General features: G+C 74.5%; 104 protein-coding genes, 2 pseudogenes and 3 riboswitches. Of the genes and pseudogenes, 40 read left to right on the top strand and 66 right to left on the bottom strand.

The genetic code is table 11. From position 1 onward, the window contains the following. The first annotated feature begins 52 nt into the window (after positions 1–52). The 3 genes from FMM08_RS17550 to FMM08_RS17540 all read left to right on the top strand — a co-directional run bounded on the left by FMM08_RS17550 (position 53) and on the right by FMM08_RS17540 (position 5,506). The gene (locus FMM08_RS17550; protein WP_147927671.1) at positions 53–2,131 is read left to right on the top strand and encodes an aldo/keto reductase; all 2,079 of its coding nucleotides are present in this window, start codon (positions 53–55) and stop codon (positions 2,129–2,131) included. 91 nt (positions 2,132–2,222) lie between these two features. Further along, the gene (pta, locus tag FMM08_RS17545; protein ID WP_222710893.1) at positions 2,223–4,373 is read left to right on the top strand and encodes a phosphate acetyltransferase; all 2,151 of its coding nucleotides are present in this window, start codon (positions 2,223–2,225) and stop codon (positions 4,371–4,373) included. Next, on the top strand, positions 4,370–5,506 hold the full coding sequence (locus tag FMM08_RS17540) for an acetate kinase (RefSeq protein ID WP_147927670.1): 1,137 nt from the start codon (positions 4,370–4,372) through the stop codon (positions 5,504–5,506). The genes pta and FMM08_RS17540 overlap by 4 nt, the downstream gene beginning before the upstream one ends. A gap of 64 nt (positions 5,507–5,570) precedes the next feature. Here the strand turns inward: FMM08_RS17540 and FMM08_RS17535 are convergent, their stop codons facing one another. Further along, a complete protein-coding gene (locus FMM08_RS17535; RefSeq protein ID WP_147927669.1) occupies positions 5,571–6,287 on the bottom strand; it encodes a phosphocholine cytidylyltransferase family protein in 717 nt (238 codons plus the stop codon). Continuing rightward, entirely contained in the window at positions 6,284–7,495 is a 1,212-nt protein-coding gene (locus tag FMM08_RS17530) for a CDP-glycerol glycerophosphotransferase family protein (protein ID WP_147927668.1), read from the bottom strand. The genes FMM08_RS17535 and FMM08_RS17530 overlap by 4 nt, the downstream gene beginning before the upstream one ends. A gap of 183 nt (positions 7,496–7,678) precedes the next feature. On the opposite strand from FMM08_RS17530, the gene FMM08_RS17525 reads away from it, so the two are divergent. Continuing rightward, positions 7,679–8,473, top strand: coding sequence for a sugar phosphate isomerase/epimerase family protein (locus FMM08_RS17525; protein ID WP_147927667.1), 795 nt, complete (start codon positions 7,679–7,681; stop codon positions 8,471–8,473). Further along, positions 8,470–9,609 (top strand): Gfo/Idh/MocA family protein, encoded by a 1,140-nt coding sequence (locus FMM08_RS17520; RefSeq protein ID WP_147927666.1) that lies wholly within the window; start codon positions 8,470–8,472, stop codon positions 9,607–9,609. The genes FMM08_RS17525 and FMM08_RS17520 overlap by 4 nt, the downstream gene beginning before the upstream one ends. Positions 9,610–9,694: 85 nt before the next feature. Here FMM08_RS17520 and FMM08_RS23150 read toward each other — a convergent pair whose 3' ends face one another. The 6 genes from FMM08_RS23150 to FMM08_RS17495 form a co-directional block, all read right to left on the bottom strand. Continuing rightward, positions 9,695–9,838, bottom strand: coding sequence for a hypothetical protein (locus FMM08_RS23150; protein ID WP_186718479.1), 144 nt, complete (start codon positions 9,836–9,838; stop codon positions 9,695–9,697). 101 nt (positions 9,839–9,939) lie between these two features. Beyond that, positions 9,940–11,148, bottom strand: a complete 1,209-nt coding sequence (locus FMM08_RS17515) for a VWA domain-containing protein (protein ID WP_147927665.1) — start codon at positions 11,146–11,148, stop codon at positions 9,940–9,942. Next, positions 11,145–13,469 carry a DUF5682 family protein gene (locus FMM08_RS17510; RefSeq protein ID WP_255472533.1) on the bottom strand — a complete coding sequence of 775 codons (2,325 nt, stop codon included), beginning with the start codon at positions 13,467–13,469 and terminating at the stop codon, positions 11,145–11,147. The genes FMM08_RS17515 and FMM08_RS17510 overlap by 4 nt, the downstream gene beginning before the upstream one ends. Next, on the bottom strand, positions 13,466–14,596 hold the full coding sequence (locus tag FMM08_RS17505) for an ATP-binding protein (RefSeq protein ID WP_147927664.1): 1,131 nt from the start codon (positions 14,594–14,596) through the stop codon (positions 13,466–13,468). The genes FMM08_RS17510 and FMM08_RS17505 overlap by 4 nt, the downstream gene beginning before the upstream one ends. Continuing rightward, positions 14,593–16,185 carry a DUF5691 domain-containing protein gene (locus FMM08_RS17500; RefSeq protein WP_147927663.1) on the bottom strand — a complete coding sequence of 531 codons (1,593 nt, stop codon included), beginning with the start codon at positions 16,183–16,185 and terminating at the stop codon, positions 14,593–14,595. The genes FMM08_RS17505 and FMM08_RS17500 overlap by 4 nt, the downstream gene beginning before the upstream one ends. Then, positions 16,182–17,561 carry an SWIM zinc finger family protein gene (locus FMM08_RS17495; protein ID WP_147927662.1) on the bottom strand — a complete coding sequence of 460 codons (1,380 nt, stop codon included), beginning with the start codon at positions 17,559–17,561 and terminating at the stop codon, positions 16,182–16,184. Before FMM08_RS17495 ends, FMM08_RS17500 begins: the two co-directional genes overlap by 4 nt. A 210-nt stretch (positions 17,562–17,771) precedes the next feature. On the opposite strand from FMM08_RS17495, the gene FMM08_RS17490 reads away from it, so the two are divergent. Both FMM08_RS17490 and FMM08_RS17485 read left to right on the top strand, forming a co-directional pair. Next, positions 17,772–18,290, top strand: coding sequence for a DUF805 domain-containing protein (locus FMM08_RS17490; RefSeq protein WP_147927661.1), 519 nt, complete (start codon positions 17,772–17,774; stop codon positions 18,288–18,290). Positions 18,291–18,335: 45 nt separating this feature from the next. Next, positions 18,336–19,262 (top strand): aldo/keto reductase, encoded by a 927-nt coding sequence (locus tag FMM08_RS17485; protein WP_222710892.1) that lies wholly within the window; start codon positions 18,336–18,338, stop codon positions 19,260–19,262. A 97-nt stretch (positions 19,263–19,359) separates the two neighbouring features. Here the strand turns inward: FMM08_RS17485 and FMM08_RS24165 are convergent. After that, positions 19,360–19,859 (bottom strand): annotated as a pseudogene (locus FMM08_RS24165) (tRNA-specific adenosine deaminase); the annotation flags it as partial. A 72-nt stretch (positions 19,860–19,931) separates the two neighbouring features. Between FMM08_RS24165 and FMM08_RS17475 the strand changes: the two are divergent. Next, positions 19,932–20,894, top strand: coding sequence for a sugar phosphate isomerase/epimerase family protein (locus FMM08_RS17475; RefSeq protein ID WP_147927660.1), 963 nt, complete (start codon positions 19,932–19,934; stop codon positions 20,892–20,894). A gap of 21 nt (positions 20,895–20,915) precedes the next feature. Here the strand turns inward: FMM08_RS17475 and FMM08_RS17470 are convergent, their stop codons facing one another. Further along, positions 20,916–22,295 (bottom strand): peptide MFS transporter, encoded by a 1,380-nt coding sequence (locus tag FMM08_RS17470; protein ID WP_439653571.1) that lies wholly within the window; start codon positions 22,293–22,295, stop codon positions 20,916–20,918. 249 nt (positions 22,296–22,544) lie between these two features. Beyond that, positions 22,545–24,659: an MMPL family transporter gene (locus FMM08_RS17465; protein ID WP_255472531.1), complete on the bottom strand. Its 2,115-nt coding sequence runs from the start codon at positions 24,657–24,659 to the stop codon at positions 22,545–22,547. A 98-nt stretch (positions 24,660–24,757) separates the two neighbouring features. On the opposite strand from FMM08_RS17465, the gene FMM08_RS17460 reads away from it, so the two are divergent. After that, complete coding sequence (locus FMM08_RS17460) at positions 24,758–25,282, top strand: MarR family winged helix-turn-helix transcriptional regulator (protein WP_222710890.1); 525 nt, start codon at positions 24,758–24,760, stop codon at positions 25,280–25,282. On the opposite strand, the gene FMM08_RS17455 is transcribed toward FMM08_RS17460, so the two are convergent. Together FMM08_RS17455 and FMM08_RS17450 are read right to left on the bottom strand one after the other, a co-directional pair. Then, entirely contained in the window at positions 25,238–26,458 is a 1,221-nt protein-coding gene (locus tag FMM08_RS17455) for an aminotransferase-like domain-containing protein (RefSeq protein WP_222710889.1), read from the bottom strand. The two genes, FMM08_RS17460 and FMM08_RS17455, sit on opposite strands and share 45 nt — an antisense overlap. Positions 26,459–26,584: 126 nt before the next feature. Continuing rightward, a complete protein-coding gene (locus FMM08_RS17450) occupies positions 26,585–27,622 on the bottom strand; it encodes an AAA family ATPase (RefSeq protein ID WP_147927656.1) in 1,038 nt (345 codons plus the stop codon). Between the two features lie 129 nt (positions 27,623–27,751). On the opposite strand from FMM08_RS17450, the gene FMM08_RS17445 reads away from it, so the two are divergent. Continuing rightward, a complete protein-coding gene (locus FMM08_RS17445) occupies positions 27,752–28,672 on the top strand; it encodes an alpha/beta hydrolase fold domain-containing protein (protein ID WP_255472530.1) in 921 nt (306 codons plus the stop codon). Positions 28,673–28,681: 9 nt separating this feature from the next. Here FMM08_RS17445 and FMM08_RS17440 read toward each other — a convergent pair whose 3' ends face one another. Further along, positions 28,682–29,095, bottom strand: a complete 414-nt coding sequence (locus tag FMM08_RS17440; protein WP_147927655.1) for an ester cyclase — start codon at positions 29,093–29,095, stop codon at positions 28,682–28,684. 68 nt (positions 29,096–29,163) lie between these two features. On the opposite strand from FMM08_RS17440, the gene FMM08_RS17435 reads away from it, so the two are divergent. After that, positions 29,164–29,703 (top strand): P-loop nucleotide/nucleoside kinase family protein, encoded by a 540-nt coding sequence (locus FMM08_RS17435; protein WP_147927654.1) that lies wholly within the window; start codon positions 29,164–29,166, stop codon positions 29,701–29,703. Here FMM08_RS17435 and FMM08_RS17430 read toward each other — a convergent pair. After that, on the bottom strand, positions 29,655–30,257 hold the full coding sequence (locus FMM08_RS17430; protein ID WP_147927653.1) for a hypothetical protein: 603 nt from the start codon (positions 30,255–30,257) through the stop codon (positions 29,655–29,657). The two genes, FMM08_RS17435 and FMM08_RS17430, sit on opposite strands and share 49 nt — an antisense overlap. 179 nt (positions 30,258–30,436) lie before the next feature. Between FMM08_RS17430 and FMM08_RS17425 the strand changes: the two genes are divergently transcribed. Beyond that, positions 30,437–30,940: a DUF1360 domain-containing protein gene (locus FMM08_RS17425; protein ID WP_439653570.1), complete on the top strand. Its 504-nt coding sequence runs from the start codon at positions 30,437–30,439 to the stop codon at positions 30,938–30,940. 19 nt (positions 30,941–30,959) lie between these two features. On the opposite strand, the gene FMM08_RS17420 is transcribed toward FMM08_RS17425, so the two are convergent. From FMM08_RS17420 to FMM08_RS17405, 4 genes are all read right to left on the bottom strand, one after another. After that, positions 30,960–31,409 carry a hypothetical protein gene (locus tag FMM08_RS17420; RefSeq protein ID WP_147927652.1) on the bottom strand — a complete coding sequence of 150 codons (450 nt, stop codon included), beginning with the start codon at positions 31,407–31,409 and terminating at the stop codon, positions 30,960–30,962. After that, positions 31,406–32,485 carry an SDR family oxidoreductase gene (locus FMM08_RS17415; protein WP_222710911.1) on the bottom strand — a complete coding sequence of 360 codons (1,080 nt, stop codon included), beginning with the start codon at positions 32,483–32,485 and terminating at the stop codon, positions 31,406–31,408. Before FMM08_RS17415 ends, FMM08_RS17420 begins: the two co-directional genes overlap by 4 nt. A gap of 111 nt (positions 32,486–32,596) precedes the next feature. Then, on the bottom strand, positions 32,597–34,774 hold the full coding sequence (locus FMM08_RS17410; RefSeq protein WP_147927651.1) for a glutamine synthetase III family protein: 2,178 nt from the start codon (positions 34,772–34,774) through the stop codon (positions 32,597–32,599). Positions 34,775–34,917: 143 nt separating this feature from the next. Beyond that, entirely contained in the window at positions 34,918–35,454 is a 537-nt protein-coding gene (locus FMM08_RS17405) for a dihydrofolate reductase family protein (protein ID WP_147927650.1), read from the bottom strand. A 46-nt stretch (positions 35,455–35,500) separates the two neighbouring features. Between FMM08_RS17405 and FMM08_RS17400 the strand changes: the two genes are divergently transcribed. Beyond that, positions 35,501–35,677: a DUF2200 family protein gene (locus FMM08_RS17400; RefSeq protein ID WP_147927649.1), complete on the top strand. Its 177-nt coding sequence runs from the start codon at positions 35,501–35,503 to the stop codon at positions 35,675–35,677. Here the strand turns inward: FMM08_RS17400 and FMM08_RS23145 are convergent. From FMM08_RS23145 to FMM08_RS17380, 4 genes are all read right to left on the bottom strand, one after another. Further along, positions 35,647–36,216 (bottom strand): O-methyltransferase, encoded by a 570-nt coding sequence (locus FMM08_RS23145; RefSeq protein ID WP_187279825.1) that lies wholly within the window; start codon positions 36,214–36,216, stop codon positions 35,647–35,649. The genes FMM08_RS17400 and FMM08_RS23145 overlap by 31 nt on opposite strands. Before the next feature lie 53 nt (positions 36,217–36,269). Next, the gene (locus FMM08_RS17390) at positions 36,270–36,959 is read right to left on the bottom strand and encodes an MgtC/SapB family protein (RefSeq protein WP_147927741.1); all 690 of its coding nucleotides are present in this window, start codon (positions 36,957–36,959) and stop codon (positions 36,270–36,272) included. 102 nt (positions 36,960–37,061) lie between these two features. Continuing rightward, positions 37,062–37,538, bottom strand: a complete 477-nt coding sequence (locus FMM08_RS17385; protein WP_147927647.1) for a heme-degrading domain-containing protein — start codon at positions 37,536–37,538, stop codon at positions 37,062–37,064. Next, on the bottom strand, positions 37,535–37,942 hold the full coding sequence (locus FMM08_RS17380) for a DUF4406 domain-containing protein (protein ID WP_147927646.1): 408 nt from the start codon (positions 37,940–37,942) through the stop codon (positions 37,535–37,537). The genes FMM08_RS17385 and FMM08_RS17380 overlap by 4 nt, the downstream gene beginning before the upstream one ends. A 53-nt stretch (positions 37,943–37,995) precedes the next feature. Here FMM08_RS17380 and FMM08_RS17375 point away from each other — a divergent pair, with 53 nt between their 5' ends. Next, positions 37,996–38,751: a DeoR/GlpR family DNA-binding transcription regulator gene (locus tag FMM08_RS17375; protein WP_147927645.1), complete on the top strand. Its 756-nt coding sequence runs from the start codon at positions 37,996–37,998 to the stop codon at positions 38,749–38,751. 21 nt (positions 38,752–38,772) lie between these two features. Here FMM08_RS17375 and FMM08_RS17370 read toward each other — a convergent pair whose 3' ends face one another. Continuing rightward, complete coding sequence (locus FMM08_RS17370; protein WP_187279824.1) at positions 38,773–39,612, bottom strand: alpha/beta fold hydrolase; 840 nt, start codon at positions 39,610–39,612, stop codon at positions 38,773–38,775. 76 nt (positions 39,613–39,688) lie between these two features. Here FMM08_RS17370 and yidD point away from each other — a divergent pair, with 76 nt between their 5' ends. Further along, on the top strand, positions 39,689–39,988 hold the full coding sequence (gene yidD, locus FMM08_RS17365; protein ID WP_147927643.1) for a membrane protein insertion efficiency factor YidD: 300 nt from the start codon (positions 39,689–39,691) through the stop codon (positions 39,986–39,988). Here yidD and FMM08_RS17360 read toward each other — a convergent pair. From FMM08_RS17360 to FMM08_RS17345, 4 genes are all read right to left on the bottom strand, one after another. Next, entirely contained in the window at positions 39,985–40,740 is a 756-nt protein-coding gene (locus tag FMM08_RS17360) for a substrate-binding domain-containing protein (protein ID WP_147927740.1), read from the bottom strand. The two genes, yidD and FMM08_RS17360, sit on opposite strands and share 4 nt — an antisense overlap. Positions 40,741–40,952: 212 nt before the next feature. Beyond that, positions 40,953–42,209: an iron uptake transporter deferrochelatase/peroxidase subunit gene (efeB, locus tag FMM08_RS17355; RefSeq protein ID WP_147927642.1), complete on the bottom strand. Its 1,257-nt coding sequence runs from the start codon at positions 42,207–42,209 to the stop codon at positions 40,953–40,955. 61 nt (positions 42,210–42,270) lie between these two features. Further along, positions 42,271–44,376, bottom strand: coding sequence for an FTR1 family protein (locus FMM08_RS17350; RefSeq protein ID WP_147927641.1), 2,106 nt, complete (start codon positions 44,374–44,376; stop codon positions 42,271–42,273). Between the two features lie 141 nt (positions 44,377–44,517). Next, positions 44,518–45,276, bottom strand: a complete 759-nt coding sequence (locus tag FMM08_RS17345) for a helix-turn-helix domain-containing protein (RefSeq protein WP_147927640.1) — start codon at positions 45,274–45,276, stop codon at positions 44,518–44,520. Positions 45,277–45,392: 116 nt separating this feature from the next. Between FMM08_RS17345 and FMM08_RS17340 the strand changes: the two genes are divergently transcribed. The 3 genes from FMM08_RS17340 to FMM08_RS17330 are packed head-to-tail and all read left to right on the top strand — an operon-like array spanning position 45,393 to position 48,534. Beyond that, positions 45,393–46,454, top strand: a complete 1,062-nt coding sequence (locus FMM08_RS17340; protein ID WP_147927639.1) for an ABC transporter substrate-binding protein — start codon at positions 45,393–45,395, stop codon at positions 46,452–46,454. Further along, complete coding sequence (locus FMM08_RS17335) at positions 46,403–47,443, top strand: FecCD family ABC transporter permease (RefSeq protein ID WP_147927638.1); 1,041 nt, start codon at positions 46,403–46,405, stop codon at positions 47,441–47,443. Before FMM08_RS17340 ends, FMM08_RS17335 begins: the two co-directional genes overlap by 52 nt. After that, positions 47,440–48,534 (top strand): FecCD family ABC transporter permease, encoded by a 1,095-nt coding sequence (locus FMM08_RS17330; RefSeq protein ID WP_255472528.1) that lies wholly within the window; start codon positions 47,440–47,442, stop codon positions 48,532–48,534. Before FMM08_RS17335 ends, FMM08_RS17330 begins: the two co-directional genes overlap by 4 nt. Before the next feature lie 74 nt (positions 48,535–48,608). Here the strand turns inward: FMM08_RS17330 and FMM08_RS17325 are convergent, their stop codons facing one another. Genes FMM08_RS17325 through FMM08_RS24005 form a run of 3 tightly spaced genes read right to left on the bottom strand, consistent with a single transcriptional unit; the run spans position 48,609 to position 51,948 of the window. Continuing rightward, positions 48,609–49,607 carry an electron transfer flavoprotein subunit alpha/FixB family protein gene (locus FMM08_RS17325; protein ID WP_255472527.1) on the bottom strand — a complete coding sequence of 333 codons (999 nt, stop codon included), beginning with the start codon at positions 49,605–49,607 and terminating at the stop codon, positions 48,609–48,611. Positions 49,608–49,609: 2 nt separating this feature from the next. After that, positions 49,610–50,476 carry an electron transfer flavoprotein subunit beta/FixA family protein gene (locus FMM08_RS17320; protein WP_255472526.1) on the bottom strand — a complete coding sequence of 289 codons (867 nt, stop codon included), beginning with the start codon at positions 50,474–50,476 and terminating at the stop codon, positions 49,610–49,612. A 20-nt stretch (positions 50,477–50,496) separates the two neighbouring features. After that, positions 50,497–51,948 (bottom strand): FAD-dependent oxidoreductase, encoded by a 1,452-nt coding sequence (locus FMM08_RS24005; protein WP_147927635.1) that lies wholly within the window; start codon positions 51,946–51,948, stop codon positions 50,497–50,499. A 299-nt stretch (positions 51,949–52,247) separates the two neighbouring features. Between FMM08_RS24005 and FMM08_RS17310 the strand changes: the two genes are divergently transcribed. Then, a complete protein-coding gene (locus tag FMM08_RS17310; RefSeq protein ID WP_147927634.1) occupies positions 52,248–53,222 on the top strand; it encodes an epimerase in 975 nt (324 codons plus the stop codon). On the opposite strand, the gene FMM08_RS17305 is transcribed toward FMM08_RS17310, so the two are convergent. From FMM08_RS17305 to FMM08_RS17270, 8 genes are all read right to left on the bottom strand, one after another. Then, the gene (locus FMM08_RS17305; protein ID WP_147927633.1) at positions 53,208–53,762 is read right to left on the bottom strand and encodes a GNAT family N-acetyltransferase; all 555 of its coding nucleotides are present in this window, start codon (positions 53,760–53,762) and stop codon (positions 53,208–53,210) included. The genes FMM08_RS17310 and FMM08_RS17305 overlap by 15 nt on opposite strands. A gap of 439 nt (positions 53,763–54,201) precedes the next feature. Continuing rightward, positions 54,202–55,641 (bottom strand): serine hydrolase domain-containing protein, encoded by a 1,440-nt coding sequence (locus FMM08_RS17300; RefSeq protein ID WP_187279823.1) that lies wholly within the window; start codon positions 55,639–55,641, stop codon positions 54,202–54,204. Positions 55,642–55,880: 239 nt separating this feature from the next. Next, on the bottom strand, positions 55,881–57,059 hold the full coding sequence (locus tag FMM08_RS17295) for an acyl-CoA dehydrogenase family protein (RefSeq protein WP_187279822.1): 1,179 nt from the start codon (positions 57,057–57,059) through the stop codon (positions 55,881–55,883). Beyond that, the gene (locus FMM08_RS17290; RefSeq protein WP_147927631.1) at positions 57,056–58,504 is read right to left on the bottom strand and encodes an LLM class flavin-dependent oxidoreductase; all 1,449 of its coding nucleotides are present in this window, start codon (positions 58,502–58,504) and stop codon (positions 57,056–57,058) included. The genes FMM08_RS17295 and FMM08_RS17290 overlap by 4 nt, the downstream gene beginning before the upstream one ends. Next, entirely contained in the window at positions 58,501–60,222 is a 1,722-nt protein-coding gene (locus FMM08_RS17285) for an ATP-binding cassette domain-containing protein (protein WP_147927630.1), read from the bottom strand. The genes FMM08_RS17290 and FMM08_RS17285 overlap by 4 nt, the downstream gene beginning before the upstream one ends. After that, positions 60,215–61,006: an ABC transporter permease gene (locus tag FMM08_RS17280; protein ID WP_222710885.1), complete on the bottom strand. Its 792-nt coding sequence runs from the start codon at positions 61,004–61,006 to the stop codon at positions 60,215–60,217. Before FMM08_RS17280 ends, FMM08_RS17285 begins: the two co-directional genes overlap by 8 nt. A 76-nt stretch (positions 61,007–61,082) precedes the next feature. After that, positions 61,083–62,051 (bottom strand): ABC transporter permease, encoded by a 969-nt coding sequence (locus FMM08_RS17275; RefSeq protein WP_147927629.1) that lies wholly within the window; start codon positions 62,049–62,051, stop codon positions 61,083–61,085. Beyond that, positions 62,048–63,700 carry an ABC transporter substrate-binding protein gene (locus FMM08_RS17270; protein ID WP_147927628.1) on the bottom strand — a complete coding sequence of 551 codons (1,653 nt, stop codon included), beginning with the start codon at positions 63,698–63,700 and terminating at the stop codon, positions 62,048–62,050. The genes FMM08_RS17275 and FMM08_RS17270 overlap by 4 nt, the downstream gene beginning before the upstream one ends. A gap of 136 nt (positions 63,701–63,836) precedes the next feature. Continuing rightward, a riboswitch (SAM riboswitch) is annotated at positions 63,837–63,946 on the bottom strand. Between the two features lie 97 nt (positions 63,947–64,043). Next, a riboswitch (SAM riboswitch) is annotated at positions 64,044–64,152 on the top strand. Between the two features lie 14 nt (positions 64,153–64,166). On the opposite strand from FMM08_RS17270, the gene FMM08_RS17265 reads away from it, so the two are divergent. From FMM08_RS17265 to FMM08_RS17255, 3 genes are all read left to right on the top strand, one after another. Continuing rightward, complete coding sequence (locus FMM08_RS17265) at positions 64,167–65,600, top strand: amino acid permease (RefSeq protein ID WP_222710884.1); 1,434 nt, start codon at positions 64,167–64,169, stop codon at positions 65,598–65,600. Further along, positions 65,597–66,964, top strand: a complete 1,368-nt coding sequence (locus FMM08_RS17260; protein WP_147927627.1) for an NtaA/DmoA family FMN-dependent monooxygenase — start codon at positions 65,597–65,599, stop codon at positions 66,962–66,964. Before FMM08_RS17265 ends, FMM08_RS17260 begins: the two co-directional genes overlap by 4 nt. A 97-nt stretch (positions 66,965–67,061) precedes the next feature. Further along, positions 67,062–67,385 (top strand): hypothetical protein, encoded by a 324-nt coding sequence (locus tag FMM08_RS17255; RefSeq protein WP_147927626.1) that lies wholly within the window; start codon positions 67,062–67,064, stop codon positions 67,383–67,385. A gap of 40 nt (positions 67,386–67,425) precedes the next feature. Here the strand turns inward: FMM08_RS17255 and FMM08_RS17250 are convergent, their stop codons facing one another. The 6 genes from FMM08_RS17250 to FMM08_RS17225 form a co-directional block, all read right to left on the bottom strand. Continuing rightward, positions 67,426–68,313 carry a PHP domain-containing protein gene (locus FMM08_RS17250; RefSeq protein WP_187279821.1) on the bottom strand — a complete coding sequence of 296 codons (888 nt, stop codon included), beginning with the start codon at positions 68,311–68,313 and terminating at the stop codon, positions 67,426–67,428. A 33-nt stretch (positions 68,314–68,346) separates the two neighbouring features. After that, the gene (locus FMM08_RS17245; RefSeq protein ID WP_147927624.1) at positions 68,347–68,886 is read right to left on the bottom strand and encodes a P-loop nucleotide/nucleoside kinase family protein; all 540 of its coding nucleotides are present in this window, start codon (positions 68,884–68,886) and stop codon (positions 68,347–68,349) included. Positions 68,887–68,903: 17 nt separating this feature from the next. Further along, positions 68,904–70,487 (bottom strand): methyl-accepting chemotaxis protein, encoded by a 1,584-nt coding sequence (locus FMM08_RS17240; protein ID WP_147927735.1) that lies wholly within the window; start codon positions 70,485–70,487, stop codon positions 68,904–68,906. 64 nt (positions 70,488–70,551) lie between these two features. Then, positions 70,552–71,382: an ABC-2 family transporter protein gene (locus FMM08_RS17235; RefSeq protein ID WP_222710883.1), complete on the bottom strand. Its 831-nt coding sequence runs from the start codon at positions 71,380–71,382 to the stop codon at positions 70,552–70,554. Positions 71,383–71,398: 16 nt separating this feature from the next. After that, positions 71,399–72,259, bottom strand: a complete 861-nt coding sequence (locus FMM08_RS17230; RefSeq protein ID WP_147927623.1) for an ABC transporter permease — start codon at positions 72,257–72,259, stop codon at positions 71,399–71,401. Next, positions 72,256–73,236: an ABC transporter ATP-binding protein gene (locus FMM08_RS17225; protein ID WP_147927622.1), complete on the bottom strand. Its 981-nt coding sequence runs from the start codon at positions 73,234–73,236 to the stop codon at positions 72,256–72,258. Before FMM08_RS17225 ends, FMM08_RS17230 begins: the two co-directional genes overlap by 4 nt. Before the next feature lie 84 nt (positions 73,237–73,320). Between FMM08_RS17225 and FMM08_RS17220 the strand changes: the two genes are divergently transcribed. The 6 genes from FMM08_RS17220 to FMM08_RS17195 all read left to right on the top strand — a co-directional run bounded on the left by FMM08_RS17220 (position 73,321) and on the right by FMM08_RS17195 (position 80,289). Further along, entirely contained in the window at positions 73,321–74,112 is a 792-nt protein-coding gene (locus tag FMM08_RS17220) for a glycerophosphodiester phosphodiesterase (protein WP_187279820.1), read from the top strand. A gap of 348 nt (positions 74,113–74,460) precedes the next feature. Continuing rightward, on the top strand, positions 74,461–75,879 hold the full coding sequence (locus FMM08_RS17215; protein WP_147927620.1) for an ABC transporter substrate-binding protein: 1,419 nt from the start codon (positions 74,461–74,463) through the stop codon (positions 75,877–75,879). Beyond that, positions 75,879–76,829 carry a carbohydrate ABC transporter permease gene (locus FMM08_RS17210; protein ID WP_222710881.1) on the top strand — a complete coding sequence of 317 codons (951 nt, stop codon included), beginning with the start codon at positions 75,879–75,881 and terminating at the stop codon, positions 76,827–76,829. Before FMM08_RS17215 ends, FMM08_RS17210 begins: the two co-directional genes overlap by 1 nt. A gap of 47 nt (positions 76,830–76,876) precedes the next feature. Then, positions 76,877–77,728, top strand: coding sequence for a carbohydrate ABC transporter permease (locus FMM08_RS17205; protein ID WP_147927732.1), 852 nt, complete (start codon positions 76,877–76,879; stop codon positions 77,726–77,728). Beyond that, the gene (locus tag FMM08_RS17200) at positions 77,725–79,050 is read left to right on the top strand and encodes a glycoside hydrolase family 32 protein (RefSeq protein WP_147927619.1); all 1,326 of its coding nucleotides are present in this window, start codon (positions 77,725–77,727) and stop codon (positions 79,048–79,050) included. Before FMM08_RS17205 ends, FMM08_RS17200 begins: the two co-directional genes overlap by 4 nt. A gap of 201 nt (positions 79,051–79,251) precedes the next feature. Continuing rightward, positions 79,252–80,289: a LacI family DNA-binding transcriptional regulator gene (locus FMM08_RS17195; RefSeq protein WP_147927618.1), complete on the top strand. Its 1,038-nt coding sequence runs from the start codon at positions 79,252–79,254 to the stop codon at positions 80,287–80,289. A gap of 5 nt (positions 80,290–80,294) precedes the next feature. Here the strand turns inward: FMM08_RS17195 and FMM08_RS17190 are convergent, their stop codons facing one another. Next, positions 80,295–80,954 carry a CG0192-related protein gene (locus tag FMM08_RS17190; protein WP_147927617.1) on the bottom strand — a complete coding sequence of 220 codons (660 nt, stop codon included), beginning with the start codon at positions 80,952–80,954 and terminating at the stop codon, positions 80,295–80,297. Positions 80,955–80,993: 39 nt separating this feature from the next. Between FMM08_RS17190 and FMM08_RS17185 the strand changes: the two genes are divergently transcribed. The 3 genes from FMM08_RS17185 (at position 80,994) to FMM08_RS17175 (ending at position 84,326) form a co-directional block, all read left to right on the top strand. Beyond that, positions 80,994–81,764: a DUF4184 family protein gene (locus tag FMM08_RS17185; protein ID WP_147927616.1), complete on the top strand. Its 771-nt coding sequence runs from the start codon at positions 80,994–80,996 to the stop codon at positions 81,762–81,764. Then, a complete protein-coding gene (locus tag FMM08_RS17180) occupies positions 81,754–82,626 on the top strand; it encodes an endo alpha-1,4 polygalactosaminidase (protein WP_147927615.1) in 873 nt (290 codons plus the stop codon). Before FMM08_RS17185 ends, FMM08_RS17180 begins: the two co-directional genes overlap by 11 nt. A 626-nt stretch (positions 82,627–83,252) precedes the next feature. Next, complete coding sequence (locus FMM08_RS17175; protein ID WP_187279819.1) at positions 83,253–84,326, top strand: CdaR family protein; 1,074 nt, start codon at positions 83,253–83,255, stop codon at positions 84,324–84,326. Between the two features lie 235 nt (positions 84,327–84,561). Here the strand turns inward: FMM08_RS17175 and FMM08_RS17170 are convergent, their stop codons facing one another. Together FMM08_RS17170 and FMM08_RS17165 are read right to left on the bottom strand one after the other, a co-directional pair. After that, positions 84,562–85,194 carry a TetR/AcrR family transcriptional regulator gene (locus tag FMM08_RS17170; RefSeq protein ID WP_147927614.1) on the bottom strand — a complete coding sequence of 211 codons (633 nt, stop codon included), beginning with the start codon at positions 85,192–85,194 and terminating at the stop codon, positions 84,562–84,564. 22 nt (positions 85,195–85,216) lie between these two features. Then, the gene (locus FMM08_RS17165; RefSeq protein WP_187279833.1) at positions 85,217–86,221 is read right to left on the bottom strand and encodes an agmatine deiminase family protein; all 1,005 of its coding nucleotides are present in this window, start codon (positions 86,219–86,221) and stop codon (positions 85,217–85,219) included. Between the two features lie 135 nt (positions 86,222–86,356). On the opposite strand from FMM08_RS17165, the gene FMM08_RS17160 reads away from it, so the two are divergent. Further along, positions 86,357–88,084, top strand: a complete 1,728-nt coding sequence (locus tag FMM08_RS17160) for an amidase (RefSeq protein WP_147927612.1) — start codon at positions 86,357–86,359, stop codon at positions 88,082–88,084. A 14-nt stretch (positions 88,085–88,098) separates the two neighbouring features. Next, positions 88,099–88,626 carry a mismatch-specific DNA-glycosylase gene (locus FMM08_RS17155; protein ID WP_187279818.1) on the top strand — a complete coding sequence of 176 codons (528 nt, stop codon included), beginning with the start codon at positions 88,099–88,101 and terminating at the stop codon, positions 88,624–88,626. A gap of 32 nt (positions 88,627–88,658) precedes the next feature. Here the strand turns inward: FMM08_RS17155 and FMM08_RS17150 are convergent, their stop codons facing one another. The 4 genes from FMM08_RS17150 to FMM08_RS17135 form a co-directional block, all read right to left on the bottom strand. Continuing rightward, positions 88,659–89,864, bottom strand: coding sequence for an MFS transporter (locus FMM08_RS17150; RefSeq protein WP_222710879.1), 1,206 nt, complete (start codon positions 89,862–89,864; stop codon positions 88,659–88,661). A 252-nt stretch (positions 89,865–90,116) separates the two neighbouring features. Beyond that, the gene (locus FMM08_RS17145; protein ID WP_147927609.1) at positions 90,117–90,863 is read right to left on the bottom strand and encodes a GNAT family N-acetyltransferase; all 747 of its coding nucleotides are present in this window, start codon (positions 90,861–90,863) and stop codon (positions 90,117–90,119) included. Positions 90,864–91,082: 219 nt separating this feature from the next. Next, entirely contained in the window at positions 91,083–91,550 is a 468-nt protein-coding gene (locus FMM08_RS17140) for a DUF4395 domain-containing protein (RefSeq protein WP_147927608.1), read from the bottom strand. Beyond that, on the bottom strand, positions 91,543–91,971 hold the full coding sequence (locus tag FMM08_RS17135) for a TlpA family protein disulfide reductase (protein ID WP_147927607.1): 429 nt from the start codon (positions 91,969–91,971) through the stop codon (positions 91,543–91,545). The genes FMM08_RS17140 and FMM08_RS17135 overlap by 8 nt, the downstream gene beginning before the upstream one ends. A gap of 130 nt (positions 91,972–92,101) precedes the next feature. Here FMM08_RS17135 and FMM08_RS17130 point away from each other — a divergent pair, with 130 nt between their 5' ends. Then, positions 92,102–93,778 (top strand): FAD-binding dehydrogenase, encoded by a 1,677-nt coding sequence (locus FMM08_RS17130; protein ID WP_147927606.1) that lies wholly within the window; start codon positions 92,102–92,104, stop codon positions 93,776–93,778. Positions 93,779–93,847: 69 nt separating this feature from the next. Here the strand turns inward: FMM08_RS17130 and FMM08_RS17125 are convergent, their stop codons facing one another. Genes FMM08_RS17125 through FMM08_RS17110 form a run of 4 tightly spaced genes read right to left on the bottom strand, consistent with a single transcriptional unit; the run spans position 93,848 to position 97,948 of the window. After that, entirely contained in the window at positions 93,848–95,017 is a 1,170-nt protein-coding gene (locus FMM08_RS17125) for a Gfo/Idh/MocA family protein (protein WP_147927605.1), read from the bottom strand. After that, the gene (locus FMM08_RS17120; protein ID WP_147927604.1) at positions 95,014–95,838 is read right to left on the bottom strand and encodes a sugar phosphate isomerase/epimerase family protein; all 825 of its coding nucleotides are present in this window, start codon (positions 95,836–95,838) and stop codon (positions 95,014–95,016) included. Before FMM08_RS17120 ends, FMM08_RS17125 begins: the two co-directional genes overlap by 4 nt. A 31-nt stretch (positions 95,839–95,869) precedes the next feature. After that, a complete protein-coding gene (locus FMM08_RS17115) occupies positions 95,870–96,628 on the bottom strand; it encodes a sugar phosphate isomerase/epimerase family protein (protein ID WP_147927603.1) in 759 nt (252 codons plus the stop codon). An 18-nt stretch (positions 96,629–96,646) separates the two neighbouring features. Then, complete coding sequence (locus FMM08_RS17110; RefSeq protein WP_147927602.1) at positions 96,647–97,948, bottom strand: MFS transporter; 1,302 nt, start codon at positions 97,946–97,948, stop codon at positions 96,647–96,649. 157 nt (positions 97,949–98,105) lie between these two features. Here FMM08_RS17110 and FMM08_RS17105 point away from each other — a divergent pair, with 157 nt between their 5' ends. Next, positions 98,106–99,116 carry a LacI family DNA-binding transcriptional regulator gene (locus FMM08_RS17105; protein WP_147927601.1) on the top strand — a complete coding sequence of 337 codons (1,011 nt, stop codon included), beginning with the start codon at positions 98,106–98,108 and terminating at the stop codon, positions 99,114–99,116. Positions 99,117–99,148: 32 nt separating this feature from the next. On the opposite strand, the gene FMM08_RS17100 is transcribed toward FMM08_RS17105, so the two are convergent. After that, entirely contained in the window at positions 99,149–100,513 is a 1,365-nt protein-coding gene (locus tag FMM08_RS17100) for an MFS transporter (protein WP_147927600.1), read from the bottom strand. Positions 100,514–100,570: 57 nt separating this feature from the next. Next, a riboswitch (SAM riboswitch) is annotated at positions 100,571–100,680 on the bottom strand. Between the two features lie 33 nt (positions 100,681–100,713). After that, positions 100,714–101,502, bottom strand: coding sequence for a CPBP family intramembrane glutamic endopeptidase (locus FMM08_RS17095; RefSeq protein WP_147927599.1), 789 nt, complete (start codon positions 101,500–101,502; stop codon positions 100,714–100,716). A 183-nt stretch (positions 101,503–101,685) separates the two neighbouring features. Here FMM08_RS17095 and FMM08_RS17090 point away from each other — a divergent pair, with 183 nt between their 5' ends. Beyond that, positions 101,686–102,471 (top strand): hypothetical protein, encoded by a 786-nt coding sequence (locus FMM08_RS17090; RefSeq protein ID WP_147927598.1) that lies wholly within the window; start codon positions 101,686–101,688, stop codon positions 102,469–102,471. A 99-nt stretch (positions 102,472–102,570) separates the two neighbouring features. Here FMM08_RS17090 and glnA read toward each other — a convergent pair whose 3' ends face one another. The 4 genes from glnA to FMM08_RS17070 all read right to left on the bottom strand — a co-directional run bounded on the left by glnA (position 102,571) and on the right by FMM08_RS17070 (position 107,288). Further along, positions 102,571–103,995, bottom strand: a complete 1,425-nt coding sequence (gene glnA / locus FMM08_RS17085; RefSeq protein ID WP_147927597.1) for a type I glutamate--ammonia ligase — start codon at positions 103,993–103,995, stop codon at positions 102,571–102,573. Positions 103,996–104,170: 175 nt separating this feature from the next. After that, a complete protein-coding gene (locus tag FMM08_RS17080) occupies positions 104,171–104,995 on the bottom strand; it encodes a carbohydrate ABC transporter permease (RefSeq protein WP_147927596.1) in 825 nt (274 codons plus the stop codon). Next, the gene (locus FMM08_RS17075; protein ID WP_222710878.1) at positions 104,992–105,900 is read right to left on the bottom strand and encodes a carbohydrate ABC transporter permease; all 909 of its coding nucleotides are present in this window, start codon (positions 105,898–105,900) and stop codon (positions 104,992–104,994) included. Before FMM08_RS17075 ends, FMM08_RS17080 begins: the two co-directional genes overlap by 4 nt. Positions 105,901–105,902: 2 nt before the next feature. Next, on the bottom strand, positions 105,903–107,288 hold the full coding sequence (locus FMM08_RS17070; protein WP_147927595.1) for an ABC transporter substrate-binding protein: 1,386 nt from the start codon (positions 107,286–107,288) through the stop codon (positions 105,903–105,905). 214 nt (positions 107,289–107,502) lie between these two features. Here FMM08_RS17070 and FMM08_RS17065 point away from each other — a divergent pair, with 214 nt between their 5' ends. Genes FMM08_RS17065 through FMM08_RS17050 form a run of 4 tightly spaced genes read left to right on the top strand, consistent with a single transcriptional unit; the run spans position 107,503 to position 110,518 of the window. Continuing rightward, positions 107,503–108,489, top strand: a complete 987-nt coding sequence (locus FMM08_RS17065) for an alpha/beta hydrolase (RefSeq protein WP_147927594.1) — start codon at positions 107,503–107,505, stop codon at positions 108,487–108,489. 26 nt (positions 108,490–108,515) lie between these two features. Beyond that, positions 108,516–109,532: a helix-turn-helix domain-containing protein gene (locus FMM08_RS17060; RefSeq protein ID WP_147927593.1), complete on the top strand. Its 1,017-nt coding sequence runs from the start codon at positions 108,516–108,518 to the stop codon at positions 109,530–109,532. A gap of 22 nt (positions 109,533–109,554) precedes the next feature. Beyond that, positions 109,555–109,959: a hypothetical protein gene (locus FMM08_RS17055; protein WP_222710877.1), complete on the top strand. Its 405-nt coding sequence runs from the start codon at positions 109,555–109,557 to the stop codon at positions 109,957–109,959. A 10-nt stretch (positions 109,960–109,969) separates the two neighbouring features. Beyond that, positions 109,970–110,518: an NUDIX domain-containing protein gene (locus tag FMM08_RS17050; protein WP_147927592.1), complete on the top strand. Its 549-nt coding sequence runs from the start codon at positions 109,970–109,972 to the stop codon at positions 110,516–110,518. Positions 110,519–110,545: 27 nt separating this feature from the next. On the opposite strand, the gene FMM08_RS17045 is transcribed toward FMM08_RS17050, so the two are convergent. The 4 genes and pseudogenes from FMM08_RS17045 to FMM08_RS24160 all read right to left on the bottom strand — a co-directional run. Further along, positions 110,546–111,910 carry an APC family permease gene (locus FMM08_RS17045; RefSeq protein WP_187279816.1) on the bottom strand — a complete coding sequence of 455 codons (1,365 nt, stop codon included), beginning with the start codon at positions 111,908–111,910 and terminating at the stop codon, positions 110,546–110,548. Between the two features lie 141 nt (positions 111,911–112,051). Beyond that, a complete protein-coding gene (locus tag FMM08_RS17040; protein WP_369431752.1) occupies positions 112,052–112,657 on the bottom strand; it encodes an HAD-IA family hydrolase in 606 nt (201 codons plus the stop codon). A gap of 26 nt (positions 112,658–112,683) precedes the next feature. Next, a complete protein-coding gene (locus tag FMM08_RS17035; protein WP_147927590.1) occupies positions 112,684–113,436 on the bottom strand; it encodes a DUF4191 domain-containing protein in 753 nt (250 codons plus the stop codon). Positions 113,437–113,530: 94 nt separating this feature from the next. Next, positions 113,531–113,675, bottom strand: a pseudogene (locus FMM08_RS24160) (lipoyl synthase); the annotation flags it as partial.

Here is a 113,675-nt window from a genome sequence, read left to right as displayed (position 1 = left end):
GCTGCAGGACCGCCGGGAGGGGGCGTCGGAGCCCTCGCCTAGCCTGCTGGGCGTGCCAGACGACGACGCCGTCTTCCGCTGGGCCGTGCTCGGCCCCGGGTCCATCGCCCGCCGCTTCACCCGGGAGCTGCCGGCCAGCCGCACGGGGGTCCTCGTGGCCGTCGGCAGCTCGGACGCCGCGCGCGCCCGGGCCCTGGCCGACGAGGTCGAGGCCGCCGGCCCCGGCGGTGCCGCGCGGGGCGGACGGGTGGCCTCGGGCACCTACGAGGAGGTCCTGGCCGACCCCGGCGTCGACGGCGTCTACATCGCCGTCGTCCACCCGCGCCACGCCGAGCTCGCCGTCGCCGCGGCCCGCGCCGGCAAGCACCTGCTGGTGGAGAAGCCCCTCACCCCGAGCCGCGGCTCGGCGATGGGCGTGGTCGACGCGGCCCGCGAGGCCGGAGTGGCCCTGCTGGAGGCCTTCGCCTACCGCTTCCACCCCGCCACGCGCCGCCTGCTCGAGCTGGTCCGCGAGGGGGCCGTCGGGGAGGTCCTCCACGTCGACTCGAGCTTCTCGTTCGCCTCCGAACCCGGTCCGGCAGCATCACCCGGACGGCTCCACGACCCGGCCACCGCAGGCGGCGGGATCCTCGACGTCGGCTGCTACCCGGTGTCCTTCGCCCGCGCCGTCGCGGGCGCGGCCACCGGCCGCCCGTGGGCGGACCCGCTGCCCGGCCCCGGGGGAGTCCGCGCCACCGGGCACCTGGGCGCCACGGGCGTGGACGAGTGGGCGCTGGCCCACCTCGACTTCGGCGGGCTGCTCGCCACCGTCCGCTGCGGCACCCGCCTGGAGGAGCCCCAGGTCGCCGTGGTCCGCGGGAGCCTCGGCACCCTGGAGCTGCACGACCCCTGGACCGTGCAGGCGGCCCCGCGCCTGGTGCTGCGCCGGGTCGGCGAGGAGCCCGTGGAGGAGACCTGGGACGGCGCCGCACCGGCGCAGCAGGCCTTCGCGCTGGAGGCCGAGGCCCTCGCCGACGCCGCCCGCGCCCTCGCCGCCCCCGGGGCCACGGGCGAGGCGCCCGAGCAGACCCACGAGGACTCCCTGGGCACCCTGGCCGTGCTGGACAGGTGGCGCGCCGGCCTCGGCCTGCGCTACCCGTTCGAGGCGGAGGACGCGCGCATCCCCACCCTCTCGCTCCAGCCGCTGCGCGTCCCGGCCCCCGGTGCCGCCCGCATCCCCGTCGGCACCGTCCCCGGGCTCGCCAGCCCCGTCTCTCGCCTCGTCATGGGCTGCGACAACCAGCCCGACCTCTCCCACGCCAGCGCCCTGTTCGACGCCTTCGTGGAGGCTGGCGGCACCACCTTCGACACCGCCTGGATCTACGGGCGCGACGGCGAGTACGAGCGCCGCTTCGGGCGCTGGCTCGCCAACCGCGGCATCCGGGACCAGGTGACCGTCATCGTCAAGGGCGCCCACACGCCCCACTGCGACCCGGAGTCGCTCTCCCGCCAGCTGCTGGAGTCCTTCGAGCGGCAGGGCCTGGAGCGCGCGGACCTCTACCTCATGCACCGCGACGACCCGTCCGTGCCGGTCGGGGAGTTCGTCGACGTCCTCGACGAGCACGCCCGGGCCGGTCGCATCGGCGTCTACGGCGGCTCCAACTGGACCCCGGAGCGATTCGACGAGGCCAACGCCTACGCGAGCACCCACGGCCGCGCCGGGTTCGGGGTGCTGTCCAACCACTTCGGCCTGGCCCGCGCCCTCGACGTGCCGTGGGCGGGGTGCGTGCACGCCACCGACCCGGCGTCGCGCTCCTGGCTGGAGGAGCGCCGCGTGCCGCTGCTGCCGTGGAGCTCCCAGGCCCGGGGGTTCTTCGCCCGCGACGACGCCGAGATGCGCGGCGACGCCGAGCTGGTCCGCTGCTACCTGTCCGACGACAACCTCGAGCGCAAGCGCCGGGCGCGGCAGCTCGGGGAGCAGCTGGGCGTCCCCACGACGGCCGTGGCCCTGGCCTACGTGCTGGCCCAGCGCTTCCCGACCTTCGCGCTCATCGGCCCCCGCACCCTCGCCGAGCTGCGCTCGTCGATGGCGGGCCTGGCCGTCGAGCTGACGGACGAGCAGGTCGCCTGGCTGGACCTGCGCAGCGCCTGAGGGCCCCGCTCCCGCAGCGGTGCTGGGCAGTGACCGGCGCCACGCCGCCCCAGCGTGGCGCCGGCCAGCGCGGCCCGACAGGGTGGTCCCCGTGTCGTCAGCCAACCAGCGCCTGTACGTGACAGCCGACCGCGCGGGGGCAGGGAAGACCGTCGTCGCACTCGGCCTGCTCGACCTCCTCGCCAGCTCCGTGCGCCGCCCGGTGGTCTTCCGGCCCGTGGTGTCCAGCCGTGACGAGCCCGACCCGCTCGTGGAGCTGCTGCGCCACCGCTACGACCTCGACATCGACGACGACGACGCCGTCGGCCTCACGTGGAGCGAGGCCGCGGCCCTGGTGGACACCACCGACGCCGGACCCGACCCCCGCCGGCTCGTCGCCACGATCGTCGAGCGGGTGGAGCGCCTGGCCGAGCGCTCCGACTTCGTGCTCGTGGTGGGCACCGACTTCACCGGTCCCTCGCCCGCCACCGAGCTGGACCTCAACGCGCTGCTCGCGGTGAACCTCGGCGCACCCGTCGTCGTCGTGGTCTCCGGGGCGGGAGCGGGGACCGAGGACACGGCGGCGCTGTCGGACCGGGTGGCCGCCGCCGCCCGCGAGGCCGGCTCGGCGCTCGCGGCGCGCGGCTGCACCAAGCTGGCCACGGTGGTCAACCGCGTCGACCCCGCCCACCGCGAGGAGGTGCTGGAGGCGGTCCGCCGCGACGGCGGGCACACCGGCGGTGCCACCCGGCACCCCGTGTACGCCGTCGACGACGTCCCGCTGCTGAGCGCCCTCACCGTGGGCGAGGTGGCGTCCGTGCTGGGCGGTGCGGTGCTCACCGGCTCGGACTCAGCGCTGGAGCGGGAGGTCGGCGGGTACCTGGCCGGTTCGGCCCACGCCGACGTCGTCCTGAGGCTGCTGCGGGAGGGCACGCTCCTGGTGACCTCCGGAGACCGGCTCGACCTCATGCTCGTCTCGGCGGGCGCGGCCATCCACCGGGAGCTGCCCACCCCCGGCGGCCTCGTGCTCACCAACGGCACCCGCCCCGACGACCTCCAGCTGACGCTCCTGCGGCCCAGCGGCCTGCCGATGATCAGCGTGCCCACCGACACGTACACGACCATCCACCGCCTCGAGGGCGCCACCGGCGCGATCCGCCCGACGAGCCAGCGCAAGGTCACCGCGGCCCTGGGCGCCTTCAGCGCCGGGGTGGACGCCGAGGAGCTCGCCGAGCAGATCCGGCTGGTCCGCACCGAGGCGGTCACCCCGGCGATGTTCAACGCCCGCCTCCTGGCCGCGGCGCGCGCCGACCGCCGCACCATCGTGCTGCCGGAGAGCGAGGACAGCCGCGTGCTGCGCGCCGCGGAGGAGCTCGGGCACCTCGACGTCGCTGACCTCGTGCTGCTGGGTCGCGAGGACGAGGTCCGGGCCCGCGCCGACCGGCTCGGGGTGGACCTGGGCTCGGCCCGCATCGTCGACCCGGCCACCTCGCCCCTGCGCGAGGAGATGGCGCCCGTGTACGCCGAGCGCCGCAAGCACAAGGGGGTGACGCTGGAGGCGGCCGCCGAGCAGCTGCTCGACCCGACGTACTTCGGCACGCTCATGGTGGAGACCGGCCACGCCGACGGCATGGTCTCCGGCGCCACCCACACCACCGCGGCCACCATCCGGCCGGCGCTGGAGGTCATCAAGACGACGCCCGGCGCCTCACGCGTCTCCGGAGCCTTCCTCATGTGCCTGCCCGACCGGGTGCTCGTCTTCGCCGACTGCGCCGTCAACCTCGACCCCACCGCCGAGGAGCTGGCCGGCATCGCCCTGAGCAGCGCCGAGACGGCGCGGGCGTTCGGGGTGGAGCCGCGGGTGGCGATGGTCAGCTACTCCACCGGCACCTCCGGCGCCGGGGTCGACGTCGACAAGGTCCGCGAGGCCACCCGCCTGGTCGCCGAGCGGGCACCGGACCTGCCGCTGGCCGGTCCGATCCAGTACGACGCCGCCGTCGACCCCGCCACGGGCGCCGCCAAGATGCCCGGCAACCCCGTCGCCGGCCGCGCGACGGTGCTGGTCTTCCCCGACCTCAACACCGGCAACACCACGTACAAGGCGGTGCAGCGCACCGGGGACGCCGTGGCCGTCGGCCCGGTCCTCCAGGGCCTGCGCCGCCCCGTCAACGACCTGTCCCGCGGGTGCACCGTGGCCGACGTCGTCTCGACCGTGGCGATCACCGCCGTCCAGTCCCAGTCCAAGGAGCAGACGCCCGCATGAGCAGGGTCCTCGTCGTCAACGCCGGCTCCTCGAGCCTGAAGTACCAGCTGCGGGAGCACGGCCCCGGACGCGCGGAGGTGCTGGCCAAGGGCCTGGTCGAGCGCATCGGCTCCGACGACGTCCCCGACCACGCCGCGGCGCTCTCGCAGGTCATGGACGCGCTCGCCGCCGAGCGCGGCGGCCCGGGGCTGGACGGCCTGGCGGGGGTGGGCCACCGCGTGGTGCAGGGCGGCACGCGGTACACCGACCCCACCGTCGTCGACGACGACGTCGAGCGCGGCATCGACGAGCTCTCCGCCCTCGCGCCGCTGCACAACCCTCCGCAGCTGGCGGCCATCTCGGCCCTGAGGCGGGCGCTGCCCGACGTGCCGCAGGTGGCGGTGTTCGACACCGCCTTCCACGCCACCATCCCGGCGCGCGCCGCCACGTACGCGGTGGACGCGGAGGTGGCCCGGCGGTACGGCCTGCGCAAGTACGGCTTCCACGGCACGAGCGTGCAGGTGGTCACCAAGCGGGCCGCGGCGTTCCTGGGCGTGCCGGTCGAGGGTGCCGACCTCGTGGTCGCCCACGTCGGCAACGGCGTCTCGGTGACCGCGGTGCGGGGCGGTCGCAGCGTCGACACGACCATGGGCCTGACGCCCCTGGCCGGTGCGGCGATGGGCACCCGCAGCGGCGACGTCGACCCCGCCATCGTCATGACGCTGGTGCGCGAGGCCGGCATGAGCGCCTCCGAGGTCGACGACCTGCTGAACAAGCGCAGCGGCCTCAAGGGCCTGACGGGCGAGTCGGACGTGCGCGCGGTGCAGGCCCGCGCCGACGCCGGCGACGAGGCCGCCCGCGCGGCTCTGGAGGTGTACTGCTACCGGCTGAGCGCCGCCGTCGGGTCGTTCCTGGCGCTGGTGCCCCGCGTGCGGGCCGTGGTCTTCACGGCCGGGGTGGGCGAGAACTCCGCCGCGGTCAGGGCGGGGGTGTGCGCGCCGCTGGGGCACCTGGGGTTCGGCGTGGACCCCGCGCTCAACGAGGCCGCGCGCGGTCCCGCGGAGCCGGTGCGGATCGGCGAGAAGGTCGTCGTCGTCCCCACCGACGAGGAGGCGGAGATCGCCGACCAGGTGCTCGCCGTCGTCACCCGCTGACCACCGTGATCATGGGCGATCGGCCGCCCGGAGGTGGCCGATCGCCCGTGATCGCGGACGGGTGTCAGCGGTCCTGCGACTGCCGGTGCTCGGCGACGAGGCGCTCGGCGCGGGCGAGGTCCTCCTCGAAGTCGACCTCGACCGCCACGTGGGCGGAGATGTCGACGGGGATCACCCTCATGCCCTGGGCGATCGAGAGCTCGATGCCCCGCTCGAAGTAGTCCTGGTCGCCGCAGGCGCGCAGGTTCTCGACGAGCAGCGCCTTGTCGGCGGCGCCGACGAGGTTGATGCCCACGGCCTCGCCGAGGCCGCCGACCACGGTCTTGGACAGCTCCTTGACGTACCCCTCGTCGTCGACCGTGTACTTGACCTCCTCCTCCGCGACCGAAGCGGTGTTCACGCACACCGCGCTCTCGCCGCGGGCGAGGGGCCCGAGCAGCAGCTCCAGCAGAGCGGGCTCGAAGACGACGTCGCCGTTGAGCCACACCACCGGGCCGTCGGCCGAGAGCTCCAGGGCGCGCAGCAGCGACTTGGAGGTGTTGGTGTCCTCGTAGTCCTCGTTGTAGGCGAAGAGCAGCGTGGGCAGCGCCTCCATGATCAGCGGCGCCTTGTAGCCGACCACGGCGGTGATGGACAGCTGCTCCCCCAGGACCTGGCGCAGGTTGTCGACCTGCTGCGCCAGGATGCTGCGCCCGTCGGCCAGCTGCGTCAGCGGCTTGGGCAGCGGCCTGCCCAGCCGGGTGCCCTTGCCCGCGGCCAGCACGACCGCCTGCAGCGTCACCGGGTCACCGCCTGGGCCTGGACCTGGACCTGGGTGCTCGACGGCGCTGACGCGTCGTCACCGCCGCGCGGCTCCGGTAGCGCCGCAGCCGTCCCCGTGCCAGGTCGCCCGCCGGACCCGCACCCGGGGAGCACGAGGTCGAGCACGCGCTGGGAGGCGCCGCCGTCGTCGAGGGGGCAGTGCTCGGCGCGGAACGCGTCCGCCGCCTCCGCCCAGTCCGCCGTGGCGGCCACCGGGTCGGCGAGGGCGTCGAGCAGCTCGTCGGACGTGCGCAGCACCGGCCCGGGAGGGGCGCCGAACAGGTCGAAGTAGAAGCCGCGCAGGTCGTCGCGGTAGTGCTCCAGGTCGTAGGCGAACAGGAGCAGCGGCTTGCGGGTGGCGGCGAAGTCGAACAGCGTCGAGGAGTAGTCGGTGACCATGGCGTCCGCGGCCAGGTACAGCTCGGCGATGTCGGGGTGGCCGGAGACGTCGAGCACTCCGGGCGGCAGCGGTGCGCCGCCGAGGGCGTCGGCCAGCCGGTCGGACAGCATGTAGTGCAGCCGCAGCAGCAGCACGTGCGTCTCGCCGAAGCGGCGGCTGAACTCGGCGAGGTCGAGGCGCAGGTCCACGTCGCGGCGGCCGTCGGCGTCCACCACGTCGTCGCGCCAGGTGGGCGCGTAGAGCACGGCGGTCCTGCCGTCGGAGACGCCCAGCTGCGCGCGCACCGCCGTGCGCAGCTCGTCGCGCTGGGGGGACAGCAGGACGTCGTTGCGCGGCCAGCCGGTCTCCGCGATCGGGGCGGTCCAGCGGAAGGCGCTGGTCAGCGCCGCCGTGGTCACCGGCCCGGAGGACAGCAGCAGGTCCCAGCGGTCGACGTCGCGCCAGCCCGGCACGGGGTCGGCGGGGCCGACGTGCGGCTCGTCCGCGGCGATCCGCTTCAGCGGCGTGCCGTGCCAGGTCTGCAGGTACAGGCAGCCGGGGGACTTCTCCCACTCCGGCCCCAGGTGGAAGTTGGAGATGACCACGTCGGCAGCTTCCAGGGCCGCGACGGCCTCGGGGCCCTCGGGCTCCACGAGCGCGGTGCCGTCGGGGAAGCCCGCGCGGTGCGCCGGCGCCGCGAGCCACGTGTGCTCGAGCGGGACGCCGGGGGTGCTGCGGGTGAGGGCCTCGTACAGCGCCCTCGGGCTGTCGGAGAACCTGCCGTCGAAGCTGTTGTAGACGATCTTCACGCGACCACTCCCTCCTGGCGCCTGGCCCCAGGGGCAGGCGCGGTCCGACCGCCCATGATGGCGTCCCGCGACCCGTGATCGCGCCAGGAGCGACTCCGACCGGCTGGTCGGGAAGTTCCCCCGGGTGGTTGAGTAGGCGCCACGCCTCACGGCCGCGACGCCGCCACGACGACGAGGAGCAGCGTGTCCCACACCCCTGACGCCCGAGCCAGCAGCCGAGCCAGCAGCCAGGTCTCCGTCCAGCTCTACACGGTGAGGGAGGCCCTCGCCGACGACGTCGCGGGCACGGTCTCCCGCCTCGCCGAGCTGGGGTTCTCCGCGGTGGAGCCCTTCGGGCCGCTGGCGCTGTCGGACGAGCTGGCCGCCGCCCTCGCCGAGCACGACATCGCCGCGCCGACCATGCACCAGGGCTTCCTCGGCAGCGACGACGACGCGCTCGACGCGCTGTTCTCCGCGGCCGCGGCCCGCGGCACCCGCACGGTCATCGACCCCTTCACCCCGCCGGACCGCTGGGGCACCCGGGGGGACGTCGAGGCCGTGGCCGCCGAGCTGGCTGCTGCCGCCGCCGTCGCCGCCCGCCACGGCGTGCGCGTCGGCTACCACAACCACGCCCACGAGCTGCAGAGCGACATCGACGGCACCTCGGCGTTCGAGGTGCTCGCGCAGCGCCTGGCCGACGTGGCCCCCGAGGTGGTCCTCGAGGTCGACACCTACTGGGTGGCGGTCGGTGGACACGACCCCGTGGAGCTCCTGCGGCGCCTGGGCGACCAGGTGGTGGCGCTGCACCTCAAGGACGGGCCCGCCACGGCGGACGTGCTCGACCAGGTGGCCCTCGGGCAGGGCTCGATCCCGGTGGCCGACGTGGTGGCCGCGGCCCCGTCCGCGCTGCGCGTCATCGAGCTCGACGACTCCCGCGGCGACCGGTTCACCGCCGTGGCCGACGGCCTGGCGTTCCTGCGCGAGAAGGGACTGGCATGACCAGCACGACGACGACGGGCGCGGCGAGGGGTGGTCCCCGCGGCAGCGGCCGGGTGGGCGTGGGCGTCATCGGCGCCGGCACCATCAGCACGCAGTACCTGACCAACCTCACCTCCTTCCCCGACCTGGACGTGCGGGTGGTCGCCGACCTCGCCGTCGACCGCGCCCAGGCGCAGGCCGAGGCGTTCGGCGTGCCCCGCTGGGGCGCCGTGGAGGACGTCCTCGCCGACCCCGAGGTGGAGGTGGTGGTCAACCTGACCATCCCCGCCGCCCACGTGGAGGTGGCCACCGCCGCCGTGACCGCCGGCAAGGACGTGTGGACGGAGAAGCCCTTCGCCCTCGACCGGGCCAGCGGCACCTCGCTGCTGGAGGCGGCCGCGAAGGCCGACCGGCGCGTGGCCACCGCTCCCGACACCTTCCTCGGCGCGGGCCTGCAGAGCGCCCGCCGCCTCCTGGAGTCCGGTGCCGTGGGAGACCCGCTGACCGCGCTGGTGCTGCTGCAGAGCGCGGGTCCGGAGAGCTGGCACCCGGACCCGGCGTTCCTGTTCGCCGAGGGCGCGGGCCCCCTGTTCGACCTGGGGCCGTACTACATCACCGCGCTCGTGCAGCTGCTCGGCCCGGTGGGACGGGTCTCGGCGACGGCGTCGAAGGCGCGCCCGCAGCGCACCATCGGCTCCGGGCCGAAGGCCGGCCAGGTGTTCGACGTGGAGGTCCCCACGCACGTCTCGGCGCTGTTCGAGTTCGAGGGCGGCGCGTCGGCCACGGCCGTCTTCAGCTTCGACTCCGCCGTGAACCGCACCCAGCTGGAGGTGGCGGGCTCCGGGGGCACGCTGGAGCTGCCCGACCCGAACATGTTCGACGGCGACACCGTGGTCCACGCCCTCGGCGAGGAGCCGCGCAGCGAGGCGGCCGTCGGGTCGACCGCGAGCCGCGGCGCCGGTGTGCTGGAGCTCGCCCGGGCCATCCGCGCCGGCCGTCCGGAGCGCGCCAGCGGCGAGCAGGCCTTCCACGTGCTCGACGTCATGGTCTCCACCATCGAGGCGGCGCAGCGGCGCAGCCCCGTGGAGGTGGAGAGCACCACGGCGGTGGCGCCGGCCCTGCCGGCCGACTGGGACCCGACGGCTCGCACGCTCTGACGGAGCTGTCCGCACGACGACGGCGACCGCGCAGCCCTGGTGGGGTGCGCGGTCGCTGTCGTCGCAGGGGTCGAGGACCCCGGCGCTAGAACACTCGTCGGCGGGAGCCGCCGATCGGCACGAAGTTCAGGACGATGCCGACGATGAGCAGGATGATCCCCAGGATCCAGAGGATCTGGATGTTGAGGAAGAAGCCCAGCAGCAGCAGGACCAGCCCCAGGACGATCACGATGACCTCCTCAGTTGAACAACCTCTGGATCACTCCAGCTGAGGAGGACTGTCCTCGCCCTGTGTGATCTGGGCCACTCGATCTTCACCCGTCCGCGGGGTCACCTCCCGGTGCCGAGGGTCCGCTCCGCCCAGGCCGCCACATCGGCCTTGGCCAGGGCCACCGCCAGCAGGTCGGGGAAGGCGTCGGGGGTGCAGGCGAACGCCGGGACGCCCAGCTCGGCCAGCGCGGCGGCGTTCTCGTGGTCGTACGCGGGGGCGCCCTCGTCGGACAGCGCCAGCAGCACCACCACCTGCACGCCCGCGGCCGTCATCGCCGCCACGCGGGCGAGCATCTCGTCGCGCACGCCGCCCTCGTAGAGGTCGCTGATGAGCACGAGCAGCGTGTCGGCGGGCCTCGTGACCAGGGATGCGCAGTGGGCCAGCGCCCCGTTGATGTCCGTGCCACCGCCCAGCTGGGTGCTGAAGAGCACGTCGACGGGGTCGTCCAGCTGGTCGGTGAGGTCCACCACGGCGGTGTCGAACACCACCAGCGACGTCCTCAAGGACCGCATCGTGGCGAGGACCGCGGCGAAGACGCTCGCGTAGACCACCGAGGCCGCCATCGACCCGGACTGGTCGACGGCGACGACGACGTCGCGCGCGGCCGTGGTGCGCCGCCGCCCCCGGCCCACGAGCCGCTCGGGTACGACCGTCCGGTGCTCGGGCAGGTAGTGCGCGAGGTTGGCGGCGATCGTCCGGTCCCAGTCGACGTCGCGCAGCTGCGGCCGGCGCGTGCGCGTGGAGCGGTCCAGAGCACCGGTGACCGCCTGGGTGGTCCGGTCTGCCAGGCGCCGCTCGACCTCGGCCACCACCTTCGCGACCACCGCCCGCGCCGTCGAGCGGGTGCGCTCGGGGATCGCGCGGCTCAGCATCAGCAGCGTTCCCACCAGGTGCACGTCGGGCTCGACCGCCTCCAGCAGCTCCGGCTCGAGGAGCAGCTGGCGCAGGCCGAGCCTGTCGACGGCGTCCCGCTGGACCACCTGCACGACGGTGGAGGGGAAGTAGGTGCGCAGGTCGCCCAGCCACCGGACGACGTGCGGCGCAGAGGACCCGAGACCCCCGCGAGCGCTGCGCCCGCCGCCCTGGGTCCGCTCGCTGTCGTAGACCTCCGCCAGCGCCGCGTCGACCGCGGCGTCCTCGGCTGACAGCCGCGCCCCCAGCGGCTCGGCCGCCGGCTCGCCGAGCAGCAGGCGCCAACGGCGCGCCCGCTCCTGCGGGTCGCCACCGGTCCCGTCGTCGGTCGGGCCGTCCACCAGGGCGTCGGTCATCGGGTGGCTCCCAGCAGCAGCAGCACGGTGTCGAGGACGGGATCGGCCAGGGCGGTGTCCACCGGCTCCTCAGCGCCCGCCGCCTCCGCGTGCGGCCCGCGGCGCACCCGGCGGCCCACGTCGCGCCGCTCGGTGGGGGAGAAGGACCCGAAGGTGCGCCTCAGCAGCGGGAGGACGTCGAGGAACGCGGAGGTGTCGAGCCGGGAGAGCCAGCTGTCGACGAGGGCGAGCAGCGCCTCGTCGTGGGCCAGCACCGCACCTCCGCCGGACAGGAAGCCCTCCACCCACCGGGCGCCCTCGCCCGGTGGTGTGCCCGGCGTCAGCGCCAGCGACAGGCGGGCGCCGACCTGGTCCGCGTCGAGGTCTCCGGCATCGAGCAGCAGCCGTGCCAGGCGTCCGGTGAGCAGGCCGTGGACGTCGGTGCGCGCGGCCAGCGACCGTGCGGTGGCCGTCCAGCGGCGCACCCCGTCGGCTCCACCGCCGTCTCCACCTCCGGAGCCGCCGCCACTGCTGCCGGCCCGCAGCCGCAGCGCGGCGTCGAAGCCGTCGAGCAGGTCGCGCAGGGCGCCGGCGGCGTCGTCGTCCACCCCGCGGACGGCGGCGGCCAGGCCCGCGCACGCGCGGACGGTGAGGGCGTCGGCCACGGCGCCCAGCTGAGGAGCCGCCGTGCCGCGCACGTCGCCGTACCGCAGCGCACGCACCAGGGGCGGCAGCGCGGCCAGCAGGTGGGCGACGTCCCCGTCGGCCGCGGCTCGCGCGTCGAGCGCGGCCAGCACGCGGGGGAGGGCGCCGCTCAGGTCGGCCAGGAGGCACGTCTCGACCAGCGACGTCAGCACCGGCAGCGTCGCCGAGGGCTCACCGGCCAGCTCCTCGGCGCGCCCGACCGCCGCCGGCTCCACGGCGGTGCCCCACACCGACGCCTCGACCAGCTCCACGGCCAGCTCGGGGCGCCAGGCCAGCGACCACGCCTCCTTGAACGTGCCCAGCGACCTGCCCTCCCCGCGCGCCGGCCGCCCCCAGGGCGCGCCCAGCAGCTGCAGCCGGTGCAGGAGGCGGGAGCGAGCGAGGTCGTTCGGGGTGCGCAGGTCCAGCACGAGCACCTTCTCCGCGGCGTCGGGCTTGAGCCGCAGCGACCTCGCGGTGCGCCGCAGGTCCGCCTCCAGGGGGGTGGTGGGGGCGTCCGGAGGGGCGACCCCCAGCGCCTCGCCCACCACGAGGCGGCGGACGACCAGGTCGAGCAGGTGGTCCTGCCCGTCCACGAGCGCCGCTCGGGTGGCCTCGGTCACCTCCTCCAGCCCGGCGAGGGGACGGCCGCGCAGCACCGCCAGCGACTCCGCCAGCCGCACCGCCTCGATGACCGAGGCCGAGGAGACCGGCAGGTCCTCCTCGCGCAGCACCCCCGCCACGGCGGCCAGCCACCGGGTCACCGGTCGGTCCGGCGCGGTGAAGAGGTGGTGGTACCAGCCGGGGCTGACCACCCCGGCGCCGTACCCGGACGACGCGGCGAGGCGGCCGTGCGTCCACGGCACCCACGTCAGGGCCACCCTCGCCTTCGGCATCCCGCGGAGCAGCTCCGCGTCAGCGCTGGCTGGGCCCAGCCTCGCCCCACCGGCGCCCAGGGCCGGCGCGTGCCACGCGCCGCACACCACCGCCACCCGCTGGTGGCCCTCCTTGAGCGCGCGGCGCAGCACCGTGCGCATGTGCGCCTCGCGCCGGCGCTCGTGGAGCGCCTCGGCGACGGACGCGGCGGGAGGGGCCTCCTCGCGCAGCGCCGCCATGGCCTCCGCGACGGCCGGGAACGGGCTGCCCTCGGTGCGGGACTCCACCACGTCGTCCCACCAGCGCTCGGGGTCGTCGTAGCCGGCCGCCCGCGCCAGCACCGCCAGCGGGTCGGTGCGCACGGGCGGCACCTCCTCCTCCGCGGCGCTGTCGTCCTGCTCCTCCGGGCCGGCCTCCTCCGCGGCCTCCCCAGCAGGAGGGGCGAGCAGGAGCGCGGCGGGCAGGTCGCAGAACCTCACCGGCACCCCGGCCGAGGTGGCCCAGTCCAGCGCCTGCCACTCCGGGCTGAACACGGCGAACGGCCAGAACACCGACCGGCGCGGCTCGTCCACCACGTGCGCCATCAGCGCGAGGGGCGGCTGCGTGCCCTCGCCGGTGATGAGCGGCACCAGGGGGTCTGCGTCGGCGGGGCCCTCCACGAGGACGACGTCGGGGCAGAACGCCTCCAGCTCGGCTCGCACCGACCGCGCCGACCCCGGTCCGTGGTGGCGCACCCCCAGCACGCGCACGTCCGGACCCGTCGCGGAGGAGGGACTGGTCACCCGCTGACCTCGCGGCAGGCGCGGTAGAAGTCGCCCCAGCCGTCGCGCTCGCGGGCCACCACCTCCAGGTACTCCGTCCACGCGACGCGGTCGGTGACCGGGTCGCGCACCACCGCGCCGACGATGCCGGCGGCGACGTCGCCCGCGCGCAGCACGCCGTCGCCGAAGTGCGCCGCCAGGGCCAGCCCCGCGGTGACCACGCTGATGGCCTCCGCCGTCGACAGGGTGCCCGAGGGGCTCTTCAGCGAGGTGCGGCCGTCGGAGGTGGCGCCCGCGCGCAGCTCGCGGAAGACCGTGACCACCCGCCGGATCTCCTCGGCCGCCGCCGGCAGCTCCGGAAGGGCGAGGGCCCGGCCCATCGACTCCACGCGGCGGCTGACGATGTCCACCTCGTCCTCGAAGGACGCCGGCAGCGGCAGAACCACCGTGTTGAAGCGGCGCCGCAGCGCGCTGGAGAGCTCGTTGACGCCGCGGTCGCGGTCGTTGGCGGTGGCGATGACGTTGAACCCCTGCACCGCCTGCACCTCCGTGCCCAGCTCGGGCACGGGCAGCACCTTCTCGGACAGCACGGTGATGAGGGCGTCCTGCACGTCGCTGGGGATGCGGGTGAGCTCCTCCACGCGGGCCAGCCGGCCCTCGCGCATGGCCGTCATCACCGGTGAGGGCACCAGCGCAGCCGGGCTCGGTCCCTCGGCGAGCAGCCGGGCGTAGTTCCAGCCGTAGCGGACGGCCTCCTCGGCGGTGCCCGCTGTGCCCTGCACGAGCAGCGTCGAGCTGCCGGAGACCGCAGCGGCGAGGTGCTCGGAGACCCACGTCTTGGCGGTGCCGGGCACGCCGAGCAGCAGCAGCGCGCGGTCGGTGGCGAGGGTGGCCACCGCCACCTCCACGAGGCGGCGCGGACCCACGTACTTGGGCGTGATGACGTGTCCGCCCGGGAGGGTGCCGCCGAGCAGGTAGGTCGCCACCGCCCACGGCGACAGCGCCCACCGGGGCGGCCTCGGCCTGTCGTCCGCGGCGGCGAGCGCCGCCAGCTCCGCGGCGAAGGCCTGCTCGGCGTGGGGCCGCAGCAGCTGCTCGGCCGTGCCGGGTGCAGGAGACGTGGGGGAGTCGGGGGTCTGAGCGGTCACCGGAGCTCCTCGAGCATCGCGTGGCGGAAGGACAGCACCCGGAGCAGGTGCCCGGGGGGAGAGGTCGGGTCGGGGTCGCCGAGGCGGCGCGCTGCAGCCGCACCTGCGCCGGCGGCCAGGCGCAGGGCCGCCGTGGCCGCCAGCGAGCGGTCCGCCCACGCCGCCCCCTCCACGGGGCGTGCGAGCCGGTCGAGGACGGCGTCGAGCAGCACGGCGGGCCAGGGGGTGGGCACGGCGTCGAGCACCAGCTGCACCGTCGAGGACGTCCTCGCGCTGCCGCGCAGCAGCCTCGCCGCGACGGCGCCCGCCTCGTCCGGGGGCAGCAGGGCCACGAGGCGCGCCACCTGCTGCGGGGGAGTGCGCGCGACGACCCCTGACGACTCACCGGAGCCCAGCAGCGCCCGCGCCCACTCGGCGTCCCCCTGCCGCGAGGCGGCGGTGACCCAGCCGCGGTGCAGGGGATCGCGCCAGTCGTCGTCGACGGGAGCGGAGACCAGCTGCTCCGGCGAGCGACCGGAGGCGGACGTCCAGGTGTCCAGCGGCGCCGCAGCGACCACCTGCTCGAGCGCCCACGCCCGCTCACCGGTGCCCTGGGGGCGCCGCTGCCCTCCCAGCCCTCCCAGCCCTCCCAGCTCGCGCAGCTCGTCCGCGGTCAGCGGCTCCGGGGGGACGACGACGATCCGCCAGCGCAGCAGGTGCCGCTCCGCCCGCACCGCGGCCCGCGCGCGGGCGGTCCACCGCTCCCGCAGGGCGGTGCCCGGGATGTGCAGGAGGAGCCGGGACGCCTGGGTGCGCACCGCCTCGCGCCGGTCGCGCAGGGCCTGCTCGAGCAGCGCCTCGTCCCAGGGGCCGGCGCCGTCGGCGAGCAGCGGCAGCAGGGCCTCGCGGTCCGCGCCGGACTCCTTCGCCCAGGTGCCCGCCAGCAGGGCGGTCCCCGCGGCCGGGTCGACGGCTCGGAGCGCGGCCAGCAGAAGGCGCCGCTCTGCCGCGGAGCCCGTGCCCCACGTGCGGGCAGCCGCTTCCGGCGAGGTGTCGGTCGGGCCGCCCGGTGCCTGTGCGTGGCGCCCGGCGACGCGCTGCCAGTCGGGTCGCAGCGCCGCGAGCCACCTGCCCCGCGCGCCCAGCGCCGGTGCGAGGGACGCGGCCAGGGCGGTGTCGCGCGCGGCGTCGGTCAGCAGGCGCGGGAGGTGCTCGGCGGGGAGCCGGCGTCCGTGCTGGGCCGCTGCCTCCAGCCACTCCCGCAGCAGCGCCGTGACCTCGTCGTTCCGCGGTGAGGCCAGCAGCAGCTCGAGCCGGGCGACCGCCGCCGGCGCCAGCGCGGATCCCTCGTCCGGACCCGTGGGCGTCGGCGCGGGCTGCTGGTCGTCCGGTGCGTCCGCCAGGGCCGGGGCCCGACCGGCGCGGCGCCAGGGCGCCAGCACGGCGGCGGCGTCCAGCAGCGCCCGCGCCGGGTCCTGCGCGGCGAGCGCAGCCAGGTGCTCCGCCGCGGGCGCCAGCGGCCCGGGCGCGGTGAGGAGCGACGGAGGCAGCGCGGCCCGGCGGCGGGTGCCGAGCAGTGCGCTCGCCGCGGCGTCGTCCCAGGCGCTCACGCCGCCACCAGCCGCTGCCCGTCGCGGACGGCGAGGAGCCGGACACCGCTGGCCTCCACCTCCACCGCCACCGCGGCGGGTCGCCCACCGGTCACCGCCAGGGCGCGCCACGGGGCGTCGTCGTCGCTGTGGACGAGCCGCGCCCGGCGCCCGGAGGCGTCCTGCAGGGCCCAGGCGCCGTCCGTGCCAGGCGGCACCAGTTGCACCGGTGACAGCAGCGCCGGCCACGAGGTGGTCCACGGGTCGGCGGCGACCGCGGCCGCGAAGGCGGCCGACGCCGCGGCGAGGTTCCCCTCGGGCCAGTCGGGCAGCGGACCCGGAGCACCGGTGCGCTCGCCCACCAGCACTCGCAGCGGCGCTGCCCCGGGGTGGTGGTGCACCACGGCCTCCACCGCGGTGCCGGGCACCAGCGAGACGTCGAGCGCACCGCCCCGCGGGGCGAAGGACAGGACCACCGCGGGGCGCTGCGCGCGGGTTCCCCACAGCCAGACCCGGCGGGTGGTCAGGGAGCCCTCCTCGGCGTCGCGCAGGGCGAGGACCTGCCACAGGTCCGCGGTGCCGGGACTCGCGAGCACGTCGTCGCTGCTGACCGGCTGGCCCAGCTCGCGCTGGACGCTGGCCCGCAGGGGACCGGGCAGGTCGTCGAGGCGGCCGTGCGCCGAGGTCACCAGTCGCAGCGCCGCGAGCTCCTCCAGCAGCCGGCCAGGCCAGCCCTCGCCCGAGGCGACCACGCCCGGCAGACGGCGCAGGCGGGTCGCCAGCCCGGGGGCCTGCGCGTCGACCATGCGCGCGGCCACGGCCTCGAACGGGGCGTAGCCGGCGGCGTCCAGCCCGGCCAGGCCCGCTCGGACCTGGTCGGCCAGCCACTCGTCCAGCTCGGCGACCCCGGCGGCCACCTTGTGCTGGCGGGCGGCCGAGGCGGAGCCGCGCCTGGCGGCCGCGCGTCCGTCGTCGTCCTGGGCGACGGAGGAGGGTGGTGCCGCGGCGGTGGCGGCCGACGCCTTCGTCGCGGACCTCTCGGCCTTCTCGGCCCGGCCGGTGAGCCAGGTGGCGGCCCAGTCCGGCGCCTCACCCGCCTGCACGGAGCCTGATGACCACAGCAGGAGCAGCCCGAGGGCGTGCTTGCACGGGAACTTGCGCGAGGGGCAGGAGCAGCGGAAGGCGGGACCGTCGACGCCGGAGAGGTCGACCACGGTCTGGTACGGGGTCTTGCCGCTGCCCTGGCACAGCCCCCACAGGGCCGCCCCGTGCGGCTGGCCGGCCCTGTGGCCGGTCTGCGTCCAGGCCCGCGGGGAGGCCTGCTTGCGGCCCGCGGCAGCGCTGCTGGGGTCCGGGGCCAGGGCGAGCACCTGCTCGACGCTCCAGGTCTGGGGCACGCGCCGCAGAGTAGGGCCGCCCTCCGACAGCGCCGCGAGGTCACCGCTGCGGCGAGCGGTCGGACGGGTGGCGAGCGGCCGGACGGGTGCTGACCCCGCACGGCGGTCGATGCCGTCACCACCGATCAGCGGCGTGGTGCTGGTCGGCCGCAGCCGGGGGGCGCCATGCTGCAGGGGCAGGCAAGTGACCACCCCCAGCAGAGGAGCCCCGTGAGCCCTCGCGACGCCGTCGCCAGCGCCTTCCGCCAGTACGCCACCTTCCGGGGCCGCGCCCGCCGTTCGGAGTTCTGGTGGTTCGTGCTGTTCACCGTGGTCGTCGGCATCGTCACCTCGACGCTCGACACGGCCCTGTTCGGCACCCGCTCCGACGACACCGGGCCCCTCAACGCGATCGCGAGCCTGGCGCTCCTCGTGCCCACCCTCGCCCTCGGCTGGCGGCGCATGCACGACACGGACCGGCACGGCGCCAAGTACCTCATCGGGCTCATCCCGGTGGTGGGCTGGATCCTCGTCATCGTCTGGGCGTGCCAGGACGGACAGCCGGGCCCCAACCGCTTCGGGCCCTCGCCCAAGGGCGGCCAGTGGACCCCTCCCGGGTACGGGCAGAAGGGCTACGAGCAGCCGGCGTACGGGCAGAGCTACCCGCCGGCTCCGCCGCAGCAGGGGTACGGGCAGAGCTACCCGCCGGCTCCGCTGCAGCAGCCGGGGCAGGGCGGCACCCCGGCCTGACGGTCCCCGGTGGCCGGTGCGCGCGCGGGCGACAGGATGGGTCCGGTGAAGACCCAGCAGCTCGGCCGCACCGGCCTCGAGGTCAGCAGCATCGTGCTCGGCCTCATGCGCATCGACTCCCTCGACGATGCGGCCATCGACGCCCTCGTGCGCACCGCCCTCGACGAGGGCGTCACCGTGCTCGACCACGCCGACGTCTACGGCGGCGACCACCTCTGCGAGCGCCGCTTCGCCGAGGCGGTGAAGCTCACGCCCTCCGAGCGCGAGCGCGTGCTCATCCAGTCCAAGTGCGGCATCCGCGACGGCTTCTTCGACTTCTCCACCGAGCACATCGTCAGCTCGGTGGACGCCTCGCTCAGGGCCCTGCAGACCGACCACCTCGACCTGTTGCTGCTGCACCGCCCCGACGCCCTCGTGGAGCCCGAGGAGGTGGCTGCCGCCTTCGACCAGCTCGAGGCCGCGGGCAAGGTCCGCCGCTTCGGGGTGTCCAACCACACGCCCTACCAGCAGGAGCTGCTCAAGACCGCCGTGCGCCAGCCGCTGGAGGTCAACCAGGTGCAGCTGAGCATCACCCACTCCTCACTCATCTCCACCGGCGTGGCCTCGAACATGGAGGGCCTGGAGCAGTCGGTGCACCGCGACGGCGGGATGCTCGAGCACGCCCGGATCCACGGCACGACGCTGCAGGCGTGGTCGCCGTTCCAGGGCGGCTTCTTCACGGGCGTCTTCCTGGGTGACCGCGAGAAGTACGCCGACCTCAACGACGTCCTGGACGAGCTGGCCGACGCCCACGGCGTCACCCCAACGGGCATCGCCACGGCCTGGATCACCCGGCACCCGGCCGACATCCAGGTGGTGCTGGGCACCACCAAGCCGGAGCGCGTGCGCGAGGCGGTGGCCGGCTCTGACGTCCGCCTGAGCCGCCAGGAGTGGTACCGCCTGTTCACCGCCGCGGGGTCGCTCGTCCCCTGACCGTCCCCGTCCGTGGTCGTGGACGCTGCTCCGGGTCCTGGAACCGGGCCGGGACCGGAGATCAGGACGACGACGGGGCCGACGGCCGGCGGGTGTTCTAGACCAGCGCCCGCCCGCCGTCGGCCTCCGCGCGGTACTCGCGGTAGACGGCCAGCGCCTCCTCGCGCAGCACGTCCGTCACCACGGTGACGCCCCGGGCCTCGAACTGCTCCGCCCAGTCGGCGCCGAGCGGCCCCTCGTCGAAGCCGGTGATCTCCTCCAGCTCCGGCCCCCGACCGGCCCCCGACCGGCCACCACGAGGCGCCGCACGCCCGACCACATCGCGGCTCCGCAGCACTGGACGCACGGCCGCCAGCTGACGACGAGCTCGTGCTCGGGCTGTCCGGGGCCGCCGAGGTCCCACGTGCCGGTGGCCGTCTGCGCCAGCCCCAGCACCACCACCTCGGCGTGCCCGGAGGAGATGCCCGTACCGAGCACCACGTCCACACCGGCGCTCACCACCTCGCCCGTGTCGCTGCGGACGACGAGCGCGGCGAACGGCCCGCCGCCGCCCTGGCGGTGGTTGCGCGAGGCGAGCCGGTGGACCACGGCCATCCGGCGGCACCCTGGCGCGGTCCGGTGCGGCGCGGGGCTTCCCACCACCGAGCCGCGCGGGAGAGGCTGGTGGGCGTGCCCCGTCTGACCCGCGACCGCGTCGCCCTCAACGCCATCCAGTGGATCAACGTCAAGGCCGACCCCTCCGACCCGGACAGCCCCGACCTGTGGCGCTACGCCGACCCCGACTTCCGGGCCGACTATCCCGGCGTCCTCGCCGAGATCAGGGACGCCGGGTTCGGGGCGGTGATGATGGAGGTGCTGGCCACCCAGACCCTGCAGGACTACGCGCTGATGGTCCGCGAGTCCGGGCTGGCGCTGGCTCCGGGATATGCGCAGATCGGCATCCCGTCCGACCACGACGTGCGCCTGGCTCCCGGCTCGGCAGAACGGGTCCACTGGTTCGACGGTGTGCGTCGCCGCGCGGAGGAGTCGGCGTACTTCGGGCTGGAGAGCGTCTTCATCGCGCCGGAGGTGGCGTGGGGGCCGAAGCACCCGCGCACCGAGGTGGGTGCGGCCACGGGTCTGGACTTCGACCAGGCCCGGCTGGACGAGGTCATCGACGTCCTCGGGCAGGCCTGTGAGGTGCTCGTGGCCGAAGGGGTGCGGCCGGGGCTGCACAACCACGTGGGCACCTGGGTGGAGACCGAGGACGAGATCGAGCAGGTGCTCGCCGCGATCCCCGCGGACCTGCTGGGGGCGTCCTTCGACGTGGGGCACCTGGAGTGGGCGGGGATCGACGCCGCGGCGATGCTGCGCCGGCACGCCGACCGCCTGCTCGACCTGCACCTCAAGGACCTCGACCTGGGGGTGGCCGCGGCCAGCCGCGCCACGCCCACCCCGTACCGGAAGGCCGCCGACAGCGGCATCTTCCTCGAGCCGGGACTCGGGCAGATCGACCTCGACGCTGTGCTGGCAGCGCTGCCGGGGGATTTCGGCGGCTGGGTGGTCATCGAGGTCGACAAGGCGTCCATGGCTCCGGACGCCTCGGCCCGGGTCAGCTGGGAGTGGGTCGACCGCTCGATCCCCGCTGCCTGACCCGGCGGGGAGCGGAGCCGGTCAGCCGACGCCGCTCATGAGCCGGTGGATCGGCCCGGCCACCAGCGCCAGGGCTACGGCGAGCGCGATCGCCACGAGGCCCAGCACGCTGAAGTACCCGGCCTGCCCCTCGGGGGTCCAGTTCCCCGCGAACACGCCGGCCAGCGCCGACCCGAGCGCGGTGGACAGGAACCACAGCGCCACCATCTGGGTGGGGAACGCCTTCGGCGCGAGCTTGGTGGACAGCGACAGCCCGACCGGCGAGAGCAGCAGCTCCGCCACGGTGAACGCCAGCAGCACCCCGACCAGCCCGAGCAGCGGCGCGCTGTGCGGCGCTGGGTCGGACATCGGCAGGAACAGCAGGAACGCCACGCCCATGACGCCCACGCCCGCGGCGAACTTCACCGGCGCGGACGGCTGGCGCGAGCCGAGCCGCGTCCACAGGGCGGCGAAGACGCCCGACAGCACGATGATGAAGACCGGGTTGATCGACTGCACCCAGGAGGCCGGCACGGTCCAGCCGAACAGCGACCGGTCGAGCTGGGAGTCGGCGAACAGCGCGACCACCGTCGACTGCTGCTGGTAGAGCGACCAGAACGCCACCGAGGCGATGAACATCGGGATGAAGGCGAGCACCCGGCGCCGTTCCACGGCGTCGATGCGGGAGCTGCGGAGCAGGAACGCGAAGTACGCCACCGACGCGACGGCGCAGGTCCCGGCGACGATGGTGGCGAGCCCGGCCAGCGGCAGCAGGCCGAGGAGGCCCGCCACCGCGATGACGACGACGACGGCGACCGCGACCAGCGCCCACCGCAGCCGCTGCGCGGCGGGGAGCGGGTCCGGCACGCGGGAGGCCTCCCCGCCGCGCAGGCCCCGCCGGCCGACGGCGTACTGCGTGAGTCCGAGCGCCATGCCGATGGCCGCCAGCCCGAACCCGACGTGGAACCCGACCTCGCTCTGCGCGAGGCCGGTCAGCAGCGGGCCGATGAGAGCGCCGACGTTGATGCCCAGGTAGAACAGCGAGAACCCGGCGTCACGGCGGGTGTCGCCCTCGGCGTAGAGGGTGCCGACCAGCGCCGTCGCCGTCGCCTTGACCCCGCCGCTGCCGAGCGCCACGAGCACCAGGCCGACGCCCACGCCGGCCAGGCCGGGCAGCACCGCGAGGGCGATGTGCCCGGCCATGACCACGCTCGCGCTCCAGAAGAGCACGCGCTCGCGCCCGGCCAGCCGGTCGGAGACCCAGCCGCCGACGATGGTCGAGAGGTACACCAGGCCGCCGTAGGCGCCGACGATGCTCGTGGCGGTCGCCTGGGGGATGCCGAGGCCGCCGTCGGCGACGGAGTAGTAGAGGTAGTAGGCGAGGATCGCCTGCATCCCGTAGAAGCTGAACCGCTCCCACATCTCCACGCCGAACAGGTGGGCCAGCGCCCGCGGCTGGCCCAGGAACCCGCGGTCCGCGGCTGCGGCGGCCTCGTCCTTCACGCTCACGGGGTTCTAGGTTGCCACCGGCACCTGGTCCTGGCCACCCGACCGTGATCATGGGACCTGCCGGCACCACTTGCCGTGATCATGGACGTTGCCGACGACGGGTCGGTGGTGGAGTCCATGATCACGGCTGTCGGTGTTGGTGACTCCCATGATCACGAGGGGTCAGCGGGGGGCCAGCTCCCGCTGGGCGGAGGTGTGCGCCGCGCCGCGGTGGCGGCCGGAGCGGGACAGCGCCCCCGGCCACCAGGCGCGCCGGTCCAGCAGCGTGAAGAGCGCCGGCACCAGCAGCGTCCGCACGAGGAGAGTGTCCAGCAGCACGCCCAGGCCCACGATGATCCCCAGCTCCGTCAGCGTGATGAGCGGCAGCACGCCCAGCACGGTGAAGACCGCCGCCAGGAGCACGCCGGCGCTGGTGATGACGGCCCCGGTCACCGAGACGCCCACGACCACGGCCTCCCGGGTGCCGCGGGCCGGCACCTCCTCGCGCACGCGCGTGACGAGGAAGATGTTGTAGTCCACCCCGAGGGCGACGAGGAACAGGAACGCCAGCAGCGGCACACCCGTGTCCAGCCCGGGGTAGCCGAGCACCGACGTCGCCAGCCAGTTCCCGGCGCCGAGCGCGGCGAAGAAGCTCGCCACCACGGTGGCCACCAGCACCAGCGGCCCGACGACGGCCCGCAGCAGCACCACGAGCACGGCGAGGACCACCAGCAGCACCAGCGGGGCCACCACGCGCAGGTCGCGCTCGGTGGCGGTCTTGACGTCGAGGTCGCTCGCGGTGCTGCCGCCCACCAGCGCCCCGCCCGGCACGTCGCTGACGGCGGAGCGCAGCCGCTCCACGGTGGCGATGGCCGCAGGGCTGCCCGGGTCGCCGTCGAGCACGGCGGTGACCTCGGTGATACCGGTGCCCCCGCCGGTGCCTGCGGCCTGTCGCCCGGCGCTCGCCGACGCCACGCCCTCGCTGGCCGAGGCCGCATCCACCACGCCCTGGACGACCGCCGGGTCCGTGCTGCGCACGATGACCCGCGCCGGGTCGGCGGCGCCCGCCGGGAACCCCTTCGCCAGCGTCTCCAGCCCGTCCACCGACTCCGCCTGCACCCGGAACTGCTCGGTCTGGCTGAGCCCGAGCCGCGCCCCCGAGAGCCCCGCGGCCATCACCGCGAGGACGGCGACGGCGACCGCCACCACGCGCCACGGCCTCTTCACCACGGCCCGCCCCACGCGCGACCACGGCCCGCTCAGCGAGGTCTCCGCGGAGCCGACCTTCGGCACGAACGGCCAGAACACCCCGCGCCCGCACAGCACCAGGGCCGACGGCAGCACGAACAGCGCGAACAGGGCCGCCACCGCGATGCCCAGCGCGCCGAACTGCCCGACGCTGCGGTTGGAGCCCAGCACTGCGAACGACAGCGCCAGCAGCGACAGCACCACCGTGCCAGCGCTCGCGGCGATGGCGGGGGCGGCGCCGCGCCAGGCCCGGGTCATGGCGAGGCGTCGGTCTGGCTCGCGCCGCAGCTCCTCGCGGTAGCGGGCGATGAGGAGCAGGGCGTAGTTGGTGCCGGCGCCGAAGACCAGGACGTCGGCGATGCCGCCGGTGGACGGGTCGAGCACCAGGCCGAACGTGCGCGAGACCACCGCGAACAGCGCCGTCGCCGCAGCGGCCGAGGCGCCGACCACGGCCAGCGGCACGAGCCAGAGCACCGGGCTGCGGTACGTGACGAGCAGCAGCGCGGCCACCACGAGCACCGTGGTGAGCAGCAGCGTGAAGTTCGCGCCGTCGAACGAGGCGGCGATGTCGGTGGTGAACGCCGCGCCGCCGGTGACCTCGGCGGTGAGCCCGTCTGGCAGTTCGGCGGTGGCCGAGCGCACCTCGGCGCGGATGTCCTTCACGGTGTCCGCCAGCGCCTCGGTGCCGCCGGCGGTGCTCAGGGGCACGGCGACGAGCGCCGTCGTCCCGTCCTGCGAGACCACGGGTGGCGCCACCCGGCCGCCCTCGGCGACCTGGGCCAGCTGCCCGGAGAGCTGCTGCAGCGCCGCGGTGTCGCCAGCCTGCAGACCGCCGTCGCGGCGGACGACGACGAGCGCTGACGTCGCGTCAGCGCCCGGCAGCTGCTTCGCCAGCTCGGCCACCTGGACCGAGTCCGCGCTGGACGGCAGGCCGGCGCTGACGCCGTTCCCGCGGTCGGGGGAGGGGGCGAACGCCAGCAGCCCGACCACCACCAGCAGGCCCAGCACCACCGACGCCCAGGCGCTGCGCCGTCCGACGGGTGCTTGCAAGACGCTTCTCATCAAAACCTCTCGATGGTCGAACTATTCGATGAGTGAGATGATGGGGTCCTGCGGTGGCGGACGCAAGGCGAGGGAGGATGGTCGGCGTGGCGGGGCACCAGGACGACGATGCGCGCCTCCGGCTGCAGCGCGCCCTCGTCGACGACGTCCGCACGCTCACCTACCGGACGCAGCACCTCGCTCACGCCTTCGCCGAGCAGCAGACGATGCATCCGACCGACCTCGAGGCGATGGTCCACGTCATGCAGGCCGAGACCGACGGCGACCCGCTGACCGCCGGTCGCCTCGCCGAGGCGCTGAACCTCAGCTCGGCCGCCACCACCAGCGTCGTCGACAGGTTGGAGCGGGCCGGTCACGTGCAGCGCGAGCGCGCCGAGACCGACCGGCGCCGCGTGCACCTGCGCATCACGCCGGCGGCGATGGGCGTGGCCGGGGCGTTCTTCGGTCCGCTCGGCCGGCGCACGGACGCGGTGATGGCCCAGTTCAGCGAGGCCGAGCTGTCAGCGGTGCACCGCTTCCTCACGGGCTTCAGCCGGGCGATGGAGGACGCCGAGCGCGAGCACCGCTCAGGAGCCGCCGAACACCTGACCCAGGGCGCTCCCCAGGCGTGACAGGCCCTCGCGGGTGCGCTCGGGGGAGTGGGTGGTGAAGGACAGCCGCAGCGTCGAGCGGTCGGGCGCTCCGGCGTAGAACGGCGCCCCGGGCACGAAGGCGACGTCGTGCTCCAGCGCCGCGGGCAGCAGGGCCGCGGTGTCGACGCCCCCGGGCAGGCGCGCCCACACGAACATGCCGCCGTCCGGGTCGGTCCACGTCGACCCCGGCGGCAGCACCGACGGCAGCGACTCCAGCGCGGCGTCCCGGCGGGCGCCGTACGCGGCGCGCAACCCGGCGACGTGCGCGTCGAGGTCGGTGGCGGTCAGGTACGCAGCTGCCGCGGCCTGGTCGACCGTGGAGGTGTGCAGGTCAGCGGCCTGTTTGGCCACCGCCAGCCTCGCCCGCAGCTCCCTCGGGGCGCGCAGCCACCCGAGCCGCAGGCCGGGGGCGAACACCTTGGACAGGCTGCCCAGGTAGACCGCCCGGCCCTCCAGCGCCGGCTGGGAGGCCAGCGGCGCGAGCGCCTCACCGCGGTAGCGGAGCTCGCCGTACGGGTCGTCCTCGACCACCCAGGTCGGCCGGTCGGCCAGCAGCGCGGCCACCTCGGCCCGCCGGGAGGCGCTCAGCGTGCGCCCGGTCGGGTTGGCGAACGTCGGGACCAGGTACACCAGCGCGGGGGAGTGCTCCTCCAGCACCCGCTCCAGCGAGGCGGGCACCACGCCGTCGTCGTCGCTGGCCACGGGAACCACGCGGGCCCCGGCCAGTGCGAAGCCCTGCAGGGCGGCCAGGTACGTGGGCTCCTCGACCGCGACGACGGCGCCCGGGTCCAGCAGCGCGGTGCTCAGCAGGGCCAGCGCCTGCTGCGAGCCGGTGGTGATCAGCACGTCGTCCGCCGTCGTCGCGAGGCCACGTCCGCTCGTGCGGGCCGCGAGGAGGGCGCGCAGCTCGGCGCTCCCCTCGGTGGGGGCGTACTGCAGCGCGGTGCGCGCTCCCGGGCCGGACAGCACGGCGTCGAAGGCGGCGCGCACGCCGTCGACGTCGAGCAGCTCCGGGGCCGGCAGGCCGCCCGCGAAGGAGATGACCTCCGGCTGGGAAACCAGGGCGAGCAGGTCCCTCACGGGCGAGCTGGCCACGCCGCGCAGGCGCTGCGCCAGGGGGAGGGCGGGGGCGGCGAGGGGCCGGGTGCTGGTCACGACGGGAGCTCCACGAGTCAGGGGGACCGGCGCCCGTCAGCCCGCGGGGGTGGTCAGCGGGGCAGCGCCACGAGGAGTCCTGGTCGAGGACGGCTCCAGCGTACCGACCGCGGCTGGGGCGAGCGGTCAGCCGAGCCAGCGGCGGCGGCGCGGCGCCTCCGCGGAGGTCGCCGGGTCCTGTCCCAGGGCCTGCGCGGCCTCGGTGACGTCCTGGGCCCACAGCGCCATGACCTCGTCGCGCTCGAGCACCTCGACGTCGTCCTTCGCCGACCGCGTCAGCCGCAGGGCCTGGCGGTTGAGCGACTGCTCGAACAGCGTCCGCACGAACCGCGCGTTGCCGGAGTCCTCCCCGGAGCGCAGGCCGGAGAGCACCTGTCGCAGCGCCTCGGAGGCGCCCGGCGCCATCGCGTACTCGTGCTCGGCCACCACGAGGGAGAAGATCTGCTCCAGCTCGTCCACGGAGTAGTCGGGGAAGGTGATCTCCCGCGCGAAGCGCGAGCGCAGCCCCGGGTTGGAGCGCAGGAACGCCTCCATGAGCCGCGGGTAGCCGGCCACGACCACCACGAGGCGGTGGCGGTGGTCCTCCATGCGCTTGAGCAGCACCTCGATGGCCTCGGGGCCGAAGTCGAGGCGGCCTTCGCCCTCGGGCGCCAGCGAGTACGCCTCGTCGATGAACAGCACGCCGTCGAGCGCGGACCGGATGACCCGGTCGGTCTTGATCGCCGTGGCCCCGACGTACTGGCCCACCAGCCCGGCGCGGTCGACCTCCACGAGGTGGCCCTTGGCCAGCAGTCCCACCGCGCGGTACATCTCGGCGAGCAGCCGCGCCACGGTGGTCTTGCCGGTGCCGGGGTTGCCGAGGAAGACGAGGTGCTGGGAGGTCGCCACCTCGGGCAGCCCGTGCTCCTTGCGGCGGGCCTGCACCTGGAGGAAGGCGAGCAGCGCCCGGACCTGCTCCTTGACGTCCTCCAGGCCGACGAGCGCGTCGAGGTCGGCCAGCACCAGCGCGAGCGGTCGCGCCGGCGGCGTGGGCCCCCCGAAGAGCACACCGACCCGCTCCTCCACCCCGCGCAGGCCCGGGCCGGGCAGGCGGTCTCCGAGCTTCTCCCCGAGCTGTCCAGCCTTCTCGCGCAGGCCGTCGAGGGGGTTGCGGGGCGGGGCCATGCTTCGAGCGTAAGGCGGCGATCAGCGCCCCCGCCCGCTCGAGCACGGCCGGAGAGCGTTCCAGGAGTCCACGATCGCAGGAGGAGGCGGGGAAGGCGTCCCGCCCGGGTCGCCCCTACCGTGGGGCAGGTGCCGCTGCCCGACGCTGCCAGCCAGATGGTCCCGCCGCTCATGCGCCTGCTGCACTTCAACCGGACGTTCGTCACCGAGCAGGGTGCGCACGACCGCATCCGCGAGGCGACCCTGCGCCCGGCCGCCTATGGGCTCCCGCGCAGCCTGCGCCGGGACGTGCGCGTCGACGTCGTCCACGACCGCGGCTGGCCCGTCTACACGCTGACCCCCACCGCCGGCCCCGACGGCTTCGACCGGCTCGCGGGCGGGGTCGTCTACGCCCACGGCGGCGGATGGGTCAACGAGATCGTCCGGCAGCAGTGGCACCTGGCGGCCACCGTCGCGGCGGAGGCGGGCGTGGTGGTGACCGTGCCGATCTACCCGTTGATCCCGCACGGAACGGCCGGACCCACTCGCGACCGCGTGGTCGAGCTGGTCCGGGCCAGCACCGAGGAGCACGGCCCCACGGGCGTCATGGGCGACTCGGCGGGAGGGCAGATCGTGCTGTCCGCCGCGCTCGCGCTGCGCGACGAGGGCCTCCGGCTGCCCCTCACCCTCCTGGTCTCCCCGGCGCTCGACCTCACCTGGAGCAACCCGCGCATCCCCGTGGTCCAGCCCACCGACCCGTGGCTGGCCACGCCAGGGGGCCGGGTCCTCGCCGAGGCCTGGCGCGGTGACCTGCCGCTCACCGATCCTGCTGTCAGCCCCCTCTTCGGAGACCTCACCGGCCTGGGGCCGCTGACGGTGTTCACCGGTACCCGTGACGTGCTCAACCCCGACGCGCACCTGCTGGTCGAGAAGGCCCGCGCCGCCGGTGTGGAGGCGGAGCTGCACGAGGCCCCCGGCCAGCTGCACGTCTACCCGATGCTCCCCACGGCGACGGGTCGCGCCGCCGCCCGGGTGCTGGTGGGGCGGGTGGCCCGCGCTCTGCGCCCCTGAGCCGGCCCCTCAGCCGGGCTGGACCTGGCGGCGCACGGCGTCGACGTCGACCACTGACTCGACGGTCCTGATGCGGCCGTCGGCCAGCCGGTAGAAGGCGTGCTCGGCGAAGGCGACGCGCCGGCCGCCGGTGTCGACCCCGCGGAAGGGGCGCGCGGGCGTGCAGTCGAACCACAGCCGCGCCGCGAGGTGGTCGCCGCTGACGACCAGCGCCTGAACGTCGTAGCGCAGGTCAGGGATGACCGCGACGTCCTCGCGCAGCAGGTCGGCGAACTGCCCACGGGTCATCCGCCGGCCGTCGTGGGTGACATCGTCGTGGACGACGGCGCCCAGCTCCTCCCAGCGCCTGGCGTTGAGGGTCGCGACGTAGCGCCGGTAGACGGCCTCTGCGCCCGTGTCCGTCGGGGTCGTCGCAGCAGCCATGCGGGGAGCCTCGCACCGCCGGCGGGAACTCGCTGGACCGGAGCGCACCCCGTCCTCACGATGGCGGCATGACGACGACGAGCACCGCCGCGCTCGTCCTGCTGTGCGGCTGCTCGTCCTCCGGCAAGAGCACGGCCGCCGCTGTGCTCCGCGACGGCCTGGGCGCCGAGGTGGTCTCCCTGGACGCCATCAACGCCGAGCGCGGGCTCGACGGCGGTCGGGGCATCGCGGTGCGGGAGTGGGTGCGCACCAACGACGAGGCGCGGACCCGCGCGGCTGCGCTGCTCCGCGGCGGACGGGTCGTCGTCGTGGACGACACCGCCTCCCTGCGCTTCCTGCGCGACGCGTGGCGGGAGGTCGCCGCGCGGGCCGGCGCGCGCTTCGTGCTGGTGCACCTGGACGTGCCGCACGCCGTGCTGCGGGCACGGGTGGCGGCGAACAGGGCCAGCGGACGGCGCAGCGACGTGACCGACGCCGTGCTCGAGGAGCACCTGGCCAGCTTCGAGCCGCCTGCCCCGGAGGAGGCGGCGCTCGTCGCCCTCCCCGACGACGACGGTGGTCAGCTCCTCGCGCGGGTCCGCAGCGCGGTCGCCATCCGCGTGAAGTAGACGCCGTACGCCCCCGTGGTGAGGGCCGCTCCGCAGGCGACCACGCCCCAGACGAGGTCGCGGCTCGCGCTGGTGAGCAGCAGCACCAGGAGGCCGGCCAGCCCGACCGCGCTCAGCGCCGTGGCGAGCCAGGTGTCGATGCGCCGCCGGAAGATCCGCGCCATCGGGTAGAAGTGCACGCCCACGACGAGCGCGATCGCCGGGAGCACGAGGTCCGGGCGTCCGATGCCACCGAGCACGTTGGCCGCCACGACGATCAGCACCGCCTCGGCGGTGAAGACCCACCCGAAGGCCATCCCGGCGCGCTTCTGCCAGCGCTGCTCCTCGGGCGTCGTCGCGGTGCTCGCCCGCCCGCGCGTCCGTGCCAGCCTCACCGCGGTGACGACGAACCACGTGCTCGCCAGCACGCCCACCGCCGTGATGGCGGTGCCGAGCGCACCCGGCCAGGTGCCGAGGGTGTTGGCGCTCCACGCGGTGGTGAAGACGGCCATCAGCACGAGGCCGACGACGACGCCGTCCAGCAGGCCGCGGGGGACGGAGGATTCCTCAGGCACCCGTCGACGCTAGCGGTGGACGCTGCGGTCGGGGAGCCCACTCGGTTCCGCCGTGCGCGATCGTCTGGTGCGCGACGGGGTAGGGGAACGGGGTGGAGCACCAGGACGACGTCGACGGCCGCCTCGCGCAGGCCGCCCACCGCCACAGCGGACCCCTGGCCGGCGCGGCCCGCTGGTGGTTGCGCACGCGTCGCGAGTACGAGGAGCTGGGCACGGACCCCGAGCGGCGCGACGAGCGCCCGCTGACCGGGTACGCGCTGCTCATGGGCGGCTACGTGATCAGCACGGTCACCGCGGCCACCCTGGTGGCGCGCCGCCGTGGCGACGCGGCACTGCCGACACCCGCAGACCTGGCGCTGCTGTCGGTGGCGGTCTTCCGGACCACCCGCACCCTCGCCAAGGACGCCGTCCTCTCACCTCTGCGCGCGCCGTTCACGGTCTTCTCCGGACCCGCCGGCCCGGGCGAAGTGCTGGAGCAGCCGCGACCGGGGGCGGTGAGGCACGCCGTCGGCGAACTCATCACCTGCCCGTTCTGCCTGGGCCAGTGGGTCGCGACGGCTTCGCTGGTCTCGTTCGCGGCGGCGCCGCGGGCCACGCGGTGGGTCGCCACCGGCATGACGGTGGTGGCTGCGGCCGACGCCCTCCAGTACGCCTACGCCGCGCTGGAGGAGACGGAGGGCTGAGGTTCCGCCCGGGGCACCTTCAGAGCGGAGGTGCTCCGGGCAGCAGCGGGTGGACCGCTCGTGCCAGGCGCTCGCGACGAGAGGCGGCCCGCCCCTCCTGCAGCGGCACGCGCCGGGCGGCGCGGGCCGAGGCCGTTCCCCAGGACAGGGCGATGACGGCGTCGAGGAGCGCGAGGCGCGCCCGGGGTCTGTCGCCAGCCGCGAGCGCCAGGGCGGTGAGCGCGTGGACGACGTCGACCCAGGCGCCGTCGGCCAGCGTCGCGCGGCTCGGAGTCCGCCCCGAGAAGCCGGCCTGGAGGAGGTGTCGGGCACCGAGGACGCGCACGACCGTGCGGGAGCGGGGGTCGGGGTCGTGCTCGCCGACCAGGCGCAGCACCGGGCCGGGCGCCACCAGCAGCAGCGTGCCCCAGGTGGCCCGCGCCCCCTGCAGCACCTCGCCCGCGGGTCGCGGCCGTCGCTGCTCGCTCATCGGCCCAGCCACCGCCGCGCCCGTGCAGAAGGCGCTGCACGACGTCGCTGGACCGCCCTCGCCGTCGTCGTCACCGCGGTGAGCGCTCCGGCCACCGCCCCGAGGGTGAGCGCCGCGGTGCCCGCGGCGTCGACGGCGTGGCGGCGCTGCTGCAGCCACACCTGCGGGCTCCAGCTCCACGACTGGTCGTCGAACTCGCCGCGCGCCCCGGCGTCCCCGGGGACCGGCGCGTCGAGGTAGTCGCCGCGCATGGTCGAGCGGGGCTGGTCCGTGAGCTGGCCGTCCACTCCGGTGCGGGCCAGGTACCGGTCGACGAACCAGGGGGCGGCCCAGCTGCCGAGGATCGTGTACACGGTCGACTCGCCCACCCACGTCCGCCGTCGGGGGTGGTCGACGACCTCGGCAACCACCTTCGCGCACGCCTCCGGCTGGTAGATCGGGGCGACCGGCTGGGGGTGGTTCGGCATCGTGGTGCGCACCCAGCCGAACTGCGTGGTGTTCATGCCGGGCATGTGGACCATCGAGACCTGGACGCGGCTGCCCTCGTGGCGCAGCTCGGTGATGACCGACTCGGTGAAGCCGACCACGGCGTGCTTCGCTCCGCAGTACGCGGCCTGCAGGGGGATGCCGCGGAACGCGAGCGCCGAGCCGATCTGGACGACGTGGCCGCGGTCGCGGGGGCGCATGCGGTCCAGCGCCGCGCGCGTCCCGTGCACCTGGCCGAAGTAGGTGACGGCGGTGGCGCGCTCGAAGTCGTCGGGGTCGGTGTCCGAGAACGGGGAGAAGACGCTGGCCATGGCGTTGTTGACCCACACCTCGACCGGGCCGAGCTCGGCCTCCACGCGGGTGGCGGCCGCCTCGACCTGCTCGCGGTGCGCGACGTCGCAGACCACGCCGATGCCGCGGCGCCCCGCGGCGGCCACGTCGGCGACCGTCGCGGCCAGCCCGTCACGCCCCCGGGCGAGCACCGCCACGTCCCAGCCGCGGGCGGCCAGCTCGCGCACCACGGCCCGGCCGATGCCCGCCGAGCCGCCGGTCACCACCGCCACGCCCCGCGGTGATCGGGGAGCGGACAGGTCGGATGCGGCGGTCTCGGCGAGCTCGACGGGGACTGCGCCGGGGGCGGGGGTGTGGGTGCTCACACCCGCCAGCCTGCGGGTGCGAGCGCACGAGCGCCCGTCAGAGGATCAGAGGATGAAGAGCATCTCCTGGTAGGTCGGCAGCGGCCACAGGTCGTCGGCCACCACGGTCTCCAGCTCGTCGGCGGCCGCGCGGACCGCCGCCATCGCCGGGAGCAGCACGTCACGGGCGTGCAGCGCGTGCCCGGCGGAGCCGCCGTCCGGGTGCTCGGCCACGGCCGAGCGCAGGGCGGCGACGGAGGTGCGCAGCGCCGCCAGCGGCGTGGAGACCGCCTCGAGCAGGGAGGTGTCGGCCTCCACCCCGGCGGCCTTGAGCGCGGCGACGTTCTGGGCCAGCTCGGTCTGGTAGCGCAGAGCGGCGGGCAGGATCATCGTCGCGCCGATCTCCAGGGAGAGCTTGGCCTCCACGCCCACCGACAGCGCGTACTGCTCCAGGGCCACCTCGAAGCGGCTGTGCGACTCCTGCTCGGAGAGGACCCCGTACTTCGAGAACAGCGCCAGCGACTCCGGGGTGATGAGCTCCGGCAGCGCGTCCAGCGTGGTCTTGAGGTTCTTCAGACCGCGGGCGGCGGCCTCGACCTGCCACTCCTCGGAGTAGCCGTCGCCGTTGAAGATGACCGCGCCGTGGTCGGAGACGATCTGCTCGAGCACCTTCTGGACGGCGTGGTTGAACTCCTCGCCGGCGGCCAGCTTGGTCTCCAGCTCGGTGGCCACGTGGTCGAGGGACTCGGCGACGATCGTGTTGATGGTGATCATCGGCGGGGCGATCGACTGCAGCGAGCCCGGCGCGCGGAACTCGAAGCGGTTGCCGGTGAAGGCGAACGGGCTGGTGCGGTTGCGGTCGCCCGGGTCGGTGGGGAGCACCGGGAGGGTGTCGACGCCGATGGTCAGCGTGCCCTTCTCCTTGGACGACGTCGCGCCTCCCTTGGCCACCTGGTCGAACACGTCGGCCAGCTGGTCGCCCAGGAAGATCGAGATGATGGCCGGCGGGGCCTCGTTGGCGCCCAGGCGGTGGTCGTTGGTGGAGGAGGCCACCGACGCGCGCAGCAGGCCGCCGTGCAGGTGCACCGCGCGGATGACGGCGGCGCAGAACACGAGGAACTGGGCGTTGTCGTGCGGGGTGTCACCCGGCAGCAGGAGGTTGCCGACGTTCCCGCCGCCGAAGCTGAAGTTCACGTGCTTGCCCGAGCCGTTGACGCCGGCGAAGGGCTTCTCGTGGAAGAGCACCTCCATGCCGTGGCGCTGGGCCACCTTGCGCATGGTGACCATGAGCAGCTGCTGGTGGTCGGCGGCGAGGTTGGCCTGCTCGAACATCGGGGCGATCTCGAACTGGCCCGGGGCGACCTCGTTGTGGCGGGTCTTGGCGGGCACGCCCAGCTTGAACAGCTCGCGCTCGGCGTCGAGCATGAACGCCAGCACGCGGTCGGGGATGGACCCGAAGTAGTGGTCGTCGAACTCCTGGCCCTTGGGCGGCTTGGCGCCGAACAGGGTGCGACCGCAGTTCAGCAGGTCGGGGCGCGACAGCGAGAAGCTGCGGTCGATGAGGAAGTACTCCTGCTCGGGACCGGCGAAGCTCACGACGTTGCCGGGCTCGATGTGGCCGAACAGCGCCAGCACGCGCTTGGCCTGGTCGGCCATGGCCTTCTGCGAGCGCAGGAGGGGGGCCTTGAGGTCGAGGGCCTCGCCGGTGAAGGAGACGAAGACCGTCGGGATGCAGAGGGTGTTGCCGTTGGCGTTCTCGAGGATGTACGCGGGGCTCGTGACGTCCCAGGCGGTGTACCCGCGGGCCTCGTACGTGGACCGCAGGCCGCCGTTGGGGAAGCTCGACGCGTCGGGCTCGCCCTGGACCAGCGTCTTGCCGGCGAACTCCGCGATGGAGGAGCCCTCGCCGTCCGGCTCCAGGAAGCTGTCGTGCTTCTCGGCCGACCGGTTGGTCAGCGGGTAGAAGACGTGGGCGTAGTGCGTGGCGCCCCGGTCCATCGCCCAGTCCTTCATGGCGGACGCGACGGCGTCGGCGACGCTCGGGTCCAGCGGTGCGCCTCCCTCGATGGTCGCCATCACCGAGCGGAACACGGCCTTGGGCAGACGGGCCTGCATGACGTCGCGGGAGAAGACGTTCTGCCCGAAGATCTCACCGGGCGCCTCGTGCGCGGCGAACGACGGCGCCGGCGGCACGTAGGACTTGACGGCGTTGATGGCGTCCAGGCGGGCGGCGCTGCCGCTCATGCGTTCTCCTCAAGGTGGTCGCGGCCCCGCTGGTCGTGGCCGCTGTCAAGCGCGCCCAGACCGTAGGTGCCTCGCATCTCGGGAGTGTTTCGTGCGCGTTCCAGCCCTGGGTCGCTCCGGTGACCCCCGCGCGTCGCGGTCGCTCAGGCGGGGGAGGTGCGGTAGTCGAGGACGAGGCACCCCGTGGGGGAGGCCTCGCTGCGCAGCAGCTCCAGCCGGACGCCGGTGAGGCCGTCCAGCAGCCTCCCGCCGCTGCCCGCGATCGCCGGTGCCACCACGAGGCGCAGGACGTCGACGACGCCGGCCGCGAGCAGCGCCCGGGCGAGCGTGGTGCTCGCGTGGACCCCGACGTCCCCGCCGTCGGCCTCCTTCAGCGTCCGCACGAAGGCCACCGGGTCGCCCTCGACGGCGGTGGCGCCCGTCCACGCCGGCTCCAGCGGTGAGGAGGTGACCACGTGCTTGGTGACGCCGTTGATGAAGGTCGCGAAGGGCTCCACGTCGCTCGTGGGCCAGTACGGCGCCCACTCGTCGTAGGAGCGGCGCCCGAGCAGCACGACGTCCTGGGTGGAGATGACGTCGGCGAGGTTCGCGTCGAGAACGTCGTCCCACGCGAAGAAGCGGTCCGGCGACTCCGCGACGCCGTCGAGCGACAGCAGCTGGTACACGACGACCCTGCGCACGGCCTCGCCCCTCCCGCAGCCGGCCCCGCCGCTCTGGCCTCGACGGGTGCCCGGTCACCGCATCTTCGCCACAGCGCTCGCCGACGTCCACCCCCTCTGCGTGGCGAGGGCCGAGCGCAAGGGCCGCACGCGCGCCGAGGTCGACGATGCCGTCCGCTGGCTCACCGGTACGACGACGGCCTCGGGTGGGCGTCAGGCGGGGCGACGGGTGCTGAGGATGTGACCGGTGCCGTCGGCCAGCTCGGCGCTGACGAGCTGCGGGTGTCTCAGCAGGGTCTCGCGCACGCGGGTGACCGCCGCGCGGTCCTCGGGGGAGTGGTAGCGGCCCAGGTCCATGTCATCCACCACGAGCACCCCGCCTGGTGCGACCGCGGCGATCGTCAGGTCCAGCCCCGTCCACTTGCCGCCGAGCGCGTCGGCGAAGACGAGGTCGAAGGTGCCCAGCCCCGGCAGCAGGGCGACGGCGTCTCTGGTGAGCACCGTGACCGGCAGGTCGGTGCCGCGCACCAGGTCCGCCAGGTCCTCGTCCAGCTCGATGGTGACCACCTCGACGTCGTCGCGGCCCACCAGGCCCGAGGCGATCCACGCCGTGCCCACCCCCACCCCGGTGCCCAGTTCGAGCACCCGCCCGCCGGGCCTCACAGCCGCGGCGAGCACTGCGAGCAGGGGGCCGGTGGGCGCGCAGCACGAGTGGGCGAAGGAGCGCTCGACGGCACGGCGCTCGGCGGCGAGGACGACGTCGGGGACACCTGGCGCGCTCACCGGCCGACCGTAGCCATCCGTGATCACGCCCGCCAGCCCTCTCGTGACCGCCGTCAGCCCGCGTCGCCGTCCACCGGCTCCCCGGCGGAGCCCTCCTGCCAGGCCACCGAGCGCACCCCCTGCTCCAGGGAGAGGCGCTCCACCAGCTGGTTGAGCTGGTGGGTCTCCGAGCCGTCCACGAGCAGCTCGAGCGTCAGCGTGGTGGAGGCGTCGTCGTCGCTGGCGGTGCTCGTCAGACCCCGCAGCCGCGCGTCGCCGCCGCTGAGCGCCTGCAGCACCTGCGCCCGCAGGTGCCCCTCGTGCTTGCGGCGCACCACGAGCTCCAGCCGGTAGGCGCGCTGCTCGTCCCCGCCGCTGGTGGGGGCCCTGTCCACCAGGCGACCCAGCGGGCGCAGCAGCAGGTGCACGCCGATGACCACCGCTGTCACGGCCAGCGCCGCGGCGGCGTGCCCCGCTGCCGCCAGGCAGCCGACGGCCGCCGAGCACCACAGGGTGGCTGCGGTGTTGAGGCCTTGGACGGACGAGCCCTGGCGCAGGATCACGCCACCGCCGAGGAAGCCCACGCCCGAGACGACGTACGCCGCGATCTGCAGCGGATCCCCGGTCTGGCCGGCCAGCTGCCCGAGGAGCACGAACGCGCACGCGCCCGTCGCCACCAGGGCGTTGGTCCGCAGCCCCGCGGTGCGGGAGCGCCACTGCCGTTCCAGGCCGATGAGGACGCCGCACCCGACGGCGAGCAGCATCCGCAGGGCGAAGGCGAGGTCGCTGAGGGGCCCGGCGGCCGACGCGTGCACGAGCCTGGATCGTGGAGCGGACTCCTGGGGGCGACCGGAGAGATCGCTGGGTCAGCCCTGGTGGCGGGCGAGGAAGCGCCGGACCGCCTCCGACGACACCGCGTGGTCCACCACGTCGGGCTCGCCCGAGGTGGTCAGCGTGCCGACCACCTGGCCCGCCACGCGCAGTGGCACCGAGCCGCCGTGCGCCTTCAGCTGGTCGTGGTCGACGTCGTCGCGCTGGTCGAACGGGGTGCCCGCCTCCTCGTGGCGCCGCCGCACCAGCAGGGACGGCTCCCCGAACCGGTGCACCACGCGCGACTTGCCCGCCAGCCAGTGCTCGTTGCCGGAGTCGGTGGTGCCCGTCTTGGCCAGGAAGACCGTCTGTCCGTGCAGCTCCACGCGGACGGCGAGGTTGGCCCCGCGCTCGCGGACCACCTCCAGCGCCAGCACGCCCAGGTCAACGGCGTCGTCCTGGGAGAAGGAGTCCAGGTCCAGCGCCGGCTGCGCGGCGACATCGGCTGCGGAGAAGACGGGGAGGTCGCTCATGGGGCCATGGTGGACCCGCTCACCGGCAGCTCGTCGACGTGGTGGTGCACCGGCAGTCCGCGCTCGCGGGCGATGGCGACGTCCTGGTCGGCGCCCCTCGAGGCGCCGGGGAGGCGCAGCACGGCGTCGCAGTGCTGCAGCAGGCGCTGCGCCGTCGGGTAGAGGACCTGCTCGGCGAGGGGGTCGAAGACCGTGGCGCCGGCGGAGCGCAGCACGGGCAGCGCCACCCACTCCCCGATCACCGGCACGTGCCCTGCGGCGAACACGGGCCAGGCGGCCTCCTCGAGGCGTTCGAGGTTGGCGGCCATGAGGGCGGGGTCGTCTCCGGTGCCAGACCGGTACGGACCGGCGATGAGCACCATCAGCGGCCGGGAGGGTGCGGGGGACGTGGGATCGTTCGACATGGAAGTACCGTACACAAACGTGCAACAACGTGAAGGAACTTCAGGGAGTGCGCATGCTCGCCGCTGAACGACGCGACCTCCTGCTGGCGCGCCTGGCCGCCGACGGCAAGGTCGTGGCCAAGGACGTCGCCGCAGAGCTGGGCCTGTCCGAGGACAGCGTCCGGCGCGACCTGCGCGAGCTCGCCGCGGCCGGGCTGTGCCAGCGCGTCTACGGCGGCGCGCTGCCCGTCTCCCCGGCCCTCGCCGACTACGCGACCCGCACGAGCGTGTCCGTGGACAGCAAGCAGCGGGTGGCGGCGCGGGCGGTCGAGCTCGTCGCTCCCGGCAGCACCGTCATCCTCGACGGCGGGACGACCGCGCTGGCGCTCGCACGGGCCCTGCCGCCGGGGCTGGCCTGCACCGTGGTCACCCACAGCCCCACCGTGGCCGCGGCGCTGGTCGAACACCCCACCGCCGAGGTGTTCGTGCTCGGCGGGCGACTCTTCAAGCACTCCGCCGTGGCCTGCGGGGCCGCCGCGGTGGAGGCCGCCCGTGCCATCTCCGCCGACCTGTTCTTCCTCGGGGTCACCGGCGTGCACCCCGTCGAGGGCCTCACCACCGGCGACGCCGAGGAGGCGGCCATGAAGCGGGCGCTCGCCGACCGCGCCGCCGACACCTTCGTCCTGGCCAGCGTGGAGAAGGTGGGAGCGGTCTCGCCGTTCCAGGTGCTGCCGCTGGAGCGGGTGGCCGGCGTCATCACCGACGCGCCGACCGGTGACGCGCTCGAGGCGCTGGCCGACCGGGGTGTCAGCGTCATCAGCGCGGGCTGACCCGCTCGTCGGTCCGCCCGCTCAGCCTGCGTCCGCCACCTCGGTCGCGACGTGGGCCAGGACAGCGTCCACCACCGCACCGGGCTCCTGCTCCGGCACCCAGTGGCCGGTGTCCAGCGTGCGCCGCCCGTAGGGGCCCCCCACGTGGCCGGCGGTGCCGAGCACGGTGGCCGGTGCGTAGAACGGGTCGCGCCACCCGTGCAGGTAGGTGACGGGGACGACGACCCGGCCGACCGACCGCCCGCCCAGCGGCAGCGCCCGGTACCAGCCGATCGCCGCCGACAGCCGGCCGGGCTCGGCAGCGCGCTCGGCGTACCGCCGCGCGAGGTGCTCGGGCAGCTCCGACCTCACGAGCAGCCGCTCCAGTACCCCACGGCGCAGCAGCACCAGCTCTGGGAGCACCGGCAGCTGGAAGGCGGCCACGTACCAGGAGCGCAGGCCCTGCGACGACGTCCTCACCGCCGCCCCCATGGCGGCGGGGTGCGCCTGGGACAGCGCCGTCAGGGACGCCACCCGCTCCGGGTGCCAGGCGGCCAGCGCCCAGGCGACGACCCCGCCCCAGTCGTGGCCGACCACGTGGGCGCGATGCACGCCCGCGGCGTCGAGCAGGGCGACGGCGTCGGCGACCAGCTCCGGCAGCGCGTAGGCGCGCCGTCCCCGGGGGCGCGCACCGGGGGAGTACCCGCGCTGGTCCGGCGCGAGCACCCGCACGCCGCGCCCGGCGAGGCGGTGGGCCACGTCGTCGAAGGCGGACCGGTCCTGCGGGAAGCCGTGCAGGCAGAGCGCTGCCGGGGCGCCGGGCAGGTCGGGGCCGACGTCGGTGACGTCGAAGTGCAGACCCGACCGCTCGTACGCCTCCACGCCTGCAGGCTCGCACGCCCTGCGCGGGCCGCAAGGTCGACGTGTGGAGCGCCCGGCGCTGGAGCAGCATCGGTGGATGAGCGACCCCACTCCCGCCGCGCGACTCGTCGACCGGGCCATCGCCTGGTACCAGGTGCGGCTCTCGCCGCGGAAGGGGTACTCGTGCGCGCACCGCGTCGCCCACGGCGGCGACTCCTGCTCCGGGGCGGTGCGGCGCTGCGTGGCCGAGCGGGGCGTGTCCCGCTCGGCGCTGCCCGCCGCGCTGCGCCTGCTGGCGTGCTACCGGGCGGTGGCCCTGCTCAGTCCGCAGCAGCGCGTGCAGGGCGTGTGCTGCTGCGGCCCCATCCCCATCCCGTTCGGCTTCGGTCGGCGCTAGGCCGTGCTGCGCTGCAGCACCGTCGGCGCGCGGACCGCGAACGGTCCCTCGTGCAAGACCCCCTCGAGCACGGCGAGCGCGTGCTCGTCGTCGAAGGCGCAGACGGCGCTGACCCCGGGGTGCGCGGCGAGCGCCCCGACCGCGGCCGTGGCGCTGGACGTGTCGAGCCGGCAGGTGACCACCGCGGGTGCCGGAGCGCCGGCGGCCGCACAGGCGCGCCGGACGGCGGCCAGGCGGCGGTCGGAGCAGGCTGCGAGGTGGGTCTCGGCGGGGGCCGCGTAGGCCAGGGACGTGTGGCCGCGCTCGAGCAGGTGCCGGGCCTGGGCGGTGCCGATGGCCTCGTCGAAGGCGGACACGTCGAAGCTCACCGCCGGGACGCCGGCGAGCCGGACCTCCTCCAGGTCTGCCGCAGGGACCTCCAGGCCGATGACGGCGGCGGGGCACACCTCCCGCCACGCCCGGTGGAACGGGCGGTCGAGAGTGGTGCGCCGGACCACCAGGTGCAGGTCCGCCAGCGAGAGCAGGTCGGTGACCTCGGCGACCACCCGCAGGGTCAGGGCGCTCAGGGGTGCTGTTCCCGGCACGGCGAGGACCACCAGGTCGCTGGTGCCGGCGCGCAGCAGGCGGGCGGTGCGGTGGGGGGCGTAGCCCAGCTCCGCGGCCGCCGACCTCACGCGGTCGGCGGTGGCCGGGCTGATGCCCCGCGCCTCCGTCCTGCCGTCGAGCACGAAGCTCACCGTGGTCCGGGACATCCCTGCACGGCGCTCTCGGCTGGGCGGGTCGCTCGCGGACGCCAGCGCGCTGCGGACTGAAAGGACCCGTCACTCGTCCACCGCGAGGTGCGTTGACATCCTCGAGTGTCGCTCTTAACGTTAAACTAACACGTGTCAGTAGCGCGTGTTGCCCCCAGCGGCGGCGTCGCGGAGTCCCCCAGCCTGCGACGCCGCCGCCCTGCATCCGCCGCTCAGCTGAGCAGCGCCGAGGCGTAGTGGTCGCTGGCGTCCCGCACCCCCGGCAGGGTGAGGAAGTACCCGCCGCCGAACGGCTGCACGTAGTCGACCAGCGGCTCGTCGACCAGTCGCAGCTGCACCGTCTCGAACTGCCGCACGACGTCCTGCTGGTAGCACGTGAAGACGTGCCCGACGTCCAGGTTCCCGTTGGTGTCGAGCCCCCGGTCGTAGTTGTAGGAGCGCCGCAGCAGCCGCTGGTTCGCCGTGTCGGGCGTGCGCGGGTTGGCCAGGCGGATGTGCGCGTCGAGCGGGATGACGTCGCCCTCGGGGTCCTTGGCGTAGTCGGGAGTGTCGAACTCCGCCGAACCGTCGAGGGGAGCACCGCTGTCGCGACGGCGCCCGAACATCGTCTGCTGCTCCTCGAGGGAGACGCGGTCCCAGAACTCCGTGAGCATGCGGATCAGCCGTACCACCTGGTAGCTGCCGCCCTGGGTCCACGCCGGCTCGGACGGGTCGTCGATCCAGATGAGGCTCGCTGCCTCCGAGCCCGTGGGGTTGGCGGTGCCGTCCTTGAACCCCAGCAGGTTGCGGCTGGTGCCGCTGGGACGCGGCGGGGAGTCGAACCCGTCCATCCGCCAGCGCGGCTGCAGGCCGCCGCGGGTGTGCTTGGTGATGTCGCGCAGCGCGTGGTGGACGGTGTCGGGGTGGTGGGCGCAGAGCTGCAGCACCACGTCGCCCCCGGTCCAGGCGTCCTCCAGCGCATCGTTCTTGAAGACGCGCATCGGGGTGAGCTTCGCTGGTTTCAGCGGGGCCAGGCCGTACCGGTCGTCGAAGAGGCTGGCGCCCACGGAGACGGTGACGGTCAGGCCGTCGGCGGGGATGGCGGGGCCGAGGACGTCGCTGTCGGCGGGCGGCTGCCCGACGCCGAGGTCGGGCGCCGGTCCGCCGGCGGTCAGCGCGCGGGCCCGGTCGGTCAGCGTCTGGAAGACGGCTCGCAGGTCCTCGCGACTGGTCGCAGTCGCGTCCAGCGCCACGAACGCCGCCGTCCGCTGCTTCTGGCTGGGACCCGGCGTGAGCACGCCCGCCTGGTGCGTCCCGTGGAAGGGGTAGGTGGCGGGTCCGGCTGTCCCACCGCCGGACCCGCCGGAGCCGTTCCCCGCGGCCGCCGCGGCGTCGGCGCGGGCGCCGCCCACGGCCAGCGCGGCGGCCAGGGCCGTGCCGGCGCCTCCGGCCAGGCCGCCTCGCAGGAAGCTGCGGCGGTTCACGTCCATGTCGGTGGGGTCCTCTCGGGCTGCAGGTCGGGTCAGGTCGAGTGCGGGGACGGGGTGGGGCTCACGAGCCCGGTGGGACTTCCAGCAGGTCCGGGACGCTGGAGAGGGTCTCCAGCACGGCCCCGAGCGAGGCGCGCACGGCCTGCTGCTGCGCCCACGGCACGTCGGCGGGCGCCGTCCACGTGCCGTCGCCGGCGCGCGTGGCGGCCAGCGCGCTGTCGAGCTGGTCCAGCTGCGTCTGCGCGGTGGTGACGAGGTGGGGCCGGCGGGCGTCGAGGAGGGGGGCGAGGTCTGAGAGCACGGTCCGCGTCACGTCGACGTCCGCGGCCGTCATGGCGTACTGGGCACCACCGCCCTCGTCGTCGAGGCCCGTGAGGTGGTCGCGGAGGGCGTCCTCGAGGTTCTCGTGGGCGCGGACCGGCAGCTGGGTCGGGTCCCCGGCGAGGTCGTCGTCGCCGAGGTGCCTCTGCACCGCCGCGACGTCCTCGGCCAGCTGGTCGGCCACGGGCGCCAGCTGCGCGGCGCTCTGGCCGTGGAAGAGGCCGTGCTCCAAGCGGTGCAGCCCCGTGAAGCCGGGGTCGTCCACGCCCCGGGGCAGTCCGTCGGGCAGGCCGTCGACGGCGGTGCCGAGGTCACCGAAGCTGTCGTACGACGCGCCGACCCTCTCCCACGTCAGCTGGGCGGGCAGCCAGTCGCGCCGCGCGGCGACGAGGTCACCGCGGCGCAGGTCGACCTGCAGCGTCGCGACCTGCGCCGCGAGCTGCGAGAGCTGACCGGAGGCGTAGGTCTGGTACGCGTCGTCCGGCCCTTCCAGGTCGTGCACGGAGATCGGCCTCACTGCCAGGGCCGCCGTCGCGGTGGCGCCGCCCGTGCTGCCGGTCACCTGCACGGGGGCCGAGCTCATGGGGTCGCCGCCGGCGGGCAGGCACTCCACCGTGTACGTGCCGTCGCCCAGCGTCGCCGACATCGGTGCCGTGGTGCCGGGGGCCAGGGTCTCGATCTCCGCGACGATGCCGCCGCTGGCGTCGTCGAGGTCGACCTCCACGATCTTGGAGGAGCTGTTGGTCACCTGGAAGACCTGCGTCCCGGCGCTCGGGGCGCTCAGGTCCTGCGCGCACCGCGTGTCCGTGACCTCGAGGGTCGAAGCCGCGGCACTGCTGCGGGGGAGCAGCTGCACCAGCGCCACCGCCGCCAGGGCGGGGACGAGGACGACGACGCCCGCCGTGCGCCACGGCCGCGAGGCCAGCCGGGCGGTCAGCGCGTCCCCGCGTCGTCGTCCTTCCCCGCCATGAGTCGCCACGGGCTCGACCGTCGGCGCTGCCGGCTCCGGGGGCTGCGGTGCAGGAGTGCGGCCCGCCACCGCCAGCGCGCGCAGCGCCAGCACGAGGTACACCGCCCAGGCGGTGACCTGCAGCACCGTCATCCGAGGGGACAGGTCCGTGAGCCCCGAGACCAGGCCCACCCACCAGGCGCTGGCGTCGACGCGGCTCGTGAGGTCGAACGCGACCCAGGCGTGCCCGGGGACCCAGCCGGCGTCCTGCAGGTCGCCCAGGCCGTAGGCGAGCACGCCCGCGGCGATCACCACGAGCAGCACCGCGGTGCGGGTGAGGAAGGCGCCGACGTTCCAGCGGATCGCCCGCCGGAAGAGCAGCGTGCACAGCGCCACCGCGCCGAGGAGGCCGACCGCGGCGCCCACCAGCGGACCCGTGCTCGACCCCGAGGCGCGGGCCGCGGTCCACAGGAACAGCGCCGTCTCCAGGCCCTCGCGGCCCACCGCCAGGAACGCCGCTGCGGCGAGGGCCGCCGGTCCGGCGAGCGAGGCCGCCGCCACCTTGCCGCGCAGCTCGCCCGCCAGCGACGCGGACGCACGCCGCATCCAGACCACCATCGCCGTGATCAGCCCGACGGCGAGCACGCTGAGCAGACCGCCGAGGGCCTCCTGGCCATTGCTGGACAGCACCGAGTCTGACACCGTCAGGACGGCGGCGAAGGCCCCCGCGCACGTGACTGCGGCCAGAGCGCCCAGCCACACGGGAGCCGTGGGTCGGCGAGTGCCGTCGGGCGCCGACCTCCTGGCCGCCGCCAGGAGGATGGTGACGACGAGGCCCGCCTCGAGGCCTTCTCGGAGACCGATGACGAGGTTGGGGACCGCTGTCGACCACTGCACGGTCGTCGATCATCGTTAGGACAGCCTTGCCCAACAAGTAGTTGGCTCCTGACAACTACCTGGGAAGGTCGTCGGCGGAGCGTCGCCACCGGGTGCCCGCAGCAGTGTCGTGCTGGACCTCCCGCATCCCTGGTGCGGTGCTCAGCTGGCGGGGACCGGCCGGGGCAGCGCGGAGCCGGGGCGGGTGGCGCTGGTGGCGTACTGGCTCGGGGTCATGCCGAAGCGGTCCTTGAACACGCGCCGGAAGGCGCTGCCGCTCGTGTAGCCGACGCGCTGCGCGACCGCCTCCGGGGCGGTGCGGGCGCGCAGCAGGCGGGCTGCGGTCTCCATCCGGATGCGGATCCGCCACTCGCGCAGCGTCATGCCGGTCTCGGTGAGGAACGACCGCTCGACCGTCCGCGCGGACGCGTGCGCGGAGCGCGCGAGCTCTTCCACGCCGCGCTCGTCCCCCGGGTTGAAGCGCAGCGCCTCGGCCACGGCGCGCGCAGGTCCCGACACGGGCACCGGCAGGGAGGTGGGGGCGGAGGGTCCCTCCTCCAGCAGCGCCAGCACCTGCCGGGCGAGGTCGGCCCGGGGCCTGATGATGCTGTAGCTGGACTGGACGAAGGCCAGCAGGAGCGTGCTGAGGTCGTCGTCGACGGCCACGGTGGTGGGGCGCGCCAAGGTGGTGGCCGTGCTGGCGGCGGGGAAGAAGGTCGGCAGCACCACGGCGCCGTCGTGCGTGGTGAAGGAGTGGTGCACCCCGGACGGCACCCACAGGGCCCAGCCGTGCCGGAGCTCCTGGGGGGACCCGTCGACGACGACGTCGGACGTGCCGCGCACCTGCCACAGGAGCACGTGCTCGTGCTCCTCGCAGAGGTCGCGCAGGTCCACCGGTGGGACGTGGACGCGGGGGGACACGGGTGTCTGCTCCTCGGTCTGACGGCATGGCGCGGGGCGCCGGGGACGGCGCGAACTGCGCGGACCCTGTCGGGAACTGCACGCTAGCGCAGGTGAGGCTTCCCTAACCTGTCGGTATGATCTTCCGATGGTCGCGCCGTCCTGCGGTCGCGCTCACCGCCCTGCCCGTCGTCCTGCTCGCCCTGGTGGGCTGCGCCAGCAGCGAGGCCGCCCCGTCCACCGGTGGCGGTGCGAGCTCCTCCACCAGCGCGGCGGGCGGCGGGCTGCTGCCGGCCGCCGAGGGCGCCACCCAGTACCCGCTGGTGCTCGACACCTGGGCCGGGCAGACGGAGCTGACCGAGCGCCCCGAACGCGTGGCGGTCATCGGCTTCTCGCCCAACCTCGACGCGCTGCAGGCCCTCGGCGCCACCCCGGTCTACACGATGGGGGAGGAGACCGACTGGCCCTGGCGGGACCAGGGGTGGCTCGCGAGCATCGAGACCGTCGACACCGCCACCCGTGAGGACCCGATCAGCTTCGAGGCGATCGCCGCCTCCGACCCCGACCTCATCGTCGCGGTGAACTACGTGGCCGACGAGGCGGACTTCGCGCGCCTGGCCTCCATCGCCCCGGTGCTGGAGAACGCCGAGCAGGTCAGGGGGGACCAGATCTCCTGGCAGCAGACCCAGCGGATGGTCGGCGAGGCGCTCGACCTGTCCGCTGCCTCCGAGCAGGTGATCTCCGACGCCGAGGCCGCGGTCGCGCGCACCGCGGCCGAGCACCCCGAGCTGGCCGGGAAGACCCTCACCGCCGCCACCGACTACTCCGACACCGGCATCGCCTACTACACCGTCGCCGGAGGCACCGCCGAGCGCGTGGTGACCCAGCTCGGCTTCGCGCCCAACCCCCGCGCGCAGGCGTTCGTGGACGAGCCGTCGGTCTCCGACGAGCGCCTGGGCGAGCTCGACGCCGACGTGCTGGTGGTCTTCTACCTCGACGACGCGGTGCGCCGGGCCCGTGAGGCGACGCCGCTGTTCCAGGCCGTGCCCGCGGTGGCGGACGGCCGCTACGTCTCCATCGCCACCGGCGAGCCGGGCAGCGAGCTCACCTGGGTGATGCGACGCGGGGCGAGCGCGCTGAGCCTGCCGTGGGCGGTGGACGTGCTCGCCGACCGCGCGAGCGAGGTGGTCACGTCCTGAGGCGCCGCCGCGCCGGCGTCGCGGTCGCGCTCGCGGCGCTCGCCCTCGCCGTCCTCCTCAGCCTCGCGGTCGGCGCCAACCCGCTGCCGCTGGGGCGCGTGTGGGAGGTGCTGACCCACCCCGACGGCTCCGAGGCGTCGGCGGTGGTCTGGACCGAGCGCTGGCCGCGCACCCTGGTGGGTGTCGCGGCCGGCGCCGCGTTCGGCGTGGCCGGCGCCCTGGTGCAGGCGCTCACCCGCAACCCGCTGGCCGACCCGGGGATCCTCGGCGTCAACGCCGGCGCGGGGCTGGCGGTCACGGTGGGCGTCGCGCTGCTCGGCTCGGCCACCACCGGGCAGTACGTCTGGTTCGCCTTCGCCGGCGCGGCCGCTGCCACCGTGCTCGTGCACCTCGTCGGCGCCGGCGGCCGGGCCGCCGCCTCGCCGGTGACGCTGGTCCTCGCCGGGGTGGCGCTGGGAGCCGTGCTGGGCGGCGTCGCGACGTTCCTCACGCTCATCGACCCCGAGGTCTTCCGCGCCGTGCGCAGCTGGGGACTCGGTTCGGTGGCACGCACCGGCGTGACCGACCTCGTCGCCGTCGCGCCGTTCCTGCTGGCGGGGCTGCTCGTGGCGCTCGCGCTCACGGGCTCGCTGAACGCCCTGGCGCTCGGCGAGGAGAGCGCCACCTCCCTGGGGGCCCGCGTGGGCCTCACCCGGGTGCTGGTCGTTGTGGCGGTGACGCTGCTCGCCGGAGGCGGGACCGCTCTGACGGGCGGCCTGTCGTTCGTGGGGCTGATGGTCCCGCACGTCGTGCGCTGGTCCACCGGGCCCGACCAGCGCTGGGTGGTCGCCGGGTCGGCGCTGGCCGCGCCGGTGCTCGTGCTGCTCGCCGACGTGCTCGGCCGCGTGGTGGCCCGCCCCGGCGAGGTGCAGGTGGGCGTGCTCACCGCCGTCGTCGGCGCCCCGGTGCTCATCGCGCTCGCCCGGCGCAGGACGGCGAGCGCGCTGTGAGCCTGCGCCACCGCGGTCATCGAGCCGCGGGCGCCAGCGGCGGCCGCGCCAGCGTCGTCGTGCGCACCCGCTGGGCCTCCGGCCGCATCGACGTGCGCCTGGGGGCGGTGTCCGGGGCGCTGGGCGTGCTCGCCGTCGTCGTCGCCGTCCTGGCGCTCGGCGTGGGGGACTACCCGCTCGCCCCGGCCCGCGTGCTGGGCGCGCTGGCCGGGAGCGGCACCGGCTTCGAGCGGACCGTCGTGGTGGAGTGGCGACTGCCGGTGGCGCTGGCCGCCGTCGCCTTCGGCGCGCTGCTCGGCCTGGGCGGCGCCGTCTTCCAGTCGCTGACGCGCAACCCGCTCGGCTCGCCCGACGTCATCGGCTTCGACGCCGGCGCGTACACCGCCGTCGTCGTCACCGTGCTCGTGGTGGGCTCCACCGGCTACTGGGCCACGGCCGCCGCAGCGCTCGCCGGAGGACTGGCGACGGCGGGGGTGGTCTACCTCCTCGCCCACCGCGGCGGCCTCGCCGGGTTCCGCCTCGTGGTGGTGGGCATCGGCGTCTCGGCCGTGCTCGGCTCGGTCAACGGCTACCTCGTCACCCGCGCCGACGTCGAGGACGCCCTGACCGTCGGCTTCTGGGGCGCCGGCTCGCTGTCGCGCCTCACCTGGGCGTCCGTGCTGCCGGCGCTGGCGCTCGCGGCCTGCGTGGCGCTGGCCTGCGCAGCGCTGGTCCCGGCGATGCGGCGCCTGGAGCTGGGCGACGACGTGGCCGTGGCGCTCGGCACGCGCGTCGGACGGGCCCGGCTCGGCCTGCTCGTGGTGGGGGTCGCCTCCACGGCGCTGGTCACCGCCGCCGCCGGGCCGATCGGCTTCGTCGCACTGGCCGCACCGCAGGTGGCTCGCCGCCTCACCCGCTCGCCGGGCGTGAGCCCCCTGTCCGCCGCGGCCACCGGTGCCGCGCTGCTGTCCTGCGCGCACCTGGCCTCGCTGGGGACCGCCCAGGTCTTCCGCCCGGTGCCGGTGGGTCTCATCACCGTCTGCCTGGGGGGCACCTACATGATCGCGCTGCTGGTGCGCGAGACCCACCGCCGCGGCGGTGCGCTGTGGTGACCACCTCGCCGTCCCTGGACCCCGCGCCCTCACGCTCGGCTCCGGCGCACCCGGCCACCGGCACCCCCGTGCGTCTACCCGCTCCTGTGACGGCGTGAGCGCACCTCGGCGGCCAGGGCCGGGAGGAGCGTCCTGACGTCGGCGACGACCGCGACGTCAGCGACCTCGAAGATCGGGGCGTCCGGATCGGTGTTGACCGCCACCACCGTGGCCGAGGCGGCCATGCCGCCGCGGTGGTGCACGGCGCCCGAGACGCCCGCCCCGACGTACAGCCGCGGGCTGATGGTCACGCCCGTCTGCCCGACCTGGAGCGCGTGGGGTGCCCAGCCCTCGTCGGTGGCCACCCGGGTGGCCCCGACCGCACCGCCGAGCGCGTCGGCGAGGTCCTCCACACCGCTGAAGTCACCGCCGGTGCCGCGCCCTCCCACCACGACCACCTCGGCCTCGGCCAGGGACGGCCGCTCCGTGACAGGGCGTGCGGCCCGCACCAGCACCTGCACCGCCGATGCGGCCGCGGGCGCCTGGACGCGGTGCCGTCGCACCTCCGCCTCCCCGGTCCCAGGAGGCGTGGCCGGTGAGGCGGCTGCGGCGGCGTGGACGTCCAGCGCGACGACGGCGAGCGGGCTCGTCACCGCGCACCGCGTGCGCCACGACCCGGCCAGCACCGCCTTGCCGGCCACCACGAGGCCGTCCTCCACCACGACCGATGACGCTCCGACCACCACCCCCGAGCCCGTGAGGGCTGCCAGCTGCCCGGCGACCTCCCGGCCCTCGAAGGTCGACGGCACGAGCACCAGGCGCGCCGCGGCGTCGTCAGCCACGGCCCGCAGCGCGCAGCCCAGCGAGGCCGGGAGCTGCGGGTCGGCGCCGTCCACCTGCACGACGTGCTGGACCACGGGTCCCGTGGACGCCACCCAGGTGGCGACCTCCTCGTCGTGGCCGGGACCCACCCAGACGGCGTCGACGCTCCAGCCCTGCCGCCCGCCGAGCTCGTGGGCCAGGGCGAGCAGGGGGGCGGCGCTGCCGCGCCAGCGCGGGTCTCGGTGGTCGACCAGGACGACGACGGCGCCCACGCTCAGAACCCCCGCTCCACGAGGAGGTCCGCCAGCTCGGCGGCGACGTCACGGCCGTCCTGCCCGGCCACCAGCCGCACCTGGTCAGCCAGCTCGGGCCGCGGCTGCACGTCCAGCACGCGCGTGGTCGAGCCGGCGGCCCCAGCGGTCGAGGCGGCCAGGCCGAGGTCGGCCAGGCCGATCACGTCGACGGGTGTGCGGCGGGCGGCCAGCAGGCCCTTCAGGCTGGGGGAGCGAGGGCGGAACGCCTGGTCGGTCACGGAGACGACCGCCGGCAGCGGCGCCCGCAGCTCCTCGACGTGGTGGGCGGTGGTCCGCCGGACCGTCACCGCGCCTCCCGGGGAGCCGGGGGAGCCGGGCTCCACCTGCACGCGGTCGGCCAGGGTGAGCTGGGGCCAGCCCAGCAGCGCCGCGACGGCCGAGGGCACCAGCGAGCCGAGGCCGTCGAGGGCCGCCATGCCGGCCAGCACCAGGTCGACCGGGTGCTGGGCGTGCAGGTGATCGACGGCGGCGGCGACCACGCGGGCGGTCGCGACGGCGTCCGACCCGGCGACCGCCTCGTCGCTGACGTGCACCGCGTCGGTGGCGCCCATCGCCAGGGCGCGGCGCAGCGCGCCGACCGCCGCGGGAGGCCCCACCGTGAGCGCGGTGACGCGGTGCGTGCGAGTGGGACGAGCGCCGTCGCCGCTCTCGTCGTCGTCCTGTCCTGAGGAGGTCGGGGTGGCCTCGACGAGGTGCAGGGCCGCCTCGAGGCAGTCCTCGTCGAGCTCGTTCAGGGAGTCGTCGGGGCCGCCGCGCACCAGCCGGTGCTCGGCGGTGAACGAGCGGGCGGACTGGACGTCGGGGACGTGCTTGACCAGGGCGACCACGTGCACTGCCTCGTCCCCGCTCAGGCCGTGGGGCGCAGGCGGCGCTGCACCGGGTCGGTGTCGGTGCGCGAGCGGGCGACCATCTCCTCGCGGGGGACCACCTTGACGCGCTCGCGCCCCTCGGCCTCGCCGAGCCGGCGCTCGTGCCGGTCCAGCTCGCGCCAGCCGGCCCAGCCGAGCACCTCCACGCCCCGCTCAGCCAGCACGTCGAGGACGGCGTCGGGGTGGGGCTCGCTCGCCCTGTGGCCCTGGCAGCCCAGGGGCCCGTCGGCGACCTGCGCCGCCTGCGCCAGGTCGGCCACGAGGTTCCGCACCGTCTCGGCGGCGTCGGACTTGGTGTGGCCGATGAGGCCCACGGGCCCCCGCTTGACCCACCCGGTGCAGTACAGGCCCGGCAGGTGACGGCCGTCGGAGGCCAGCACCCGTCCCTGCGCGTTGGGGATGACGGCGGCCAGCTCGTCGAAGGGCACGCCCTGCACGGGGGAGCTGGCGTACCCGACGGCGCGGTAGACCGCCTGGACGTCCCAGTCGTGGAAGACGCCGGTGCCGCGCACGGTGCCGTCGCCGGTGAGCTCGGTGCGCTCCGTGCGCAGGCCGACCACGCGCCCGTCATCGCCCAGCACCTCGGCGGGTGCGTGGAGGAAGTGCAGGTGGATGCGCCGCGAGGCGGTTCCCGGCTCCTCCCTCATCGCCCAGTCGGTGAGGGTGCGCACCACCTGCCTGGTCTGGTTGCTCGCCTCGACCGCGGCCAGGGAGCCCTCGTCGAGGTCGAAGTCCTCGACGTCGACCACCACGTCGACGTCGGGCACGTGCCCGAGCTCGCGCAGCTCCAGCGGCGAGAACTTCGCCTGGGCGGGACCGCGGCGGGCGAAGACGTGGACGTCGGTGACGGGTGAGCGCTTGAGGCCGTCGTGGACGTTCGACGGGATCTCGGTCGGCAGCAGGTCGTCGGCGTGCTTGGCCAGCACCCGCGCGACGTCGAGGGCCACGTTGCCCGCCCCGATGACGGCCACCTGGCGGGCCTCCAGCGGCCACTCGCGGGGGACGTCGGGATGCCCGTCGTACCAGGACACGAAGTCTGCGGCGCCGAAGCAGCCGTCCAGCTCGACCCCGGGGACGTCGAGGCGGGCGTCGCGCACGGCTCCCGTGGAGAAGACCACCGCGTCGTACAGCCGCCGCAGGTCGGCCAGGGACAGGTCGGTACCGACGTCCACGCCGCTGAGCAGCCGGACGTCACCGCGGTCGAGGATGCGCTCCAGGGCCACGACGATCTGCTTGATGCGCGGGTGGTCGGGCGCCACGCCGTAGCGGACCAGCCCGAAGGGTGCGGGGAGGCGCTCGAGCAGGTCGATGCTCACGCCGTCGAGCTCCGTGGCGGACAGGTCGGCGCGGGAGAGGACGTCAGCGGCGTAGATGCCGGCCGGGCCGGCGCCGACGACGGCGACGCGCAGAGGGCGCTGCGGGGTGGTCACGAGCCTGGGGTCCTTCCGTCGAGCACGGTTCGTGCTGTGAGGTAAGCCTAACCTCATCTGTGATGGATGGTCAGGTGGAGCTCCCAGGCGGTCCCCCCTGGGTCGTAGGCCGCGCCCGGGCAGGTCCAGACCCCAGCAGGAAGCGGCGCAGTCCCGACCTGCGGCAGGTTCGGGTACGGAGGAATGAGCCTCTCCTGGACGGTGCCCGGGCGGGCGCGCCGACGGCGCGGCCCCCCGGGCACCGCTCACTCCGCACGCACTGCTCCCACCGCCCACCGCCGCGCGGCTAGCGTCCGACCATGAAGATCGTGGTTCCGGGCGGCACCGGCCAGGTCGGAGGGCTGCTGCGCCGGGCGCTCGCGGCGCGCGGCCACGACGTCGTCGTCCTGAGCCGGCGCCCCGAGGTGCTCGAACAGGGCGTCCGGCACGTGCGCTGGGACGGGCGCACCCTCGGTGCCTGGGCGGCCGAGCTGGACGGCGCCGACGCCGTCGTCAACCTCGCCGGGCGCACCGTGAGCTGCCGGTACACCGACACCAACCTGCGCCAGATGATGGACTCCCGCGTCGACTCCACCCGCGTGGTCGGCCAGGCGATCGCTGCTGCGACGCAGCCGCCGCGGGTCTGGCTGCAGATGAGCACCGCCACCATCTACGCCGACGCCCGCACCCGCCCCCACGGACCCGCGCACGACGAGGCCACCGGCGAGATCGGCGGTGACGAGCCCGACGTGCCGCTGTACTGGGAGTACAGCGTGCGGATCGCCCGCAGGTGGGAGGCCGCCCAGCTCGATGCAGCGACCCCCGGAACGCGGAAGGTCCAGCTGCGCACGGCGATGGTCATGACACCCGACCGCGGCGGCATCTTCGACCACCTGTCGTGGATGGCCAGGCTCGGTCTCGGCGGCCCCGTGGACGGCGGTGGGCAGCACGTCTCCTGGATCCACGGCGACGACTTCGTCCGGGCGGTCGAGCTGCTGCTCGACCGCGATGACGTCGAGGGCCCGGTCAACCTCGCCGCTCCCGAACCGCTGCCGCAGCGGCGGTTCATGCGCGTGCTGCGGCGTGCCTGGGGACAGCCGTTGGGCCTGCCGGCCACCAGGCTCACGGCGGAGGTCGGCGCCCTGGTGCTGCGCACCGACACCGAGCTGCTCCTCAAGAGCCGCCGCGTGGTGCCGGGACGGCTGCTGGACGCAGGGTTCGCCTTCGAGCACCCGACGTGGCAGGCCGCGGCCCGCGACCTCGTCGCGAAGCGCCGCGCCTCAGCGTCCAGCTGAGGTGAGGTCGCGGCGGTAGCGCACCTCCGCGAGCTCCGCCCCACCGATCTCCTCGGTCTTGCGAGAGCCCGGTGCGGTGTCGAGCACCCAGCCCTGCCGCTCGTAGAACTGGCGTGCCCGGGTGTTGCCCTCCAGCACCCACAGCGTCGCGGCCTCGAACCCGCGCTCGGCGACTCGCCGCAGCACCCCGCGGTGCGCGGCGAACCCGGCGCCGGCGCCCCACGCGTCGGGGTCGGCGTAGAGGGCGTACACCTCGCCGGTGCCCTCGGCCGCGTCCTCGTCACGGCTGGGCCCGCAGCTGCAGAACGCGAGCACCCGGCCCTCGCCGTCCACGGCGACCGTCACGTCAGCACCGTCGTCGAGCCACCCGGCCCACGTCGTCGTCCTGCGCTCCAGCGCCCCGGGAGCCGACAGCTCCGCCAGGAACGACCCGGGCAGCAGCTCCCGGTAGCCGACCTGCCAGCCCAGCACGTGCACGCGGGCGATGCCCGCGGCGTCGTCGACGGTGGCGGGTCGGGTCGCGAGGTCGGGGTGGGCCACCTCGGCACGGTAGCGATCACGGCCCCGCCCTGCCGGCGCGGATCCGGACCGGTCCGCCGACGACGTCGCGATGTCCCACGACGTGGAGGAGCACCTCGCCGCGCTCGTCGACGCCGCCCGGCGCTCGCCCGGTACTGCGAGGGGGTGTGGCTGTCCGAGGCCGACGCCGGCCGACGCCTCGTCGCCGCCGGCTCCGACCCGACCGGGGTGGTCGTGCAGTCCACCACCGCATCCTCCGGCGGGGTGCCGCCGTCCGGCCGAACAGCCCGGGCGTTCCAGCGACGGGTCCTCGAGGAGGCCGCTGCACGAGGTGAGGACCGCGCCCGTCCCGGGCAGACCAGGAGCACCCCGCCGAGGCTGGGCCCGTGCTCGACGGCTGCACCGCGAGGGGCGCTGCGTCGCTGGGGGAGCCCACCCCCGTTGCCGCAGGCACCGCAGCTCATCCGACACCGGAGCGGGTCATCAGCGGTGAGGTGAGGTGGGCCTGGAGGTCCGCGCTGGTGAGCGGGACCGTGCTCCACACCGCGGTCGCGGTGCCGAGCACCTCGTCCACGACCAACCGCACGCGGTGCGGACTGCTGATGACGAACAGGTCGGCGACCCAGGTCCGGTGCTGCCACGCTCCGGCCGCGACGACCGGTCGCCCCCGCGGGCTGCTCTCCCGCCACGTGCCGTGCCCCACCAGCAGGCTGATCGACCGCCCGAGCTGCACCCGCCACCCGTCGCCGGTGGCGATCAGCGCCACCGGTGTCTCGCGGGGGAGGGCCGAGACCTCCGGGGAGGCGTCGACCACCGCGGAGACCACCTCTCCCGCAGGCCCCGCGCCTTCGACGAAGGGAAAGGTCAGCCGGGCCGTCCTCGTGCGCAGCGCCACCTCGTCGTCGGCGTCCCCAGGACCCGCGGGACCGTCGAGCCGCGGCAGCAGGCAGTCGTGCACCGCACCGGGCGCTGCCCCGTGCGGACCGTCACCAGCGGTGAGCACGACGACGAGGTCGTGCTCCGGATGGACCATGCACAGCTGCTCGTAGGCGCCGTAGCCGCGGAAGCCGTCGCGCGACATCCAGAACTGGTAGCCGTACCCGCAGCCGTCGTCGACAGCCAGCGGCTCGTCGACCGACTGCTCGGTGGTCACGTGGGCCGTCGTCGCGGCGCGCACCCACTCCGCGGCCACCAGCTGCTCCCCCTTCCACCGACCCTCGCGGAGCAGCAGCTCGCCGAACGCAGCGACGGCCTCCGTCGTGAGGTGCAGACCGTGGAAGCCGAAGACGTCTCCGCTGCCCAGGCGGTCCCACTCCGCGTGCTCGACGCCCATCGGGCCGAAGAGGCGCTCGCGGAGCAGGTCGTCGACCGTGCGGCCCGTCACCCGCTCCACGATCCGTGCGAGCACGTAGGTGGTGGCGTTGTCGTACACGTGACGAGAGCCGGGCTCGTCGCTGAACGGGACGCTGAGGAAGCCCCGGGTGAGGTCGGTGGGGGCGAGGGCCCAGGCGTCCTCGAGGCTGTCGGTCGCGTGGCCGGCCGTCATCGTCAGCAGGTGGCGCACCGTCAGCAGCTGCGCCTGCGGCGCCACGTCGGAGGGCACGCGCTCGGGCAGCAGGTCCACCACCCGGTCGTCCAGGGCGAGCAGCCCGTCCTGCACGGCGAGACCCACGGCGGTCGAGGTGAACGACTTGGTGAGCGAGTACAGGAGGTGGGGCCGCTCAGGGGTGTAGGGAGCCCACCAGCCCTCCGCGACCACCTGCCCCCGCCGCACCACCATGAGCGAGTGGCACTCCACGCCGAGCTCGGCGAGCCTGTCGAGGAGGACCAGGACCGCCCCGGCGGGTACGCCCACCGCTGCAGGGCTGGTCCGGGGGAGCAGGGCGGGCTCGGACGGCACCCTGGTGACGCTAGGGGCCCGGCGCCCGAGCGGCACCAGGTCTCCGCTGGCCGCGGCGGGCGGAGGACGGGGGTGATCGGTCAGCGCCCCAGGTGCGGGACCACAGGGCCGTCGGGTCGGAGCTCGGGCGCGACCCAGCCGCGCGGGCGGTGGCTCCGGGGCTTCCGGGAGACCTGGGAGTGCACGTGGTCCTCAGCCGGCCAGCCGCTGCCCGTCATGCGGTCGATCTTCTCAGCGACTCACCGCTTGAAGTCGGTCTCGGGCTCCGTCCCGTTGAGGAGGTAGGCGCCGATGGCGGCCTTCCGGAAGATGGCGGGGTTGTGGGACGCGATGGTCCGGGCGTTGCGCCAGTGCCGGTCGAGGGCCTTCTCCGAGAGCACCGCCGAGGCGCCGCCCACCTCGAACAGCGCCGTGGTCGCGGCGAGCACGTCCTCGACGGCCACCTGCTGCGCCTCGAACTGGCGGACCTGCAGGCGCACGTAGTCGGCGTCGCGCTCGGCCTCGCTGGCGTGCTGGCGGGCGCGGGTCGCCTCCAGGTCCCGCGCGACGTCGGCCACCAGCGCCTTCACGGCCGCCACGCGGCTCGACAGCTGGCCGATGACCGTGTGGACGCGCACGTCGTCGCGGGGCAGGTGCTCCCCGGGCACGCCGAACGAGCGGGTGCGCGACCGCACGAAGCCGACGGCGTCGCGCAGCACCGCCACGCCGATGCCGGCCATCGCCGCCTGCAGCAGCAGGTGGAGCACCACGCGGAAGTCGACCGTGTACCAGTCGGGCTCGGCCCGGACCCGGTAGACGTGCTCCTCGCCCAGCACGACGTCGTCGAAGGTGGTGGTGCCGCTCGCCGTGAGCCTCTGGCCGAAGCCGGTCCAGTCGTCCAGCACCTCCACGCCCGCGGCGGCGGTGGGGACGACGACGCCCCGCCGCTCACCGTGCTCGTCCAGCGCTCCGCTCCACGTGAAGTCCGCGTAGAGGGTGCCCGTCGTGTAGAACTTGCGGCCGCTCAGGCGCCAGCTCTCGCCGTCGCGCCGCAGCGTCGCCGTCGTCGTGGTGGCGGGGCCGAGCTCGGCCTGCGCGTTGGCGAAGACCTCACCGGCCGCCGCCCGCCGCAGCCAGGCGCGGTCGCGGTCGGTGCCGCCCACGAGGAACCGCTCCACCAGGCCGACGTGCCCGCGCAGCGCCTGGGTGGCGTTGGGGTCGGCGGCGGACAGCTCCACCAGCAGCTCGAAGAGCTCCGGCAGCGTCGCGCCGTGCCCGCCCAGCTCGACGGGCACCCGAAGGGCGGTGAAACCCGCGGCCACCAGGCCCTCCACCTCCTCGTGGAGCAGGCGCCGGTCGCGCTCGCGCTCCACCGCGCCCCGCGCCACCACCGCGATCTGCTCGCGGACCGCGGCCACCACCTCCGGCGACGCGCTCACCGGCCCGCTCCCGCGGTGGCACCGCTGAAGGCGCCCCGCCAGCGACGTCCCGGGTGGGTGGGCGGCAGCTGGTCGTGGCCGAAGAGCTTGTGTCGGAGGGTGCCGGGCGCGTACTCGCGCTGCGCGAGCCCCCGCTCCTGGAGCACCGGGACCACGTGGTCGACGAACTCCTCGAAGCTGCCCGGCAGCACCCAGTTCATGACGTTGATGCCGTCGATGCCGGCCTCCTGCCACTCGGCCAGCCGGTCGGCGATCTGCTCAGGGGTCCCCACGATGCGCCCGCGCAGCTTCGCCGCCAGCGTGGCCAGGTCGCGCACCTTCGGGTCGGGGTCGGGGGAGAGCTCCCGCATCCACCGCAGGTGGCTGACGTTGGTGTTCGTGGACAGCCGCGACAGCGGCAGGTCAGGGTCGAGCGGCTGGCCCGTCTCCGGGTCGAACGCGAGGTTGCTGTGCAGGAGGAAGCCGTCGCTGGAGAGGTAGTCGTCCAGCTCGGCCTCACGACGACGGGCGTCGGCCTCGGTCTGGCCCACCACGAACGACTGCCCCAGCAGGAAGGTCAGGCCGCGAGGGTCCCGTCCGGCAGCGGCAGCGGCAGCCCGCGTCTCCGCGACGAGCGCCCGGGTCTTGTCCAGCCCCGAGGTGAGGACGAACTGCCCCTCGGCGTGCCGCGCGGCGAACGCCTTGCCCGCAGGCGACGACCCCGCCTGGAAGATGACGGGCGTGCGCTGCGGTGACGGCGCGGTCAGGTGCGGACCCGCCACGCGGTAGCGCTGGCCGACGTGGTCGATCCTGTGGATGCGGTCCGCGTCCGCGTACCGGGCGTCGACGGCGTGGCCCAGGGCCTTGTCGGCGAGCAGCGCGTCGTCGTCCCACGATCCCTCCCACAGCTTGTAGACCACCTCGAGGTACTCCTCGGCCCAGCGGTAGCGCTCGTCGTGCTCCTCCAGGCCGTCGGCGCCGAAGTTGCGGGCCGCGCTGTCCTGCGCGCTCGTCACGACGTTCCAGCCGACGCGCCCGCCGGAGAGGTGGTCGAGGGTGGAGACGCGGCGGGCGAACTCGAACGGGTGCGCCTGCAGCACCGAGGAGGTGAAGACGAGCCCCAGGTGCTCGGTGACCGCGGCCAGCGCCCCGAGCAGCACCGAGGGGTCTCCGTTGGGGAACTGCAGCCCCTCGCGGGCGTTGACGGCGTAGCCGCCGCGCGCCGGCCCGTACAGGCCGAGCACGTCGGCGAAGAAGACCGCGTCGAAGCGCCCCCGCTCCAGCGTGCGCGCCAGGTCGGTCCACAGCCGCAGCGACGTGAACTCGTGCTGGCGCGCCTCCGGGTGCCGCCACAGCCCGTGCTGGATGTGGCTGTTCGTGTTCATCACGAAGGCGAACAGCTTCAGCCGGCGCGGCTCGCCCTCGAGGTCGAGCGCGGTGTCGTCACCGGGCGAGGCGGGGCTCATCGGGGTGCTCCTGAGGCGGCGGGGGCGGGGCTGGCAGCGGCCGTGGAGCCGCTCGCGGAGGCGAGGAGCCGGTGGCCCGGCACCGCGGCGAGCAGCTCGCGGGCGTACTCGGTCTGCGGCGCCGAGAAGAGCTGGGCAGCGGGGCCCTGCTCCACCACGCGGCCGCCCTTCATGACCACCACGTGCTGCGCGAGCAGGCGCACGGTGGCGAGGTCGTGGGAGATGAACAGGTAGGAGACGCCGTGGTCGGCCTGGATCGTCCGCAGCAGGCCGAGCACCCGCTCCTGGGTGATGACGTCGAGGGCGCTGAGCGCCTCGTCGAGCACCACGAGCGAGCTGCGCGGCGCGAGCGCTCGGGCGATGGCCACGCGCTGGCGCTGCCCGCCGGACAGGGCCGCCGGCAGCCGGTCGGCCACCTCCGGTGGCAGGCCGACGGCGTCGAGGAGCTCCTCGACGCGCTGGCGCCGCTGCGCCGCGCCACCCGGCCCCAGGGCGGCCAGGGGCTCACCGATGGTGCGGGCGACGGTCCACCGAGGGTCGAGCGAGGAGTCGGGGTTCTGGTGCACCAGCTGCGCCGAGCGCCACAGCGCCTTGCGGGCGCGCCCTGACGCGGTCGAGACGTCCACGCCGTCGACCAGCACCTGGCCGGCGTCGGCGTCGAGCAGGCGCAGCACCGCCCTGGCGGTGGTCGACTTGCCCGAGCCCGACTCGCCGACCAGCGCGACGGTCTGGCCGCGGGGCACGGTGAAGCTGACGTCGTCCACGGCGACCACCTCGCCGCGCCCCCGCGCCGCGGGGAAGGTGTGGCGCAGGCCCCGGACGTCCAGCACGGGAGCCGCTGAGGTCGCACCGCCGCTGTCGTCGGGGGCCTCGTGGCGCTGGGCGGGGACGGCGACCAGCGTCGAGCGGGCGTGCTCGAGCAGCTGCCCGGTGTACCCGCTCGCCGCGCCTGGCCGCACGGCGTCGTCGACGCGCACGTCGTCCACCAGGCGTCCGCGCTGCAGCACCAGCGCGCGGCTCGCGTGGTCGGCGGCGAGGGCGATGTCGTGGGTGACGAACAGCACGCTGGAGGAGTGCTCGCGCACCAGCCTGTCGAACACCCGCAGCACCTGGCGCTGCACCGTGACGTCGAGGGCCGAGGTCGGCTCGTCGGCCACCACGAGCGACGGCTCCAGGCCGAACGCCATCGCGATGAGGATCCGCTGCTTGAGGCCGCCCGACAGCTCGTGCGGGTACTGCGAGAGCCGCTCCGCCGCGCGCGGCACCTCCGCCACCTCCAGCAGCTCGATGCACCGGCGGCGGCGCTCGGCCCGGCCGAGCCGCTCGCCGCGCACCGCGAGGACCTCCGCCACCTGCGCGCCGATGGTCAGCACCGGCGTCAGCGAGGCCCCGGGGTCCTGCGGGACCAGGCCGACGGCGCGACCCCGCAGCCGGCTCCACGCGCGCTCGCGCTTCCCGGCCACGTCCTGGCCACCCAGGAGCACGCGGCCCCCGGTGATCCGCGCCGAGGGCGGGAGCAGGCCGGTGACGGCGCTGGCGATGGTCGACTTGCCCGACCCGGACTCGCCCACCAGCGCGACGATCTCGCCGGGTGCCACCTCGAAGCTCACGTCGTCGAGGGCACGGACGGTGCTGCGGCGGCCGGCGTAGTCGAGCTGCACGTGCTGCAGCTGCAGCACGGGGGTCTGGGGGCTCGGGTGAGCGCTGCTGTCAGGCACGGGTGGACCTCGCGGAGGACCGGCCGAGCACGCCGAGCGCGACGACGACGAGCAGGACGAACAGGCCGGGCAGCGAGGTCATCCACCACGCCACGGCGAGGTACTGGCGACCCTCGGCCACGATGAGGCCCCACTCCGGCGTCGGTGGCGGTGTGCCGAACCCGAGGAACCCCAGCGAGCTGACCGCCAGGACGGCGGCGCCGAAGTCGACGACGGCGAGGGCCAGCACCGGACCGCGCACGGCGGGCAGCAGGTGCCCGGTGAGCTGCCGCCAGTACCCGGCGCCGGCGAGGGTGCTGGCCTCCATGAAGTCCAGCGCCCGCACGCGCAGGGCCTCTGCGCGCACGAGGCGCGCGAAGAGGACGACGGAGCCGATGCCCACGCCGACCCCGATGGACAGCGGCCCGGCGCCGTAGGCGGCCACCACGAAGAGGGCGACCATGATCGACGGCAGGGCGATGAGCGCGTCCACCAGGCGCATGCCCACGGCGTCGGCCAGCGGCCCGAGCGTGGAGGAGGCGAGACCGAGCAGCGTCCCCAGGACGGCACCGACGAGCACGGCCAGCCCGGCGGTGAGCGCGGTCTGCCGCGTGCCCCAGATGACGCGGGCCAGCACGTCGCGGCCGAGGTGGTCGGTGCCGAACCAGTGCGAGGGACCGGGCGGGGCGAAGGTGGCCGAGGCGTCGCCGGTGATGGGGTCGTAGCTGGTGAAGGCCCCCGGTGCGGCGAGCCAGGCCAGCACGAGCAGCACCAGCAGGCCCGATGCCGCGGTGGCCGGGCTCACGGGCAGCCCCCGGGGCCGGCCTCGCGTCGTCGTCGTCCTCGGCCCACCGGGGCGGTCGGGGGCGAGGAGGGTCTGCTCAGGAGGCAAGGCGCGGGGCACCCTTCGCGGAGGCGCCGCGGGCGGCGCGCGGGTCGATGACGGGGGCCAGCAGGTCCAGGACCAGGGCGGTGAGGACGACGACGGCGGTGGTCAGCAGCACGAGCCCCTGCACCAGCGTCACGTCCTGCGCGACCACGGCCTTGAGGAGCACCGAGCCCAGGCCGGGGCGCCCGAAGACGGTCTCGGTGATGACGGACCCGGCCACGAGCACGCCCAGGGTGGTGCCGATGACGGCGACCGCCCCCGGCAGCGAGGTCCGCAGCACGTGCGCCCAGAACACCCGGGAGGGCCGCAGTCCCTTGGCCTTCGCCGTGCGCACGAACGGCTGCTCGCCGGCCTCCTCCACGCTGACCAGCAGGACCTGGGCGATCGGCGCGGAGACCGGCACCGCCAGCACGAGGGCGGGGATGAGCAGCGAGACGAGGGAGCCGTCCGGGAACAGCGGCAGGATCCCCAGCTGGAAGGAGAAGACCTGCAGCACCACGATCCCCAGCCAGAACACCGGCACGGCGCTGAACAGCGACGGGGTGGACCGGACGAACCGGCTGAGCCGCGGCGCGTCGGCCAGGTGGACGGCGGCGCTGACGGCCACCGCGATGACCACGCTGAGCACGAGCCCGGTGGAGGCGAGCGCCACCGTGCTGCCCACGACGTCGCCGATGCGCTCCAGCACCGGCTGCCCCGTGGACAGCGAGAAGCCCACGTCTCCCCGCAGCAGGTGCAGCAGCTGGGAGCCGTACTGGACGTACCAGGGCCGGTCGTAGCCGTAGAAGGCGTTGACCTGCGCGATGAGCGCGGGGTCACCGCCGGCGTCGGAGGCCAGGAAGATGGTCACCGGGTCCGACGGCAGCGCCTGCACCGCCAGGAACACGAGCGTGTACGTCACCCACAGGACGAGCAGCGCCTGCCCGACCCTGCCGGCGACGTAGCGGGCGGTGCCGCTCACGCGTCCTTCCACGCTTCCTGCAGCAGCGGCGCGGTGCCGCCGTCGAAGGTGATGTGGACGCCCTTGCCGACGGCGTGGACCTGCACCTCGTCCCACAGCGGGATGAGCAGGTTGGTGCCGAGGACCAGCCGCTCCTGCACCGCGGTCAGCGCGGCGTCGCGGGAGGCGTCGTCGGTGGCGGCCCGCTCCTGGCCGAACAGCTCGTTGAGCTGGGCGTCGGAGACGTAGGTGTTGGTGTTGCCCTCGGCGCTGAACAGCGGGGCGAGGCCACCCAGGTAGAACTGCCGCGACCCGACGATCGGGTAGGTCTTGTCACCCAGCGCGGTGGTGAAGATCGCGCTGTCGCCGGCGTTGTTCTTCAGCTCCACACCGATCTTGCGCCACTCCGACTCGATGAACTCGAAGGCCGGCTTGATGACCACGCTGCGGGAGCTGGCCGCCACGGCGACGCTGAGCCGCTGCCCGTCCTTGACGCGCACGCCGTCGGAGCCGGGCACCCAGCCGGCGTCGTCGAGGAGCTTCTTCGCGCCGGCGGCGTCGTAGGCGATCTGGTCGGACAGGTCGGTGAACCCGGGCGCCGAGCGGTTCAGCACCGAGCCGGACAGCGGGTAGCTCTCGCTGAGCACGGTCTTCTTGAGGGCCTCCCTGTCGAACCCGATCTGCAGCGCCCGGCGGACGGCCTGGTCGCTGACCACGGGCGCCCCACCGCGGAAGGCCGCCCAGTTCGCGGTGAGCTCGGGCGCCTCGGCCACCACCAGGGCGATGCCCGACTGCTTCGCGAGCGCCTCGTCCGTCGGCTGCACCCCGCGGGCGACGTCGGCCTGCTGGGAGCTGACGGCCCCCACGCGCAGCCCCACCTCGGGGATCGCGCGGAAGACCACCTCGTCGAGGTGGGCGGGACCCTGGTTGGTGGAGACCGACGACGGCCAGGCGTAGTCGGCGCGCTTGCTGAAGCGCAGCTCCTGGTCGGGCACCTGGGAGGCGAAGACGAAGGGGCCGGAGCCGACGACGTTCTCGATCTTCGCCTGGCCCGCGTAGTCGAGCGCGAGGGTCTTCAGCGCCACGAGGCTGCTGGTGGCCGCGGCGGTGGCCTTGAGGAAGTCGGCGTTGGGCTGCGAGAGCCTGACCAGCACCTGGTCAGCGCCCACCACCTCGGAGCTGGCGTAGCCGATGAAGTCGCGGTTCTTGATGATGTTGCGCGCGGGGTCGCCCAGGCCGAGCTGGTCGAGGTTGGCCTTGACCGCCGCCGCGTCCAGCGGGGTCCCGTCGGAGAACGTCACCCCGGGCCTGATGGTGAAGGTGAACTCGGTGTTGTCGGGGCTGACCGCCCACTGCGAGGCGATCCACGGCACGACCTTCCCGGTGGCCGGGTCGAAGGCGGTGAGCCGGTCGGCGATGTTCCGGTACACGTTGGCCTGCGTGTAGTTGAAGGCGCGCTGCGTCTGGAAGTCGGTCTGCAGCTCGATGTCGGCGAAGACGAGGGAGCCGCCCTCCACGGGAGCGCCGGACGTCGCCCCGGCGCCGGACGTCTGAGCGCTGCCAGACCCGCTGGAGCATCCCGGCAGGGCGAGCGCGGCCACGGTCAGACCACCCACGCCGAGGACGAAGCGGCGGCGGCTGAGGGGGTGGGCGGGGCTCAGGGGGGACATGGCGCGGGGGACCTCTTCCGGGCGTCGTGGGCGCCGGCGCCCGTGACGTCGGGTCCACCGGCAGCCGTCTCCAGCTGCGAGCGGAACAGGTGTCGACGCAGGTCGCCCCCGAGGAGGGCGGCGGCGTCGTGCTCGTGGACCGCTCTTGCCGAGCGGGTGCTCGGCCGGGTCGTCACCTGGAGCACCCCGCCGCGGAGGAGGGTTGCTGGACAGCCAGCCAGGGCTTCAAGGCTGTCACTCGTGACCTGGCCCGAGAAGTTACCGGTGGGTCAAGAGACGGTCAACCCGCCCCGCCGAGACCCGCCGTTGACGATCTGCAGGGGTGCTCCTACAGTCCTGCCCCGGTCACGAGCGGCAGCCTCGGGCCCTGGCCGGCTGCCCAGCAACCCTCCTCCGCGTGGGGTGCTCCAGGTGAAGACCCGGCCGCGCGGAGCGCGCGGCAAGAGCGGACCCCCGAGGAGACGTCGTGGCGCACGCCCCCGCCCCCGCCCCCGTCCACGGAGCTCCGGAGGCGGCAGCGCTGCACCGGGGCCTGACGACCCGCCACCTGGTGATGATCGCCCTCGGCGGCGTCATCGGGTCGGGCCTGTTCATCTCGTCCGGCTACACGATCTACCAGGCCGGGCCCCTGGGCGCCGTCATCGCCTACGTGGTCGGCGCCCTGGTGGCGTGGCAGCTCATGACCTGCCTCGGCGAGCTGGCCGTGCAGATGCCGGAGTCGGGCGGGTTCCACGTGTACGCCCACCGCATCCTCGGGGCCGGCACGGGCTTCACGACGGCGTGGCTGTACTGGCTGTGCTGGGTGGCCGCCATCGGCTCCGAGCTCACCGCATCCGGCCTGCTCATGCAGCGGTGGTTCCCCGGGGTGCCGGTCTGGGTGTGGTGCGCGGTGTTCGCGGCGCTGCTCCTGGCGGTCAACCTCGCGCCGGTGCGCCTGTACGGAGACACCGAGAGCCTGCTCGCGGGCGTGAAGGTCACCGCCGTCGTCGTCTTCGTCGTGGTGGGTGCGCTCGCGATCGTCGGGGTCAGCGCCTCGGACGCGCCCGCGCCGCTGCTGTCGAACTTCGTCACGCCCGACGGGCTGCTGCCGGCCGGTGTCGGGGGAGTGCTGGTCGCCGTCCTGGCGGTGTTCTACGCCTTCTCCGGCACCGAGCTCATCGCCATCGCCGCGGGCGAGACCGACGACCCCGCGCGCGTGGTCCCCAAGGCCGTCCGCACCACGATGGTCCGGCTGGTGGTCTTCTTCGTCGGAGCGATCGTCGTCATGGCCGCGCTGGTGCCCTACGACCAGCTCGGCAGCGCCGACGAGTCCGTGGAGACCAGCCCGTTCGTCACCGTCTTCGCGGCCTCCGGCATCCCGTACGCGGCCGACGTCATCGCCGTCGTCATCATCACCGCGCTCATGTCCGCCGGGGTGTCGGGGCTGTACGCCTGCTCCCGCCTCCTGCGCTCCCTGGCGCTCACCGGAGACCTGCCGGCCGCGTTCGCCCGCACCGACCGGCGGAACATCCCCGTGCTCGCCGTGGTGGTGAGCCTCGCCGGCGGCCTGGTGTCGCTGGTCAGCTCGTACGTCGCCCCCGGCACCGTCTACGTGGTGCTCGTGTCGATCGCCGGGTTCGCCGTGGTCGCGGTGTGGGCCGTCATCGCGCTGGCCCACCTCGTGCAGCGCCGCCGCCTGCAGGCCGCCGGCACCGACCCGGCCTCGCTGCCGTACCGCTCGCGGTGGTTCCCCTTCGCCCCCCTGTTCGTGCTGGTGGCGTGCGCCGTGTCGGTGGTGGCGTCGCTGTTCGACGGCTCCCAGCGCCTCGCCACCGTCATCGGCGTGGTCTTCACCGCCGCCTGCTACCTGGTGCACCGGCTGCGGCGCGGCGCCCGCGCCTCCGAGAGGACCTCCGCATGAGCGCTCCCCGCCCCCTGGTCGTCGCCCTCTACGAGCAGGCCAGCGTCGGCTGCGGGGGCGCCCCCGGCCTGTGGACGCACCCCACCGACGACCGCGTCGGCGTCAACAGCCTCGACAGGTGGCGCCACGTCGCCACCACCGCCCAGCAGGCCGGTCTGCACGCGCTGTTCCTCGCCGACGTGCTCGGCCTCTACGACGTCTACGAGGGGTCGCTGGACGCCGCCATCGGCGAGGCCGTCGAGGCCCCCGCCAACGACCCCTTCGCCTACGTGCCCGCGCTCGCCGAGGTGGCGCGCGACCTCGCCTTCGTGGTGACCGCCTCCACCACCTACGAGCACCCGTTCTCCCTGGCCCGGCGCTTCGCCACGCTCGACCACCTCACCGGTGGCCGCATCGGCTGGAACGTCGTCACCAGCTACCTGGAGAGCGCCGCCCGCAGCTTCGGCCTGGAGGCCCAGCTCGCCCACGCCGACCGGTACGGCCGCGCCGACGAGTTCCTCCACGTCACCCACCAGCTGTGGGAGACCTCCTGGGACGACGACGCCGTGGTCGCCGACAAGGCCGGCGCCACCTGGGCCCGGCCGGGCTCCGTGCGAGCGGTCCACCACGACGGCGAGCACTTCCGCGTGCACGGCCCTGCCCTCACCTCACCGTCCCCCCAGCGCACCCCGGTGCTCTTCCAGGCCGGCTGGTCGCCGCGCGGCCGGGAGTTCGGCGCCCGCCACGGCGAGGTGCTGCTGCTGCCGGTGGCCGACCCCGTGAAGATCCGCGGCGGCCTCGACGACGTCCGCGGCCGCGCCGCGGCGCTCGGCCGCGACCCGGGCGACCTGCGGGCCCTGGCCCTGGCCCGCGTGGTGGTCGGGCGCACCGAGGCGGAGGCGCAGGCCAAGCACGAAGACCTGCAGAGCACCTACCGCCTGCGCGCCCAGCTGGTCTCCTACTCCGGCGACACCGGCATCGACCTCTCCCGCTACGCCGACGACGAGCCGCTCAGCACGGTCACCAACGGCCTGTCCAGCTACGTGCTCAAGGCAGGGCCCGGGTCCCCGCCGCTGACCGCCGGCGAGGTCCGCCAGCGCTTCTCCTCGGTGGCGCGCGGCGGCGACCTCTTCTTCGTCGGCACCCCCGACCAGGTCGCCGACGCCATGGGCGAGCACGCGGCCGCCGCCGGGCTCGACGGCCTTATCCTCAACCCGCTGCTCAGCCCCGGGACCCTGGAGGACTTCGCCGAGCTCGCCGTGCCCGCCCTCACCGCGCGGGGCCTGTACGACCCGGCCGTGAAGACCGGCACCCTGCGCTCGCGGGTGCGCGGCGACGGCCGCGACCGCCTGCACCCCAGCTACCCGGCGCTCCAGCCCCGCTGAGGCAGCCGGTCCCGTCCTCCGGTAGGAGGATGGGGGTGCTGCGCACGGGAGCGTCCGCACGGCGGGGCTCCCCGTCCACGTGGGTGAGGAGGCGTGTGTGTCCTACGACGTCCTGCTGTTCCTGCCGCCCGACGAGCCGCACCTGTGGCCGGGCGCGGTCGAGGGCCAGCTCGTGGCCCTCGAGGAGCGACCGGCGGAGCCCGGTCTCGTCCTCGACGACTGCATCGAGCGGATCGCCGCGCTGCTCCCGGAGTCGGCCTGGACGGGACCACCGCGCGCCGAGACCACCGAGACGGCCGCCCTGCTGGAGCTCACCCCCGACGCCGCCCCCGCCGTCAGGGACCTCGTGCTGGAGCTGGCCCCGAGCCTGCGCCCCTTCGTCGCCTACGACCTGCAGGTGGAGGACTTCCTCGTCCCCTGACCGTTCGGTGCGTGCTCCTCGTCCGACGCCAGACCCAGCGTCAGGCGCGGGACCAGAACGAGGTCGGGTCGGCCGTCGGCCGGAAGCCGGCTGAGCTGACCGCGTCGGCGACCTCGCGCCAGCGCACGGCCAGGTCCTCGGGGCGGTGGGCGTCGCTGCCGAAGGAGACCGCCTGGCCGCCCACCTCGTGCCACCACCGCACGACCTGCACCTCCATCGGCCGTCGGGTGTTGACCTCCAGCGCTCGTCCGGAGCTCGCCAGCACGGAGAGCACGTGGCGGACGCGCTCCTCGAGGTCGTCCCAGGGCAGCGGGCCGGCCCCGGCCGGCCAGTACCGCAGCGGGTAGTCGAGGTGCCCGAGCACCTCGAACGGCGCGTCGCTGGCCGCCATGACGGCGGCCTCGTCGAGGTAGGCGTGCACCGTGCCCAGCAGGCCGCGCTGCGCGAGCGCACCGCGCAGCTCGACCACCTCACCGGGGTGCCGCAGGTCCTGCAGCGCGTGCAGCGACCCGACCACCCGTTCGAAGCCCCACCCTGCGAGCTCGGCCACCTCGTCGGGGAACCGGTGTCCCTCGCTCAGCTCGATGCCGCACCGGATGCGCAGGCCGGGGAACAGGTGGCGGCATCGCTCGACCTCCTCCACGTAGGCCTGCACCTCCAGCGGCGCCGACATGAAGCGTCCGTGGTCGTCCATCCGGCCCCGCACGGCGCCGTTCCAGGTCCACCCGCCGGGCGGGGGCTGCCAGGCGCCGAAGTCGACGTGCTCGGTGAAGGAGATCGCCGGCAGGCCCAGCTGGACCGCCCGCGCGCACGTGGCCTCCAGGTCACCGCTGTGCGCGTCCCAGGAGTACTGGGAGTGCACGTGGTCGTCAGCGGGCCAGCGCGCGTCGGCCCACTGCGCGGATCCTCGGTCGTCGTCCTCGGCCACGCCGCGATCATCCACCCGTCCACCGGGCGCTGGTCAGCGCCCGGCCACGTCCAGGGACGGCCAGCGGTCGACGGCCCACGCCTGCCAGGACGGCCAGCCCTCGGGCACCGCCCGCGCCGGCGCTCCGCCGGCTGCCTCCGCGGCGTCCGGCGGCTCGAAGCGCAGCCGCCACCCGTCGAGGTCCTCGCGCGCCATGGCGAACGTCGAGCTCCCCACCGTGCTCGCACGCGCCTGCACGCGCCGCCACTGCTCCTCGGGCTCGACCGGCAGGTGGACCGACCGGCACCGCGCACCGGCACCGGCGGCGAGGTGGTGCAGCGCTGCGCGCTCGTCGCGGCTCCACAGCCCGAAGTCGAGGACGACGTCGACCCCCAGGCGCAGCACCTGCAGCGCGGTCGTGATGAAGCGGCCCTCGAGGACGTCGCGCTTGCCGCCCGCGTCGTTGTCGGCGAACAGCGGGATCATCCACTCGTCGGGGGTCAGGCGCAGCGCGCGGTGCTGCTCGGCCAGCGCCCTCGCCGTCGTCGTCTTCCCCGCGCCGGGCAGCCCGACCATGAGGTGCAGCACCGCCACACCGCCGATCCTGCCGCTCAGACGGTGAAGAAGCCCATCAGCCGGTCCAGCTCACCGGCGGCGCGGGAGACCCCAGCCGCCGTCGTGGCCACCTGGGAGGCGCCCGCGGCGGACTGGTCGGCGGCGGCGGCCACCCCGGAGATGTTCACGGCGATCTCCCGGCTGCCGCTGGAGACCTCCGAGACGCTGCGGACCACCTCGTCGGTGGTGGCCGACTGCTCCTCGACGGCCGCGGCGATGGTGGTCTGGATCTCGTCGATGCGGGTGATGACCGCGCTGATCTCCGAGATGGCGGCCACGGCGTGCTCGGTGTCGCCGAGGGTGGCGGCGACGCGGGCGGTGATGGACTCGGTGGCCTGAGCGGTCTGGCGGGCCAGCTCCTTGACCTCGCCCGCCACCACGGCGAACCCCTTGCCGAGCTCGCCCGCACGGGCGGCCTCGATGGTGGCGTTGAGCGCCAGGAGGTTGGTCTGCTCCGCGATCGAGGTGATGAGCTTGACCACGTCGCCGATCTCACCGCTGGACGCCGACAGGCGCTGCAGCGCCAGCGAGGCGCCCTCCACGGCGGTGACGGCGCTGGAGGCGGTGGTCGACGCGTCCGCGGTGGAGGTGGCGATCTGCCGGACGGCGGCGCCCATCTGCTCGCTGGCGGCCGCGACGGTGCCGATGCTCGCGGAGATCTCCTCGGCGGCCGCGGAGACCACCTGCGACTGCGCGGAGGACTCCTCCGCTCCCGTGGACAGCTGGGTGGCGGTGGCGGACAGCTCCTGGCTGGTGGTGGTCAGGCCGGCGGAGGTGGTGGCGACGTCGCGGATGGTGCTGGCGAGGGTGGTGACCGTGGTGTCGACGGCTTGCGCCAGCTGGCCGATCTCGTCGCGCGAGGCGTGGCCGACCCGCTGGTCGAGGCGCCCGGCGGCCAGGCCCTGCACCACCGCGAGGGTCGAGGCCAGGGGGCGCGTGATGGAGCGGGTGACGGTCGTGCCCACCACCAGCGCGGCCATGACGCTGACGCCGCCCAGCGCGAGCAGGGCCACCATCGCGGTGCGGTAGCGCTCGGCGCCGAGCGCGCCGGTGGCCGCCGCGTTGTCGATCTCCGCCTTCTGCATGCGGGCCAGCACGTCGTCGATGCGCACCTGCAACGGCGCCAGGGAGGTGTCGCGGGTGGCGACGAAGGTCGCCTCGTCGGGCGCCTCGGTGCTGGCGAGCAGCGGCTGCCGGGCGGTGCGGTAGGCGGCCAGGTCGGTCTCGAAGGCCTTCCGGTCGGAGGCCTTGGAGACGGGGAAGGTGGCGAGGTAGGTCTTCCAGGCGGCGTCCAGCAGTGCGTCCTGCTCCTGCACCCGCTGGCGGGCGGCGGCGGAGGCCTCCGCGTCGGCGGCCAGCACCGTCCCGGCGAGGTCGAGCCGGGACTGGGCGAAGGCGCGGCGCACCTCACCGCTGCTCTGCACCCCCGGCACCACGACGGCGGACATCGACCAGACGGTGTGCTGCGAGGTGCGCAGCTGGGTGATCCCCAGCGCCACGGCTGCGGCGAGCAGCAGGCAGACGACGCCGAAGCCGGCGGTGAGCTTGTGCGCGATCCGCAGGTCGCGGAGGTGCTTCATCACCTGTGCACCGTCGGCCCGTCGCGCCGCCCGCTTGAGCAGTGGTCGTGGACGTGATCGAGCGTCAGCCGCCCACGCTCTCGTAGCGCCGCAGCTGCACCGCGAACCACCACCGCGACAGCAGGTACAGGCCTGTGCTGACGGCAGGAGAGGCCAGGGCGAGCCAGGCCGGCACGGGCAGCTGGGCCGTCTGCCCGGTGAGCGCCGCCGCCGGCAGGTAGGCGCCGAAGGCGATCGGCAGCAGCGAGAAGAACACCCCCACGGCCAGGCTCGGCAGGATGTGCAGCGGGTAGTTGCCGAACGTCGACATGAGCTCCTCGGCCCAGTCCTGCCACTCGCCCACGGCGGGGCTGCGCAGCCCGAACCCGCCCAGGAAGGTCTGCACCGCGGCCTCCAGCAGCACCACCCCGAGCACGGCCACCACGAGGTAGGCCACCTTCGCCGCCGTCCAGGTCATCTCGAGGTGGTGCAGCGCCACCGCGAACAGCACCACCGCCACCGCGATGTCGCCGATGGTGGGGATGTGGAAGTAGCTGAGCATCATCTGCCGGTACACCGGCACGGGGCGCAGGAGGAAGCCGTCCACCCGGCCGTCTGCGGTGAGGTCGGGCACCCGGCGCGCGCCCATGAACAGCGCCGCCGCCAGGGCGTGGCCGGTCATCCGCAGGGCCGCGATGAGCATGACGTCGCCCTGGGTCCAGCCGCCCATGCCGGGGAAGCGGGTGATGAGCACGGTCGCGAAGACCACCACGCTGGTCTGCCAGATGGCCCCGATGGCCACCGCCGTCACGAAGTCCGCGCGGTACTCCCACTGCGCGACGACCGACAGCCGCACGAACCTCGCGGTGAGCCGCACCTCGCCGGCCGCCCGGCGCAGGGCGCCCTCATGAGTCACCCGTGCAGCCGCCCGGTCAGCCACCCTGGACCACCACCTGGGCGTCGGCCCGCTTCCACGCCAGGTGCAGCAGCACCCCCAGCGCGGCGATCCACACCACCTGCACAGCCGCGTCCCGGCCCAGCTGGTCGGTGCTGATCCGCCCGATGTAGAACGACAGCGGCACGTGCAGCGTGGTCTGGAACGGCAGCCAGCCCGAGAGGGTCTGGAACCAGCCGGGGAAGAACCACAGCGGGGCGATGGCCCCGGCGAAGAGGTTCTGCGCGAAGGCCACGATGGCACGCACCCCGCCGTTGTTGATGGTCCAGAAGCACGCGACGTCGACGAGTGCGAGCAGCTGGTAGAGGACCACCTGGCCGAGCGCGGTGGTGACGGCGAAGGCGGCCAGCGCCGCACCCGAGGCCGGAGGCTGCACCACCCCCAGACCGAGGACGACGACGAAGGCTGCCGCCGTCCACGCGAGCCCGTAGGCCTGGTCTCCCACGGCCCGCATCCAGTGGTAGCTCCGGGGCGCCAGCGGCCGCAGGTACCAGTACACGACGCTGCCCTGCCGGACGTGGTGCAGCACGGTGTCGCGGGCGGCCACGCGGTCCGGGCCGCGCAGCCGGGCGTACAGGGCCCCGACCACGGCGTAGGTGACGGCCTGGCCCTGGTCGAGGCCGGCGCTGATCGGCACCACCTCGTACAGCGCCGTCCACAGGCACCAGACGAGGAACACCTGGGTGGCCAGCTGCGCCAGCGCCCCGATGAGCCGCCCGGGCTGGAGCACCTCGTACAGCGCCGAGGTGCGGGCCACCCTCCACGCCCGCCCGAGCTCGCTGACGCTCGCCGGCGCCGGCGCCGGGCCGGGTGCGGGGGCTGGTGCGGGAGCCGTCACGGGGCGACCCCGGCGCGGCGCCGGTACACGGCGGCCATGACGTCCTCCAGGTCGTCACCGCCGGTCTGCAGGTCCAGCACGTCGTCGCGGTCGAGCAGGGCGCGCAGCAGCGATCGGTGGGCGGCGTCGTCGTCGCCGGAGTACAGGTGGGCGCCTCCGCTGCGACCGTCCAGGTGGGTGGTCTCCGGCGCGGCGCCGGGGGTGTAGACCACCCTGACGCGCCAGCCGCTGCCGTACTCGCGCTGCAGCTCGTCCAGCCCGCCGTCGTAGACCACGCGGCCGTGGTTGACCAGCAGCACGCGCTGCGCCAGCCGGGCCACCTCGGCCATGTCGTGGGTGGTGAGCACCACCGTGCGGCCCCGGGCGTCCACCTGGTGGCGGATGAACTCGCGCACCTGCTCCTTGACCACGGCGTCCATCCCGATGGTGGGCTCGTCGAGGAAGATGATCGGCGGGTCGTGGAGCAGCGCCGCCGCGAGGTCGCAGCGCACCCGCTGGCCCAGCGACATGTGCCGCGGGCGCTGGTGCCAGAACGCCGACAGCTCCAGCAGCGCGTCGAGCTCGGCCAGGCGCCGCTCGTGGGTGGCGGTGTCGGTGCGGAAGATGTCGCGGAGCATCCCGAACGACTCCGTGGCCGGCAGGTCCCACCACAGCTGCGTGCGCTGCCCGAACACCGCGCCGATGCGGCGGGCGTTGGCGATCCGGTCGGTGTGCGGCACGTGCCCCGCGATCCGGGCCCGCCCGGCGGTGGGCACGAGCACGCCCGAGAGCATCTTGATGGTGGTCGACTTGCCCGCTCCGTTGGGTCCGAGCAGCGCGAGCAGCTCGCCCTGGCCCACCGTGAAGGAGACGCCCTCCACCGCCACGGTCTCGGCGCGCTCAGGAGCGACGACCGAGCGCACGAACCCGCGCAGGCCGGGGGAGCGGACCACCGTGCTGAACACCTTGCGCAGGCCGTCGGCCTCGATCGCTGGCACGTCCACGGGATCATCCAGCCAGCGGTGATCGATCCCGGTCAAGGGACTTCTGCGGAGCCCGCCGCGTCGCGCGACGATCAGGTCGTGGCCAGCCCCACCGACCCCACCGGCTCGAGCAGCTCAGCCAGCCCGGCGGCTCCCGTCCGGGTCTCCGCGCACCGCCCGGCCGACCTGGACGCCGTGCGCGCGGCCGTCGCGCTCGGCGTCGACTTCGTGGAGCTGGACGTGCGGCGCTGCCGGGACGGCGTCCTCGTCGTCGCCCACGACGAGCTGGTGGCCGACGGAGCCCGCCGCGCGCCGGTGGCCGACCTCGACCACGCGACGCTGCAGCGGCTGTCCCCGCAGGTCCCGACCCTCGCGGAGTGCCTGCACGCACTGGCGGGCCGCGCCGGTGCCCACGTCGACCTGAAGCTCACCTCCCCGCCCCACCTGCACGACCGGCCCGAGGACACCTGGGAGGCCGACGCCGCCCGTCAGGTGGTCGCCGCTGTGGGGGAGGAGGGTGCCTTATTCACCAGCGACGACACCTCCTCCGTCCGTGCGGTGCGCGCCTGGGCCCGCGCCACGGGCCATGAGGCGCTGCTCGTCGGCCCGTCCCTGGGCGCCGACCCGCCCGGTCCGCTGTGGCGCCGCGGACTGCGGCTGCTCGAGGAGCTGCTGCTGCCCGGTCGGCGCCTGCGCGCCTGCGACGCGACCCTCGTCGTCGCCAACGAGGCCCTGGCGCGGCTCACCACGGAGCGCTGGGCGCGGCGCCACCACCTGCCCCTGCTCGTGTGGACTGTCGACGACGACGACGAGCTCGTGCGGTGGCTGCGCTCGAGCGCCTGGCTCGTCACCACCGACCGCCCCGCGCGGGCGCTGGAGCTGCGCCGCTGACGTGCCCGACCGCAGCCCCCTGCGAGCCGTCTGACCCGGCGGGGTCGGGGCAGCGGTGCCCGCCGCGGCGCGACGCCGAGGCGCCCTCAGCGCGTCGCGGGCGGGCACCGCAGGGGATGGCTCGTCCCGCCTCCACCCTGGCGCAACCGGCCGCCGCACCGCGCCAGCCGATGGGGTGAGCCTGGCGCGGTGCGGCAGCCGCTGAGCTTCCTCGTGCAGGTTCCGGCGACTTGTGCCAGCGAGTTCGTTGACCACCCCCGGGACCCGGTGTACGTTCCACCTCAATCGTTTTAGGCGCTCCTCAAATCGATTGAGGTGGCCGAACGTGCTCAGAGAGGAGCACCGCCCATGGCGGGTCTGTTCACCGGCGGCATCGACCGTCGCTCGTTCTTGAAGGCGGGGGCCTTCGGCGGTCTCGCGGCCGCCGGCGTGACGTCCCTGGCCGCCTGCGGGTCCGGTGGGAGCTCCGGCGGCTCCGGCGGCGGGTCCGGCACCCTGCGGATGCTCAGCTTCGGTGACCAGAAGGCCGCGGACGGCCTGCAGAAGAGCCTCAACACCGCGATCGCCAAGCTCGACAAGAAGGTGACGATCGAGGTCACCGGCATCACCGGCACCGACTGGAACGACTTCTTCGCCAAGGTCCTGACCCAGCTCGCCGCCGGGACGCCGCCGGACATCGTCTCGGTGGCCACCGAGGGCGTGCAGCTCATGGCCTCCAAGGGCCTGGCCATGCCGCTGGACGACTACGTCAAGCGCGACATGGACCAGCTCAAGGACTACTTCGCCGACGTCCACCCCTCGCTGGTGGAAGCGATGATGTACCAGGGCAGCCTCTTCGAGCTCCCCACCGACTTCAACGCCGGCAACATGTTCTACAACACCGACCTCTACACCAAGGCCGGCCTCGCGGCGCCCGCGAGCGACTGGACGCTGGACACCTTCCAGTCCAACGCCACCGCCATCGCCAAGCTCGGTGGCGACATCAACGCCTTCGACTGGGTCGTGCGCCTGTGGGGCAGCTGGACCTCCTTCATGTACGCCAACAACGCCAACCTGCTCGAGGAGAGCAAGTACGACGGCGGCGACTGGCTGTGGAGCACCGCCTACGCCGGGAACGACGCGGCCAAGGGCCGCGGCGGCGGTTGGAAGTGGGGCACCCCCACCGCGAACTCCGCTGGAACGGTGGAGGCGCTGGAGTACATGGTCGAGCTGCAGAAGGCGGCGCTGTCGCCCTCTCCCGACGTCGGTGGTGGTCAGACCCTGCAGGGCCTGTTCCAGTCCGGGCGCATCGGCATGGCCATCGGCGGCGGCTTCTGGGCCGGTGGGCTCCACAACGCGGGCATGGCCGACGGCTCCTTCGACGTGCAGCTCTTCCCGAAGTGGAAGTCGCAGCGCCACCTGTTCGGGACCGGCGGCTACGCGATCTTCGACTCCTCCAAGCAGAAGGACCTCGCCTGGGAGGTGCTCAAGGTCATCGCAGCGCCGGAGAGCTTCGACATCATCGTCCCCGGCAACGTCACCACGCCGGCGCGCAAGTCGCTCATGACCGCCGAGCGCTACGCGACCACCGGGCCGAAGAACTGGGAGGTCTTCTACGACACCCTGACCGACCACCCGGACACCGCGCCGATCCCGGCGCCGCCGTACTACAACGCCCTGGCGACCGCGCTGAACCAGCGGACCACCGAGGCGTTCTCCGGCGGCAGCGCCAAGACCGCGCTCGACGGTCTCCAGGCGGACCTGGAGAAGGCAGCCGGAGCCAGCTGATGGCCGTCGCTTCCGACCCCGGGGGCGCGCTCGTCAGCACCCTGGCGCGCCCTGCGACGCGAGCATCGCGTCTCAGGGCGCGCCGGGAGGCGCGCTTCGGCTACGCGATGATCTCCCTGGCGGTGCTCTTCGTGACCGTCTTCACCGGACTGCCGATCCTGGCGTCCTTCGGGCTGTCGTTCTTCTCCTGGGACGTCATCAGCGACCCGAGGTTCATCGGCCTGGAGAACTACACGCGCATGGCTGAGGACACGGCCGTGCTGCGCTCCTTCAAGACCACGATCCTCATGGCCGTCAGCGTCGTCGTCCTGCAGCTGGGCCTCGGCCTGGGCCTGGCGGTGCTGGTGAACCAGCGGCGGTCGAACGCCGCGCGCACGTTCTTCCGCACCGCCTTCTACCTGCCGCTGCTGGCCTCGACCGCCGCAGTGTCGATCTTCATGGGCTACCTGTTCGACTACAAGTTCGGCCTGGTCAACTACTACCTCGAGCTGGTCGGGCTGTCCAAGGTGCCGTGGCTGACCTCGGAGTTCGGCGCCTTCGCCACCATCGTCATGGTCGCGGTCTGGCAGCAGGTGGGCTTCACCTTCGTGCTGTTCGTGGCAGCGCTGATGTCGGTGCCCAAGGAGGTCCTCGAGGCGGCGTCCATCGACGGCGCCAAGCCGTGGGCGACGCTCATCCGGATCAAGGTGCCGCTCATCAGCCCGACGATCCTCTTCGCCGCCGTCGTGGCCTTCATCAACGCCATGCAGCTGTTCGACCAGCCCTACATCATGACCAAGGGCGGGCCCGGCACGGCGACCACGACGACGACGATCGTGATGTACCAGAGCGCCTTCCAGAACCTGCAGTTCGGCTACGGCTCCGCGATCTCCATCATCCTGCTCCTGATGATCCTCGCGGTCACCGGGCTGCAGTTCCTCGCCGCCCGGAAGTTGGTGTTCTACCAGTGAGCCTGAGCACTCCGGCCAAGCCGGCCATCGCCGACGCGCCCCCGCCGCTGCCGAAGACCGCCTCCACGGTGAGCGGCCTGACGCGCAACCTCGGACGGACCGTGGGCCTCGTCGTCCTGGTGCTGGCCGCGGTCACCGCCCTCGGCCCGCTGCTGTGGACCCTGACGACCTCGCTGCGCACCCCGGCGGAGTCCTTCAAGAACCCCCCGCAGTGGCTGCCGCTGCACCCGGACTTCTCCAACTACGCCGCGGTCTTCGACCAGATCCCGATCGGCCAGTTCTTCGTCAACAGCGTCATCGTGACCGTGCTCATCGTGGCGGGCCAGACCGTCACCTGCATGCTGTCCGGCTACGCCTTCGCGATGCTCAAGTTCCCCGGGCGGAACGCCATCTTCTTCGCCTTCCTGGCCACGATGATGGTGCCGCTGCAGACGATCATCATCCCGGTGTTCGTCATCGTCAGGTACCTGGGGCTCAGCGACAGCCTGGGCAGCCTGGTCATCCCCGCGCTCGGCAGCGCCTTCGGCACCTTCCTCATGCGGCAGTACTTCCTGCAGATGCCCAAGGAGCTCGGCGAGGCCGCCACCATCGACGGCGCCGGCTACTTCCAGGTCTTCTACCTCGTGTACGCCCGCATGGCCGGTCCGGCCATCGCCACCCTGGCCATCCTCAACTTCTCGGGGTTCTGGGCGGAGTTCTACCGGCCCCTGATCTTCCTGCAGACGCAGAGCAACTTCACCCTCCCGCTGGGCCTGGTGGGCCTGCAGGGCAACCTCGGCACCGGGTCGATCTCGGTCGTCCTGGCCGGCGTGGTGCTGGCGATGGTTCCCAGCGTCCTGCTGTTCGTCTTCGCCCAGCGCTACTTCATCGAAGGAATCACGGCGGGATCATTCCGATGAGCGACCACCTCACCCCTCGCTTCCACATCCGTCCGCCGAGGGGGTTCCTCAACGACCCCAACGGCCCGGTCCAGGTGGGTGGCACCACCCATCTGTACTTCCAGAACCGGCCCACGCTGGACATGGCCAGCCCCGTCCAGTGGGGCCACGCGACCAGCACCGACCTGGTCCGCTGGCAGCTGCACCGCCCGGCGATGGTCTCCACGCCGGACGGCCCGGACCGTGACGGCGTCTACTCGGGCAACACCGTCATCGACACCGACGGGAACGTGCGGGCCTTCTATTCGGGCCACGTGCGCGAGCTGCCGTTCCAGTCGGTGCTCACCGCGGTGTCCACCGACGGCGGTGCCAGCTTCGGCGCGCCGGAGCTGGCGGTGGCCGACCCCGCGCCCGAGGAGGGCGTGCTCATGTTCCGCGACCCCTTCGTCTGGCACGACGGCGAGCGCTGGCAGATGGTCGTCGGCTCCGAGCGCGCCGGGCAGGTGGCCGCCGTGCGCCGGTACGACTCCGACGACCTGACCGACTGGACCTACCGCGGCGAGTGGATGCACCGCCGCCGGTCCCTCACCACCGACGGCCACGACACCGGCTCCGGCTGGGAGTGCCCGCAGGTCGTCACGGTCGACGGCATCGACTCCGTGCTCGTGGCCGCGTGGGCCCAGACGTTCCTGTCGGGCAGGGTGCTGGTGCTCGACGACGCCCCCGGAGGCGTCGACCACCCGTACCCGGTCGACCACGGCACGAGCTTCTACGCGCCGTCGATCATGCGCGACAGCCCTGCCGGGCCCCTGGTCTTCGGCTGGCTGAAGGAGACCATCGAGACCGACGAGTGGGCCGAGCGCGGATGGGCCGGAGTCATCTCGCTGCCGCGCGTGCTCAGCCGCGGCGACGACGGAACCCTGCGCAGCGCACCGCTCCCGGCGGTGGACGTCCTGCGCGCCGGTGACGCCCAGGACGCCGACGGCGCCCTGCTGGACACCACCTGCTTCGAGCTGGAGCTGCCGATGACCTCGGCCACCACCCGGCTGTGCTTCGGCGCGGGGGAGGAGGTCGTCATCACCGTCGACCTCGAGGCCGACACCGTCACCCTCGACCACGACGGCGCGAGCCTCGACCACCGTGCCCACCGCGGCGTCGTCACGGCGCCGGACGCCTTGGCCGGCAGCACGCGGCCGTGGGCGGCCAGGGTCTTCGTGGACGGCTCCGTCATCGAGGTCTTCACCGCCGCGGGCCGCGCCCTGACCGCCCGGGTCTACCCGACCACCCCACCGCCGTGGAAGGTGCAGTCCGTCGTCGGTGCCCGCCTGTGGCACCTGCGCTGACGGTCGGCTGACGGTCGGCCGAACGGCTGGCACCGCACCGGGAGGGCTGGGCCGCCTCCAAGCCCGGCCCTCCTGGGCACCGTCCGCATCGGGCATCCTGTCAGCGGAGCACGTCGCCGGAGGGCGGCGGACCTGGCGACGGAGCAGCGGGGCGTCGAGCACGCGCACCTCGGAGCACCGACCCGGACGAAGGACCCCACCATGACGACGCAGGCCAGCAACAAGCCCGCCGGCCGGGTGACCATGGCCGACGTCGCGCGCAGGGCCGGCGTCTCGGTCTCGACCGTCTCCCTGGTCCTCAACGACCGCACGACCGTGCAGATCGCCGACCTCACCCGCCAGAAGGTGCGGCGAGCGGCCGAGGAGCTGGAGTTCCGGCCCAACCGCCTCGCCCGCTCGCTGCGCATGCAGCAGGCCGACACCGTCGGCGTCATCACCAACCGCGTCATCGGCCCCCTGTTCGCCGGCCGCATGCTCAGCGGACTGCAGGGAGCGCTCGTCGGTTCGGGCGTGGTGCCGATGCTCATCGAGACCGACGACGACCCCGCCAGCAACGACGCCGCCGTCACCGCGCTCATCGACCGCGGCGTGGCCGCGCTGGTCTTCGTCTCCATCGAGCCGACGGCGGTGCACCCCAGCCTGCTGCTGGGCGACACCCGCACGATCTACCTCAACTGCTGGCCCGCCGAGCCCGACGACTCCGCCGTGCTGCTCGCCGACGAGTACGCCGGCGGCCTGGCCGCCGCCTCGGCCGTCGTCCGGCGCGGTCACCGCCGCACCGCCTACCTCGGCGGTCCGCCGGCGGAGTACGCGGCCGTCCAGCGCTCCCGCGCCTACCTCGACGCCACCGGTGATGCCGGCCTCGACCCGGCCGAGCAGCAGGTCACCTTCGGTGACTACACCCTGGGGTCCGGCTACGCGCAGGCGCGCGCGGCGTTCTCCGGCCACCGCCCCACCGCGCTGGTGTGCGGCAACGACTTCATGGCCATCGGCGCGATGCTCGCCATGCGCGACCTGGGCGTCTCGGTGCCCGACGAGGTGAGCATCGTCGGGTTCGACGACGTCCCGGACATCGCCGACGGCGTCCAGCCGGCCCTCACCACGGTGGAGCTCCCGCACGCCGAGATGGGGCGGCGAGCGGGGGAGATCCTCCTCGGGCGCCGCCAGCCGCAGGGCCGCGAGCTCGTGCCCTGCGACCTCGTCGAGCGCCGCTCCCTGCAGGACGCCCCCCGAGCCTGACCCGGTCAGGAGCCCGACGCGGTCCTCAGGCGGAGCTCGGCGAGGAGCACCGGCCGCTCCTGCCCGGGCCATGTGCCCGTCAGCACGAGCCCGCCTGCCGCCGCACCCGTCGTCGTCGTGCTGAGCACGTGGAGCACGGTGAGCGCAGCGGCGTCGCCGCGGGTGGTCGACGCCGTGCCCTCGACCGTGACCCGCGCTGGGCCCCAGGAGGCGTGCGGCGGGGCGGTGGCCGTTCCGCTCCCTCGGACGCGCGCGGAGGCGGGCTGCGGCTCGAGGCCGTCCGCGGTGGCGAGGAAGAGGTCGGCCTCACGGCCGCCGGTGGCGATGGTGGTGGCCAGCGCGGTGGCGTAGACCGGGTCGTGGCGGGCGTCGTAGATCCAGCGATCGCCCAGGGTCGTGTGCGTCATCGTCGTGACGAGGGAGTCCTCCGCTCCGGCGCGCGGAGACCCGCGGTAGGTCAGCGGCACCTGGAGCACCTGCCCGTCGGCGGTGGCGAGCAGATGGGTCTCCATCCCGACCTCGCCGTCGGGGTCGTCGAAGCGGTACGCCCCGAGCTTGGTCAGCGACGAGGTGTCCGCGCCGGCGGCCCACGGCTGGGTGGGCACCCACGCCGCCAGCAGCTCGGCCTTGGTCGGGACGATCGTCGCCTGGTGGTGGACGGCCATCCCCGCAGCATCGCAGCCCCCGCTCGCTAGCGTGGCCCGGTGCCCTTCACCCCCGCGCACGCGGCGGCCGCACTGCCGCTGCTGCGCACGCCGCTGCCGGCGTCAGCGCTGGTCATCGGCACTCTCACTCCCGACCTGCCCTACTACACGCCTGCCGGTACGAGCTGGGACACGCACTCGCCGCTGTCGCTGGTGACCACCGACCTCGCTCTCGGCCTCGTGGCGTGGGCGGTCTGGCACTCGGTCCTCGCCCCTGCGGCCGTCGCGGCCTCACCGGCCGGTCTGCGGGCGCGGTCGTCGGGGGGCGCGGCCACCGGGCTCCGGCGGCGGCTCGCGTCTCCGTCGCTCGTGGCGTGGACGCTCCTGGCGCTGGTCGTCGGTGCCGCCACGCACGTCGGCTGGGACGAGCTCACCCACCCCGGCCGGTGGGGCACCGCGCACCTCGCGGTGCTGAGGGAGCCGGTCGGACCGCTGGAGGGCTACCGCTGGGCGCAGTACGGCAGCGGCCTGCTGGGACTCGTCGTGCTCGCGCTGTGGGCGCTGCGCTGGTGGCGCCGCACTCCTCCGGCACCGCTGAGGACGACGACGGGCCACGGGCCCACCAGGTCCGCGCTGCTGCGCTCGCCGTCGGTCGTGGTGCTGCTGGCGCTGTTCGCCGTGGCGGCGGTCGCCGGGTGCACCGCCGCAGCGCTGGCGCCGGACCTGCGTGCGGCGGCGTTCGCCGGCGCGACCGTCGGCGGGGGAGCGGCAGCGTCCGTGGCGCTGGTCGGCGCCCTCGTGTGGCGGGTGGGCGGGTTGCGTGCGCGGTGACGGGCGTCGGGCTGGTCGGGCTGCCGTCGTCGTCCTGCTGGCGCTGACCGGCTGCTCGACGGTGCAGCCGGAGGCGGTCCCGGAGCCGGCGGTCGTCGAGGGGGCCAGCCCAGAGCGCGAGTCGTGGGCGCCACCGCCGACGGGCGCGCGGTTCGACTACCAGCTCAGCGGGCCCTACCCGCCCCCCGCGGGCGTCACTGTGGTCGCTCGCGACCGGACCGCGCAGCCCGCTGGCCTCGGCTACGACATCTGCTACGTCAACGGGTTCCAGACCCAGCCCGGCGACTCCGCGGCGTTCGCCGCCGCCCACCCGGAGCTGGTGCTGCAGACCGCTGACGGGCCCCTGGCCGATCCGGGCTGGTCCGACGAGCTGCTCTTCGACACCTCCACCGCGGAGAAGCGCGCAGCCCTGCTGGACCTGGTGGGCCCCTGGATCCGCGGGTGCGCCGAGTCAGGGTTCGACGCGGTGGAGGTCGACAACCTCGACAGCTGGACCCGCTCGCAGGGCCGCCTCACCACTGACGACAACACGGCGCTGGCCCTCGAGTACGCACTGGTGGCGCACGAGGCCGGACTCGCGATCGCCCAGAAGAACGCTCCCGGGGAGTCCGGTCGGCTGCGGGTGGCGGGGTACGACTTCGCCGTGGTCGAGTCGTGCGAGCTCTACGACGAGTGCAGCGCCTTCACCGCCCACTACCCGGTGGTGCTCGACATCGAGTACACCGACGAGCTCGGCGCCGATGCCTTCGCCGAGCTCTGCGAGGACGGGGGCGGTGCTGGGGGCCTGGAGCGGATCCTGCGGGACCACGACCTGCTCACCCCGGACGACGCCGGCTACGCGTACGAGGTCTGCCCGGTCTGAACAGCCGCCGCGCTGCACCTCACCCGTGTCGCCGAGGAACCTGCGTCACGCGAGGTCGAGAAGGTCTGCGAGGTCGGGCAGGAGCGGGGTGGACCTGCGGTGGTAGACCCGCCCGGTCGGTGAGGTCCAGGTGTAGGAACCCGGACTGGGCTGGTGCAGGTCCCAGCCGCCGTGGGTCTTGGCGGTACCAGCGCTGGCAGATGCAGCCGAGGTTGCCGGCTTCGGTGAGCCCTCCGCGCAGCCGGGGGGGGAGCCGGCGCGCGCGGTGGGTGGGTCGGCGTCATCACCGACCGCCCACACCGGGGGCGCACTGGAGGTCATGTCCAAGACGTTAGAGGTCACCACCGACAGTCCGGTGGGCCTCATCACCGCAGGTCAGCGCCGTGATCGCAGCCTCGCAGAACGTGAGAAGAGCGCGTATGGCCGAGGGCCCCGGCGGGCGTCCACCGCGACGTCGCCGCGGTGCCCTGTGCTGGGTGGCGCACTCCCGGAGCCGGAGTGCGCTCGACCGGTCACACCCGCGACGCGCCGACCGCAGTCGGCATCCGGGCGACGTCACTGGGTGCAACGGGTGGTCACGCGGGGCACGCGGCGCGGCGGTGCAGGTGCCCGCTGACGATGAGTGGGTGCAGGAGCTCCAGAGGCGCCTCGAAGCGCTCGACCCCGACGCCAGCCACGCCCTGCGCATCATCGCCGCCTTCGACGAGCTGGTCGTCGGTGGCGTGGGCACGCGAGGGCTGCTCAGCGCGGCCGCGTCCATGGCGGGGTGCACTGCGGGCTTCCGGCAGGACCAGCCGGCGGTCTGCAAGCGGGTGGCTGCGTCCGGGGCGCTGCTCGACCCGAGCCCCGCGCTCAAGGCGAGCGTGGCGATCGACGGGCAGGCCGTCTGGCTGGAGCGCGAGGGCCCCGCGGAGGAGCACGACTCCCTGATCCTCACCCGCCTCGCGCTCGCGCTGAGGATCCGCCACGGGAGGGGGCGGGCGGAGCTGCTCGAGCGGCGGGACATGGCCGTCCTGCTCGACCCCGACCTGCCCCCGGGGGCGCGGCGTGCGGCCGCGAGCCGCCTGGGCGTCCGGCTGGAGCGGCGCCACCGGGTGGTGGTCGCACCGCTGTTCGCCCGGTGGACCTCCCACCCCGTCGCCCCCGAGGACGTCGTCCCCACGGCTCACGGCCCCCTCCACGTGCTGGTGGTCCCCGACGGCGGGGAGGCCGCGGGCGCCGCGCCCAGCGGCACGAGCGCCCCGGCGTCCGTCGACGACCTCCCACGGGCCCTCCTGGCGGCCGTGACGGCCCTGCGGCTGTGGGACCCCGACTGCGGGGGGACCTCCAGGGCGGAGCACTACGGGGGGCTGGTCGACCTCCTGGTGGACCTGCCGGACGACGCCGCCCGCTCGGACGTGGACCGCCTGGAGCCCCTGGCGGCGCTGTCGTGGGGGGCGGCCACTCTGGACGCCCTGGTGCAGGCGGTGTCGGTCCGGCACGCGGCCCGCCTCGCCTACGTGCACCACAGCACGATGCACCAGCGGCTGCAGGACGTGGTGGCCGCTCTCGGTTACGACCCGCTGGTCGGCTACGGGCGCGCGCGCCTCGGCGTCGCCTGGCTGCGGTGGCGGCTCCGGCACTCCACCGTCCTGACCGCTCCCGACGCAGGTCAGGGCCGGTCGTCGGCCTGCTTGCCGGTGCCGCGCTCCGCGCCGTGACCGTGCCCGACACGTGGCGGTCAGACACCCGCGGAACGTCCGACGGGTGTCGGTGCCGCTCCGGTCTCCGCCGGGAGAGGCTCTGACCTGACGGCGTCGGCACCCCTGCCCCCCCAGGGGGAGTCGGCGTCGTCAGCTCTGAGGCTGGCCGCACGACGGATCCCCCGTCCGCAGTGCGGTCAGGCGTCGCCTCCGCAGCCGTCCAACAGCCGGCGGCAGCGGGGGCGGCGTCCTCTCAGCGCCGCACGGGGTCCTGGCCCCGCACCAGCTCCAGGCCGCTGAGCAGGCTGGTCAGGCCCAGCTCGAACGTCGCCGCGGAGCGGTCCCCGGGCTGGGCCCGCGCGGCGTCCACGGCGCGGGACAGGCGCGGGCGGTGCTCGGCGTCGTCGTCCCAGACCTGTGCGGGCGCCCCCGCGTCGAGGGCGGAGCCGAGCACGAAGCAGTCGAGGGCGGCCACCACGTGCAGGGCGGTGGCGTCGTCGAAGCCGTCCTGCACCAGCACGTCGACCAGCGCTTCGTAGCTGCTGAGGACCTCGGGGTCGCTGACGGTCTGGGCGGTGAGGAGCGGGACGACGTGCGGGTGCGCCGCCATCGCCCCGCGGTAGCCGCGGGCCCAGCGCTCGGCGAAGGCGCGCCAGTCCTCGCTGCCGGTGCGCTGGGTGGGCATCCGCCCCGCGCAGACGAGGTTGCGCAGACCCTCGACGACGTCGGAGCGCCCGCCCGGCACGTGGTGGTACAGCGAGGACGCGCTCACCCCGAGCGACCGGGCCAGGCGCGGCATGGTGAAGTCGCCATCAGCGTCCACCAGGTCGAGCGCGGCCGCGAGGATGGCGCCGCGGGAGAGCAGCGGCGAGGTCGGACGCGCCACGGGAGCCTCCTCGACCGGTCCGTCAGGCCGGCTGCTGCTGGGTGATGCAGTGGATGCCGCCGCCGAAGGCGAAGATGTCGCGGGCGTCCACGAGCACCACCTCCCGCCCCGGGTAGGCCTCGGCCAGCACGCGCGCCGCAGCCGCGTCGCGCTCGTCGGCGAAGCCGCAGAGCACGACGACGCCGTTGGCGACGTAGTGGTTGACGTAGGAGAAGTCGACCAGCTCTCCGTCCACCTCGGTGGTCCGGGGCGCGAGCAGCTCGGTGACCTGCAGGCGGCGTCCGCGGGCGTCGGTGGCGGCGCGCAGCAGCTCGAGCACTTCGGTGGAGACCTCGTGGTCGGGGTGGCCCGTGTCGGTCTGGGTGTGCACGAGCACCTGCCCGGGGGCGGTGAACGCGGCGACGATGTCGACGTGCCCGCGGGTGCCGAACTCCCCGTAGTCGGCGGTGAGGCCGCGGGGCAGCCAGATGGCCTTCGACGTGCCCAGCTGGGCGTGGACCTCGGCCTCGACCTGCTCGCGGGTCCACTCGGGGTTGCGGTGCGGGTCGAGCTGCACGGTGTCGGTGAGCAGCACGGTGCCCTCGCCGTCCACGTGGAGGCCACCGCCCTCCTGCACCAGGGACGACGACGTCACGGGCACCCCGGCCAGCTGTGCCACGTGCCGGGCCGCGAGCGCGTCCTGGTCCCAGACGGCCCAGCACTGCGCGCCCCAGCCGTTGAACGTCCAGTCCACCGCCTCGAGCCCGGAGGCTCCGCGGACGAACGTCGGCCCGGAGTCGCGCAGCCACGAGTCGTCGAGTCCCACCGGGTCCAGCTGCACGCGGGGGTCGAGCAGCTCGCGAGCGGCGGCGGCGTCGTCGGGGCTCACGAGCATCCGCACCGGCTCGAAGCCCACCACGGTGTTCGCCACCCGGCTCCACGCCACCCGGGCGCGCTGCAGGTCCGCGCCCCCGGCCTCGCCGAACGTGGCGTTGGGCGGGGGGAAGGCCATCCACGTGCGGGCGTGGCGCTCCCACTCGGCGGGCATCGACGTCATCGGTGGTGCACCTGTTCCTTCGTCGGGGGCTGGGGTGTTGCGGAACCGGGGGCACGTGCCTCACGATCGGGTGCACGCTAACCGAAAGGCAGTCGGTTAAATAGCCCCCAGCGAGAGGTGACCCCCGTGGCCCCCCAGGACGTCGACGTCGTCGAGGCCTCCATCGCCGACCTGCGTGCAGCCCTGGCCGACGGACGCGCCACCGCCGTCTCGCTGCTGGACGCCCACCTCGCCCGCATCGCCACCTACGACGCACCGGGCACCGAGACCGCGCTGAACGCCGTCGTCGTCCTCAACCCCGCCGCCCGCGACGAGGCACGCGCCTCCGACGAGCGCCGCGCCCGCGGGGAGCTGCTCGGCCCCCTCGACGGGATCCCTTACACCGCCAAGGACAGCTACCTCGTCAAGGGCCTGACGGCGGCCGCGGGCAGCCCGGCCTTCGCCGACCTCGTCGCCCAGCACGACGCCTTCACCATCGAGCGCCTGCGCGCCGCCGGAGCCGTCTGCCTGGGCCTGACCAACATGCCGCCCATGGCCAACGGCGGCATGCAGCGCGGCGTCTACGGCCGCGCCGAGAGCCCGTACAGCGCTGACTGGCTCACCGCTCCGTTCGCCTCCGGCTCCTCCAACGGCTCGGGGACGGCGACGGCCGCCAGCTTCGCCGCCTTCGGCCTGGGCGAGGAGACCTGGTCGAGCGGCCGGGGGCCCGCCAGCAACAACGGCCTGGTCGCCTACACCCCGTCCCGCGGGGTGATCTCCACGCGGGGCAACTGGCCGCTGGTGCCGACCATGGACGTCGTCGTGCCGCACACCCGCACCGTGGCGGACCTGCTGGAGGTGCTCGACGTCGTCGTCGCCGACGACCCCCGCACCCGCGGCGACCTGTGGCGCTCCCAGCCCTGGGTGGCCCTCCCCGCCGCCTCGCAGGTGCGCCCGGAGTCGTACTCGGCCCTCGCCGTCGACGACGTCGACGCCGCCCGCGAGGTGCTGCGCGGCGCACGCGTGGGCGTGCCGCGGATGTACGTCAACGCCGACCCCGACGCAGGCACCGGCACGGGCATCGGCGGTCCCACCGGCCAGCGGATCGAGACCCGCGCCTCCGTCATCGCGCTGTGGCAGGCCGCGCGCGCCGACCTCGAGGCCGCCGGCGCCGAGGTGGTCGAGGTCGACTTCCCCGCGGTGACGAACTACGAGGGCGACCGCGCCGGCGCCCCCACCATCGCCACCCGCGGTCTGGTCCCGGCCGACTTCCTGCGCCGCGAGGTGACCGACCTCGCGGCCTGGGCCTTCGAGGACTTCCTCGCCGCCAACGGCGACCCGGCGCTGGACACCCTCGCCGACGTCGACGGCGCGCGGATCTTCCCCCACCCCGACGGCGCGCTGCCGGACCGGTACACGGGCTTCGACGACGACCTGCCGACCTACCCGCAGTGGGTGCGCGACCACCCGGGCGCCTCGTACGCCGACGTCCCCGGCATCGAGGCCGGGATGCGGGGTCTCGAGGCGACGCGGAAGGCCGACGTCGAGGACTGGATGGACGGGCTCGGCCTCGCCGCCGTCGTCTTCCCAGCCGTGGCCGACGTCGGCCCGGCCACCGCCGACGTCGACGAGGCCGCCCAGGAGGCGGCCTGGCGCAACGGCGTGTGGGTGGCCAACGGCAACCTCGCGATCCGCCACCTCGGCATCCCCACCGTGACGGTGCCGATGGGCGTCATGGACGACACCGGGATGCCCGTCGGACTGACCCTCGCGGGGCGCGCCTACGACGACACCCGCCTGCTGCGCCTCGCTGCCGCTCTCGAGGCCACGGGCTCGCGGCGGGTCGCGCCGCCGCGCACGCCCCCGCTGGGCTGACGCACGATGGGCGGGTGAGCGGAGCAGCACCGGCCGACCACCTCGCCGAGCTCCTGGCTCCCGGCCTCCGGCTCGTCGTGGTGGGACCGGCCGTGACCGCCTGCGCGGCGGCCCGCGGCCACCACCACGCCGGCCCCGGCGACGACTTCTGGCGCCTCCTGCACGAGTCGGGCATCACGGGACGCCGGCTCGCGCCCGAGGAGGACGCCGACCTGCTCGCCGCGGGTGTCGGGCTGACCCACCTCGTGCAGGACCCTCCCCGCGCGGGGAGCCGCCCCGCGCCGCACGACCTGGCGCGGTTCTGCGCCGCGGTCGAGGAGCACGCCCCGGCGTGGGTGGCCTTCCACGGCAAGGCGGCGGCGGCGGCCGGTGACCGGTCCGCCGGTCACCGGCCGCCGTCCCTCGGTCCCGTGCCGTGGACGGTGGGCGGCAGCCGAGCCTTCGTGCTGCCCAGCGCCTCCGGTGCCAACCGGCGCTCCAGCTACGACGGACGCCCGACGCGCCTGGAGTGGTGGGCCGAGCTGGCCGCGCTGCTCCCGTGACGAGTCCGACCGCAGCACGACGGCCGTTCCTGTCAGCCTCGCAGCGCCGCAGCCGGCAGGTGTCGCTCCAGCCGCAGCAGCACGACGACGCTCGCCGCGTTCAGCCCGGCCAGCACGAGCCACGGCAGGGCGCTGCTCACCGACGCGAGCGAGGTGAAGAATGCCGGCGCCACGATCGACGCCACGGTGAAGGAGTACTGGAAGACCGCCAGGTAGCGGCCCCGGGCACCCTCCGGGGCCGCGGCCGAGGCGAGCGCCGTGGAGGCGGGGGCGTGCAGCAGCTCCGCCGCCGTGAACAGCAGGGTCACCGCCACCACGAGGACGACGACCACCGCCAGCCGTCCCGGCGCCAGGAGCGCCATGCCCGCGGCCCAGGCCGTCCAGAGCGAGGCCGCCACCACGAGCACCCGGGTCCGGCGGAACCGCGGGGTGCGCAGGCCCACGGGCGCTGACAGCAGCGCGATGAGCGCGGCGTTGCCGGCCAGCACCGAGGCCGTCAGCCAGGCGGGTGCCTGCAGCACGGTGAGGACGACGGTCGGCAGGGCCAGACCGAGCATCATGCTGGTGAGGGCGTAGACGGTGTTGAGCGCGGTGAGCACGGCGAACGGCCCGTCGCGCAGCAGCGCCCGGTACCCCACCGGGGTCTCGGGAGCGTCCGCGCCACTCGCCGCCACAGCACCCGCGGCTCGTCGCCGGTGGTGGCTGGGGACGACGACGGCGATGAGCAGCGCAGCGACGGCGAAGCAGACCGCCGAGGCGTACGCGACCGCCACGTACGTCCCCTCCCGCCCGTCCGCGATGACGACGCCGGTGACCAGGCCGCCCAGTGCCAGCCCGGCGGTCCGCGCGCCGTTCGCCACCGAGAACCACGTGTCCGTGCTCCACGCCCGTCCGGGCCGGGCGTCGGCGTCGGCGTGCTCGGCGATGGCGGTGAACACCGACGACCAGAACACGCGCACCCCCACCGCGACGAGCGTCGACGCCAGGAAGACGCCGACCGCTCCCTGCACGTGGGCGTACGCCGCGAACCCGACGGACTGCAGCAGCTGTGCGGCCACCACCAGTGGCCGGGCGCCGAACCTGTCGACGAGGCCGCCCACCCACACGGGGACCGGCAGCGTCAGGGCGTTGGCCAGGGTGAGCAGCAGCCCCAGCTGGGCGAGCGGGACGTCGGTGAGCTCGAGGAAGAAGACCAGCGACAGCGGCAGGAAGAGGCCGTTGCCGAGCGAGTCCACCACCAGGGCGGTTGACCAGGGCGGCCCCGCCGCGGCGGCGGCGCGCTGCGGCCGGCAGGGAACTGGGGCGAGCGTTCATCTTGGGTGTCTCCAGGCATGGCGAGGCCGACGGGTTCCATCGGCCCACTCGCGGCACGCGCTGCGAGACCACTCCACCAGGGCTCCGGCGCGGCGTGCGCGGGCGGGGTCCTGACTGCAGTTGGGGCTCTGCCGATCACCCTAGGGCGAGGGCCGCCTCCGCGTCGAGGCCCGCCGTCACAGGTCCCGGTGGAACGGGGTCTCGAAGCCGCCGCGGGCGCTCGGGCGGGTGGCTGAGGCCGTCCAGCCGCAGGCCGTGAAGAAGCCCTCAGCGCCGGTGCCCCACGGCACGCGCACCTCCATGCGCGTGAGGCCAACGCCAGCCCCCTGAGCGGCGAGCGAGGCGAGGAGCTGGCGTCCGACCCCGGTGCCGCGCACGGCTGGGTCGACCACCAGCTGCTCGAGCTCCACGGCCAGCGGCACGGGCGCCCCGCCGCTGACTGCTCGCCGAGCGCGGGCCGCGGCTCCGCCGCGCGTGGGCAGCAGCGTCACCGCCTGCACCAGTGGGCCGCCGTGGTGGCGCGCCCAGCGCCCCAGCGCCTGCGGGGTCCGCAGCGGCGCGCCCGCGAGCCCGGCGGCGAGCCCGGGACCGTGCTCGCGAAGCAGGTGCTCCCGGTGCGCCCGGCGGTCCAGCACCGCCAGGAGCACGCCGGTGGCGCGAGGGCCGGTCGCGGGGCGCCCGGCGTCGTCGTCGACCTGCTCGGCCACGAGGGCCACGGCGTGCGGCGAGCGAAGGTGGGCGAGGTGCCAGCGCCGCAGGAAGCCGACGCCGAGCGCAGCGGGCACGTCCAGCGCGCCCGACGGAGGCGCGGAGGCCTGCAGCGCGGCGGTCGTCTCGACGTCGTCGGGAGCCAGGGGCCTGACGACCAGCACCCGGCCGGCGGTGGTCGGGCGGCGGGTGGGGACGGCGGGGCCGGCGGCCATGGGTCACCTCGGAGGTCGCTGCGGGGCGGCGGCTGCTCGACGGGTGCCGTCGGACAGCGCACGGGACCTGGGCTCGATCACCGCTGTGTGGGCAGGGACGCTACCGAGCGCAGCGCATGATCGCGGTCCGTCACGAGGTGTCAGACGGTCCACCTGGGCCGATCCGGGGGGAGGCCCGCCAGACGTGAGTGATCCGTGACCTGGCGTGAGGGACGGTCCTCAGGCGGTCTGTCGGGGCGAGCGCACCAGCCCCGCGCGCAGGAGCCTGACGTACAGCAGGCACCCGAGGCAGATGTCGAAGGCGGCGTTGAGCAGCGCCGCCACCAGCGCCGCCGCCGCGGCGGCGGCCGCCGCGAACGGCACGCCGACCAGCGCCAGCAGCACACCGGCGGCGGTGATGACCAGCCCGACGCGCTGGGCGAAGGTCGGCGGCGCCGGGTCCTCCAGCTCGCCCGGGGGCTCCAGCCGGGGACGGACGAAGCGCCGGAACAGGGCGGCGTACGGGTGCCGGCGGATCCCGGCGAAGCCGCCCCAGGCGAAGAGCCCCGCGAGGGCCGCCAGGAGCACCACGCCGGCCGCCTGCGTGCCGTCGGTCAGCGCCAGCACCAGGGTCACGGCCAGCAGAACGCTGGTGATGGCGGCCCCGAAGCGCGGGGATCGCGGGTCCAGGCCCTGGGCGTCATGCACGGGCGACCTCCTCCAGGACGGCGGTCAGCGACGTCGAGACGTCAGCGGGTCGGGGTGGGCCGCCGAAGCGGGTGCGCACGGCGCGGTCGGCGTCGACCACCAGCACGGTCGGGGTCTGCGTCACGTCGAAGCGCGAGGCCAGCTCGGGGCGCTCGGTCAGGTCGATCTCCAGGTGCGCCACGCCGGGGTGCTGCTCGGCGATCCGGTCCAGCTGGCGGGCCGTGGCCGGGCAGCGGGCGCAGGTGGGCGTGGAGAACTGCACGAGGGTGGCGCGGGCGCCGAAGGCCGCCGCCGGTGCGAGACCGTCGGCGTCTCCGGCTCCGCTCCGGGCGCGCCCGGAGCGGCTGCGCAGGACAGACCCCAGCAGGAGCGTCACGACGACGACGGCGAGGAGCACGGTGACGGCCGACCCAGCAGGCACGCCGAGATCGTAGGAGGCGTGGTCGTCCCGGTGGGAGCCGCTCCCCGGGGCCTCCGCCCGTCGGGGGAGCGGGGGTCGCGCTCGGTGACCACCGGTGCGCGGCGTGGACGCGCGGGGCGAGGATCGGGGTGTGGACGCTGACGTCATCGTCATCGGTGGTGGGCTCGCCGGGCTGGTCGCCTGCTGCGAGGTGACCCGGCGCGGAGGCCGCGTGCTCCTCGTCGAGCAGGAGAGCGCCGCGAACCTCGGTGGCCAGGCCTTCTGGTCCTTCGGTGGCGTCTTCATGGTCGACACGCCCATGCAGCGGCGCCTGGGCGTGCGCGACTCCTTCGACCTCGCCTGGCAGGACTGGCAGGGCTCGGCCGGGTGGGACCGCCTGGACGGCGAGCACCCCGAGGACGCGTGGGCGCAGCGCTGGGGGCGCGCGTACGTGGAGTTCGCCGCCGACGAGGAGCGGGCGTGGCTGCACGCGCACGGCGTGAGGTTCACACCCGTGGTCGGGTGGGCCGAGCGCGGCGACCTCACGGCCGGCGGTCACGGCAACTCCGTCCCCCGCTTCCACGTGCCGTGGGGCACGGGGACGGGCATCTCCGAGCCGTTCGCCGACCGGGTGCGCGCCGCCGCCGAGGCGGGGCGGGTGGACCTGCGGTTCCGCCACCGCGTCGACGAGCTCCTCGTCGAGGGCGGCGCGGTGGTCGGCGTCCGCGCAGCGGTGCTCGCCCCCGACGACGCGCCCCGCGGAGCGCCGTCGAACCGCGACGCGGTGGGGGAGGTGGAGCTGCGGGCCGGCGCCGTCGTCGTCGCCAGCGGAGGGATCGGCGGGAACCACGACCTGGTGCGCCGGTGGTGGCCGGAGCGGCTCGGGACGCCGCCGGAGCGCATGGTCACCGGGGTTCCCGAGCACGTGGACGGGCGGATGCTCGAGGTCGCCGCGGCCAGCGGCGCGCGCCTGGTCAACCGCGACCGGATGTGGCACTACACCGAGGGCCTGCGCAACTGGGACCCGATCTGGCCCGGCCACGGCATCCGGATCCTGCCGGGGCCGTCCTCGCTGTGGCTCGACGCGCTGGGCCGCCGCCTGCCCGCCCCCGGCCTGCCGGGCCACGACACCCTCGGCACCCTGCGGATCCTGCGCACCACCCCGGACCTCGCCGCCCACGACCACTCCTGGTTCGTGCTCGACCAGACGACGGTGAGGAAGGAGTTCGCCCTCTCGGGCTCGGAGCAGAACCCCGACATCACCGGGCGGGACCTGGCCCTCCTGCTGCGCTCGCGGCTGGGGCGGTCGGCGCCCGGGCCCGTCGAGGCCTTCAAGGACCACGGCGAGGACTTCGTGGTGGCCGACACCCTGCCCGAGCTCGTCGAGGGCATGAACGCGCTCACCGGCTCCCCGCTGCTCGACCCGGCGCGGGTGGAGCGGGAGGTGCGGCTGCGCGACAGCCAGGTCACCAACCCGTACGCCAAGGACGCCCAGGCGATGGGCATCCGCAACAGCCGCCGCTTCCTCGGCGACCGGATCTTCAGGACGGTGCCACCGCACCGCCTGCTGGACCCGGCCCACGGCCCGCTCATCGCCGTGCGGCTGTGGGTGCTGACCCGCAAGTCCCTCGGCGGGATCCAGACCGACCTGACCGGCCGCGCCCTGGGGCTCGACGGTGAGCCCGTCCCCGGCCTGCACGCAGCGGGCGAGGCCGCGGGCTTCGGCGGGGGAGGGGCCCACGGGTACAACGCCCTCGAGGGGACCTTCCTGGGCGGGTGCCTGTTCACGGGCCGGACGGTGGGGCGCGCCCTCGCGGCCTCGCTGTGAGGTGCGGGGAACCGCGCCGCCGGTTCCTGGATCCCCCAGCGGTCCAGGAACCGGCGGCGCGGGGCTCTGTCAGGACCCGCTGAGCGCCGGGGCCCCCACCGTGGCGGCGAAGGGGTCGAAGCCCTCCGGGAGCGAGGGCACGGCGTCGACGCTGGAGCCCACCTCCACGAAGCGCCCCGTCTGCGCCGACTCCAGGGACGCGAGCATGACGTCCAGGACGTGCAGACCCACCTCACCGGTCGCCACGTGCACCCCGCCGGAGCGGATCGCCCGCGCCATGGTCAGCACGCCCAGGCCGCGGCCGGCCTCGGGCTCGGCCTCGTGGACGGTCTCCCAGACCTGCTCGAGGGAGCCGCCGTCGGTGAAGTCGGTCGGGGCGAAGGGCCGGGCCACCCGGACCGCGTGCCCGCCGCCGAAGGTGTTCGGGTCGGGCAGCACCATCGTCCCCTCGGTGCCGGTCACCTCGAAGACGCCCTGCCGCAGCAGCGGGGTGTCGAAGCTCAGCAGCGACTGCGCCTGGCCGCCGGCCTCGAAGGAGGCGAGCACCGACAGGTGCGTGGGCACCTCCACGGGGAAGGGCTGGCCGGTGCCCGGGCCCACCTGCAGGTGACGGGTCTCCTGCGCGCGCGTGCCCATCGCCGCCACCTGCGCCACCGGACCGAGCAGGTGCACCAGCGCCGTGAAGTAGTACGGGCCCATGTCGAACAGCGGCCCGGCGCCGTGCGCGAACAGGAACGAGGCGTTGGGGTGGAAGACGTCCGGGCCCTGGTACTGCATCGTCGTCGTGGCGGTGAGCGGCGTGCCGATCACGCCGGCCTCGATCGCGCGCTTGGCCGCCTGCCACCCCGTGCCGAGCACGGTGTCGGGCGCGACGCCCAGCAGCAGCCCGCGCTCGCGGGCCAGGTCCACCAGGCCGCGGGCGGACTCGCGGGTCAGCCCGATCGGCTTCTCGGTCCACACGTGCTTGCCGGCGAGCAGCGCCGCCGTGGAGACCTCCACGTGCGTGGCGGGCAGCGTGAGGTTGAGGACGATCTCGACCTCGTCGTCGGCCAGCAGCTGCTCGACCGTCCCCGAACGGGGCACCCCGTGCTTCGCCGCCTGCGCCGCGGCGCGGGCGGTGTCGATGTCGGAGATGAAGAGCACCTCGACGTCGGGGAAGCGGGTCAGGTGCGTCAGGTACTGCTCGGAGATCATCCCGGCGCCGATGAACCCGACGCCGACACGGCCGCTCCTGCTCATGCGGAGGCCCCCTGCTGGACCTGGGGCAGGGTCTGGGCCAGCCAGGCGCGGCTGGCGGCGATGCCCTCGAACAGGTCGCCCTCGTAGTGGTCGAACTCGATGACGGCGAACTGCGCGGCGCTCGCGGCGCCCAGCGCGGCGGCCAGCGGCACGTCGCCCTGTCCGGCGGGCACCTGGTCGCGCGGGAGCTCCGCGGTGGAGATGCCCTCGCGCATCGGTCCGTCCTTGGCGTGGACGGCGACGACGCGGTTCCCCAGGCGGGTGAGCAGCGCGGCGGCGTCGACGCCCGCGGCGGTGGCCCAGTACAGGTCCACCTCCAGCAGCACGCGCGGGTCGAGCAGGTCGGCGAAGACCTCCAGCGCGGGACGGCCGTCGATCTGCGCCCGCAGCTCGTGGTCGTGGTTGTGGTAGCCGACGCGCAGGCCGTGGGCCTGCGCGGCCTCGGCGGCGTCGTTCAGGCGGTCGGCCATGGCGGCCACGGACTCGCGGGTCTGCCAGCGGTCGGCGGTGGTGAACGGGTCGATGACCACCTCCACCCCGAGGGTCTTCGCGGCCTGGAGGGTCTCGTCGAGGGTGGGGAGCTTCCCGACGGTCCCGTCCGGGCTGGTGATCTCCTCGCTGAGGAGGAAGGCGTGGCCGGTGCGGGCGCGCAGGCCGTGCGCGTCGAAGGCGGCCTTGAGCTCTGCGGGGCGGCGGACGAAGTCGAAGGCCTCCACGGTGTCCAGCCCGAGGCCGGCGAGGCGGGCGGCGGTGCCCTCGAGGTCGGCGTCGAGGGCGTCCTTCACGGTGTACAGCTGCACGGAGATCTGCGGCGTGCTCATGGTGGTCCTTCCGTCGGTGGTGCTGTGGTCGTCAGGGCTGGTGGGTCTGCTGGTCCTCGTGCGCCTGCAGCCACCGCAGGGAGCGGCGCAGGGAGGCGGTGACGTCGGCCGCTGGGTCGGTGAAGGTGAGGACCCGGGCGGCCTGCGGTGCGGCGCGCAGGATGCGCGGCAGGTTGAGCCCGCCCCAGCCGAGCGGTCGCTGGCGGGGGGCGGGGGAGTCGAAGGAGCCGTCGGTGAGGTGCAGGATCCGCACCCGCTCGCCGAGCACCTGGAGCAGCAGCGCGGCGTTCGTGCCGGCCGCGCTGGCGGCGAAGACGTCCACGTCGAGCCCCACCCGGGGGTCGAGCTGCCTGACGAAGACGTGCAGGGCGTGGGTCCCGTGGACGGTGCTGCGCAGCTCGACGCTCCCGGTGCGGTAGGCGAGGCGCAGCCCCCGGGCGTGCGCTGCGGCGGCGAGGTCGTTGACGCGCGCTGCCAGCTGGGCGGCCCGCTCGGCGCTGGACCAGCGCCCGGCGTCGGTGCACCCGTCGACGACGACGCCGATCCCCAGCTCCAGCGCAGCGTCGAACACGTCGTCCGGCCGCTCGGCGTCGAGGGTGGAGGCCCGGCCCGAGGGGGCGCTGGCTCCGCTGGCGCGCAGGGCGGTCCGATAGGCGTCCACGTGCTGGTCGAAGGCCCACGGCTCCACCGCGGTGAACCCGGAGGCCACCGCCCGGTGCACCGCGGCCGCCGGGTCGCCTCCGGCGTCCCCGAGCAGGCAGGACACGTCCACCGAGACCGGCGCCGTCACCGCTGGGTGCTGGTCACGTCAGCGCACCGACCGGATCGGCAGGACGACCAGCGCCCCGACCACGCTCGCCGCGACCGCCACCCAGAGCAGCAGGTCGTAGTTCTGGCCGGTCGCGCTCCCCACGGCCAGCAGCGCACCGCCGAGGGCGGGGGCCAGGGTCTGGGGCAGGGCGTTGGCCATGTTGAAGACGCCGAGGTCCTTGCCGGAGTCGTCGGGGTCGGGCAGCACGTCGACCACCAGGGCCAGGTCCACGCCGACGTAGATGCCGTAGGCCAGCCCGAGCACCGCCTCGACGAGGTAGAAGTGGCTGACGTCGCTGGCCTGGGTGAGCATCGCCGTGCCCACGGCGAAGACGAGGGTGGAACCTGCCACGAGCGCCTTGCGCCGGCCGGTGCGGTCGGAGACCCAGCCTGCGAGCGGGGCCACCACGAGCAGCACCACGGTGTAGATGAGCACGCCCGTGGAGACGGCGGCCACCGCGCTGCCGGCGTCCAGCCCGATGCGGTCCTCCATGTAGAAGAGCCGGAACGTGGTGAACATGAAGGTCGCGAGAGTGATGAGGAAGCGCGACCACCAGGCCAGGGCGAAGTCGGGGTGCTTGCGGGGGCTGACCCAGAAGGTGCGCGCCCACTCCCGCAGGCCCATGCGGGGGGGCTTGGCGGGCAGCACCTGGTCGGGCAGGACGACGGCGTAGACGGCCATCGCGATCACCGCGAGCAGCGCCGGGCCCACGAACATCAGCAGCAGGTTCCCCTGGAAGAACTGCGCCACCAGCGTGCCGCCGTAGATGCCGACGTTCTGCGCCATGCCGATGACGGCAGCGACCGTGCCGCGCTGCAGCTGCGGCACCTGGTCGGCCAGCGTGGCCACGAAGGGGGCCAGGGCGGCGTTGGCGCCGGCCTGGGCGAGGAACCAGCCGGCGGTGACGGTCGCGACGTCCGTGCCGAGCGCCATGACGGCGAAGGCGAGGGTCATGACGACGGTCCCGCCGACGATCCACGGGCGCCGGCGGCCCCACCGCGAGGTGGTGCGGTCCGACAGGCGGCCGAAGACCACGTTGGCCAGGAAGGCGGCGGCCGCGCCGAAGGCCGCGACGACGGCGACGGCCTCGGTGCGACCGGCCTCCGGCACGATCGTGTTGACCTTGACGGCGATGCCGACGATGGCCGGGCCGAGCAGCGCGATGAAGAAGAACAGCTGCGCCGCGACCAGCGCGGTCGTGAACCGCGGGCCCACCGGCACGGTCGGTTCGGAGAACCAGCCCTTCCCGGGGCGTTCGAGCTGGTCGGCCCCGGGGTCGGGTGCTGCCGTGGCGGTCATGCTGCTGCTCCTCAACACGCGTCATCGGGTGGGGATCGTGCGGCCCCGCGCAGGGGCTTATGCGTATCAGTTACCGGACGGTAGGGTTTGAGGTGCGCCCACGTCAAGGACGGTGCTCACGTCCAGGGAGGTGTCGGTGCCGCGGAAGGATGTCGGGATGACCCGCCGCCGCGCCGCGCGCCGCGTGACGGCCACGGACGTGGCCCACGAGGCCGGCGTCTCTCAGGCCACCGTCAGCTACGTCCTCAACGACACCCCCGGCCAGGCCATCCCCGAGGTCACCCGGCAGCGCGTCCGCGCCGCGGTCGAGCGGCTGGGCTACGCGCCGCACGCCGCGGCTCGCGCGCTGCGCACCGGTCGCAGCGACGTGGTGCTCTTCGTGCTGCCCGACTGGCCCATCGGCCCCGCGGTGGCCGCGGTCGTGGAGGGCCTGACGCACGGGCTGGAGCAGCGCGACCTCACCCTCCTCATCCGCAGGGCGAGCGGCGGACGCCCGCTCGCCGACCTCTGGCGCTCGCTCACCCCGGCGGCCGTGGTGAGCCTCGAGGGGGTCGCCGACGGCGACCGGCACGCGCTGGACGAGCACGCGATCCCGCTGGTCAGCGTCCCCCTCCAGGCCCGCGTCAACGCCGACGACGGGGTGCTCACCGTCTCCCACCCCGCCATCGGGGCGCTGCAGCTGCAGCACCTGGCGGCCACCGGCCACCGCCGCACCGGCTACGCGGCCCCCGCCGACCCCCGTGTCGCGGCCTTCCGCGACCTCCGCCTCGACGGCGTCCGCACCGCCGCCCTCGACCTGGGCCTGGCGGACCCGTCCGTCCGCGAGGTCGACCTCACCGCCGAGAGCGCCCGCAGCGCGGTGCAGGCCTGGCTCGCGGAGTCACCGCCGGTCACGGCCGTCTGCGCCTACAACGACGACGTCGCCTTCGCCGTCCTCGCCGGCCTGCGCGCCCTGGGGCTGTCCGCCCCGGGAGACCTCTCGGTCATCGGCGTCGACGACGTGCCGCTGGCCGCCCTCGCCGCTCCGCCGCTGACCACGGTCCGGCAGGACGCCGGCGCCCTCGTCGAGCACATCGTGAGCGCCGTGCTGAAGGCGGTGGTGGGGGAGGGGCCTCCGCCGCGGCCCCGCTCCGACGCCATCTCCCTCGTCGTCCGCGAGTCCGCCTGACGAGGAGCGGAGGTGGCGCCGGAGCCCTTCCGTCAGGCGCCGCTGGTGGCGGGCACGCGGTCGAGCTCGAGGTCGCCGAGCGTCACGCCCCGCGCCTCGTTGCCCTTGACGAACCACGTCACGCCCGCCGCCGCGCCGATCAGCCAGAACGCCGCGAGCAGGACGAACATCGAGGTCACCGAGAAGACCAGCGCCACCTCGGCCAGCAGCACCTGTCCGATGACGGCGCCCATGCGCCCCACCCCGACCGACGCGCCGACGCCCGTGGCCCGCAGGTGCGTGGGGAACTGCTCGGAGAACGTCGGGTACGCCGACACCCACGCGCAGGTTGCGAAGAACGCCGCCACCGTGAACGCCGCCAGCACGAGCCCGCGGGAGCCCGTCGCGGCCGCCGCCGCGCACCCGAGCATGCTGAGCGCCGCACCGCTGTAGCTGATGACCACCGAGGGCCTGCGGCCCAGGGCGTCCAGGGCCCACGCGACCAGCACGCCGCCCGCGAGCGCCCCGACGTTGGCGACCAGGAAGTACCAGGGCAGCGCGGCGTCGGAGATGGGCACGGCCCCGGAGGCGGAGGAGAAGACGAAGACGCTCATCGCGGTGAAGAGCCCGTAGTAGCCCGCGGCCTCGGAGAAGTCGAGCGCCATCCCGAAGAAGAGCTTGCTGCGGTGGTGCTGCCACAGCTCGGTGAGGGCCCCGCGCCCTCGGGCCCGCGAGGGCGGCAGGACGTAGCCGTCGGGGCTCGTCTGGCCGGTGATCTCGACGACGACGGCGTCGGCCTCCGCCAGGCGGCCCCGCGACGCCAGCCACCGCGGCGACTCGGGCACGAGGCGCCGTGCCAGGAGCCCGTAGACGGCGCTGACCACGCCGAACAGCAGGGTGTAGCGCCAGGTCAGGCCGAAGGTGGAGATGACCAGGATGGACACGAGCGACGACAGGATGCCGCCGAGCGCCCAGAACGTCATCACCAGGCCGTTGCTGAGGCCCCGGCTGCGCGCCGGCGTGAACTCGGAGATCGCCGAGGTGATGGCCGAGTACTCACCTCCCACGCCGAGGGCGGTGATGAACCGCAGCACCACGAACACCTCGTAGGTGGGCGCTGCGGCGCTGGCGACCGCCGCGATCGAGTACACCAGCAGGGTCGCGACGAACAGGCGCTTGCGCCCCACGCGGTCGGCCAGCCACCCGAAGCCGAGCGCGCCCACGGCGATGCCGAGGAACCAGACGACGTTGATGGTCACCGCCTGGTCGGCGCCGAGGCCGAACTCCGACTGGATGCCCGGGATCACCGAGCCGATGATCTGCACCTCGAAGGCGTCGAGCATCCAGCCGATGCCCAGGGCGGTGGCGATGCGGGTGTGGGTGTGTCTCCAGCGCGTGAGATCGAGCCGAGATGCCATGGGAGTCCTCCGTGCCGTAGCCGAAGCGCCGACGGAGGGAGGGAGCAGTCATGGGGGTGCCCGTCCTTACCCGCGCGTCGGCGCAGGTCAGGTCATCACCCGGGGCACCCCACGACGAGGAGGGTTGCCGCCCAGCAAGCCGGGGCTCAGTGCTGGAACTCGTGACCGGGACGGAACCTAGCCAGGCGTGGATCTCGATGTCAACGGCTGCCCCGCGCGCCGCGCCCGGCGACGACGACCGCCGCTGCCGTGGTGCCCACCAGCACGAACAGGCCGGTGTCGCCGGCCAGGTACTCGTCGGCGACGACGGGGTCGGTGGCGGTCACCACCGACGAGGCGAGCCAGGCGAAGGCGGCGTTGTGGGCGACGTGCCCGACCACCGCTGGCCACGTGCTGCCCGACCTCTCGCGCAGCACCCCGAACAGGGCGGAGAAGGCCAGGACGCTGGCCGAGAACAGCGGCAGCACCACCCAGCGGTCACCGGCTGCGTGGTACCAGGGCGTCAGGAGCACGTACGGCAGGTGCCACGCGACCCACACCACCCCCACGACGGCGAACGAGCGGCCGCGACCGAGCCAGGTCACCAGGCGCGGCTGCAGGTAGCCGCGCCAGCCGACCTCCTCGCACAGCGCCAGCAGCGTCCCCGTCACCAGCAGGCTGACGAGGACGACGGCGGCGTCGTCCGTCGGTCCCGTCAGGCGTGCCCACCCGAGGGTCACCACGAGGGCGCAGGCGACCAGGGAGACCCCGGCGGTGCTCGCGACGGCGGCGGGCCACCACCGCAGCCCGGCCCGCCCGAGCCCGAGCCTGCGCCACCCCTCGCGCGTCCAGCCCTCACGGGTGATCACGAGCAGCATGACCAGCACGGTCAGGGCGGGCGACAGCGCCAGGACCAGGCCCTCCGCGACCCGCGAGGTCGCAGCGGAGGTGAGCAGGACAACCGCGACGAAGACGAGCGCGGCGGCGCGGTCAGGCAGGCGGGTCAGCACGGGGCGGCCTCCGGGGCGGCGGTCAGGGACCGGCCCAGGCTGCGGCCGTGGCGCCCGCCGTCGCGTCCACCGTGCGGAGCGCCCTGCCAGGCCCGGCCGTCAGCCCCGGGGGGCGTGGCCCCGGCGCCCGGTGGGACCTCCGGTGGACGCCGCGCCCTCTCCGCCGGCGGTGCGATGACGGGTATGACCTCCTCCCTCCTGCGAGGCCGCTGGGCGCTGCCGGTGCTGCTGACCGTCGCGGCGGTGCTCGTGGTGGCCTTCGTCGCCGGACCGCGCGCCCTGCTCAGCGCCCGGTGCGTGGCGGCCTGCGATCCGCACGCTCTGGGAGCGGCGCTCGCTCCCGCCCTCGCCGACTTCCTCCGCAGCGGAGACGGCGCGCTGCCCGGCGCTCTCGGGCAGCTGGTCGACCTGTGGTCCTGGTGGCACGCGACCAAGGTGGTGGTCTGCGCTGCGCTGGTGGCCATCACCGGCCTGCTCGGCGCTGCACTGCGGCACCGCCGATCGGCGGCTGGTCGCCGGACGGCGGTGTGGTGGGCGGTCTCGGAGGCGGTGGGGCTGGTGGCCGTCGTCGCGGCTGCGGGCCTGCTGGTCCTGAACGTCCAGGCCACCGCAGCTCCGCTGGCGGCGCTGCTCCCGCTCCTGCCGGAGGGCGCGGCGGGCCAGGGCCCCGGAGCAGCGGCCGCGCAGGTGCGAGCGCTGGTGGTGGCAGGTCCTGGGGCGGCCCCGTCAGCGTCGCTCAGCGTGCTGGTCGACGAGGTGGCCCGCTACCACTGGACCGGGGCGTGCGCGGCGGGTGCTCTGACTGCGGCAGCAGCGGCCGTGCTGGTGCGTGCGGTGCGCCGACGGGCGCTGGTGCTGGTGGTGGTCGCGGCGCTCGCCGTCGTCGTCTTCGGGCTGGTCTGCGCCCTCAGCGCTGCCTCCGCCCTGCAGCCGCTGGACGCGCTGCGCGGTCTCGTCGGGCCCGGGTGACCTGACGCAGCGAGCCCGCACCACCCGTCCCCGGCGGGGGGGCGGGTGGTGCGGGCCCGGCTCCGCGGTCAGGAGACCGCGGTCATGCGCTCGCGCAGGTCAGATGTCGTAGTACATCTCGAACTCGTGCGGGTGCGGCCGGAAGCGGATCGGGTCGATCTCGTTCTTCCGCTTGTACTCGATCCAGGTCTCGATGAGGTCCTCGGTGAAGACCCCGGAGTCGGTGAGGTACGTGTGGTCCTCCTCGAGCGCGTCGAGGACGGCGCCGAGCGAGCCCGGCACCTGCGCGATGGCGTCGTGCTCCTCGGGCGGCAGCTCGTACAGGTCCTTGTCCACCGGGTCCGGCGGCTCGATCCGGTTCTGGATGCCGTTGATGCCGGCCAGCAGCATCGCGGAGAACGCCAGGTACGGGTTGCACGACGGGTCCGGCACGCGGAACTCGATGCGCTTGGCCTTGGGGTTGGAGCCCGTGATCGGGATGCGCACGCACGCGGAGCGGTTGCGCGCCGAGTACACGAGGTTCACCGGGGCCTCGTAGCCCGGGACCAGGCGGTGGTAGCTGTTCACCGTCGGGTTGGTGAAGGCCAGCAGCGACGGAGCGTGGTGCAGCAGACCGCCGATGTACCAGCGGGCCATGTCGGACAGACCGCCGTAGCCGGACTCGTCGTAGAAGAGCGGCGAGCCGTCCTTCCACAGCGACTGGTGCACGTGCATGCCCGAGCCGTTGTCACCGAAGAGCGGCTTCGGCATGAAGGTGACCGTCTTGCCGGCCTCCCACGCCACGTTCTTGATGATGTACTTGAACAGCATGATCTTGTCGGCCGACTTGGCGAGCGTGTCGAACCGGTAGTTGATCTCGGTCTGGCCGGCGGTGCCCACCTCGTGGTGGGCGCGCTCCACGCCGAGGCCCTGTGCGTCGAGCGCCAGGCTCATCTGGTCGCGCAGGTCGGAGTAGTGGTCGGTCGGCGGGACCGGGAAGTAGCCGCCCTTGTAGGGCGTCTTGTACCCGCGGTTGCCGCCCTCCTCCACGCGACCGGTGTTCCACGCGGCCTCGATGGAGTCGATGTGGTAGTAGGCCTCCTGCTGGGAGGTCTTGAAGCGCACGTCGTCGAAGATGTAGAACTCGGCCTCCGGCGCGAAGAACGCCGTGTCGGCGATCCCCGTGCTCTTGAGGTACGCCTCGGCCTTCGCGGCGATCTGGCGCGGGTCCCGGCTGTACGGCTCGCCCGTGATCGGGTCGACGATGTGCATGTTGATGTTCAGCGTCTTCTCGACGCGGAACGGGTCGACGTAGGCGGTGTCGAGGTCCGGCACCAGCTTCATGTCCGACTCGTTGATGGCCTGGAAGCCGCGGATCGAGGACCCGTCGAACATCTGGCCCTCGGTGAAGAAGTCCTCGTCCACGGTGGCCGCGGGCACGTTGAAGTGCTGCATCACACCGGGCAGGTCGCAGAAGCGGACGTCGACGAACTTGACGTCGTTGTCGCTGATGTACCTGGTGACCTCGTTCGCGTCCTTGAACATCCACCCTCCTCGGGGGGTCGCGCTGGCACGTCTTGGTGCGTCTGCCGTCGTCGCACGCTAGGGAGCACGCGTCTCCGGCACGTGACGCCGGCATTTCGGGAACGTTACGGGGGTGGCCGTCGGCGCCGGAGATCGGCCCGGCGCCGACGGCCGGTCAGGGGTGGTGCAGGGTGTCTCAGCCCTTCACCGCGCCGGCGAGCAGCGCCGCCGCGAACTGCCGCTGGAACACGAAGAACACCAGCAGGGTGGGCGCCAGGATGAGCAGCGACCCCGCGCACAGCAGGGGGATGTCCGTGCCGTACTGGCCCTGGAAGGCGCCCAGGGCCCCCGCCATGGTGCGCCGGGTGGGGTCGTCCACCATGACGATCGCCAGCAGGAACTGGTTCCACGTCCACAGGAACAGCAGGATCCCCAGGCTCGCCAGCGCCGGGCGGGCCAGCGGGACGTGGATGCGCCAGAAGAGCTGCCAGAGCCCTGCGCCGTCCACGCGCGCGGCCTCGGACAGCTCGGCGGGCACGGTCGCGAAGTGCGCCCGCATCCACACCACGGCGAACGGCATGTACAGCCCCAGCAGCGGGAGCACGATGGCCCAGCGCGTGCCGAGCAGACCCATCTCCCGCACCTGGTAGTACAGCGGGATGACGACGCCCTCGAAGGGCAGCGTCAGTCCCAGGAGGAAGAGCACCAGCAGCACGCGGTGGCCCCGGATGCGCAGCTGCCCCAGCGCGAAGCCGGCCATGGTGGCGAACAGCAGCGCCGCAGGCACCACCCCCACCTCGATGAGCAGCGTGGACCCGAGCAGCTTGCCCATCTGGGCCGCCTCGACGGCCCGCGCGAAGTTGCCCCACTGCGGGTCCTCGGGCCACGTGATGCCCTGCGGGTAGGTGCCACCGGGGTGCAGCGCGGTGACGAAGAGGCTGATGAACGGCACGATCGTCACGGCCATGAGGACGACGAGGAGCACCCGTCCGAGCAGCGCCTCGCGGCGCGAGACGATCACTCCTCGCCCCTGCGGGTGACCCACTGGACCGGAAGCACCACGAGGACGACGAGCACCATGAGCGCCATCGCCAGGGCGCTGGCCAGGCCCACCTCGCGCTGGGAGAAGGCGAGGTAGAAGATCTGCAGGCCCGGCACGCTGGTGGCGCCGCCGGGGCCGCCCTGGGTGGAGATGTAGACGATGTCGAAGCTCGACAGCGCCGCGATGACCGTCACCGTCACGCACACGGCGATCTCCTGGCGCAGCCCGGGCAGGGTCACCGCGAAGAACTCCTGCACGGGTCCGGCGCCGTCCAGGCGGGCCGCCTCGTAGAGCGCGGTGTCGATCTTGCCCATGCCCGCCAGGAGCAGCACGGTGCACAGCCCCAGGAGCACCCAGGCGCCGATGAGGCCGACGGCGGGCAGGGCCGTGTCGAACTCCCCGAGCCAGGCGCGCGCCAGCTGCCCCAGGCCGACCGCCCGCAGGAGCTGGTTGACCAGGCCCGTGCTCGAGAGCAGCCAGCTCCACATGATGCCGGCGGCCACCAGCGGGATGACCTGCGGCATGAAGACCACGGTCCGGGCCACGCCGGCCAGCCGGGTGGTGGCGATGCCGCGGATGGTGTTCGCCACGAGCAGTCCCAGCACCACCGGGACGGCGCTGAAGAAGATGATGAGCTCGAAGGCGTGCAGGATCGGGCTGAGCAGGCGCTCGTCGGTGAGGATGCGGACGTAGTTGTCCACCCCGACGAAGCGCGCCAGCCCGATGCCGTTCCAGTCGTACAGGGAGTACTGCAGCGTCAGCGCGATCGGGCGCAGCACGAAGACCCCGTAGAACAGCAGCGCGGGCAGCACGAACAGCCAGCCCGCCCAGGCGGCCGCCCGCCGCCGCGCGGGGCGGCGGGCGGACCGGGTCAGGAGCGCCAAGGTCAGTTCCCGACCTGGCTCTCGTAGTCGGACTGCACGCTCTTCAGCAGTCCGTCGGGCGTCTGCTGGCCGGCCGCCATCTTCTGCAGGTTGGGCGTCCAGCTCTGCGCGTAGATCGCGCCGGTGGCGTTGGCGAGGAAGTCCATCGCGCCGTCGTCGGCGGTGATCTTGGCGCCGGCCTCCAGGGTCTGCGCCGTCACCGAGCTGGCCTCGGTCGGAGGCATGAAGGCGTCGGCGGGTCCCATCGGGTGCGAGCCGCCCACCTGCACGGTGGTGGTGCGGGCCTGCTGGTCGGTGGCCACCCAGTCGAGGAAGGCAGCCGCGCAGTCGGCGTGCGGCGCCTTGTTCGCGATGCCGAACGTGAGCGGCGCCGACATCGCGGCCTGCTTGCCGCCCGCCTCCTGGGCCGGCATGAGGAAGAACCCGGCCTTGCCCGTCATCTGCTCGTCGAGGTTGGCGGACTCCCAGTCGCCGTCGAACATGAACAGGCCGTCGCCGCCGATGAAGCGGCTCATCATCGTCGGGTAGTCGACGGAGTTGACGTCGGAGGCGAAGTACCCGGCCTTGATCCACTCCTCCAGCTTCTGCGCGGCCTGGAGGTTCTGCGGGGTGTCGATCGTGGCGCCGGACTTGTTGAAGATCCAGTCGTTGAGGTCGCCGGGGGAGCCGTAGGCGGCCATGAGGTTCTGCAGCGGGAACAGCAGACCGCCCGTGGCGCCGCCGTTGAACTGCTGGATGGGGGTGATGCCCGCGGCCTTGGCCTTGGCCAGGGCGTCGTCCAGCTCTGCGATCGTGGTCGGCGGTTGCGTCATGCCGATCTTCGCGGCGAGGTCCTTGTTGTAGAAGACGCCGGTCATGCTGAAGTTCAGGCCGAGCGCCTGCAGGGCGCCGTCGCCGCGCTCGCCGTTCGACCCCACCCGCAGCTGCTGCAGCTGGGAGGCGGGCCACTGGTCCCACCCGAAGGCCTTCGCGTAGGGGTCGAGGTCCTTGAGCAGCCCGTCCTTGGCCAGCTCGGACATCTGCGGCAGGCGCATGAGGTCCGGCGGGTTGTCGGCGAGCACGCGGGGCGCGTTCTGCGTGATGACGGCGAACTGGTCCTCGCGCACGTCGAAGGTGACGTTGGGGTTGGCCTTGGTGAACTCGTCGAAGAGCGCCTTCGGCAGGGGAAAGCCGGACTCGATGTACGCCGACAGCTTCACGGGCTCGGTGCCGCAGCTCGGCTTCTGGCCGGCGGCCAGGGTCGACGTCGACGACGGGCCGCTGGCCGCGGTGTCGCTGCCCGGCGCGGAGCACCCGGCCAGCAGGAGTCCGGCGGCGGCCAGCGCGGCGACGCCGGCGGGGCGGCGCAGCAGCCGGGCGGCCCTGGGCGCGGCGGGGGTGTGGGACATCTCGTGCCTCCTTTGGCAGCGCGGGGCGGTGGTCACCCGGCGCCACCAAGGCTCCGCGCGGCGGGGGTGGGTGGACAACCGCCACGTGGCGCGCTGGCGGGGGGCGGTTCCGTCGCGGTGGCGGCTTCCCGCTGCGCGCCGCCGTGTCCGAGGCTGGACGCCCGGCGCGGGCCACCGACGGCCCCGCGCTGCCTCGACGAGGTCTGGTGAGCACATGACGACGTCTGCCAACGGGCTGGTGCCCGCACCGCCGATGGACCCCGAGGTCGCGGCCGCGCTCGCGGTGCAGCTCGAGACCCCCTCACCCATCACCGAGGCCGACATCCCGCTCAAGCGCGCCGAGGACGACGCCGCCGCCGAGCTGGCCCAGCAGCGGGTGGTCGACCTGGGGCTGGTCCGGACCGAGCTGACCGCCACCGGTCACGACGGCGCCCCGGTGCCGCTGACGCTCGTGCACCGACCGGACCGGACCGCCACGAGCCCGCTGGTGTACTTCGTGCACGGCGGCGGGATGATGCTCGGCACCCGCTGGAGCGGCGCCGACGTCTTCCTCGACTGGGTCGAGCGATACAACGCCGTGGTCGCGACCGTCGAGTACCGCAGGGCCCCGGAGCACCCGTACCCGGTGCCCCAGGAGGACGTCTACGCGGGGCTGCTGCACCTCGCCGAGCGCGCCGAGGAGCTGCGGCTGAACCCGGCCGCGGGAGTCCTCGCCGGCATCAGCGCCGGTGGGGGGCTGGCGGCGGCCGCCGCCCTCATGGCCCGCGACCGGGGCGGCCCGGAGCTGGCCGGGCAGCTGCTCCTGGCCCCGATGCTCGACGACCGCGGCACCACCTGCTCCACCCGGCAGTACCCCACCGGCATGTGGAACGCCGTGGAGAACGAGCTGGCGTGGCGCTCGCTGCTGGGGCCGCTGCACGGCACGGACGCCGTGCCCGCCTACGCCGCCCCCGCGCGCGCCCAGGACCTCTCGGGCCTGCCACCGGCGTTCGTCGAGGTCGGCAGCGCCGAGGTCTTCCGGGACGAGGCCGTGGAGCACGCCAGCCGCACCTGGGCCCACGGCGGCCAGGCCGAGCTCCACGTGTGGTCCGGCGGCGTCCACGGCTTCGGCACCTTCGAGCACACGGTGCTGGCGCAGGGGGCGCTGCACTCCGCGCGCAACTGGCTCGACAGGGTCTTCGGCGTCAGCGGCAGGCCCTGAGGGGACGATGACCCGGTGATGCGACCGTGAAGGAGCTGATCCAGCGGCTCAGCGCCCTCGACGAGGACGCCGGCGCCGCCATGAAGATCATCCTCCACTTCGACACCCTGCTCGGCCGGGGCGCGGGGCTGGAGTCGTTCCTGCGCGGTGCCGCCGTCCTGGCCGGTCACCCCGCGGGGCTCGCCCACCCCCAGCACCGCCTCCACCTGCGCGTGGGAGCCGACGGGCGCCCGACCGATCCGGTCACCGACCCCGCCCAGGCCGAGCGCTGGCCGCACCACCTGCTCGACGACGGCTCCGGGGCCGTGGTGTGGGTGGAGCGCCCCGTGCCCAGCTCCCTGGACGGCGTGCTGCTGGAGCGGCTCGCCGCCGGTGTCCACCTCACCCTCGAGCGGGTCTCCCCGGTGGCGCTGGACGACGACGCGGGCGCCGTCGAGATCCTCCTGTCGACCTCCTCGGACGACGCCCGCCGCAAGGCCGCCCGCCGCCTGCGCCTGCCTGAGGGCGCCCGGGTGCACGTGGTCGCCTCGGCGGCCGGCGCACCGGCGCCCTTCAGCCGCCGCAGCGCCGTGCTGGCCACCCCGGACGGCGACGTCCGGGCCTCGCTGGTCGAAGCCGTGCGCTTCTCCTCCGCCTGCCTGGCGGGGGTCGGCAGCGCCGTCGGCCTGCACGACCTGCCGGCGTCGTGGTCCCAGGCGCTGGTGGCCCTGCGGCTGGCCTCGCGCATCGCGCCGGTGGTGCGGTGGGAGGAGCTCGGTGCGCTCAGCCTGCTGGCCGACGTACCGGCTGCGGTGCGCGCCTCCCACCCCGACGTCGTGGCGCTGCGCGAGGCCGCCCGCGAGCCGTGGGGGCTGGACACGCTGGAAGCCGTGGTGCGCACCGAGAGCAGCCGCGCAGCCTCCGCGGTGCTGGGCCTGCACCACTCCACCGTCCAGACCCGGCTGGGACGCCTGGAGGAGCTGCTGGGCTACCGCCTGGCCACCGCCGACGGCCGCACCCGCGCCACCGCCGCGCTGGTGCTCCACCGGCTCACGCCCGCCTGACCCCTCGCCTAGCCTGGGGCGGGTGAGCGCACCCGTGGACGCCTGGCCCGGTCAGGGGCTGGGTCTGCCCGAGGCGGGCCCCGGCTCGATGGCCACCCCTGGGCGGCGCGTCATCGCGATCGTCGTGGACTGGCTGGCCTGCTCGCTCGTCTCGTTCGCGTTCTTCGACTACGACCCGTTCGCCACCCTGCTGCTCTTCGTGGCCGAGCAGGTGCTGCTGGTCGCCACCCTGGGCGGCAGCTTCGGGCACGCCCTCGTGGGCCTGCGCGTCCACCGGCTCGTCACGACGACGACGCCTCCGCCGCCGCTAGCCGCGCTGCTGCGCGCGGTGCTCGTCGCCCTGGTGCTCCCCGCGTTCCTGCCGGGCGGGGACGGGCGCCAGCTGCACGACAGGCTCGCCGGCACCGCGCTGCTGCGCCGGCGCTAGCGTCGTCGTCGTGGAGCAGGTCGAGACCCGCGTCGTGTACGCCAACCCCTGGATCAGCGTCCGAGAGGACCTGGTCCGGCGCGAGGACGGCACCACCGGCGTGTACGGGGTGGTGGACAAGCCCGACTTCTGCATCGTGCTGCCCCGCACCACCGCCGCCGACGGGCCCGGCGAGGGGTGGTGGCTCGTCGAGCAGTACCGCTACCCGGTGGGCGCCCGCCGCTGGGAGTTCCCGCAGGGCACCTGGCCCGCCGGCGCCTCCGGGTCCCTGGAGGACCTCGCCCGCGCCGAGCTGGCCGAGGAGACCGGCCTGCGCGCGGCGCGCCTCACCCCGCTGGGCAGCGTCGACCTGGCCGCCGGCATGGCCTCCCAGCGCGGCCACGCCTGGCTCGCCGAGGGGCTCACCCCGGGGGAGCAGCAGCTGGAGGAGTCCGAGGCCGACCTCATCACCCGCTGGGTCTCCCGCGACGAGCTGGCCGCCATGATCAGCGACGGCCGGCTCGTCGACGCGATGACCCTCGCGGCGCTGACGCTCCTCGCGGCCCACGAGGGCCGCTGACCCCCCCCGGTCGAGAGGTCGTCGTCCCTACTCCTCGAGCGAGGCCATCGGGCGGCGCAGACCGCGGGTGTAGACCAGCAGGTAGGTCAGGCCGATCGCGGCCCACACGCCGCCGGCGATGAGCGCGTCGCTGTGGAGCTGGGTCCACAGCAGCACGGTCATGAGCGTCGCGACGCCGGGGACGATCGCGTTGCGGACCCACTCCCCGGCGGTGCGGAGCTCGCGCCGCCGGACGGCGAAGTGAGCGATCACCGAGGCGTTGACGAACGTGAACGCCACCAGGGCGCCGAAGTTGATGCAGGCCGAGATGAGCTCGAGGGAGAAGTCCACCGCCAGCAGGCACACGGCGCCGACGATGATGATGTTGACCACCGGGGTGTGCGTGCGCGGGTTGATCCAGCGCAGCCCGCGACCGGGCAGGGCGCCGTTGCGACCCATCACCAGCAGCATGCGGGCGACGCTGGCGTGCGAGGCCAGGCCCGAGGCCACGGTGGCCACGAACGCCGCTCCCACGAGGAGCGCCTGGAACAGCGGGCCGCCCACGAGGTGGCCGATCTGGGGCAGCGGGTCGTCGGTGAACTCGCCGAACGGCGCGTTGGTGGGGAAGCGCAGCTGCGTCACGTACGCCGCCACGAGGAAGATCCCGCCGCCCAGCAGCACCGTCAGCATGATCGCCCGGGGGAGGGTCCTGGGGGTCTTGGCCTCCTCGGCGTACATCGTCACCGCGTCGAAGCCGATGAAGGAGAAGCACACGACCGTGGCGCCGGTGAGGACCAGCGGCAGCGTCGTCTCCGGTCCGGCGAAGGCGCGCGTGCTGACGAGCGTGCCGGCGCCCTCGCCCTGCAGCAGCTGGTAGCTGGCGATGACCACGAAGACGGCCATCACCGTGATGGCCGCGGCCAGCAGCACGAGGTTCACCCGGGACGTGCCGCGCATCGTGATGGCCACCAGCGTGGTGGTGCAGACCGTGTAGACGACCACCACCAGCCAGCTGGGCACGGTCGGGAAGACCTGCTCCACGTACAGCTTGACGATGAGGGCGTTGACCATCGGCAGGAGCAGGTAGTCGAGCAGCGACGACCAGCCGACCATGAAGCCGAGGTTGGGGTGCATCGCCTCGCGCACGTAGGTGTACGCCGACCCCGCCGAGGGGAAGACCGAGACGAGCTTGCCGTAGCTCGTGGCCGTCAGCGCCATGACCACCAGCGCCAGGACGTAGGCCGACGGCACCGCCCCGCCGGTGGTGTCCGAGACGATCCCGAAGGTGTCGAAGACCACCGTGGGCGTCATGTAGCCCAGGCCGAGCCCGACCAGGGCGATCAGGCCGAGGCTGCGGGTCAGGCCCCCGCCCCTGGTGCCGGCCCCGGCGGCCGGGGTGCTCGTCGCCGTCATCGCTGCTCCTCACGCCCACGTGGAGCGCTCCCGCACTGGAGCGCCCGGGCAACTTTCGGGGTCGTGGCAGCGCCTGTCCAGAGACGTCCCGGCAGTTGGCCGATGCTTTCCAGGCAGCGCTCCGGTACCTGCGAGGCATGGTCAGCTGTCGAGTCGCGCGAGGAAGGCCCCCAGGTCAGCCGCGCCGGTGAACAGGTGCGCCACCATCCCGGCGGCCTCGGCGCCGGCCACGTGGCGGGGGGAGTCGTCCACGAAGGCGCACGCCGCGGTGGGCAGGTCGAGGTCGGCGGCGACGTGCCGGTACACGGCGGGGTCCGGCTTGGCCAGGCCGATGCGCCAGGTCGCGTAGACGCCGTCCACCTCGTCCTCCACGCCGAGGCGGACGAGGTCGGTGTCGAGCCGGTCCGTGGCGTTGCTCAGCAGCACCACCCGGCGCTTCCTGCGCTGGTCCCGGACGAGCTGGAGCACCCCCGGGTCCACCTCGCCGGCGGAGGCCGACCAGCTGGCGACGACGTCGCGGGCGGCCTCCAGGGGCACGCCGTGGGCCTGCGCCAGGCGCTCGGCGGTGCCCTCGCGCCACTGGCGGTCGGTCGTCTGCCCGGTCACGACCGAGCGCAGAGCCGGCCTGTCGAACGCCGCCCGGTACAGGGCGCCCCGGGGGACCCCGGCGCGCGCCTCCGCGTCGGCCCACTCGTCGGGGTCCCAGCGGCGCAGCACGCCGTCGACGTCGACGACGAGCGCGCGGATCCGCTGCGCGCCCGGTGCGTCGCTGGTCAGCGGCCCCTCACCGCGCGCCGGTCAGGCCGGGCGCGGAACGGGTCGATGCCCTTGGAGATGGGCGGCCGCACGCCGCCGAGCGCCTTGAGGCGCTTGGTGACCTCGGCGACCTCCTGCTTGGTGAGCTTGCGCTCCAGGCGCTGGACCTTCTTCGGCAGCTTGGGCAGCGGAGTCTGGCCCTCGCCGCGGCCGCACTGGATGGTGTGCAGCGGGACGTCGCGCAGCACCCGGGCGGTGCGGCGCTTCTCGTCCTCGAGGAGGCGGTTCACCCGGGGCGCCGGGCCGTCGGAGACGAGGATGACGCCGGGGCGGCCGACCACGCGGAAGACGACGTCGCGGGTGCGCGGGTCGATCGCGACCGGCTCCTCCTCGACCAGCCACCCGCGTCGCAGCGTGCGCAGGGCTGCTCCGGCGGCGCCGGGCTGGCCCTCGAGGCTCTTGTAGGCGGCGGACTCCGCGCGGCGCGCCAGCACGAACAGCGCCGCGAGCACCGAGAAGAGCAGCCCGATGATGCCGAAGTAGATCCAGTGGCCGGTGAGGACGCCGACGACCTCGAAGACCGCGAACGGGATGACGAGAGCGCCGAGCATCCACCACTTGGTGGACGGGTCGACGCGGGCGGTCATCCGGTAGACCTCGCGCATCTGCGCGATGCGACCGGGACCGGTGCGGGGCTTGCGGCGGAAGAGCCCTCGACGACGCCCCTCCGCCGGGGCGGACGAGGGCGCGGGGTCGGAGCGGCGGGCCATGGCGGAGATTCTAGGCGCGCTCTCGGACGCCACCCGGCCGCCGTGCGGCGACCAGGCGACGGCCGTCCGGAGGGTTGTCAGCTCCAGCGGGCCATCAGCTGAAGCGGGCGAGCACCGCGGACGCCTCCTGGCGGGCGGGGCCGGCGGCTGAGGCGGCGCCCAGGTGGGCCAGGTGTGCCGGCAGGCTCCCACCGCGGGCGGCCAGCGCCGCCGCGTACAGCCGCCCCGCGCGGTAGGAG

Origin of the sequence: Quadrisphaera setariae (genome assembly GCF_008041935.1) — a bacterium.
Lineage (GTDB): Bacteria > Actinomycetota > Actinomycetes > Actinomycetales > Quadrisphaeraceae > Quadrisphaera > Quadrisphaera setariae.
This window is presented reverse-complemented; position numbering and strand designations above follow the sequence as displayed.

What these genes read in the sequence shown, in the direction of transcription:
- FMM08_RS17340 (WP_147927639.1), top strand. Translation starts at nt 45,393, where the DNA reads ATGATCTTCCGATGGTCGCGCCGTCCTGCGGTCGCGCTCACCGCCCTG.
- FMM08_RS17540 (WP_147927670.1), top strand. Translation starts at nt 4,370, where the DNA reads ATGAGCAGGGTCCTCGTCGTCAACGCCGGCTCCTCGAGCCTGAAGTAC.
- FMM08_RS17145 (WP_147927609.1), bottom strand. Translation starts at nt 90,863, where the DNA reads ATGGCCGCCGGCCCCGCCGTCCCCACCCGCCGCCCGACCACCGCCGGC.
- FMM08_RS17210 (WP_222710881.1), top strand. Translation starts at nt 75,879, where the DNA reads ATGGCCGTCGCTTCCGACCCCGGGGGCGCGCTCGTCAGCACCCTGGCG.
- FMM08_RS17035 (WP_147927590.1), bottom strand. Translation starts at nt 113,436, where the DNA reads ATGGCCCGCCGCTCCGACCCCGCGCCCTCGTCCGCCCCGGCGGAGGGG.
- FMM08_RS17125 (WP_147927605.1), bottom strand. Translation starts at nt 95,017, where the DNA reads ATGAGCAGGAGCGGCCGTGTCGGCGTCGGGTTCATCGGCGCCGGGATG.
- FMM08_RS17110 (WP_147927602.1), bottom strand. Translation starts at nt 97,948, where the DNA reads ATGACCGCCACGGCAGCACCCGACCCCGGGGCCGACCAGCTCGAACGC.
- FMM08_RS17120 (WP_147927604.1), bottom strand. Translation starts at nt 95,838, where the DNA reads ATGAGCACGCCGCAGATCTCCGTGCAGCTGTACACCGTGAAGGACGCC.
- FMM08_RS17310 (WP_147927634.1), top strand. Translation starts at nt 52,248, where the DNA reads ATGAAGATCGTGGTTCCGGGCGGCACCGGCCAGGTCGGAGGGCTGCTG.
- FMM08_RS17380 (WP_147927646.1), bottom strand. Translation starts at nt 37,942, where the DNA reads ATGTCGAACGATCCCACGTCCCCCGCACCCTCCCGGCCGCTGATGGTG.
- FMM08_RS17375 (WP_147927645.1), top strand. Translation starts at nt 37,996, where the DNA reads ATGCTCGCCGCTGAACGACGCGACCTCCTGCTGGCGCGCCTGGCCGCC.
- FMM08_RS17195 (WP_147927618.1), top strand. Translation starts at nt 79,252, where the DNA reads ATGACGACGCAGGCCAGCAACAAGCCCGCCGGCCGGGTGACCATGGCC.
- FMM08_RS17200 (WP_147927619.1), top strand. Translation starts at nt 77,725, where the DNA reads ATGAGCGACCACCTCACCCCTCGCTTCCACATCCGTCCGCCGAGGGGG.
- FMM08_RS17070 (WP_147927595.1), bottom strand. Translation starts at nt 107,288, where the DNA reads ATGTCCCACACCCCCGCCGCGCCCAGGGCCGCCCGGCTGCTGCGCCGC.
- FMM08_RS17260 (WP_147927627.1), top strand. Translation starts at nt 65,597, where the DNA reads ATGAGCGCTCCCCGCCCCCTGGTCGTCGCCCTCTACGAGCAGGCCAGC.
- FMM08_RS17100 (WP_147927600.1), bottom strand. Translation starts at nt 100,513, where the DNA reads ATGGCATCTCGGCTCGATCTCACGCGCTGGAGACACACCCACACCCGC.
- FMM08_RS17290 (WP_147927631.1), bottom strand. Translation starts at nt 58,504, where the DNA reads ATGAGCCCCGCCTCGCCCGGTGACGACACCGCGCTCGACCTCGAGGGC.
- FMM08_RS17390 (WP_147927741.1), bottom strand. Translation starts at nt 36,959, where the DNA reads ATGCTGCTCGCCGTCGGGTGCGGCGTCCTCATCGGCCTGGAACGGCAG.
- efeB (WP_147927642.1), bottom strand. Translation starts at nt 42,209, where the DNA reads ATGGACGTGAACCGCCGCAGCTTCCTGCGAGGCGGCCTGGCCGGAGGC.
- glnA (WP_147927597.1), bottom strand. Translation starts at nt 103,995, where the DNA reads ATGTTCAAGGACGCGAACGAGGTCACCAGGTACATCAGCGACAACGAC.
- FMM08_RS17165 (WP_187279833.1), bottom strand. Translation starts at nt 86,221, where the DNA reads ATGCCCGCCGAGTGGGAGCGCCACGCCCGCACGTGGATGGCCTTCCCC.
- yidD (WP_147927643.1), top strand. Translation starts at nt 39,689, where the DNA reads ATGAGCGACCCCACTCCCGCCGCGCGACTCGTCGACCGGGCCATCGCC.
- FMM08_RS17440 (WP_147927655.1), bottom strand. Translation starts at nt 29,095, where the DNA reads ATGGCTGCTGCGACGACCCCGACGGACACGGGCGCAGAGGCCGTCTAC.
- FMM08_RS17420 (WP_147927652.1), bottom strand. Translation starts at nt 31,409, where the DNA reads ATGAGCGAGCAGCGACGGCCGCGACCCGCGGGCGAGGTGCTGCAGGGG.
- FMM08_RS17385 (WP_147927647.1), bottom strand. Translation starts at nt 37,538, where the DNA reads ATGAGCGACCTCCCCGTCTTCTCCGCAGCCGATGTCGCCGCGCAGCCG.
- FMM08_RS17360 (WP_147927740.1), bottom strand. Translation starts at nt 40,740, where the DNA reads ATGTCCCGGACCACGGTGAGCTTCGTGCTCGACGGCAGGACGGAGGCG.
- FMM08_RS17045 (WP_187279816.1), bottom strand. Translation starts at nt 111,910, where the DNA reads ATGACGGCGACGAGCACCCCGGCCGCCGGGGCCGGCACCAGGGGCGGG.
- FMM08_RS17470 (WP_439653571.1), bottom strand. Translation starts at nt 22,295, where the DNA reads ATGTGGGAGCGGTTCAGCTTCTACGGGATGCAGGCGATCCTCGCCTAC.
- FMM08_RS17190 (WP_147927617.1), bottom strand. Translation starts at nt 80,954, where the DNA reads ATGGCCGTCCACCACCAGGCGACGATCGTCCCGACCAAGGCCGAGCTG.
- FMM08_RS17065 (WP_147927594.1), top strand. Translation starts at nt 107,503, where the DNA reads ATGACGACGTCTGCCAACGGGCTGGTGCCCGCACCGCCGATGGACCCC.
- FMM08_RS17435 (WP_147927654.1), top strand. Translation starts at nt 29,164, where the DNA reads ATGACGACGACGAGCACCGCCGCGCTCGTCCTGCTGTGCGGCTGCTCG.
- FMM08_RS17410 (WP_147927651.1), bottom strand. Translation starts at nt 34,774, where the DNA reads ATGAGCGGCAGCGCCGCCCGCCTGGACGCCATCAACGCCGTCAAGTCC.
- FMM08_RS17515 (WP_147927665.1), bottom strand. Translation starts at nt 11,148, where the DNA reads ATGACCGACGCCCTGGTGGACGGCCCGACCGACGACGGGACCGGTGGC.
- FMM08_RS17215 (WP_147927620.1), top strand. Translation starts at nt 74,461, where the DNA reads ATGGCGGGTCTGTTCACCGGCGGCATCGACCGTCGCTCGTTCTTGAAG.
- FMM08_RS17450 (WP_147927656.1), bottom strand. Translation starts at nt 27,622, where the DNA reads ATGGCCCCGCCCCGCAACCCCCTCGACGGCCTGCGCGAGAAGGCTGGA.
- FMM08_RS17240 (WP_147927735.1), bottom strand. Translation starts at nt 70,487, where the DNA reads ATGAAGCACCTCCGCGACCTGCGGATCGCGCACAAGCTCACCGCCGGC.
- FMM08_RS17520 (WP_147927666.1), top strand. Translation starts at nt 8,470, where the DNA reads ATGACCAGCACGACGACGACGGGCGCGGCGAGGGGTGGTCCCCGCGGC.
- FMM08_RS17090 (WP_147927598.1), top strand. Translation starts at nt 101,686, where the DNA reads ATGACCTCCTCCCTCCTGCGAGGCCGCTGGGCGCTGCCGGTGCTGCTG.
- FMM08_RS17105 (WP_147927601.1), top strand. Translation starts at nt 98,106, where the DNA reads ATGACCCGCCGCCGCGCCGCGCGCCGCGTGACGGCCACGGACGTGGCC.
- FMM08_RS17270 (WP_147927628.1), bottom strand. Translation starts at nt 63,700, where the DNA reads ATGTCCCCCCTGAGCCCCGCCCACCCCCTCAGCCGCCGCCGCTTCGTC.